Genomic DNA, 110,437 nt, shown 5'->3' on the forward strand with positions numbered 1-110,437 from the left:
TGAATTAGTTCCATTACTTCTAGTGTTTTCACATGCACCTTTTCAAGTAATATTTGTTGTTCTTCTTTATTCATTGTTTTATCCTTATTTAACATTTCTGTATATCCAAGAATAACTGTTAGTGGCGTCTTTAAATCATGTGAAATATTTGAAAGCATTTTTCTCATCGAAATTTCTACTTTCGCATGATCTGCATTTGTTTTCTGTTTTGCATCTAATAATTGATTAATTGCCACTAATAATTTTTGCAATTCTCGATCATCTGTCATAACGAGTAACTTCTCGCCTGTTTGTACATTTACAATACTTTCTAACTTTTCATATGTGTATCGCAAATTTTTACTACTATTTTTTCTCATTTTATATTGTATGTAAATGACACATAACAATATGAAAATAATACCTATTAACAAATTGACCATATTACATCACTTCCAACTTATAGCCGATGCCCCATAACGTTTTGATATATTCTGGATTAGATGGATCACTTTCGATTTTCTCACGCAATCTTCTCATATGAACATTAATAACGTTATCGTCACCATAATACTCTTCGTTCCAAACTAGCGTATATATTTGTGCTTTTGTAAATACACGATTTTGATTCTTTACGAACAGTTTTAGAATCTCAAATTCTTTTAAAGTAAGCTTGAGAGGCTTCCTATTTTTTTCCACAGTAAAATTAATTGGATCGATTGTTAAATCACCAATTTGAATCATCTTTTCTGTTGTTTCTGTAGCCGAATATTTCGTAGATCTTCGAATACCTGCTTTTACACGCGCCGCCAATTCAATCATAGAAAATGGCTTACAAATGTAATCATCTGCTCCAAGTCCTAATCCAACAGCTTTATCAACATCTGTATCTTTTGCTGACATCATTAATATCGGAACCGCACTTTTTTCACGAATGATACGCACAACCTCTAAGCCATCTAGCTTTGGCATCATAATGTCGAGGATAATCAAATCAAATGAACCTTTTAAATATGTGTTCACGCCTTCTTCTCCATCAGATGCGATTGTAACTTGAAAGCCCTCTTTTATTAAATACTTTTCCACCATCTCTTGAATTGAGAGATCATCTTCAACTAATAAAATATGATGTGACATATGTCTATCCCCTTTTTACAAACGTTAACAATTCAATTGTATCGTAACTACTACAGACTTGAAACAAATATATGAATTTTCAAACCAACTTCCCTTCCTCCCCTAACAATGATATGATAAAATTCACTACGATTGTTCATAATTAACTTTATATAAAGGAGACTTATCATGTCAGAAAACAAAAAAGTAAGCTTAGCTGATTTAATGCGCGAACAACTTGCAAAGAAAAAGCAAGGAAATGGAAATGGGTCAAATAATACAAATCAAAGCCAAGAAACGAAAAAATTACAAAACCAACAAACTAAAAAAACAAACAACCAACGTAGACGTACAGGTGTATAAATGAACGGACAAAAACGTTCTAATATCGCACCCGGTCTTGAAGTTGATATTGTATTAAAACAAGATCAACGCACCGGCAAATTAACACGTGGAATTGTAAAAGATATTTTAACAAACTCCCCTTCCCATCCGCATGGTATTAAAGTACGATTGCAGGACGGGCAAGTCGGTAGAGTGCAAAATATCGTCCAATAAGAAAAAGGAGCTCAAGTAAACTCGAGCTCCTTTTTCTTTATTAACCTTTAATTTTCTCGATGAAAACTACTTTTAAATAGTCTCCTTCTTTAAATTGATCAATGGTACGGAAATCTTCTGGTAAAGAATGTTCTTCTAATATTTTATATTTGCCATTCATTTCTTTAAATGCTGTATCGATAAAGCCTTTAAACTTTTTCATATCGAATGCGCTACAATTTGTAGAAGCAACAATAATCCCGTTATTTTCTGTAATAGCAATTGTTTCTTTTAATAAATTTTTATAATCTTTTGCTGCACTAAACGTATATTTTTTTGAGCGCGCAAAGCTTGGAGGGTCAAGTACGACCATATCAAATTTCATATTTTTCTTCGCTGCATATTTAAAGTAAAGGAATACATCTTCTACAATAATGTCTTGTGCTTCATAATCTATTTCATTTACACTAAACTGCTCAATCGTTTTACTTAAACTACGATTTGCCAAGTCCACACTCGTTGTTTTACTCGCTCCGCCAAGCGCTGCAAATACAGAGAAAGCACCTGTATAAGAGAACATATTTAACACTGTTCTTCCCTTCGCATATTTATCACGAATTTGTTTTCGAACGCTACGCTGATCTAAAAACACACCAACCATCGCTCCGTCATTTAAATAAACAGCGAAGTTCACACCATTCTCTTTTACGATAAGTGGGAACTCACCGCGCTCTCCTGCTACGAAATCATCACCTTCAATGTATTTCCCTTTCGTATCAAAACGCTTTTTCTCATAAATACCTTTAAAGTTTGCTACTTTTTGAAGAGCTGCTATAATCTCATCTCTGAAAGTATAAATCCCTTCACTATACCAACTTACTACGTAATAGCCATCATAATAATCGATGATTAAGCCTCCAAGACCATCACCTTCACCGTTCACAACACGGAATGCTGTCGTATCACTTGATTTGTAAAATTGCTTTCGTTTATGTAAGGCAGATTTTATTTTACTTTCAAAGAAAGATTGATTAATTTGTTCACTCTCTTTTCTCGTTAAAATCCAGCCGTATCCTTTATTTTGTTTTCCATAATAACCTTTTCCAACAAATTGACTCTTCTCATCTACCACTTTAATGATTGTTCCTTCTTCCTGAACATCATTTAAATTTTGAATTGCATCTTTTAAAATAAGCGGATATCCACTTTTAATTTCTTTTATAAATTTCGGTTTTATTTTTACAGTTACTTCTGATCGCATATAATAACTTCCTTTCCATTTGCATGCTTTCTCTATAGGAAGCATTTCAAAAACGAGACTGAAAAACAGCCTCGTTTCACTATACCATATTATTGCTTTGCTAGTACAACTCGCTCATTCTCTCGCTTAACCACCATATATTTACTACATTTTGAAAGGGAAATCTTACTGTCCAAAACAATAAAAAAACTTATTTATTTTACATTTACCATTGACAATGATAATGATTTTCATTATCATTTAATGTATATGAGTTCTCGAAAATAAAGGCTACATTTATAGGAGGAATAAAACATGATTATTGTTACAAATACAGCTAAAATTACAAAGGGAAATGGACATAAATTAATTGAGCGTTTTAATAAAGTAGGTCAAGTCGAAACAATGCCAGGCTTTTTAGGATTAGAAGTTCTTTTAACGCAAAATACAGTTGATTATGATGAAGTAACAATTAGCACACGCTGGAATGCAAAAGAAGATTTCCAAGGTTGGACGAAGAGCTCAGCATTTAAAGATGCTCACTCACATCAAGGCGGGATGCCAGAATATATTCTTGATAATAAAATCGCTTACTACAATGTTGAAGTTGTACGTATGCCAATGGCTGCAGCACAGTAAAAACAGTTCTTTTTTTAAGTATAGAATATGAGAAGCGTTATCTATCACTTCTCATATTCTATACTTTTTTCTTTAATTTCTTTTTACTAATTTTGCGTGTACAACTAGCCTTCCAGCCTCTGGATCAAGCGCATAGTCACAAGTAGAAAGTGTTACAATTTCATCATTAGCCGTCAATTCCGTATCCGTTTTGTACAGTGATTTTTCTTGAATTTCCTTTAAGAACGATGTATATGCTACATCATTTTCAAAATCCGTTTCAATGTAATAAAAGTCCGTTGTTGTCGTGTATACTGAAAAAACTTCAACGTCGTATCCTTCAAATAATGTATCGTAATATAATTTACGATGGGACATGAAAAAGTCTTCGTCCAACATCTTTTTTAAACTACCAAACATAGAACCGTCTTTCATACGATGGCCATATAAAATCGTATTTCGATTTTGAGATTTCACATCATTACGATGGTCCATAAAAATGCTTCCCGCTCTCATATCTTCACCTTTATAATTACGAAATAAATAGTAATCATTATCTTTTGCTTGAACGATTGGATAATTAATTTGTGTATCATCCATCGTAATCCATCCGACTATCTCTGGATTAATTTTCTGGAGATCCTGAAACTGTTTACGTACCTCTCCGTCTTCCGATTTTTCTTCCATTGGACTTCTTTTATAAATATGTTGTGCCTCAGCCATTACTTTACGATTTTCATAATAATCCATGAAAATCCCGCCCAACTCATACATTGAATAGAAAAAGATTCCTAAAAACGCAATTGTAAGTATGCGTTGAAAAAAAGAATTCTTTTTCCGTCCTTTCTTGCTATTCAAATTATCACCTCAAAACGGATTATGCTCAGCCTTTAGATTCCCATAGGTACCATGTACAATCCGGTATCTTCATCCTGCTTTACAATGACATCTACACCATATATTGCTTTAACCATTTCTTCTGTTATTACATCATTAGGATTACCTTTCGTAATGATCTCTCCATCTTTCATAACGATAATATGGTCGCTATAACGAATGGCTTGATTAATATCATGTAATACCATTACAATCGTTAGCCCATACACTTCATTTAACTCTTTCACTAACTCTAATATTTCTAGCTGATAGTAAATATCTAAATATGTTGTCGGTTCATCTAAGAAAAGCATTGGTGTATTTTGAGCTAATGTCATTGCGATCCAAACTCGCTGCCTCTCTCCACCAGATAAAGCATAGATTGGCTTATCACGCTTACTTTGTAAATTCGTACATACTAGTGCGCGCTCTATCGCTTCTCTATCTTCATCTGTTTGCGGAGAGAAAATATTTTTATATGGCATACGCCCAAAGCTTATTAGCTTTTCCACTGTAATATCTGCTGGAGCCTCATTTTGTTGATGGACAACTGCTAGCTTTCTAGCAAACTCTTTCGGTTTATATTCACTAATCGCTTTCCCATCAAGTATTACTTCTCCACTGCTAGGAACGTGATTTCTAGACATGACACTAAGTAATGTTGATTTCCCGCATCCATTCGGGCCGATGATTGTTGTAATTTTCCCAATTTCTATTTCACTACTAACAGACTTTAAACGATTTGTTACGTTATCGTATGAAAAGGTTACATTTTTAATTTCCATGAACTTTATCACTCTTTCTAAGCAAGAATATTAAGAATGGACCACCAATAACCGCCATAATTGTTGCTGCTGGAATTTCGTTAGGTGGCACAATTAACCTTCCAATCGTATCCGCCGTCAAAATTAATAACGCCCCTGCAAGAGCAGAAAATGGAATTAATACTTTATGGTCTGAACCGACTAATTGTCTTGAAATATGCGGAACTAGTAATCCTACAAAAGCAATAACACCTGCAATCGCTGTTGATACTGCCGCTAAGAGTACTGCAATGGCAGAAATAATAAGACGAACTCTCGTCACGTGCAAGCCTAAGTTTTTCGCAGTCTTATCTTGTAGCGATAATAAGTTACACCAAGCTCCTACGAACAGGGCAAGAATAAGACCAATCGTTCCATAAGTCACCATTATTTCTACATCGCCCCACGTCTTCATTGTTATGTTAGAAGTCGTCGTTTGCTTAATACTCTTAATAAAATACCCACAAATCGTAACGAATGATTCATTTAATCCAGTAAACATCGCATTAATGGCAATACCAATTAAAATAATGCGAAGCGGGCTTAACCCTGACTTCCATGAAAACGAATAAACGAGATAACACGCAAACGCACCACCTAAAAAGGCGAATACGGGTGTCCAGAAAAAGAATTGCGGGAACAACGTAATAATAACGAGTGTCATAAAACTAGCTCCTGAAGATATACCGATTACCCCAGCATCAGCGAGTGGATTCTTCATAACGGCTTGAAAAAGCACCCCTGAAACAGCAAGAGTCGCTCCAGTGAACAGCGCAATAATAATACGCGGGAAACGTAAATCTTTAATGACTTCAACATCTTCATTCCCACCTGTAAATATCCCTTGTACAAGTTCAACAATACCTACTTCTAAACTCCCTTTCATCGCTGACAATGATGTCATAACAATGAGCAATGCAGTAACAATGAGGAAACTCCAAGTTTTTTTATTCATTCTGCTCTTCCTTTATATTAAAATGCATCACGGATACATCATTTTTTTCAATTCATCTAACGCTTCAATTGCTGCTAAATTGCCTGTCGTTCCAAATAAACGCTCTTCTAAATCGTAAACACGGTTCTTTTTAACCGCAGCAAAGTGTTTCCAAATGTCATTTGTTTTAAATTCTTTATCAAACATTTTTACAACTTCATCAGGCATACCATGAGCTGCTCGTAAAATAATATCTGGATCAGCTTTCTTTAAATACTCTGTATTAGAAGCTAAATATTCTACTTGTTCACCTTGTACAATATTTTTACCACCTAGTTGTTTCACTAAATCTCCAATATAAGAATGCTCTGTTGCTACTAAATAACTGCCTGGCACACCTAATAAAATAAGCACTGTCGGTTCTTTCTTTCCTTTTACTTCCTTTTGAATGCTAGCAACCTTTTTATCTAACTTAGTTACTACTGCTTCAGCCTGCTTTTCACGTCCATATTTCTTACCTAAATCGCTAATAGAACTTTGCATATTTTTTAAACTCGTTAAATCTAAAAAGTTTGCTTTCATACCCACACCATCAAAAACTGGCTTTAATTCATATTCAAGTGTTGTCACAGATAACACTTCTGAAGGCTTTAATGACTTTACCTTTTCCATATCTGGACTCATTGGATTCCCAACTTCAGGTAAACCTTTATATCGCTTCGGTAAAGTTTTAGAACTTGTTGGAACGCCGACTAAATCTACTTCTAACGCATCCATAATTTCAGTAACAGCCACTGTTGTTGCAACAACGCGCTCCTTACTCTCACTCTTTACCTGCTTTGCTGTTTCTTTTTTTGGTGATGAGCACCCAGCTATACTCATTAACAAAATGATAGCCATTAGTACACTTACGATTTTCTTCACTCTCAATCACCACTCCCTTCCATACAATATGAAACAAGTCTTGATGCACGCGAACATGCATCAAGACTCCAAAAATTACAATCTACCTGCTCTATATTTACGAACTAGTAAAGCAAGTGAACCTAGCAGTAACACCATGTATAAACCAAGTTGTGCTGTATCTGCAGTTTTTGAGTTTTTCTCTTTTTTCGAATCATTTTTTGTATCTTCTTTTTTCTTCTGACCATCTGCATTTCGGTTAAAATCAGGAGTACCTACTGTTTTTACATTATCTACTTTCGGTGTAGTCACTGGATTTTTCGGTTCATTTTTCGGTTCCTCTTTAATAGTTCCTAACGCGCCGATATTATTTGTATCAAATTGAATTTGTACATCGTAGAAATGATGGTAGTTCATCTCATCGATGTCTACCTTTACTTTTGCGTTTAATTTTTTAAATAGATCTTCTACTTCAAACTGTACTACTCGCGTATTTGCATTTTTATCTTCGCTTACTACTTTCGCATCAGCGAATAGTTCCTTGTTTTCCGTTTGGAATTTCGTAATCCACGCACTATTTTTCAGCGTCATCTCAATGTATTTTTTACCATCTTTTACGATTAATTTCGCTGGATTTACAACATAGTCATTCATCTTTGAAATCTCATCTGTTTTATCTTTTAATACTTTAAATGTAATATCATATTGGCCATCTACTAAATTTTTCGGATCAACTATTACTTTCGGGTTATTATTTCCACCTTGGTTGTCATTCCCGCCTTGGTTGTCGTTTCCTCCTTGGTTGTCGTTTCCACCTTGGTTCCCTAAAGCTTTAATACTGTCTTGATCAAATACAAATTGAACATCGTAGAAATGGTGATAATTCATTGAATCAATATCTACTTTTACTTTTGCATTTAATTTTTTAGACAAATCGTTTACTTCTACTTCTACTACTCTTGTATTTTGTTCTTTATTTTCACTTAACACTTTTGCATTAACGAAAGAACCATTCTTCTCAAATTCAAATTTCGTAATCCATGTACTATTTGTTAATGTAAACGCTACGTATTTCTTACCATCTTTTACTTTTAATACACCTGGGCTTTTTGTGTATGTGTTCATCATTGAGATTTCATCTGTTTGATCTTTTAACACTTTAAAGCCAATGCTGTATTCACCATCTTTAAGAGCTTTTGGATCAATTGTTGTGTTATTATCTTGTTTGTCGTTTCCTCCTTGGTTGTTATTTCCGCCTTGGTTGTCGTTTCCTCCTTGGTTGTCGTTTCCTCCTTGGTTGTCGTTTCCTCCTTGGTTGTCGTTTCCTCCTTGGTTGTCGTTTCCTCCTTGGTTGTCGTTTCCTCCTTGGTTATCTAACGGCTTAATGCTACCTTTATCAAATGCAAATTGAATATCGTAAAAATGGTGATAATTCATTGAATCGATATCTACTTTTACTTTTGCATTTAATTTTTTAGACAAATCGTTTACTTCTACTTCCACTACGCGTGTATCAGCTTTTTTATCTTCACTTATTACATTTGTATCAACAAACGAACCATTTTTCTCAAATTCAAATTTTGTAATCCAAGAACTGTTCGTTAACGTAAATGATACATACTTCTTACCATCTTTTACTTTTAGCACACCTGGACTTTTTGTATATGTGTTCATCATTGAAATTTCGTCTGTTTGATCTTTTAATGCTTTAAAATTGATGCTGTATTCACCATCTTTAATTGTTTCAGCATCTGGTTTTTTATTTTCATCTGGTTTTTCTACTTCTGGTTTTTCTGCTTCTGGTTTTTCTGCTTCTGGTTTTTCTACTTCCGGTTTTTCTACTTCCGGTTTTTCTACTTCTGGTTTTTCTGCTTCTGGTTTTTCTACTTCCGGTTTTTCTACTTCTGGTTTTTCTACTTCTGGTTTTTCTACTTCTGGTTTTTCTACTTCTGGTTTTTCTGCTTCCGGTTTTTCTACTTCTGGTTGTTTCTCTTCATTTTTAATTTGTTCAAGTTTATCTTGTTCAAATAAAAGTTGTACATCATGCGTTTGCTTATAATTTCTTGATGCCATTTCGATAAATACTTTTGTATTTAGTTTTTTAGATAAATCGTTTACTTCAAACTCTACTACTCTTGTATCTTTTTCCTTATCCTCACTCACTACTTTTGCATCAACAAATGCGCCATCTTTTTCCGTTTGGAAATTTTTAATTAATGAGCTACTTTTTAGTGTTACAATTGCTTTTTTCTTACCGTTTTCTACTTTTAATACTCCTGGATTTACCATGTAAGTATTCATCTTAGATTCTTCATCTGTTTGATCTTTTAATACTTTAAATGGAATGCTGTACGCACCATCTGTAATTGTGTTAGAATTTGGTTGTTGATCTGGGTCAGGCTTTTGGTCGGGCTTCTGACCTGGATCAGTAGTTTCATTTGGATCTGGCTTATTAGCTGGGTCCTCTTTTTCATTTGGTTTTTCTACATGAATTGGTGTAATGCTATTTTGATCAAATGCAATACGAACGTCGTACTCATGATGATAATTTAAAAAATCAATATCTACTTTTACTTTTGCATTTAATACCTTCTCTACATCTTCTACATCAAATTCTACTACTCTTGTGTCTTTTTCTTTATCTTCACTAATTACATTTGTCGCAACTAGCTTACCTGCTTTTTCTGTTTCAAACTTCGTAATCCATGAACTATTCGTTAATGTAAAGGATACTTTCTTTTTCCCATCCTTCACTTTTAAAGTTCCCGGGCTTACTGAATATTGATTCATCATCGATTCTTCATCTGATGTATCTTTTAAAACTTTGAAGCCAATTGAATATTCACCGTCAGCCAACTTGGTAGCTGCTTGAACTGCAAGTGGTTGTAATGTTGATACGAATGTAAATATCATTAAAAACATAGCAACAATAATTTTTGTATACCTGTTCAATGGAACGACTCTCCCTTTTGAAAATTATTTAATACTGTTCCCATCAAATACAAAGCGAATATCATACGAAGCATTATAATTAATAATTGGAATATTAATTTTCACCTTGCCATTTAGTTTTTTTGACAAGTCAGCAACTTCAAATTCTACAACTCTAGTATTATCTTTTTTGTTTTCACTTAACACGGTTGTTTCTACAAATTGACCATCTTTTTCTACTTGGAAACTTTTAATAGAAGCACTATCTTTCACTTTAAATGAAACATATTGTTTTCCATTTTTAACTGTTAATGTTGCTGGGCTTTCAAAATAACTATTCATTCTAGACGATTCATCTTTATCGCCTTTCCATACAGTAAAAGCAATATTATATTTTCCATCAGCTAGTTTTGTAGCAGCCTTTGCATCTTGTAAACCTATTGTTGCGATAAATGTAAATAAAACAGCAAATACGGCAATAATCATTTTAAATTGTTTAAACATATATTCATCACCCTTCAAAAGATTTATTTACTCAATTTCACTTTACGAATTAAGAAAGCACCTGAAATAAGAATTAACGCTGCAAACAATCCAATACGTGCTTCATCGCCTGTTTTTGGGTTATCTGTTTTTTCAGCTTTTCCATTTTCATTTTTTGTTTCTTTGTTCGCTTCTTTAGCTGTTTCCTTACTCTCTACTTTTGTTTTCTCTTCTTTTACTTGTGTATCTGTTTTCGCTTGATCATTATTTTTTGTTGTAGCAGCTACACCGTTATCGCCACCTACAGCTTTTACATTTGCATCAAAAGCAAAACGAATTGTGTAGTGGTGGTCATAGTTTGCATTTGGTACAACAACATGGATTTTTACAGCTGCTGGTTTGGATAAATCATCTACTTTAAACTCTACTGTTCTTTTATCTGCCGATTCATCTTTACTAACAACTTTCGCATCAACAAAATTCCCGTTCTCTGGTGCTTTAAATTCTGTAATCCAAGCACTATGATTCATCGGAACTTGTACTCTCATCTCACCGTTTTTCACTATTAATTTTGCTGGCTTTTCAAAATAGTCATTTGCCATTGAAGCTGAATCATTTTCCGCTTTTTGAATTACGTAATTAATATCGTAAGTACCATCAGCTAGTTTTGCTGAAGCATTCCCGTATGGCATTACAAGAAAAGCTAGCATACATACGAACATTATAATAAAAGCGGGTAATACAGAAACCTTTTTCATTTTTCTTGTTTCCTCCTTTGTTATCTTTCACTTCACTTTTTGAAAATGATAATTATTCTCAATTTATAAGAAAAAAATAATCTCTTCTACCTATTATTTAATTAGCATTCTTTTATGTAATATAAGTATTATTGATTATCATTCTCATTTAATGTTAAAAATAATATCTCACCCTATTCCTTATATGAAGGCATAGAAACTGAGAAAAAATTTCAAAACTTATTTATTGATTATCATTCTCAATATAAATCAAAAAAAATAAACTATCTCTTCTCCTCTTCTTTCACCTCTTCCCCCTAACAACACTTTAGTTATAGAAAACCCTTTTCCCTCACTTCCCTTCCAATATTTCCACAACTAAGTCAATCTTAGCCTACTCATAAATTTTTTGTCAACTATATTACGTATAAAATTTTTAATATCTGAATTTCTCTATATGTGGCTTTTTCTACAAAAAAAGAGACTTTCTATTATAGAAAGCCTCTTTTCTCTATTTTTCTACAGCAATTTCCTGCTTTTGAAACTTAGAAACTATATAACCAAATCCTATACCGATTATGCCTGGAACTAACCAACCAATTCCTACACTATATAATGGAATCTTATCTAAAATAGGTGCTAGCGCTGCAATTTGAAGGTTTGCATTGTGTAACCCATCAAAGAAACTTATTGCAAATGCTCCTACAATCCCGCCCACATACATCGCTAATGGAAGACGAACGTAGTTTTCAACAAGTGATAATACGATAAGTACGATTCCAATTGGATAAATGGCGATTAAGATTGGTAATGCTAATGCATTTAACTGAGTTAACCCAAGGTTTGCTACCATAAATGCTAATACACAGAAAATGAAAACGACTTTTTGATAAGAAAGCTTTGGTAATAAGGAAGAGAAGTAATCACCACAAGCTGCAACAATACCTACAGAAGTTGTTAAACATGCTGCTGTAATTGCGATCCCTAGTAATAAAGTTCCGTAGCTACCAAATAAATGATTCACGACATTTGTTAAAATAATTCCTCCGTTTGCGCCCATTCCAAGCGATACACTAGAAGCTCCAAGATACGCAAGCGCTAAATATACAAGTAGTAAACCAAGTGCTGCAATAAATCCTGCAAAGATTGTTACTTTTGCAATACTATTTTTATTTGTAATGCCTTTTTCTTTTAACGCATGAATTACAACATTTCCGAAAACAAGTGCTGCAAGTCCATCTAAAGTTAAATATCCATCAATAAATCCTTTGAAGAGAGGAGCACTATACGCTTCTGTCGGTGCACCAAATTCTCCAATTGGTGTAATAAGTGCTTTACCTACGATAATTGCAATAACTGCTAATAATATTGGAGTTAGTACTTTACCAATACGCCCCACTAATTTCGAAGGATTTAAAGCTAAATAGAAAGTGACTGCAAAGAAAATAAGTGTAAAGATAACAAGTGGATATGACTGACCAGCTATCTCACTTGGTAAAAACGGTGCAACACTCATCTCATAAGCTACTGTTCCTGTACGCGGCACACTTACAAATACGCCTAAACATAAATAAATTGCAGTGATAAAAACAAGTGCGAATATAGGATGTACACGTCCTGCTAGCTCATTAATATCTCCCTTTAAAGCTATAACAATTACTCCTAATAAAGGTAGTCCAACCCCTGTTACGATAAAACCAAACAGCGCGATCCATACGTCCGTTCCAGCACCTTGCCCTAACGCTGGTGGAAAAATCATATTGCCTGCACCAAAAAACAGTGCAAATAACATTAAACTTATTGCAAACATCTCTGAAAACTTTAAAGATGATTTCATTTCTACTAACCTCCTAAAATAATTAATTGACAAAATATTCTGATTTTAAATCCGTCACATATCCTCTTTCAAGCATACTTCCCCGTAAAAGAACGCAAAAAACACCCGTCCCTAACAAAGGGACGAGTGTTGAAATCGTGGTTCCACCCTTATTCTAATAAAATGAATTTATAGCAAAATAAGCTCATTTTATAGCTCGTGTAAATTGATAACGGTTTTATCCGTCAAGAATTACAATGCATCATGTATGCAGTTCACTCTTGAAGTTTAGAGGTGGTAAGCTTGTCTTTTCGTATTAGGAAGCTCACAGCCTAAGGCTCCCCTCTCTGAGAATCGTAAAATACAACTCATGTCCTCATCATTACTTTTATAAAATATCTTGTCGAAACTTGTTGTTTTTTATTATATGGGCTATTTTTTAAAAAATCAATAGTTTTATTTTTTCTGACAAAAAAATATAGGGAGAAAATTTTTCCTCCCTATAACTGCCCTTTTAATATCTCTAATTCCTCAGTTGCAATGTTCCGCCATTTTCCTACTCCAAGCTCATTTAGCTCTATATTCATAATGCGCACTCGCTTTAGCTTTATTACAGTAAATCCGAAAGCACGACTCATTCTACGAATTTGCCTGTTCATTCCTTGCGTTAAAACGATACGAAATGTTGATTGATCGACTCTCGTCACTTTGCACGGCTTCGTCATACCATCTTTAATCTTTACACCGCTGGACATCTCATCAATAAACCAGTCCGTAAAAGGTTTATCGACTGTGACAACATATTCTTTCTCGTGTTCGTGATCACCGTGTAAAATTTGATTGGCAATCGCGCCATCATTCGTTAATAAAATAAGTCCTTCTGATGCTTTATCTAATCGCCCAACTGGAAAGATTCGCTCTGGGTAATTGATATAATCAATAATATTATCTTCAATATGATCAGCTGCTGTACAAGTAATTCCGACTGGTTTATGGAATGCGATATACACCTTTTCTTTCTCTTCTTTCGCAATAACCTGTCCATCAATCGTTACAACATCACCATCGCTCACAAGTGCACCGTGCGTACATATTTCGCCATTAATAGCCACGCGTCCAGCTTTAATAAGGCGGTCTGTTTCACGTCTTGAGCATGATTTTGCTTCGCTTATGTATTGGTTGATTTTCATGTTTTATTCCTTTTCATATATAATAAAAACGTCAATCTATGGCAATATCATTATGCCACGATTGACGCTTTTTCACTTCGCAAAAACAACTAAATAAATAACCCCAATCACCAAAAATATTCCACAACAAGCTAACAATACTTTTGCAAGTTTGTCCATAAACATATAATGGTTTCCCCTTTGTTTCGTTGTTTGCTATTTTAATTCGACAACTGTTACGCCTAGGCCTCCCTCGCCCATGTCACCGTAACGGTAATTCTTCACGCCGCGATGCTTCTTCAAGTAATCTTGTACACCTTGGCGAAGCGCTCCTGTTCCTTTACCGTGAATGATTGATACACGAGGATAACTTGCAAGCTGGGCATCGTCTAAATATTTTTCAACGCGCATCATTGCATCTTCATAACGTTCACCGCGAAGATCAAGTTCCAATGAAACGTGGTAATCTCTACCCTTCACACTTGCGACTGCTTTTTTCTCTGTTTGCTTCGGTGTGTTAATGTATTCCATGTTAGATTCTTTTACTTTCATCTTCAGAATACCGATTTGTACGCTCCACTCTGTATCACTTACTTTTTCAAGTAATTGACCCTTTTGACCGAACGTTAATACTTTTACTTCATCACCTGCGCGTAACTGTTGTTTCGGCGCAGTGTTTTTCACGTTTACTTTTTGTTTCTTCACAAGCTCTGGCGCTGTTCCTTCTAGACGGCTCTTCGCTTCAATAAGCTCATGGTCTTTCACATTTACAAGCTGTGCTTTACGCAATTGACGAAGTTCTTGAATAATCCCTTCTGCTTCTTTCTTCGCAGCTTCGACTTTTTCTTCCCCTTCTTTTTGCGCTTTTAATAGTTTTTCATCACGCTCATCGTTAAACTCAATAATTTGACGTTGCAACTCACGATGAAGTTTCTCAGATTGTTTGCGAAGTGCCTCTGCTTCGTTCCAGTCACGCTCTGCGTTTTTCTGGCTTTCTTCTAACTTCGCAATCATATTTTCAATTTTATTTGTATCTGTACTAATATGGTTACGTGCTTGGTCAATAACGCGATCAGATAATCCAAGGCGCTTCGAAATTTCAAAGGCGTTACTGCGACCTGGTACACCGATTAATAATTTATAAGTTGGACTTAATGTATTTACATCAAACTCAACACTCGCATTAATAACTTGCTCACGGTTGTATCCGTATGCTTTTAATTCTGGGTAATGCGTCGTAGCAACAACGCGAGCACCGCGGTTACATACTTCATCTAAAATCGAAATTGCTAGTGCAGCACCTTCTTGCGGGTCTGTTCCAGCACCTAATTCATCAAATAAAACTAAGCTTTCAAAATCAGCTTTTTCTAAAATATCTACAATGTTCACCATATGTGAGGAGAACGTACTTAAGCTTTGTTCAATCGACTGCTCATCACCGATATCAGCAAAGATATTTTTAAATACACAAATCTCTGACTCATCCATTACTGGAATGTGAAGACCAGATTGCGCCATTAATACACAAATACCAACTGTTTTCAGCGTAACTGTTTTACCACCTGTATTCGGTCCTGTAATAACAATTGTTGTGAAATCTTTACCTAGCATAATGTTATTTGGCACAATAATTTCTGGATCGATTAGCGGATGACGAGCTTGTCTTAAATCCATATAACGCTCGTTATTTACAATTGGTTTCGTTGCTTTAATTCGTTTCGCATAAAAAGCTTTCGCAAAGATGAAATCAAGATTTGCAACTACTTCTACGTTTGATAAAACGATATCGGCTTCTACTGCCACTTCTTCTGTTAACATTAATAAGATGCGTTCAATTTCTTGTTTTTCTTTCACTCGTGCTTCTTGTAGTGCATTATTTAATTCTACAATTACTTGTGGTTCAATAAATAATGTTTGTCCAGAAGCAGATTGGTCGTGAACAATACCGCCATATACGCCGCGGTATTCTTGTTTTACTGGGATTACGTAACGTTCATTACGAATTGTTACAATCGAGTCAGACAGCATCTTTTGCGCGTTTGAAGAACGCGTCATATTTTCTAACTTTTCACGAATACGGCTTTCCGCAGTACGAATTTGAGTACGAATACCACGCAGTTTATCACTCGCACTATCGACTACTTCACCGCCATCACCGATGCAATTTGTAATTTTCTTTTCTAACTCATATAAAGATACAATTTGAGCGACATGAGTTTCTAAAATCGGAAGCTCGACACCGTTATCAGCCATATCTTCAATGAAACGTTTCATATTACGACTACCATACATCGTATTCGCAATATCAAGTAGTTCATTCGGGCTTAACATACTTCCAATCTTTGCACGCTTCACATTCGAGCGAATATCCGTAATGCCACCTAATGGTGCACTACCTTTTAAACGAATGACTTTCGCTGCTTCATCCGTTGTATCTTGCATTTCTACAATTTCTTCAAAATCAGTGCTCGGCACTAAATTCTTCACTTTATCACGGCCAAGTGAAGAGGCTGTATGTTCAAGTAATTGTTCTTTTACTTTATTGTATTCTAATACACGCAACGTTCTTTCTAACATGTTGCAGGTCCCCCTTGTGTTACTTATTACGTTTAATATAGTCTAATAAACGTTCAATATCCCATGTGTTAATCACGTTATCTTTTTGAATCCAACCTTTACGTGCTGCAGCGACACCTGTTTCCATATCTTCTAACATTTCAAGTGTATGAGCATCCGTATTAATCGCTACTTTTACACCAGCATCTTGTGCTTGTTTTAATAATTTCGCGCTTAAATCTAGACGGTTCGGATTCGCATTTAATTCTAAAACTGTATTTGTCTCTTTTGCGAGTTCAATTAATAAATCTGTATCTACATCATAACCCTCACGGCGCCCGAGAAGACGTCCTGTCGGATGGGCAATCATTGTGACATGTTTATTCTCAAGTGCAGTACGCAGACGCTTCATAATCGTTTCACGGTCTTGTGAGAAGCTAGAGTGAATCGCTCCAATGACATAGTCTAATTCTTCTAATACTTCATCATCAAAATCAAGAGAGGCATCTGGTAAAATGTCCATTTCAATTCCGCGTAAAATTGTAATGTCTGGATACTTTTCATTCATACGTTCAATTTCTTTCGCTTGCTCACGAAGACGCTCTTTCGTTAAACCATTCGCTACTTTCAAATATTGCGAGTGATCAGTAATCGCCATAAACTTGTATCCACGAGCACGGCACGCTTGTACCATTTCTTCAATAGAAAAAGCACCGTCACTCCAAGTTGTATGCATATGTAAATCACCTTGTATATCGGAAAACTGAATTAAGTTCGGATACTCTTTAATTAATTCAATTTCTTTTCCATCTTCACGCACTTCTGGCGGAATAAATGGCAGACCGAAATGAGCGAAGAAGTCTTCTTCAGTCTCAAATGTTTTCACTTCACCTGTTTCCAAGTTCTCTACACCGTATTCACTAATTTTCTCGCCTTTATCTTTTGCGATTTGACGCATTTTTACGTTATGGTCCTTTGATCCTGTGAAATGGTGAAGAGTTGTAATAAACTCTTCTGGTTTTACTAAACGAAAATCGATTGAAATATCATATTCATATTGAAGGCGGACAGAAACTTTTGTATCTCCACTTGCGATTACTTCAATCATATTATCGAATTGTAGTAAATGCTCACGTACCGCTGCTGGTTCTGTCGTTGCAATGATAAAATCTAAATCTTTCACTGTCTCACGAACACGGCGTAAGCTACCAGCGCGAGAGAAACGAATTACTTCAGCAATATTCGACAATTTCTCCTCTATTTCCCCGGCAATAGGCAATACCATCGCAATTGGTAAACGCTCTGGACGAGAGCCTACTTGATCGATTGCTTCTAATATTTTCTCTTCTGTCTTCTTACCGAAACCTGCTAAAGCCTGTACTTTATTTTCCTCACAAACAGCTTTTAGCGATTCCATATCAACAACACCAAGTTCTTTATATAACTTAGCCACCTTTTTACCACCAAGTCCTGGTAGTTTTAATAACGGCAATAAGCTACTTGGTACTTCTTTCTCAAGTTCTTGCAATACTTCAGATGTTCCCGATTCTATATATTCTTGAATAACGGCTGCTGTTCCTTTTCCGATTCCTGGAATCTTTGTGAAATCTTCAATTTCAGAAAGACTACGATCGTCACTTTCTAATGCTGCTGCCGCTTTACGAAATGCAGATATTTTAAATGGATTCGCACCCTTTAGTTCCATAAAAAGCCCGATTGTCTCTAATAATTTGATAACTTGTTTTTTATTTACTTTCATCATTGCCCCGCCTTTCTTTCATAGAAAAAAACTTCTCTTTCCGAAAAAAGAGAAGTTATACTCTGCTACCTGTCTGCCATAGTTCCTTCACCTTTTCAGATAGAATCGGTGTATCGTCTACAATTATTTTGCTAATTGATGATTTTTGTAATGGTGTTTGTACTTGTTCAATCGGAAGAATATTTCCAATGATAATTAAGACAAACAAAATAATATATGCTTCTAAAAATCCGAGGATTGCCCCCGCAAACGCATTTACTTGCTTTAAAACCGGTATTTCTGCAAACATATTTAACAAATTACCAAGTAATGAAAGTGCAATTTTAGTGATAATAAACAATATGATAAACGCAAGCGCTTGATAAAATACTGTCTCAATATTATTTGCATCAATCCATTCTGGAACAGATACGTTTTTATCAAATGGATACGGAATAAATTTCGCAAGTGCTGGCGCTAAATCTTTACAGTACCAGTATGCAACAAGGTATGCGATAATAAAGCTTGTTAACTTTACAAGTTGCAGAATAAACCCTCTGCGTAAGCCGAGGAAAAATCCCATAACAAGCAGTAAAATGATAATAATATCAATCATGTTATTCCATTCCTTTTTTTGTCATACTTTCTTTCAATTTCTCATGTTCTTCTTTTAATTTTATGTAATCGTGTATGACGTTTACCGCCGTCAATACCGCTAGTCTACTCGTGTCAAGCGAAGGATTCTTGGCATTGAGTTCGCGCATTTTATCATCCACAATCGCTGCTACCATGCGGATATGACTTGTACTTTCATCGCCAACAACTGAATATTGTTGACCATAGATTTCTACATTAATTCGACTTTTCTTTCCCTTTTGTTGTGACAACTCACCGGCCTCCAATCACGTACAGAATCCTAAAGTTTATCATACCATGAACCTTCATAATATGGAAACAGAAAGAACAATCCGATATGATAAAAATAACAATATAAAAAAAGGGGTGACCATTATGTCAAATTCTATCGTAATTCTAACAAATTCTACAGTAATTGAAGACATGAAACAACAATATAAACATTCGCTTAGCCCGAAAACTCCGCAAGGCGGGATCTTCATGGCAAAGGTACCATCTTGCACGATTACAGCGTATAAATCTGGAAAAGTAATGTTCCAAGGAGGCCGCGCTGAAGCAGAAGCTTCTCGTTGGCAAACTGTCTCTCAAACACCGAAAACAGCTGTGAAAAAATCTGTTGATTCCCATCGTTATGCTCCGCCTGCTTCCATCAGTACAATGTCTATTGTAGGGTCTGATGAAGTTGGTACGGGAGATTTCTTTGGACCGATGACAGTCGTTGCTGTATATGTGGATGCAAAGCAAATTCCACTACTAAAAGAACTTGGTGTAAAAGACTCTAAAAACTTAAATGACGATCAAATTACTGCCATTGCGAAACAACTTCTACACGTTGTTCCTTACAGCTCCCTTGTCCTTCATAATGAAAAATATAACGAGCTATTTGATAAAGGAAACAACCAAGGTAAGTTAAAAGCTTTACTACACAATAAAGCTATTACAAACTTATTAGCTAAAATGGCACCTACAAAACCTGAAGGCGTCTTAATCGATCAATTCACACAACCTGATACATACTATAAATATTTAGCAAAACAAAAACAGGTACAGCGTGAAAATGTTTATTTCGCTACGAAAGGTGAAAGCGTCCATTTAGCAGTAGCCGCTGCTTCTATTTTAGCTCGCTACTCATTCGTAAAACAGTTTGACGAACTAAGTAAAAAAGCTGGTATGCCACTTCCAAAAGGTGCTGGTAAACAAGTTGATATCGCCGCTGCTAAATTAATTCAAAAGCTTGGTAAAGAACGATTACCTGAGTTTGTGAAACTGCATTTCGCTAATACAGAGAAGGCGTTTCGCTTATTAAAATAGTATCGACAAAAACAGGAGCCTACAAACTCCTGTTTTTTGTTTCACCCTACTATTGTCCTTGTAATTATGTCACAACATAAATATACATATTATTAAAATTAAAGAAGATAATTCCTATTACTATTTCTATAAATGATTCTAAACATCTTACTAGGTAATCCCATGAAAGACAATTCAAAATTAGGGAGAATATCCAACTATTAAGTGAGCAACAGGAGTTCCAAAATTTAATCGAAAGATATGGTAGATCATTCCTATTAAATTTTCGGATTCGAAAATTTATCGTGAAACACGATGCACAACAAGCTACAACATTTCTGTGAGGAATTTGAATTCATGATTAGAAGAAAAGGATTGTTTACATAAGGAGGGAATTCATATGGACGCTGTGAAAGTTAAAAAATTATTATATGTTTTCATACACCTCGTAGGTCCACTTTCTTACTTCATTATTTCTACTGTTTGGGGCACTTTCTTCACTACTAAATCCACATTCGAAAACATATCTGATAGCCTTAGCGTTATGGCCATCTATTACGTGTTCATAAGTTTACTGTGGTTTTTCTATTTCGATCGATTAGACAAAGACATAAATAAGATTACAAAAGAAATTAACGATAATATGATGTAACACATAACAAAGGAGAGCCCTTAAGACTCTCCTTTGTTATGTTAGCTTCGTTTCTGCTTCTTATTAGATGAAGGTACTTTATGAGAACCTGTTTCATGTGTCGTCGTTCCTTGTCCTTCTACTTCTGGAGAACCTAGGCCCGATCTTGAATGATCTTTTTTCACTTTTTTACTCATTTATATTCACCCCTTCGCGTTACTTTTTGCTACAGGGTAATAAACTATGCAAAATAAAAAGCGAGAGGAAATCCTCTCGCTTTTTTCACATTTTAGAACTCAGAAGAACCTGGAGTTCTTGGGAATGGAATTACGTCACGGATGTTAGCCATACCAGTGATGTACATTAGGAAGCGCTCGAAACCTAGACCGAATCCAGCGTGTTTTGTACCGCCGTATTTTCTAAGTTCTAAGTACCACCAGTAGTCCTCTTCGTTCATACCTAATTCTTTAATTCTGTCTACTAAAACGTCCATTCTTTCTTCACGTTGACTTCCGCCGATTAATTCGCCGATGCCAGGAACTAGAAGGTCAGTAGCAGCTACTGTTTTTCCATCTTCATTCATACGCATGTAGAACGCTTTAATGTCTTTCGGGTAGTCAGTTACGAATACAGGGCGTTTGAAGATCTCTTCTGATAAGTATCTTTCATGCTCTGTTTGTAAGTCAATACCCCATTCTACTGGGTATTTGAAGTCAGCACCTGATTCTTGAAGTACTTTAATTGCTTCTGTATATGTGATGCGACCGAAGTCAGAGTTAATCACGTTGTTCATACGCTCTAGAACTGTTTTATCAACGAAGCTGTTGAAGAAGTCCATTTCTTCTGGTGCATGCTCTAATACATATTTCATTGCATATTTCAGCATATCTTCTGTAAGATCCATTACATCGCCTAACTCAGCGAATGCAATCTCAGGCTCAACCATCCAGAACTCAGCAGCGTGGCGAGTTGTGTTTGAGTTTTCCGCACGGAATGTAGGTCCGAATGTATATACATCACGGAATGCTAATGCATACGCTTCAGCGTTCAGCTGTCCACTTACTGTTAAGTTTGTTTCTTTACCGAAGAAGTCTTTTGATTCATCAACTTTTCCGTCTTCACCTTTTGGTACGTTATTTAAATCTTGCGTTGTTACGCGGAACATTTCGCCAGCACCTTCTGTATCACTACCAGTGATGATTGGTGTGTGGACATGTACAAATCCACGCTCTTGGAAGAACTGGTGAATCGCAAATGCTGCGATAGAACGTACGCGGAACGTTGCAGAGAATGCATTTGTTCTTGGACGTAAGTGAGCGATTGTACGTAAGTATTCAAACGTATGACGCTTCTTTTGAAGTGGGTAATCAGAATCTGATAAGCCCTCGATATCAATTTTTTCTGCTTTAATTTCAAATGGTTGCTTCGCTCCAGGCGTTGCAATTACTTTACCTTCTACTTTCACCGAAGAGCTAAGTGGAAGCTTTGCAATTTCTTTAAAGTTCTCTAATTCTGTATCGAAAACGATTTGAACGCTTTTGAAGAAGCTACCGTCGTTTAATTCGATGAAACCAAATGCTTTTGAATCACGTAAGTTACGAATCCACCCTGATACTTGTACTGTTTGACCTGCATACTTTTCTGTATCTCTATACAGACTTTTTACTAATGTGTTTTCCATAGTGAAATTCTCCTTTGCTGATATATTTAAATACAAAAAAACCTTTCATCCATAAAGGGACGAAAGGTTAAACTTCGCGGTACCACCCAATTTGTCATAAAGACCAACTTTAACTCGTATGTAATACATACTTCCCGGTTTGTAACAGGCCGGATTCCCGTCTAAGTCTACTCTTGAATACAAGATTCAATTTCGGTTAGCAACTCCAAGGTGTTCTTCACATATACCGCCTCATCAGGCTCTCACCGCCCCTGACTCGCTTTGGATTATAGTATATACTACTTTTCCTTATCATCGTCTTTCATTTTGTTAAACTAAAATTAATGTACTACATTCGAGAGAAAGATGCAAGATGCCAGAAAATATATAAGCGATTTTTGTAATATATCGACTTACCGACATCTGTCGACGATTGTGCAATAAAAAAAATTGCCGGAATGAATCCGGCAATTTTCTAATTACTTACGTAACTCCGCACCAAATTTCTCTTCTACCGTTGTTAATACACGGTTATGCGCTTCTGTTACTTCTTCATCTGTTAACGTACGTTCTGCATCGAAGTAAGTCATAGAGAATGCAAGTGATTTCTTGCCTTCTTCCATTTTTTCACCTTCGTATAAGTCGAATAGTGTTACGTCTTTCAGAAGTTCTCCGCCAGCTTCAGCAATGACTTGCTTCATTTCACCAGCTTTTGTTTCTTTTGTTACTACAACAGCCATGTCACGTGTCATAGATGGGAAACGTGGAATTGCTGAGTAGTAAGTTTCTTCTGCGTCTGCACCGAATACTTTTACAAGAGATAGTTCGAATACGAATGTATTTTTCACATCTAATTGTTTTTCTGCTTCTGGGTGCAATTGACCGATGAAACCAATTACTTCGCCATCTAATACGATATCAGCTGTACGGCCTGGATGCATACCTTCACGTTTTGCTGGTGCATATGTGATTTGGTTTGAAACGCCAAGTACGTCGAATAGTCCTTCTAGTACACCTTTCATAACGAAGAAGTCTACTACTTTCTTCTCACCTTGCCATGCATGGTGAAGAGCAAGACCTGTCATAACACCTGCAAGGTGTTGTTCTTCTTTCGGAAGTTCTCCTGCTTCTGTTGGTAAGAAGATAGAACCTACTTCGTACAAAGCAACGCTGTCGTTTTTACGAGCAACATTGTATGAAACTGCTTCTAGCAATTGTGGCACTAAGCTTAAACGAAGTTGGCTGCGCTCTTCGCTCATTGGAAGCGCAAGGTTTACAGGTGCTTTTTCGTTTGGCTCAACCATGTATTGTTTCGCTTTGTCAGCGCTTGTTAATGAATACGTGATTGCTTCATATAAACCAGCACCCTCTAAGAAGCGGCGTACTTTACGACGTTTCGTTTGTGCTGATGTTAATTTACCACGAGTCATTGTTCCAGAAGGTAATGTAACTGGAATGTGGTCATAACCGTATAGACGGCCCACTTCTTCTACTAAGTCTTCTGAAATTGTAATATCAGGACGACGTGCTGGTACATTTACATGGAATGTTCCTTCTACTTCTGTGAATGGGAATTTCAAGTTTGTGAACATTGTACCCATTTCACTCGCAGAAATATTTGTACCTAATACACGGTTTACTTTTTCAGCAGTAACAGATACTGTACGCTCTTGTACTTGTAAGTTGTCAGCTTCTACTACACCTTCAAGTGCTTCACCGCCAGCATATTTCGCCATTAAAGCAGCTGCGTGTTGAATTGCTTCAAATGTACGTGTTGGGTCGATTCCTTTTTCGAAACGTGCACTTGATTCACTACGAAGACCTAAGTCTTTTGATGTACGACGCACTGTTTGACCTGCAAAGTATGCAGACTCAATTAGAACGTTTACTGTCTCATTTGTAACTTCAGAATCCGCTCCGCCCATCACACCAGCAACAGCTAAAGCTTTTGTACCGTTTGTAATTACAAGGTGGTGGCTTTGTAATGTACGCTCTTGATCATCTAACGTTTCAATTTTTTCGCCTTCTTTTGCAAGACGAACAACGATTTCTTTTGAACCTAATTTATCGTAATCGAATGCATGTAACGGTTGACCGTATTCCATTAAAATGTAGTTTGTAATATCAACTACGTTGCTAATTGGACGAATACCAGCTGCCATAAGGCGAGTTTGCATCCACATTGGTGATGGACCAATCTTTACGTTTTTAACCATTTTTGCAATGTATAATGGGTTTTCTTCTTTCGCTTCTACACTTACAGAAATATAATCAGAAGTTTTTTCTGCTGTTTCTTGTAATTCGATAGCTGGAAGTTTTACTTCGCGGCCGTAAATAGCAGCCACTTCATATGCAACACCTAACATGTTTAAGCAATCTGCACGGTTTGGTGTTAAGCCAAGCTCAAGTACTTCATCGTGTAAGTTTAAAATTTCAAGTGCATCTGCACCAACTTCAGCGTCACTTGGGAAGATGAAGATGCCATCTGCATATTCTTTTGAAACTAACTTTCCATCAATGCCAAGCTCTTGAAGAGCACAAACCATACCGTGAGAAGCTTCACCACGTAGTTTTGCTTTTTTAATTTTGAAGTTACCAGGAAGTACAGCACCAACTTTTGCAACTGGTACTTTTAAACCTTTTGCAATGTTAGCAGCTCCACAAATAATTTGAACTGGCTCTTCTTCACCGATATCGATTAAGCATTTGCTTAATTTATCAGCTTCTGGGTGTTTTTCACATTCTAATACGTGACCAACTACAACACCTTTTACACCTTTATTTAATACTTCAACACCTTCTACTTCAATACCACTTTTCGTGATTTTGTCTGCTAGTTCTTGTGCTGTTACATCTTTAATATCTACATACTCTTGTAACCAACGATATGATACGAACATATTTATCCTCTCCTTCCCTTACGCTCGTTTGAATTGTTGTAAGAAACGTACATCATTTGTATAGAAATGACGAATGTCATCTACGCCGTATTTCAACATTGCGATACGCTCTGCGCCCATACCGAATGCGAAACCTTGATATTCTTTTGAATCATAACCAGCCATTTCAAGTACGTTCGGGTGAACCATACCTGCGCCTAAAATTTCAATCCAGCCAGTTCCTTTACAAGTGCCGCAACCTTTGCCATGACACATCATACAAGAAATATCCATCTCTACAGATGGCTCTGTGAATGGGAAGAAACTTGGACGAAGACGGATTTCACGATCTTCACCGAACATCTTTTTCACGAATACTTGCAGTGTACCTTTTAAGTCACTCATACGAATGTTTTTATCAATTACAAGACCTTCAATTTGCATGAACTGATGTGAATGCGTCGCATCATCATCATCGCGGCGATATACTTTACCAGGACAGATAATTTTGATTGGGCCTTTTTCTTTATTATTTTCCATCGTACGTGCTTGCACAGAAGATGTATGTGTACGTAGTAACGTTTCTTCTGTAATGTAGAATGTATCTTGCATGTCACGTGCTGGGTGATCTTTCGGTAAGTTTAGTGCTTCGAAGTTGTAGTAGTCTTTTTCTACTTCTGTTCCTTCAGCTACTTCATAACCCATACCGATGAATACATCTTCAATTTGTTCAACAACAGCTGTTAACGGATGGTGACAACCTGTTTCAACAGGACGACCTGGTAATGTAACATCAATTGTTTCCGTAGCTAATTTCGCTTCAATTACTGCTTTTTCTAAGTTACCAATTTTGTCTTCTAGACGCGTTTGGATCGCTTCACGTACTTCATTTACTAATGCTCCCATACGTGGACGCTCTTCTGCTGATAATTTTCCCATGCCGCGTAATACTTCTGTAATTGGACCTTTTTTTCCTAAATACGCTACGCGTACGTCGTTTAAGCCCTTTAGCTCTTTCGCTTCTTCAATAAGCTCTAACGCTTTTTGCTTTAGCTCTTTTAAACGTGCTTCCATTTTGGAACCCTCCTAATTTTAAAAATAAAAAAACCTCGCTCCCAAAAAGGGACGAGGTAAATTCGCGGTACCACCCTAAATTGACAGAACAAGTCTGCCCACTCATTAGTTATAACGATCAATTCTGACCGGAACGCCTTTACATATATATGGTCCTGGCGTCAACTCCAGAGGTGAATTCACTTCCGTCTACCATAAGAATGCTTTCAGTCTACGGCATTCTCTCCCTATATGGCGATTTTGTAAGCTACTCTTCTCTATCAACGTTTTTCGTTATTTAACTTTTAATATAATGTACTTCAACTTATTATAAGAAGTTTTTTATTTGTTCGCAACCGGGCTTTGCAAATAATACGTTAAAATCCCTGCTGCAACCGCAACATTTAATGATTCTGCCCCGCCGTAAATCGGAATATACAAGTTTTGATCCGTTTTTGCAAGAATTTCTTGACGTACGCCATTTCCTTCATTTCCAACAATTAATGCAAAACTTCCGGCCGGAGTTACTTCACCATACGGAACTCCATTTTCAAGAGCTGTTCCATATACAGGAACGTTATTTTCTTTTAACTTGTCTACCCATTCTTCTAAGTTCCCTTTTACAATTGGTAAGTGGAAAATAGAGCCTTGTGTAGAGCGGAGTACTTTACTATTGTAAACATCAACACAACCTTCTCCAAGCACAACGGCGTGAATACCAGCTGCATCAGCTGTACGAATAATTGTTCCTAAATTACCTGGGTCTTGCAGGCCATCTAATAAAAGGAATTTCCCATCAGTAAGAGCTACTTCTTTCTCATGCTTCTCACAAACAGCAAATACACCTTGCGTCGTTTCTGTTTCACGAAGTATTTTTACAATCGCCTCAGGCACGATATACATTTCCACATCATTAACTGTCCAATCTTTCGGAAGGTCTGTCTGATCTGAAACGATAAGTTCTGTTACAATTCCTGCCTTCAGAGCTTCCTCGACTAAGTGAAATCCTTCTACAAAAAATAAACCTTTTTTATCGCGTTCTTTTTTCGTTTGCAGCTTTTTCCACTGCTTTACACGCGGATTTTGTACTGAATCAATGTTTTTCATAATATGTATTTCCCTCTCTTCTTGTCTTATCATTATAGCCTATTTTTCATACATATTTACATAAAAAAGAACAAAAACTAACGTCAGTTTCAATTCTGAAGAAGAGGTGAAAGCAATGAGTTTTAATTTACGCGGTGCCGTATTAGCGAATGTATCTGGTAATTCACAAGATCAATTACAAGAAACAATTGTCGATGCAATTCAAAGCGGTGAAGAAAAAATGCTTCCAGGTCTTGGTGTTTTATTTGAAGTCATTTGGAAAAACGCTGATGAAAATGAAAAGCACGAAATGTTAGAAACACTAGAGCAAGGATTAAAAAAATAAGCAATTTGAAAATCACCTTTGCATAAGCTAAGGTGATTTTTTTACGAAAAAATTTTTCTTCTCCTAAACATTTCTACTTTACTAACGAACTATGATGGAGTACAATGTTCAAAATACATTTAAACCGATCGATTTTTCTTCATATACATCATTAGATAAAAGGAGTGAATGTTTTATGCACCGTATTACGCTTGAACAAGTTTTTAAACATCACATTACACAAAAATACGTAAACCGTTCTGGAATGGTCCACGCGATTGCTGTCGCTTACCATGCGTTTCACTTAGCTAAAAAGCATCACGCCTCAGTCGATGCTGCGACAAAAGCCGGTTTCCTTCATGATATCGGACATCATACGTGGTACACAGGCGGCGAATGGGACTATGACTTATATAAAAAGAATGATATCCATGCAATTAAAGGCGCAGAAAGAGCTCATAAATTACTTATTAGATTGGGAGAGCATCCAAAACTAGCAAAAGAAATTTCTATCGCAATTCTTCTTCATACAGATTCTTTCTTAGTGGAACAAGAAATTGAAAGAACATCTCTTCAAAACATTATTAAATGGGCAGACGAAGCAGATGAAGAACCAGGCGGAGCTCATCATTATAGAACGATTTCTTATGAAAAAGCACTTAAAGCTATTCAGCAATTAGATCGATTGGTAGAGCGTGAATTGCAAATAGAGCAAGCAAAATTGAATAACAAGGCAGAACATAGTTATCAATGAGAAAGAGGCATCACTACAGGGTGATACCTCTTTTATTATTTTATGGAAAATAAACCTTTATCCCGCATTAACGGGCAGTAAGACCCCCACCTCGAAATTCAGCAAAGACGAGGAAGTTAGATGGGGAATCAACTGCCCGTAAAAGCCCGATTGGTGAGGGCTGATAATCAGTGGGGGATGAACCTCCCCAATGATTAAAGTTTCACTTTATATGTAATATTTAAATGTTACATTCAAAAACAATTTACTTTATAATTAAATATACAAATATAAAAGAGGTGATTTTACAAATGCAACCCGCTACACAGCTTTCTAATGAACAAAAACACTCGATGTCATGGGGACAATTTATTAGCTCTGTTTTATTCGCCTTTTTTGGAACTGGACTTATTACTGTGTTCCTCGCAATGCCATTAACAATTTATACAGCAGGTCTTACAGATAAAAAACAAGTTGCCCTGTATGAATCTATTGCAAATACTGCAAGTACCGTATTACAACTAGCTGTATTGTTATTCTTCATTTTTAAATTCGAACCCGCAAAAAAATTACTACTAAAGTCTTTTAACTTTAAAACACTGAAAGAATGGCGCACATACGTATACTTACTTCTTTTCTTCGTTATCAACATCATACTCAATTACATCTTGTTAAATTATGTGTTCCAAGACGCAACAAAGCAGCAATCTTCCGCACTAAGCTTAGACGTCTTTAAGCAATATCAAATATTATTACTTCTCAGCTTTGCAATACTCACACCCATTTTTGAAGAACTTATTTTCCGTGGTTTTATACTTCGCTTCTTCTCAGAACGCTTTCCATTTTGGATTGCAGCCATCGTAACAAGTTTCTTCTTCGGTATCGCTCATACATACTCACTTGGGGTAATGGTAATTACTTTCTTTATGGGATTATTAATGGCCATTTTATGTAAAAAAACAAAGTCCATTATTCCAGCTATGTTATTTCATATTATGAATAACATGTTGGCATTCTTGAGTTAAAAAGAGGTATCATCGCGATACCTCTCTTTACTCTTTTATCATAACTTCAAACTCTTCTGCGGTTAGCGTTTTTGATAATCCGTATCGTTATTACCCATTTCCTTCAATTCATATATACTCATTAATAATATCCAAAATAAACCTCATGTAGTAAAATATAACTTAATTCACATAAAGGAGTTTACATATGTTCAGTATTATTTGGATGCTTTTCACGCCACTTCTCTTACTATGCGGGATTGCTGGTGGTATTTTTTTAATAGTAACAGGGATTAAATATCGGAAATTACTCGTTGGTTTAATGGGGCTACTTACCCTATCCTTTGTCACACTACCTTTTGTTCTTTTAAGTGTAGGGATTCATATCGATACAATTTTCCCGATTCCAACTGCTCTATACTGGACGCTATTTTCTTTAACTGGATTATTAGCAGGGGTAAGTGGAGTACAAGCAAAAATTAAAAGTATACGTAATATGGGATTCATTATTTTTACCACTGGAATATTAGGGGTTATTTTCTGGGTACTCATGTCTGTAGGTGATTCATTCTATATATAACATTTTTTGAAACCCACAAATCGGAGGTAATACAGAAGTGTTTGGAATATTAACTTGGATGATTTTAGCTCTTACTTTAATGTTATGCGAATTCATCGTCGGCATTTTTTTAATTATTGCTGGCATGAAACATCGTAAATTACTTACCATTATAGCTGGTTTCACTAGCATATTACTCATCGTTGTTCCTATTGTTTGTATAGGTTCTGGAATAGATTTAGAGGGGATGGTTCCAATTTCGGGAACTTTATATTGGTGCTTCTTCTCTTTAGCTGGACTATTAGCTATTATAAGCGGCAGGCAAATATCGAGTATTTGTTCTATGGGGACAATTTTGTTTATAACAGGGCTGTGCTCCGTAACTGGTTATCATTTTTTATATCTCACTCTTTAAAAAGGCAAAAAAGCAGGGAAATTAATTCCCTGCTTTTCTATTTGGTTTATTGCCTGATGGTAAGAAGAACGATAACACCCAAGCAATCCCTGCAAGTATCGTTGCAATTAAGAAGGCATCGTTAATACCGTTAATTGCAGATAGCTTTGAAATTTGTCCATATAATAGTTGTGTGCTCATCGCGTCTCCTGCTTGAGCTGATCCAGCTAAGGCCGCTAAGCTTTGACCCATGCCGTGTACTTTATCAACTAAAATTGGGTTTGATGTTGTTAACATGTTGCCGTAATCTGCTACGTGAGCAGTCGTTTGTTGCGTCATAAGTGTAATTAAAATCGCTGTTCCGATTGAACCCGCTACTTGTCTTGACGTATTTTGCGTTGCTGTACCGTGAGAAATTAATTTCATCGGCAGCGCGTTCATACCAGCTGTCATAATTGGCATCATAATGAATGACATACCAATTGAACGTATAATATAATCCGTCATAATAACGCTATACGGTGTATCCATCGATAATTTTGTAAATTCATATGTCGCATACGTCGTAATTGCCAATCCAATTATCGCTAATGGACGAATGCCATATTTATCGAATAATTTACCCGCCACTGGTCCCATGATCCCCATAATTAATGATCCTGGAAGAAGTAGTAAACCAGATTCAATTGGCGTAAAGCCACGAATGTTTTGCAGATATACTGGAAGCAATAACATACCTCCGAATAATGCCATCGTAACGATTGCGTTAATTACTAAAGTAAAAGTAAATACTGGATATTTAAATACTTGTAAATCAAGCATTTTATTGTCCGTTGTTAACTCTCTCCAAATAAATAACGCTAAACCAATTACACCAATAACAAGTGAAATAATGACTTCTGCACTAGTCCAACTATTATTTCCAGCTTCACTAAATCCGTACAATAAGCTTCCTAGTCCAATACTTGAACTAACCACACCGAATATATCTAATTTCGTTTTAGACACTGGCTGAGCTAGTGTAAAGAATTTTAAAGATAGAAACGTAATAATTAAACCAATAATAAACATCGCATAGAACATTAAGTTCCAGCTATAGTTTTCAATCACCCAACCTGTTACAGTTGGTCCGATAGCTGGCGCTAAAATCATCGCTACACCTAGTAATCCCATCGCCGCTCCGCGTTTATGAGGCGGGAATAACGTCATAAAGATATTCATACCAACCGGCATTAAAATACCCGCACCAACTGCTTGAATTACGCGACCTGTCATCATCATTGTAAAGTTTCCTGAAGTAGCACAAATGATAGATCCTACCGTGAAGAATAACATTGCTGCTACGAATAATTTACGATACGTAAATCGTGAAACTAAAAAGGCACTAATCGGTACTAAAATACCATTTACAAGCATGAAGCCTGTAATTAACCATTGTGCTGTTGAAGTTGATACATTAAATTCATTCATTAACGGAGGTAATGCAACGTTAATGATTGTTTGGTTTAAAATAGAAACGAACATGCCGAGAATTAATACAGCTACAACTGCTTTTACGTTCACATTCTCTACAGGCATAGACATTTGTTTTTTCGGCACTTCTTTTTCTTGTTTTACTTCTTCTTGCTTTCCTGTTTCTAACTCAACTACATTAGAAATTTCCGATTCTTGCTTTCGTTCAATTTCTTTCTCTTCTGTTTCAACTTTACTTACTTCTATTTTACTTACGGCTGGGACTTGTTCTTCTCCCATTTTCGTTTTTTTCTTTCGTAAAAGACGATTTACAAGGAAGAAGACGATTATACAAAATAGTGCATATCCTGCAATTACAATTGAGGACATCTCATCTCCCCCTTACTTATGAATACGAACTGTCACATTCATGCCAGGAACAATATTTACTGATTTGCTATGATCTAAAGAAATTTTAACTGGTACTACTTGTGTTACTTTCGTATAGTTCGCTGTTGCGTTGCTTGATGGCAACATAGAGAATGTATTCGCTGTTGTTAAGCCAACTTGTTCTACTTTTCCTGTTAACGTTGTATCTGGGTATGCATCTACATACACATCTACATCTTGACCTTTTTGAACATCATCAACATCTGTTTCTTCAATGTTTGCTGTTACCCATAAATTGTTCATATCAAATGCATAAGCAATCGGGCTACCTGCTCCAACGAAAGCATTTGTTGTTGCGTTTGATTGTACAACTGTTGCATTTTGTGGAATTGTTACATCTACTGTTTGTTCTCCATTAGCTGCCGCTACAGTAACAGTACCTAATTTATCGTTCTCATTATAATTTTTTCCTACTTCAGCTTTCCAGTCAGTTAGTTTACCTGCTACTGGTGAAGCAACCGGAATTACCTTTCCATCAATCTTTGCATTGTCTGTTTTTAAGTAATTTTCCGTTTGATTGTAATAGTAATAACCGCCAATACCGCCGCCAACTAGTACAATTAATGTGATAATGTTGATAATTACCATTCTTCGAAACTGATTCATTGCATTCCTCTCCTTATATCGCATATAATTTTTTTCTAAACTATTTATGCCCTTATTGTTTAGATTGTTTAATTGTTAATTATATTAACCTTTTAACAAAAAAATCACACCATCTGCAGCGTAAATCGAAATTTATCTACCTGCGAGCGGTGCTGATTTCTGAAGGACTATCGTTTATAATTATAAATAATTATTTTGAATCTACAACCGACAATTTACGTATGAAATGTCGTTTAAACAACAATATAATACCAATATGTTGTTTAAGTACAGAAAATTAAACGAGGGGAAATAAAAATGTCTATTAAAAATACAAATGATCCACGTGTAAAACGGACGAGACAACTCATACAGGATGCTTTTGTCGCTTTAGTAGGCGAAAAAGGTTTTGAAAATGTTACTGTTCAACATATTGCAGAACGCGCTCCTGTAAACCGCGCTACATTTTATAGCCATTACCACGATAAATATGACTTACTAGACAAAAGCATTGAAGAAATGTTAGAAAAGCTAACTGAAGTAATTAAACCGAGAAATAGAAATAAAGAAGATTTCCAACTAACATTTGATTCGCCACATCCAAGTTTTTTGGCCTTGTTCGAACATATTGCAGAAAACACTAACTTCTATAACGTCATGCTTGGTGATAAAGCTGCCGGAAACTATACGTATAAGATGATGAAAGCAATTCAAACGCATTTAACATTAAGCCTCTCTATTTCACAACCTAACGATGAAAAACTAATGGTTCCACGCGATATTCTCATTAGTTATGTTACTGGTGCCCATCTAGGGATGATTATGTCATGGCTTAAAAGAGGAATGATATATACCCCGCATTTTATGGCGATGCAATTAACTCGTTTAATTATTTTAGGCGCTCATACTGCAGCGGGATTAGAACGGCCTTTTTAAAACATAAAAAAGCGAAGGAGAATCTCCTTCGCTTTTTCTATTAATTAAATGTAATGTTATGTACAGCCTCTTTATCAAGACGTTTAATAACTTCTACAATTAACTTCACTGCATTTTCATAATCATCACGATGTAACATTGCCGCATGAGAATGGATATAGCGCGTTGCAATTGTAATTGCCATAGAAGGAATACCATTTACAGCAATGTGAATCGCACCCGCATCCGTTCCTCCGCCCGCTACTGAATCATATTGATAAGGGATTTGTAATTCATCAGCAACATCAACTACGAAATCACGTAAACCTGTATGTCCAATAACAGAAGCATCATATAAAATGATTTGTGGTCCATCGCCCATTTTACTTTGTGCTTCTTTTGACGTTACACCCGGTGTATCTCCAGCGATACCAACATCTACTGCGAACGCGATATCTGGTTTAATATAATTCGCAGATGTTTTTGCACCACGAAGACCAACTTCTTCTTGTACAGTTCCAACGCCGTATACAACGTTTGGATGCTTTTCATCTTTTAGTTGTTTTAATACGTCAATTGCAATTGCACAACCGATTCGGTTATCCCACGCTTTTGCAAGTAACATTTTTTCATTCTTCATCACTTGGAATTCAAAGTACGGTACAACTTGATCTCCTGGTCGTACGCCCCACTCCATCGCTTCTTCTTGGCTAGAAGCACCGATATCGATGAACATGTCTTTAATTTCAACTGGCTTTTTACGAGCTTCTGGAGGTAAAATGTGCGGTGGTTTTGAACCAATTACACCTGTTACATCTCCTTTACGCGTTACAATCGTCACGCGCTGTGCAAGCATAACTTGTGACCACCAGCCACCAACCGTTTGGAAGCGAAGGAAACCTTTGTCATCGATTTGTGTAATCATAAATCCAACTTCATCTAAATGACCTGCAACCATAATTTTCGGACCGTTTTCTTCCCCTACTTTTTTCGCAACTAAACTCCCTAAATTATCAGTAGAAAGTTCGTCCGCAAACGGCTCGATATATTTCTTCATTACTTCACGTGGTTCACGTTCGTTACCAGCAATACCACGTGCATCCGTTAATTCTTTTAGCATTGTCAATGTCGCGTCTAATTTTGTCATTGCCAACACCCTCCTTTTTCTTCAGTCAATTCATTATACAATAATTAAATTGAAATATTCAAAAATTAAATTAGTATCCTTGTGTTTGACGCTGATGATTTACCTCATTTTTATCTAAATATGCTTTTTCAATCTCTTCTTGCTCAAATTCAAGTGCTTGTCCAAGTCGAAGATAGCTCGTAAATAATTCAATATAGTTTGTAATAGATGGTTGATCTGTAAAACGAATTACTTTCGCATATGTGTCTAAGAAAATTTCCACTTGTGTTTTATTCGTTTGTGCACATTTATAGAATAAGAAGTTTTTATCAATACCTAAATCAATTCCGATTGATAAAATAAAATGCAAACCATCTACGTATTCTTCTAATATTACTTCACGTTCCGAAGCTGGTTTGTTGCTCCAATATTTAAAACAACGTGTTTCATTTGCAAGTTCACCAATTTCTACAAGAAGAGCTAACATTTTTTCTTTTAACAATTTTTTCGGTTGTAAGTCATGTTCTTTTGCAATACGGTCATCTAATTCTTTTTGTAATTTAAATAGTTGTAGTAAGTCCATTCTATTGTCCTCCTCCAACATCGCATTTTACGCAACAATGTTGTTTCATCTCAAAGTTCATTATTATGTTTCAGTTCTTATGAATAAGTCAGCTATCTACCTCTTTATAAAATAGCTTGTCCTTAATTTGCAAATACGTTTCAGTCATCACTCTTAAATTGTTCATCTGATGAAAGTTCCATATCATCTTTCCATTATAGCAGTGTCGTTTCGGCTAGGAAAGATACTCTTCTTTCCAAACGTGCATAATTAAAAAAAGCCAGGAGGATTCTCCTGACTTCATATGTATATTCTTCTATATCACTATAGTTTTTATGTTGATTTTGTCATATCGATAACAACACATCCGTTAATCTTTAGAACTTCAAACTTCTCTCTGAACACAAACAAAAAAACCTTAGAAGAAAATTCTTCTAAGGTTTCAACTAATTAATTAGTTAATGTTGTTTTTTGCAACTGTTGCTAATTCAGCGAAAGCTTTTTCGTCATGAACAGCTAAGTCAGCAAGCATCTTGCGGTTAACTTCGATGCCAGCATTTTTAAGACCGTGCATTAAGCGGCTGTAAGAAAGACCATTCATACGAGCTGCTGCGTTGATACGTGTAATCCATAATTTACGGAAGTCACGTTTCTTTTGACGGCGGTCACGGAATGCATACATTAGAGATTTCATAACCTGTTGGTTAGCAACCTTGAATAATGTATTTTTTGAACCGTAGTAACCTTTTGCTAATTTAATTACTTTTTTACGACGTTGACGAGTAACTGTACCACCTTTTACTCTTGGCATAATATTACCTCCTAATTGTTCTATATATCAGCCGAACTTATTTTAAGTTGTCAAGCATTTGACGAATGCGTTTGAAGTCACCAGCGCTTACTACACCAGCTTTACGTAGTTTACGTTTAGCTTTTGTAGATTTGTTAGCGAATAAATGGCTTGTGTAAGCGTGAGAACGTTTCAGTTTACCTGATCCAGTCTTTTTGAAACGCTTTGCAGCGCCGCGATGAGTTTTTTGTTTAGGCATAGGTATTTCCTCCTCTATCTATTACTTATCGTTTTTCGGTGCTAAAACTAAGAACATACTGCGTCCTTCCATTTTAGGCTTAGATTCAACTGTACTAACTTCAGCACAAGCTTCTGAGAAGCGATCTAAAACACGTTGACCGATTTCTTTATGAGTAATGGCACGTCCTTTAAAGCGAATTGACGCTTTAACCTTGTCGCCTTTCTCTAAAAACTTGATAGCATTACGAAGTTTTGTGTTAAAGTCGTGTTCATCAATTGTTGGACTTAAACGAACTTCTTTCATGCTAATTACTTTTTGATTTTTGCGCTGCTCTTTTTCTTTCTTCTGTTGCTCAAAGCGGAATTTACCGTAGTCCATAATGCGGCATACTGGCGGTTTCGCATTTGGAGCAACTAATACTAAATCAAGATTAAGATTTGCAGCTAAGTCTAAAGCGTCATTACGAGACTTGATTCCAAGTTGATCGCCATTTGCGCCAACTAAACGTACTTCACGTGCACGAATTTGCTCGTTAATCATCATATCCTTGCTAATAGTAAGCCACCTCCAAGGTTTTCTCAGAACATATTTTGTAGTCATAGAACCCGACAAAAAAAGTGCGGGCATACGACACCCACACTTGTAAAATCTTAAGTAAGAAATACATTTACCTGCTAACTGCGAATGCGTCCATCAGGTGAGAAGCGGGTGCTTCTACTTGTTCCACAAAACAATATTCTATTATCCTTGATGAGTTTATCATAGGACATGACGTCTGTCAAGAAGACGCGATGTGTTTTACTAACAACAAGAAATATTGTAACAAACAACTAACATACTTGCAATACTTTTTTATGATAAGTGTTACATGGTTATTTTTTCTAGTTTTTCTCTTTTATATTACAAAGAAAAGCCGCGGTATACCGCGGCTTTTTCTTATCGTTTTCCTTCTACTTTAATCATATCAACAAAAGCATCTAATGCGATTGTTTCTGATTTTTGTTCACCATATTTACGTACGTTTACGCCGTTTTCAGTTACTTCATTATCACCTACTACAAGCATGTACGGAATTTTTTGCATTTGTGCTTCACGGATTTTGTAACCGATCTTCTCTTCACGAGTGTCTAATTCAACACGGATACCAGCACGACGCAATTCGTCTTGTACTTTCTTCGCATAGTCTAAATGTACTTGCGGAGAAACTGGAATTACTTGTACTTGAACTGGAGCTAACCAAGTTGGGAATGCACCTTTGTATTCTTCAATTAAGAAGGCTACGAAGCGTTCCATAGTTGATACAACACCACGGTGAATTACAACTGGACGATGTTGCTTACCGTCTTCGCCAACATAAGTTAATTCAAAGCGTTCTGGAAGTAAGAAGTCTAATTGTACAGTTGAAAGTGTTTCGTCTTTTCCAAGAGCAGTACGAACTTGAACATCAAGTTTTGGACCGTAGAATGCTGCTTCACCTTCAGCTTCATAGTAATCAAGACCCATTTCATCCATAGCTTCTTTTAACATACCTTGTGCTTTTTCCCACATCTCATCATCCGCATAATACTTTTTAGTATCTGCTGGATCACGATAAGATAGACGGAATGAGTAGTTCTCTAAACCGAAATCTTTGTACACTTCTAGAGTTAAGTTTACAACACGTTTTAACTCTTCTTTAATTTGATCTGGACGAACGAAAATGTGCGCATCGTTTAAAGTCATTCCGCGTACACGTTGTAACCCAGATAACGCACCTGACATTTCATAACGGTGCATTGTTCCAAGTTCCGCAATACGGATTGGTAATTCACGGTAGCTGTGAATATCATTTTTATAAACCATCATATGGTGAGGACAGTTCATTGGACGAAGAACTAATTCTTCATTATCCATTTCCATTGATGGGAACATGCCATCACGGTAGTGATTCCAGTGACCAGAAGTTTCATATAACTCTCTACTTCCTAATACTGGAGTGTATACGTGATCATAGCCTAAGCTTGCTTCTTTATCAACGATGTAACGCTCGATAATACGACGAATTGTTGCACCCTTTGGTAACCAAAGTGGTAAACCTTGTCCTACTTTTTGGCTATTAGTAAATAGTTTTAATTCTTTACCTAATTTACGGTGATCGCGCTCTTTCGCTTCTTCAAGCATACGTAAGTGCTCATCTAATTCTGCTTTCTTAACGAATGCAGTACCGTAAATACGTTGTAACATTTTATTATTGCTATCGCCGCGCCAGTAAGCACCTGCAACGCTTAATAATTTAAACACTTTAATTTTCCCTGTAGATGGAAGGTGAACACCACGGCAAAGGTCGAAGAATTCGCCTTGCTCATAGATTGAAATAACTGCATCCTCTGGAAGATCGTTAATTAAATCTAATTTTAACTCATCACCAATTTCTTCAAAGCGACGAAGTGCTTCTGCACGTGGTACTTCATGACGAACGATTTCTAAGTTTTCGTTCACGATTTTTTGCATTTCTTTTTCGATTTTCTTGAAGTCTTCAACTGTAATTGCTTCTTCCATATCGATATCGTAATAGAAGCCATTTTCAATTACTGGACCAATGCCAAGCTCAAGCTTAACATCTTTATATAAACGTTTTAACGCTTGTGCTAAAAGGTGGGCTGTTGAATGGCGTAAAATATATAAGCCATCTTCAGAATCTAATGTAATAATAGAAACTGCACCATCTTCTTCGATTGGTGTAACAAGATCGATCATCTCATCGTTTAATTTTCCAGCTACAGCTTTTTTCTTTAAGCCTGGGCTAATAGAAGCTGCGATTTCTTCAGTTGTTACGCCTTTTGGAAACTCCTTCACAGCTCCATCAGGGAAAGTAATTTTAACTACATCTGCCATCACTGGTCACTCCTCTTTTTCTCAAAATAAAAAACACTCATCCCGTAAAAAGGGACGAGTGTTGAATTCGTGGTTCCACCCTTGTTCCAATTAACATAATTGTTAATTGCTCAAGTTCAACATAACGGTGTTGTCCGTTAGCAATTACTAGAAAAACCGTTCACTGCTAAAGTTTAGAGGTGGTAAGTAATAATCCCGTACTAGGAAGCTCACACCCTAAGGCTTCCCTCTCTGAAAATCGTAGAAAACTACTCATGTCCTCATCATGACATTTCGATATATTTCATTTATGTAGGTAATTATATGCTCAAAAACTTAGAAAATCAAGGGCGTTACCTTTATTTTTTAAATTTTTCACATTGCGCTCAAAATCATGTAATCCATGTAATTGGACCCGTTCTTGAAACACATTTCGCAAAGTAATAATCATATTATGGTCTTGTTCTTTCGTATATAAATAAATCTTTTTGGGCGAAATAGAAAGAAGCGGCGCAATTACTTTCGTATCAATATATACATCATTTTGCTTTAATAATTCCTCATCTATATATTGGACCAACTTCTCCTGTTTTAAACGTCTACCTTTATCATCATAAAAGATAAAGCTTTCATCAAAAATAAGATGCACACAGGACAAGCGTGATTTACGGCTACTTACTTGTTGCCGAAGCGTCTCAATGAACATTTGGTATTCTTGCTCCATCTTATATTCATCAATTGCCACTTCCGCAAGTTTAGCCACCATTTCCCTATATGTACGAAGACGAAAACGGATATATGATGAAAACGAGAATGAGAGCGGATCACAAAGCCAATTATTTAAAGAAGACTTAATATATGACTCAAATGCGTTACGCGTTAAATCCTGAGCTACCCCTTTTCTTCTTCCCTTTAAAATCTCATGTGCCATGTGCAATATTTGATGACACTCTTCTTGTTCTTCATAAAAAAACTTTTCTTTTAAGATCGTATAAATCCACTCATTTTGTTTCACATTCACAATAAAATACACCATTACCGGCAATAAGATCTTTTCAATATAATTTGATTCACGTACTGGTATGTGAATCACCACTTTTTGTTCCTGTAAATACACACTCGTTTCCTTATATAATACTTCCGCTCTTTTCAGCAATTGTCTATATACGTGCATAGCATCATTTTTTTCTTCGAAGCAAATTTCAATCACTTTTGTCCCCCCTTTTATCCCTGCTCTAAAGGACTGTATCTATACGTTACAAATCCTATAAGAGTCCGTCCCGTGGAAGTTCACTCTTAGTAGAATTACATTTCCTATCGTTAGAAAATCCACTCAATATGGCTTGCTAATTTTATATATATTAAGGGAGGGAGAAAAAAATGATACAAGCTACTATGAATTTTTTTATTGTATACTTTACTTATTACTAAAGGGAGGTATCTGAATGTTTGAATATAAATTCGTAAAAGTCGAATTTCATTGGGGGCTCACTCGCTCAAAACTAGCTGAAGACTACCAAGAAATTATTCAAGAACATGCTAGAGATGACTGGAGGTTCGTACAGATTGTTGCCCCTACGATTGGCAGTTCTGGACAACCTGAATATTTCGATCTCATATTTGAAAAGAAAATATCACTATAATACAAAAGAGCAAGCTTCTCAGCTTGCTCTTTTACTTATGACGACGGTTTTTCCCACCAATTGGAATTGGTTTCGCTAAATATTTAATTCGTTCCATAATACGTGCTGCCTTCATTTCTTCAGCCTCACCACGTTGTGTATACGTTAAATGATGTTCCAATTGTTTAAAATCAAAATTAGACGTAAAGAACGTCGGTAAGTTTTCTAGCATACGGAATTGCAAGATTGCACCAAGCACATCGTCACGCACAAAGCTCGACATCGCTTCTGCCCCGATATCATCTAACATTAAAACTTGTACGCGTTTAACAGCATCAATCTTTTCGCCAATCGAATTATCTTGAATCGAACTTTTAATTTCACGTAAAAATTCCGGGAAGTATACGAGCATCGAACTTATTTTCTTTCGAGCAAGCTCGTTCGCAATTGCTCCTAAAAGGTACGTTTTTCCTACACCAAATTTACCGTACAAATATAAACCTTGTGCTTTTTTACCTGGTTCATATGTACTTAAAAATTCATTCGCTGCGCCAATTGCATCGATACGTGCATTTAAATCAGAAGGGTCTAAGTTTTCCATAGTTGCCTGTAAAATATCCGTTGGCATATATACACTTTGAACGAGTTTTTCATATTTCTTTCTCTCGTCATATGCTACTTTTCTAACGCAGCGATCGTATTGAATATCAATCATTTTCCCTTGAATAACAAGCTTTGGCTCATACCCTTGCAGCATATTTTTACATGCACCTAAATCCGGGCAATCTACGCAACCTACACTTTGTCCAATATATTCATATAACTTCACAAGACTGCGCTCAATCATAGAAGTCGTTACTTCACCTTTATGTTCGTCTATAAATTCTTTCACACGCGGATGCGCCATTACTTCTGCCTTTAATACTTCATATCTATTTTTAAAGTTTTCATTTTCCATTAATTTTGTAAATGAATTTTGAATATGCTCCATTTTCTCACCTCAAAGAGCGTTCATTCTCTTCTATTAATCACGCTTATATTTTTTTAGCACTTCTTCTAATCGTTTTCGTTCATCTTCTAGCGTACTTGCATCTTTTTCTACACTTACATCTTTCTTCGCCGTTTCTTTCTCTTGTTCTTTCGGCTCTTCTTCCTTAAGCCAATCTGGCACCATTTCTTTTCGTACCGTCTTCTTCGCCGTACGGCCTTTTTTCTTCGTCTCAGCCCACTCTTGATATTGACGGTTCTCTTCTTTCGCTAACGCCATCGCGTCCGCTACTGTACCGACCTTTTTACGTGCCCAATGCCCAGCAATCTTCTCGACATACGTTTTCGCAAGTTTCATATCTGAGCGTAGCATAACGTAATAAATAAGTACATTCACAACTCCTGGTGTCAATTTTTGATTAATCATGACATCTTCAACGATTTGCAAGTCCGCTTTCGTTGCCTCTGCACCACCAGAAATCTCTTTCAATAGTTGTTTTGGCGAGATTTCCTCTAGCTGCTTTATTAACATCTCCTCTTGTGATGAAGGCTCTTTCTCTTTCATCGTACGTGCAGCATGAGGCTGTACTCTTTCACTTAGTACCGGTAATGCTTGACCATTTTCAAATTGATACCAATCGCGCGCTCCTTTTCTAAGCCTTTCCATATCAATTGTTTGCATCTCCGTCACCGCACCAAGAACGATATTTTGCATCGATAACACATCTACACCATACACATAAGCAAGTGTTATAACGCAGTCTCTTACTTGATCTGTAATCGCCTTTTTAGGAACAAGAGCGGACAATCCATCTACAAATAAAGAGAAATCAAAGAAATCATTCCAAACTTTCGGAGCGTCTCCCTTCTCGTTACTTGGCATAGTTGTCGTTTTTGGAATACGAAGGTCTTCTTGCGCATGCTCAAGCTGTCCTGGATTAAACGAACCAAACACATCATTGAAAGAGCGCGTAACATTTTCATAAGAAGCAAAATCAAATTCTTCTTCTAAGAAATATTGCTTTACTTGATTATATTTTGTCCGACTCAATCGATTGTATAAAAAGATACTTAAAACAATATCATCAAAAAACTGCTTCGGAGATAAAGGTGGTTGCAACTCATATATGAACATTCGAATATCTTTTTCTTTCTTAATATATACCTTCAAAAGCCCAATTGCCTCTAACTTTACTCGTTCCTCATATATTTCAGGAAGTTGCATTTGCATAGTCACCATAAGGGAATGATGTGTATTCTCTTTTCCAAATACACGATCTTGCTCTAGCTCCCCCCATAGTGTCATGTATAAGCTAAAAGCTCTACTACCTATTAACGGCTGATACAACATCGTTAATACTTTTCGGTCGTAATTATGCAGTAGCCCTTTCGCACTTACTTTATAACGATCAATCGGCAATAGCTCCATCCATGACTGTTTTTCCATTCTTGCTTTTCCTTTCTCTCATCCAATCTATCCTCTACTTCATTCCTTCTATCTTCATTATATAAATTCTTAGTGAAAAAGAGCTATTAGCTTTCGCTTCTAGCTCTCTTATCCTATTACTTACGGTATGTAAAGAGAATAAAATACAACTTCTACTCTCTTTCTTTTTGCAGTATATCTTTTAATTCTTCAATAAATACATTTAAATCTTTAAATTGACGATATACAGAAGCAAAACGTACATAAGCAACATCATCAATATCGCGAAGTTCTTCCATAACAATTTCACCAATCATATCACTTTTCACTTCTGATATACCTAAATTACGCAGTTCACGTTCCACGCTTTGTGTTACTTCTTCTAATTGTCTTAAAGATACTGGTCTTTTTTCACACGCTTTAATTAAACCGCGTAAAATCTTTTCTTTATTAAACTCTTCTCGTGTGCCTTCTTTTTTAACAACGATAAGAGGTGACTCTTCTACCCTTTCAAAGGTCGTAAAGCGACTTAAACAACTTTCACACTCTCTTCTTCTTCGAATAGAGCGCCCCTCGTCTACCGGACGCGAATCTAACACTCTTGTACCATTATGAGAACAGGATGGACAACGCAATTCATTCACTCCTTTACACTATACTCTTTATTTTTCTCTACTCAATTCACCTAAAATATATATACAATATTATATAACTCATTCTAACTCTCTTACCACTTTAAGTTTCAGCGCATCACTTTATCATCTCATACTTAAAAATAAGATGGTATATAGGGCACTACCTCATTTGCAAGAGTCCAATGTATTCAACTAACGAGTACGTTATATTTTTCCTTTTTTATAAACTAAAAAAGAGGTGCATTATACACCTCTTTACATTTTAAATCAATTATGTTCTTTTTTAAAGAGCTTTTGTTTCTCTCTGCTTAATTTCGAAGCTACCAGTGCCTCGAGGAAGCTCGATGCTCTCACGCGTTTTCGCGTTTAAACCTTCTGCAATATATTCTGCAGCAACATTTGGATCAATACGATCCCCACAAGTATAAACATCAATACTTGCGTAACCGTGCTCCGGAAAGCTATGAATTGTTAAATGTGATTCTGAGATAATTACTACTCCACTTACACCTTGTGGTGCAAATTTATGGAAAGCAACCTCACGCACTTCAGCACCAGCTCTTAGTGCTGCATCCACAAATAATTGTTCAATATACGGCATGTCATTAAGCTTGTCGAAATCGCAATCCCAAAGTTCAGCGATCACGTGACGACCCATCGTATCCATAGTATCCATTCTACAGTTCCCCCTTGTAAATTTATTCTAACTGTTCGAATTGAAAACTAATTTGCAATTTGGCTTGCTCCACTACCACGGGGGAAAGTTAGTCCAGAGAGGTCCTAACCCTTTAAGTAGTGACTACGTACCTCAGCTCTTAAGTTTACGAGTGTTAGTATACTTTGTTTATTTTCATTTTGCAACAACAGTTTTTTCGATTTTCTGTCATATTTTCCTCTTTACTTTTCCCTAAAAAAAATAAACGATTCACAAATGCAGTAATCACAACGTTTCGTGGTATGTCCACTTTTTAAAATATACTTATATAATTTTTTTCCTTTTCAGAAAAAAATAAAAAAAGAGGGCAAATATTGCCTTGCCCTCTCCTCCCTTATTCACTTAAATGTGTTGCACATTTTCTTGTTTCGCTAACTCTTCAACAACTAACGTTACAAGATCTACAACACGACGAGAGTAGCCCCACTCGTTATCATACCAAGCAAGTACTTTCACTTTACGATCACCCATTACCATTGTAGATAAACCATCGATAATAGCTGAATGTGTATTTGTATTAAAGTCGATAGATACTAAAGGCTCTTCGCTGAATTCTACAATACCTTTTAACGCACCGTTTGCAACAGTTTTGAATGCATCATTAATAGCTTCAACTGTCACATCGCGTTTTACATCTACTACTAAGTCAACAAGAGACACGTTTGGTGTTGGTACACGAAGTGCCATACCATGAAGTTTTCCGTTTAAGTGCGGAAGAACTTTTGCTAGCGCTTTCGCAGCACCTGTCGTTGTCGGAATGATTGATTGTCCGCAAGCACGTGCTCTTCTTAAATCTTTATGTGGGTTATCAATATTTTTTTGGTCATTTGTATAAGCGTGAACTGTCGTCATTAAACCGTTTTCAATTCCAAACTGCTCATCTAACACCTTCACAACAGGCGCTAAACAGTTTGTTGTACAAGATGCATTTGAAATAACAGTATGTTTTGTAATATCTAATTGGTCTTCGTTCACACCAACTACAATTGTTACATCTTCATTTTTACCAGGCGCTGTTAAAATAACTTTTTTCGCTCCAGCTTCAACGTGAAGAATTGCTTTTTCTTTTGAATTAAATTTACCAGTTGCTTCAATTACAACTTCAACACCTAAATCTGTCCAAGGCAATTCCTTTGGATCGCGGTTGTTTAAAAGGCGAATCATTTTTCCATCAACTAATAAGTGATCTTCAAATGCTTCTACTGTTCCGTCAAACTTGCCATGAACTGTATCATATTTAATTAAGTGTGCTAACGTTTCAGATGGATAGCTTGCATTGATTGCTACAATTTCGAATGCGCTTTCTTTTATTGCTTGACGAAATACCATTCTCCCAATACGTCCAAATCCATTAATTGCCACACGAGTCATAATATGTTATCCCCCTTGAATGCGTTATACTATTTATCTCCAATCCCAATAATAGTATAACACAAAAAGGAGATATGTCACTAAGCATTTTCATTAATTTCACAATTTTTTAGTCAATAATGTTCCACTTCTTTAAAATTACCTGCAATTGTGTTTTCGTTCCCATAATTGTGCCATCATTATTTATCACTTCATCTGCATTTTTCACTTTTTCTTCTAACGGCATTTGAGATTGAATACGAGCTGTTGCTTCTTCTTCTGAAAAGTTATTTCGTTTCATTAAACGCTCTAATTGCGTATGCGGCTTAACTGCTACAACTAAAACGCGGTCAACGAGACTTGTTAATTTGCTTTCAAATAAGAGAGGAATATCTAACACAACCGCTTGCATATCTTCTTTTATGTACATTTCCTTTTGCCTATTCATTTCCTCACGCACTGCAGGATGAACAATTTTATTTAACTGCAATCGTTTTTCTTCATTATAGAAAACGACACTTCCCAGTTTTGGACGATCTAGTTCTCCATCTTCTTGTAACACTTCCGTTCCAAATACTTCTACTATTTTGTTATATGCTGGTTTTCCTTGTTCTACAACTTCTCTTGCAATAACATCTGCATCAATAACTGGTATGCTCAGTTCACGAAACATTTGAGATACCGTACTTTTTCCGCTTGCAATGCCTCCCGTTAATCCAATTACTACTGTCATAATAATCCTCCTCATAATAAAAGGCGCGAAACCAATGTTCCACGCCCATACTTACATTTTCCAAATTCCAATTATAATGAGTAATACCCCAGGCAGGAATGTAAATTTTTGTAACCACTTCATATTCGATAAAACCGTTCCAAGTTTCATTCCAATAAATAAAAACAAAGAACTCATAATTGCAACTAATATCGCCATCATAGCGGGTGCATACCCTAATAAAGATGCACCAATTCCGGCACCAAATGAGTCTACAGAAAGAGCGATACCAAGAAGCAATGCCTCTCCTGCAGAAATGGTGCCTGATTTATCAAAATCTGCTACAGTCGGTTTCCGTAAAATTTGAATCACTAGCCCTAGCGAGGCAATCTCTAATTTCCAGACCTTCTCCTCTTGCTTTGGTTCTTCTTTTTTCTCACTTCGAAAAAATTGATACAATACCCAAATCCCTATTCCAATAAGAACAAGCCCACCGATACGCGTTGCGATAACAGGTGAAAATACTTTCGCGATCATATGTCCAATTCCCATTGAAACAAGCATAACAGCCGCTGAACACATTCCGATAATTATAATTGATCTTAGTGGAATTCTTACGCTTCTTAAACCATATGTTAGCCCTACACTACAGCTATCTAAGCTTAATGTAAAAGCTAATAAAATAAGAGATAAATAAAGGTACATCGGTAAGCTCCTCCCTTATACATAGCTCTGCTGTATGTATATGACAAATGCCTATCCGATGTTATCTCTTTTCTATATTCTTGGCTGACAAATTGGGCAGTAATGCGTTCCTCGCCCGCCAACAACTGTTTTTTCTAATATCGTACCGCAAGTTACACACGGTTCTCCTTTTTTTCCGTATACATTTAGGAGTTCTTGGAACGAACCAATTTGCCCTTGTGAGTTGATATACGTTCGAATTGTACTTCCACCACGCTTCACTGCTTCGCCTAGCGTTGTAACGGTAGCCTCATAAATTCGCTCAATTTCTTCTATTGTCAAAGACGAAGCTTCTCGTTCCGGATGAATTTGAGAACGGAATAAAACTTCATCTACATATATATTTCCAAGCCCTACTAAAAGACGCTGGTCCAATAGCACAACTTTTATTTTACGATTTGTCTTTTGCAATCTTTCTTGTAAATACTGTGGTGTCAATTCAGTATCAAACGGCTCCGGACCTAAGTCAGCAAGAGGCATTTGGTTCATCTCTTCACCTTTCTTAAAGAGATGCATCGTACCAAACTTTCTCACATCTTTATAATGTAATTCAGTTCCATCTGTAAATAAGAAACGGACGTGCGTATGTTTATCAATCGGCTCATCCTCTTGATGTAGTAAAAACTTACCTTCCATACGCAAATGTGAAACAATAACATAATTTGTTACATATAGAAGCAAAAACTTTCCTCTTCGCTTTATATTTTCAATCTTCTCGCCTTTTAGCATTTCTTTAAAGATTTCTGCATCATCCGGTCGTTTCACTATTTTTGGATAAGTAACAATAACATCTTCAATCGTTTTTCCTGTTACAAGATTTTCAAGTGTCCGTCTGACGTTTTCAACCTCTGGTAATTCAGGCATTTCATCACTTCCTTATTTTGCGTCGTACCAAGTTGGACCGTAAGAATAATCAACTTTCAGCGGAACTGCGAGTTCAATCGCATGCTCCATTACTTCAGGTACAAGCTGCTCTAATTTTTCAATTTCTTCTTTTGGTGCTTCAAATATTAATTCATCGTGTACTTGCAGAAGAAGACGCGCTTGTAATCCTTCTTCTTCTAAACGATCTGCCATAATAATCATCGCTTTTTTAATAATATCTGCTGCAGTACCTTGAATTGGTGTATTCATCGCTGTACGCTCAGCAAAGCTACGTAAATTGAAATTACGACTCGTAATTTCTGGAATATAACGACGACGATTTAATAATGTAGCCACATATCCTTTTTGTTTCGCATCTTTTACGATGTCCTCCATGTATTCTTGTACACCAGGGAAACTTTCTAAATACTTTTCAATAAATTCCGCTGCTGCTTTTCTTGTAATTCCTAAGTTTTGTGAAAGACCATAATCACTAATACCATACACAATTCCGAAGTTAACAGCTTTCGCTTGCCGTCTCATATTTGAAGTTACTTCATCTTTTTCAACGCCAAATACATCCATAGCTGTTTTCGTATGAATATCCATGTCATGCTGGAATGCTTCAACTAGCCCTTTATCATTTGCAATATGAGCTAATACACGAAGTTCGATTTGTGAATAATCAGCCGCATACATAATCCAACCTTCTTCTGATGGAACAAATGCCTGACGAATCTTTCTTCCTTCTTCTAATCGAATCGGGATATTTTGCAAGTTCGGATCCGTTGAACTTAATCGACCTGTTTGCGTTAACACTTGATTAAAGCGAGTATGAATTTTAGATGAATCTTCATGTACAACTTTCAGTAAACCTTCAATATAAGTTGAATTTAGCTTCCCTAATTGACGATAATGTAAAATGTTTGGAATAATTTCATGGCGATCCATAAGCTTGTCTAATACATCAGCTGACGTAGAATAACCTGTTTTCGTCTTTTTAATAACCGGTAAGTTTAAGTTCTCAAACAGAATTACACCAAGCTGCTTCGGTGAATTAATATTAAATTCTGTTCCCGCAAGCTTATAAATTTCCTGTTCCATTTCCTTTAATCTACCTGCGAGTTCTTCTCCCATATTACGAAGACGCTCCGTATCAACTTTTACACCTTTTACTTCCATATCAGCTAATACACGCGCAAGTGGCAATTCTAACTCTGTAAACAGTTCATATTGCTCATTCTTCTTTAACTCTTCAACGAATGTTTGCTTTACATCATATAATACATGCACTTTACGAGCCACATGCTCCGCTACTACTTCTAACTCTGGAACAGCACGCTTCGCACCTTTTCCGTAAACTTCTTCATCTGATTTCACAGCATGCGTTTCTTTCATTTTCGCTACAGTACGGAAATCTTTATCTGTATCAGCCGGGTCAAGTAAATAAGCAGCGATTAATAGATCAAAGTCAATCCCTTGCATATCTATCCCATTCCATTTCAGTGCAACGATTGCTCGCTTCGCATCAAATGTATGCTTTCTCATTTCTCCATTTGCAAGCCATGCTTTAAATGCATCCGATGCAAGAGCAATATCCTTCTGAATAAAGTAGCAACCATTTTCATTTTGAATACCAAAGCCTTGAATGTCCGCCTTATGATAATTATCTTCTTGCACTTCTACGATAAGCGCACTATCTTGCTGAAGCATTTCTTCTGTAACTTCTTCCACAATATCAAATGTAATATCATCTAATTCAGCTGGAGCTGTTTCTTCTGGCGTAACGCCTAATTTATTTAAAAGAGATGTAAATCCTAAACTCTCGAACATTGGAATCACATCACTTGCTTCATATCCTTTATACGCCATATCATCCACATGAACTGTAATCGGCGCATCTGTAATAATAGTCGCAAGATCTTTACTCATAAGAGCTTGTTCTTTATTTTCTTCCAGTTTTTCTTTTAATTTCTTCCCGCTTACTTGATCTAGATTTTCATACACTTCTTCAACCGTTCCAAACTGTGTTAACAATTTAATCGCCGTTTTTTCACCAACTCCTGGTACACCCGGAATATTATCTGATTGGTCTCCCATTAAACCTTTCATATCGATAATTTGCTTTGGTGATAAGCTATATTTTTCAAATAAAGATTCTTTCGTATATTCATCTACTTCCGTAATCCCTTTTCGCGGAATACATACAAGCGTGTTATCAGAAACAAGTTGAAGTAAATCTTTATCTCCTGAAATAACTTTTACACTTGCTCCTTGTTCACTCGCTTCTTTTGCTAGCGTTCCCATAATATCATCCGCTTCATAATTTTCTAATTCATAACGCGGTACATTGAACGCATCCAGCATCTCACGAATAAACGGGAACTGCTCTGATAATTCAGGTGGAGTCTTTTGACGTCCTCCTTTATACTCACTATACGTTTTATGACGGAAGGTTGTTTTGCCTGCATCAAACGCCACTAACATATGAGTTGGCTTTTCTTCCTCTAATATTCTCATTAACATCATTGTAAAACCGTAAATTGCGTTCGTATGTATACCTTTGTCGTTATTTAAAAGCGGTAGTGCAAAGAAAGCACGATACGCGATATTATTACCATCTACTAATACGACCTTTTTTTCCAAAATTGAAACCTCCCCATACAAATTTGAAATGATTTTTTTCACAGAAAAAAACCGTTCCTTTCCTCTCTCTATATTAACATGACTAATAGAGAGAAGAAAAATAACGGTTATTTTCTTTCATATATAAAACAGACTTATATTGGCATAAAGGGAAGTGACGAGAACAGCTTAACTATTCTCGTCCAAAATTACTCCTTGGATGAAGGGGTTTTCATGTATTATATTAACAGAGCTTTATTAATATTTAATTAAGCCATTGTTAATATATTGTAAACATCCTTCATCCTATTTTTCAGTTGCTGATTTTGGTAAAACAACTGTAAATGTTGTCCCTTCCCCAACTTCACTATCCACTGTAATTGTACCGTGATGCGCCTCTACTAAATGCTTTACAATTGATAATCCAAGGCCTGTACCACCAGTATTTCTACTTCTCGCTTTATCCACTCGGTAAAAGCGTTCAAAAATACGTGGAATTTCCTCTTTACTAATACCAATTCCAGTATCCGATACTTTTATATAAGCATTATACTTATCTTCCGCTAACTCTACTGAAACAACGCCTCCAGCCGGTGTATATACGATCGCGTTATTTATTAAATTAATAAAGATTTGTTTCAAACGACTTGGATCTCCAATAACAGAAGCACGTTTTAATACATTCACTTGTAAAGAGATTTCTTTTTCTCCTGCTTTATTATCAAGCACCATATGAATATCTTCAAGCAGCCCCTTCATGTCAACGGTTCCCATATTTAATTTAAATCCTTGTTGTTCGATCTTTGACAAATCTAATAAATCTTCAATTAATCCTTGCATGCGCTCACTTTCTTTTAAAATAATGTGCAAGAAATGTTCGCAGAATTTTTTATTATCCATCGCTCCGTCTAAGAGTGTTTCTGAAAAACCTTTAATAGAAGTAATCGGTGTCTTTAATTCATGAGAAACATTCGCTAAAAAGTCTTTTCTCATTTGTTCTAATTTCTTTAACTCTGTTATGTCATGGAATACGAGAACAATCCCTTTCCATTCATGGTTTGTCCCGATAATCGGCGCTCCATATACTTCGAAATGCTTCCGCTCAATTCCAAGTGGCAATAACATTTGTTTACGCACTTTCACTTCTGTCATAAAGATTTCTTCTACAAGCTCAATAATTTCTGTATGATGAAACGATTCATAATATAAGCGATCTAAATATTCTTCATCTGTTACGTGGAAAGTTTCCTTATAAGAGCGGTTTACAAGGTTTATATACCCGCGGCTATCAATTAAAATCATTCCGCTTCCCATATTTTCAATTAACGTATGCAGACGATCTTGCTGCATTTCTTGTTCAAGTGTCATCTCTTGTAAGTTACGAGCTAAAATATTAATTGCTTTACTCAGCATTCCTGTTTCATCCGAATGACTTTCGTATGCACGTGCTTTATAATTACCCTTTGCCAATTCAATTGCAACTTTTGTAACCGATTCAATTGGCCTAATATATTGCCCTGTAATTTTCATACCTAAAAATACAACTACGAGACAAGCAATGACAAATCCGATAATTAATAATCCCCACGTTTTTTGATGTACGTCTCTTAAAGGATCGATTGTACTTTTCACCAAAACGTATCCTTGTTTTCCTTCTACATCTTGAACGAACACCGCATGATAAAATTCATTCTTTCGATCTGTCTCTTTCGTAATCACTTTACTTCGTTGTTTTGCCACTTTCGAAGAAAGTTCTTTAATCGTTTCTGGACTAAATGCCAATTCTTGTCCTTTTCTATATTGAACTTTCTTTTTTTCATCCACAAATACGATAGAAGCTGGTATTTTTTCTTCTAACTTTTCAAATACGTATGGATTTTTTAAGACATTATCAAAACCTTGCTCTTCTGCTAACGCCGCAACATACTCCGTCTCTTTTACCATTCTCTCTTTAGCATGATCTATATAGTAGTTTTCAAACACAGTTTCTAGCAATAAACCTAGTCCAACTAAAATAAATACAATAAGAGAAACAAATGTAAAAAGAAGCCTGGAACGAAATTTATTCATTCCCTTTTGGCTCCTCTAATTTATATCCTAAACCACGTATCGTTTTAATGTACGTCGGTTTTTTCGTATTTTGTTCAATTTTATCGCGCAAATGGCTAATATGAACATCAACAATTCGCGTATCACCAGCAAAATCATAATTCCATACAGCACTTAATAATTGATCACGAGTCAACACGCGACTTTTATTTTTCGCAAGATACACAAGTAGTTCAAATTCTTTTGGTGTTAATTCAAGCTTTCTTCCTTGGAAATAAGCCTCATAAAACTCCGGTAAAATTTTAAGTTCTGCAATTGTGATGCTATCTTCATCTGGCGCTTCTGCAACTTGTTCTTCTTGTTGTAATTTCGTGCGGCGCAAAATCGCCTTCACACGAGCAACAACTTCCCTTGGACTAAATGGCTTCGTCATATAATCATCTGCCCCAAGTTCAAGGCCTAGCACCTTATCAAACTCATCATCTTTTGCCGTTAACATTAAAATCGGCGTCATAACGCGCTGCAATCGTAATTCTTTACACACTTCCATACCATCCATTTTCGGAAGCATTAAATCTAATATAATTAAATCTGGGCGTTCTGTTGTCGCTTTTTGAAGCGCCATTTCTCCATCCATCGCTGTTATAACTTCAAACCCAGCTTGTTGTAAATTAAATTCGATTAAAGTTAAGATAAATTCCTCATCATCAACTACTAAAATACGATTGTTCATTCTTTTCCTCCAAGTTATAGACTTGAAACCTTCTTCATCCTAGTATTTTCCCCGTTATTCTCATCATACTAGAAAACAAGGTCCCTCTCAATATAATTGTCTATTCATGGAGATCGTTTGTGTAGAATTGAGAAAATAGAAGTAATTACGATTCACCTGCAACTACACAGGATTTTGCCAAACTTTATAGATTACTCTCTCTTCTTTAAAGCTCACTTCCGTATGAACTATAAAATCTTGATTTTGTGCTAGGAAAAACGAAAGAGCATACGCAATTTTATAATCCGGTGTTTCATATCCATCAAATACTCTCCCGTGCATTTCATTCGCAACCCCGTCTGCCCACACTTCAGCTTCTCTTACCGTTTCAAAGATAACGGCTTCTCCTTTCCACCTCATCTTAAAGAATCACTCCTTCCATTGACTTAAATTATCAAATTATAATATAGTAAATATTGTTAATCCAATAATACGAATATAAAAAGGGGTCTATTATGCGACTATTACTACCTATTTTAACTTTAGTAGTAACATGTTTCCTTACTTTTAACGTACCGAGCTGGGATACGATTAAAACGGGGTGCTCAGAATTTGCTGAAGGGTTCAAAGAAGGATTTTTCAACTAAAAATAGCGCTAGCATCCTTATTCAAGGTATGCTAGCGCTATTCATATTTTCATCTTTTAAAAATTATCTAATGCTTTTTCCATAATGGAAACAGATTTAAAAGGCGGCGTGACTGTTAATGAACCTTTTACAACAGTTTCTCCTTTTTCATCATGAGCAGATACAAGCATATCAATTGTATGTTCCTCCTCAGAAACAGCCACAACTTCAAAGTGGATTTGTAACGTTTCATAATGGTGAACATGCTTCACGAACGTAAGGTCCTTTCTAGTAATATGACTTCCTGGACCCGGTAAATATTTCGTAACTGCCGTTGTAATCATTCCCGTTAGCATAATGCTTGGTACAATCGGCTTTTCATACGGAGTTTGGGATGCGTAATCATGCTGAATATATAATGGATTGGCATCATTCGTTAACCCTAAGTACAATAACAAATCTTTATCCTCAATTTTTTCAGTGATAGATAATTTCTCTCCTACTGTAATTTCATCCATTTTACGACCAATTTGAACTTTTTTCTTTAACATGTTACAACCCCCTCCGATTTTTTCACCTTATTATCCTACTAAAAGCGATACCTTATCCGAAATTTACTATGATGAGGGCAATGTATAGTATAAATCTATAGTTTCATTATAGGATACTACAAATGATAGCGTTTTCATATTATTTCAAAAAAACAATTCGGTAAATAGTAGAAAAAGATTCGGAATCCCGAATCTTTTTCACTACTATTCAATTATTAAACAAGAACTTTCATTACGTTACGTACAGATTCTACAGAGCGATCTAACGCTTCTTTTTCATCTGCAAGAAGTTCTAATTCAATAATTTTTTCAATTCCGTTACCACCTAGAATTACTGGTACCCCTAAGTAAAGGTCACTATAACCATACTCACCTTCAAGGTACGCAATAGCTGGTAATACACGGCGTTGATCTTTTAAGATTGCTTCTGTCATTTCAACTAAAGAAGCTGCTGGTGCGTAATATGCACTACCGTTTCCTAATAAGCCTACAATCTCACCGCCACCTTTACGTGTACGTTCTACGATTGCTTCTAAACGCTCTTTCGGAATTAACGTTTCTAACGGAATACCGCCTGCATAAGAATAACGCACAAGAGGTACCATGTCGTCACCGTGTCCACCAAGAACAAATCCTGTAATGTCTTTCACAGAAAGATTTAATTCTTGTGCGATGAATGTACGGAAACGAGCTGTATCTAATACGCCCGATTGGCCAATTACACGCTCTTTCGGGAATCCTGCTTCTTTAAATACAGAATATGTCATTGCATCAACTGGATTTGTTAACACAACAATAATTGCATTTGGTGAATGTTTTGCAATGTCGCGCGTAATACTTTTCATAATTTTAGAGTTCGTTGCTACTAAGTCATCACGGCTCATACCAGGCTTACGTGCAATACCTGCTGTAATAACGACAACGTCAGAATCAGCAGTATCTGCGTAATCAGATGTTCCAATAATGTTAGCATCAAAACCTTGTACTGGGCTCGCTTCTAACATATCTAACGCTTTCCCTTTTGTTGGATTTTCCAGTTGTGGAATGTCCACTAATACAACATCTGCAAGTTCTTTTTGTGCTAATAAGAATGCCGTTGTTGCTCCTGTAAATCCTGCACCGATGACTGAAACTTTCTTGCGTTTGATTGTCATAATTTACCCCCGCTTTAATTATGCATTTTTGATTATCGCTACATCCATGTTTTTAATAAGCTCATTAGCAAACTCAGAACACTTCACTTCTGTTGCGCCTTCCATTAGGCGAGCGAAGTCATATGTTACTACTTTTGATGCAATTGTTTTCTCAACTGAATCTGTTACTAATTTCGCTGCTTCATTCCATCCTAAGTGTTCTAATAATAATACACCTGAAAGAAGAACTGAAGATGGGTTTACTTTATCTAAACCTGCATATTTTGGAGCTGTACCGTGTGTAGCTTCAAAGATAGCATGTCCAGTCACATAGTTAATGTTTGCACCAGGTGCAATACCAATTCCACCTACTTGTGCAGCAAGTGCATCAGAGATATAGTCACCATTTAAGTTCATTGTTGCAACAACATCGAACTCACGTGGACGAGTTAAAATTTGTTGTAAGAAGATGTCTGCAATAGAATCCTTTACGATGATTTTTCCAGCCACTTCAGCGTCTGCCATCGCTTTATTTGCTGCATCTTTACCATCTTTTTCAACAATGCGATCATATTCAGCCCAAGTAAATACTTTGTCGCCGAATTCTTGTTCCGCTACTTCGTAACCCCAGTTTTTGAAAGCACCTTCTGTAAATTTCATAATGTTTCCTTTATGAACTAATGTAACAGAAGAGCGTTTTTCATTAATTGCATATTGAATTGCAGCACGAACAAGACGCTTTGTCCCTTCTTCTGAGATTGGTTTAATACCAATACCAGATGTTTCTGGGAAGCGGATTTTATTAACACCCATTGCTTCTTTTAAGAAAGCAAGAACTTTTTCTGCTTCTGGAGATCCTTGTGCATATTCAATTCCAGCATAAATGTCTTCTGTATTTTCACGGAAAATAACCATATCAGTATCTTCCGGACGTTTTACAGGTGAAGGAACACCTTCAAAATAACGAACTGGACGTAGACATACATATAGATCTAATTCTTGACGAAGTGCTACGTTTAGAGAACGAATACCACCGCCAACTGGAGTTGTAAGTGGACCTTTAATTGCGATTAAATATTCGCGAATTAAATTTAAAGTTTCTTCTGGTAACCACTCGCCTGTTTGGTTGAATGCTTTTTCCCCTGCAAGCACTTCTTTCCAAACGATTTTCTTCTCACCATCATAAGCTTTTTCAACTGCTGCTTCTATTACGCGAGATGCAGCTGCCCAAATATCAGGACCAATTCCATCTCCTTCAATAAATGGAATAATCGGATTGTTTGGTACATTCATAACACCATTAGTTACAGTAATTTTTTCACCTGTCGTCAATGTGATAACCCCCATGTTTGAAATTTCATATGTATGAAACTGAGGGAATAACCCCTCAGTTCAAACCGTTAGTCAAATTAAAATATTCTAATCATTACATCTTTCCGAAAAAATCAGACTTTTGAAAGCGTATTTTCACTATCGAAATAGTGTTTTTCGCTTATCTTTGTGCGATTGGAACATACACTTGATGCGTTGGTCCATTATAATCAGCACGCGGACGGATTAAACGGTTGTTTTCATATTGTTCTAGAATATGAGCTAACCAGCCTGACATACGGCTAATTGCAAAAATAGGTGTAAATAAGTCATGGTCAATTCCTAAACAATGGTATACAGAAGCTGAATAGAAATCGACATTTGGTGGAAGACCTTTTTCTTTTGTTACAATGTCTTCAATTTTGATAGACATATTATACCATTTGTCTTCTCCTAAAAGCACGCATAATCTCTTAGACATTTCACGTAAGTGTTTTGCACGTGGATCACCTTGCTCATACACACGGTGGCCAAAGCCCATGATTTTTACTTTATTTTGAAGAGCATTATGAATATATGACTCTACATTTTCTTCTTGGCCAATTTCAGTTAACATCTTCATTACATTTTCATTTGCCCCACCGTGAAGAGGACCTTTTAATGCACCGATTGCTGCTGTAATACCAGAATATACATCTGACAGTGTAGCTACGCAAACACGTGCAGTAAATGTAGAAGCGTTTAACTCATGATCTGCATGAAGTACAAGTGCCTTATCAAAAGCTTCAATTTCAACTTCATTTGGCTCGCGATCATTTAACATGTACAAGAAGTTTGCAGCTAATGATAAATCTTTTCTTGGCTCAACAATATCTAAACCTTTACGGATTCTCGCGTAAGCAGCAACTAAAGTTCCCACTTGAGCCTGTAATTTAACCGCTTTCAAATAATTGGACTTTTCATCCATAATTTCAGCGCTCTCATCGTATAATGATAGCATGGAAATTGCAGTTCGTAAAACAGACATCGGATGTGCAATTTTTAAATCTACTTGTTTCAAATATGTTAAAATCTCACCTGGAACTTTATAGTATTCAGATACAATTTCATTAAATTCCGCTAGTTCTTTTTCATTAGGAAGCTTGCGGTGCCATAATAAGTACACTACTTCTTCAAACGTAGCATTCTCAGCTAAATCATCAATATTATACCCAACATAAGTTAATGTATCATCAATAATAGAGCTTACAGATGATGTTGTTGCTACTACCCCTTCTAAACCTCGAATAACAGTCATGACATTCTCTCCTTTTCCTGAAAATTCTCCCAACCTTGCTCCTTATATCTATTTGCTCCCCTTATGAATTATGAACGCCCGTTCACTCTTTAGGCAAGCAAAATGCACGATCATGCAAATTTGTTGCGGTGTTCCCCTCTTATTGTCCATTGTTTACATGGAAAGCATGAGCGTGAATGTCTCCCCGAATCCTCACGCTCAAAACAACAAGTTAGTGAGGAAAATACATTCCGAAGAGTTTTATGATAAAAACAACATAAAACAATATCATTATAAAATTGTTTTATGTTGTTTTTATTTTATCTGGTGTAAAGTCTCTGCTGTTATGTAACTTTTCAAAGTTTCTAATCCTATTATAAACAATTATCTGACTTTTGTGAACAGAAAGAATTCAAAAATTTTATATTACTATAAAATTCCTTATTTAAACATCTGTATAATACTCATAACCGCATAGGCAATTCCAGCCCCAATTAACGGACCAACAGCAACCCCATTAAATAACGCAACCGCTATAATTGTCCCAAAAACAAGCGCAGTTGTAATATGAGGATCCGTTGTCAACAATTGTACGCCGCCTTTCGCTAACAAAGCGACCGCTACACCTGAAGCTAAAGCAATCCACGCATAATACGATTTTGCCGCTTCTCCAAGTTGTTTAAAACCTATTTCCCCCGTCGCAATCGGTACGAGCACCGCTATTGTAATGACCGTTACACCTAGGTTAATTCCTTTCGTTTGTAAATAAGGAAAGACCTTATCTCCTAAAAACGTAAACTTCAATAGAAATAACACACCAATAGCTACAGTAAGCGATTGGTTTTTAGCAATAAGTCCTATAATAAGTAGTATGAATAAAAATAACGTTGACTGACTAATCATGTTTCCACTTCCTTTCTGAAAATAATGAACTCATTTCCAAACAAAAATACCTTTAAACCTATCGTTATACATGCTATATCGATGCCTATTCAACATGAATCACTTCATTTTTTATGCATTTTAAAATTTAAAAAAGAGACTTTCACCAAAAAAATTAAGCATGTATACATTTTTGAAAACAGTCGTCTCTTCTTTCTTTTCTAATAAGAAACAGGTAAAATAAAAAGAAGAGAAAATGAAGTTTTTACCATATAGTAGAAGCATCAACACCAAGCTTTCACAGTCACTCACATACTGAAAAAGCAGGAAAAATCCATCATTCCACTATAACATAAAGTGAAACTTTAATCAGTGGGACACACTCGTTATAAGTTGAACGAATTAGGATAATCCAAATTGGAATGGGAGGTATACATCTTTGAACCGAAACTTACTATATATGATATTGCGACTCATATTTGTCATTGTAGCAACGGTAGCTGGGTTCTATGTATTACTATATATGTCAGGGCTTATCTATCCTTTTATTATCGCTTTTGCATTTGCTTATTTGATTAATCCTGTCGTCAATTTCCTTAATCAAAAACTACAATTTCCTCGCGCACTAGCAGTACTCGTTAGCTTAATTCTCGTATTTGGAGCTATCGTCGGACTTGTTACATATCTTGTGACTGAAGCAATATCTGCCACAACATACTTACTACAACTTGTTACAGTAAAGTTTCCAGATATCGTTACATTCGCTCAGCAATTTGCACTTAATCATATTATGCCTCTCTACGATGATTTAATCTCTAAATTTAATCATCTTGGAGAACCACAGCGCTATACAATTACACAAAACATCCAAAACTTAGGAACAGAAGCAACAACACAAATGAAAGAACTTTTAACCGCCATTATAAGCGGGTTAACGAATTTCATTAGTGCACTGCCAACAACGTTAACTGTCCTTGTATTCATTTTATTAGCCACTTTCTTCATTAGTTACGATTGGCACCGTCTTGCTCAAAAAGCAAGAAAATTACTACCAAATCGTGTACATGGCTACGGAAAAACTATTTTTGTCGACTTAAAAAAAGCTTTATTCGGTTTTGTGAAAGCACAACTTACACTCGTATCTATGACAACCGTCATTGTACTGATTGGACTTTTAATATTACGCGTACCATACGCCATTACTATTGCGATTATTACAGGAGTTGTAGATTTACTACCCTATTTAGGAACAGGCGCGGTCTTCGTTCCGTGGGTTATATACGTATTTTTCACTGGCGATACCGGATTCGCCATTGGCCTTCTCATTTTATACATCGTCGTGATTGTCCAAAGACAAATTATGGAGCCGAAAGTACTTTCATCTAACATCGGTCTCGATCCATTAGCAACACTCGTCGCTCTATTTGTCGGCTTTAAGCTTTTTGGCTTTTTAGGATTAATCATCGGTCCAGTCACCTTAGTACTACTTAATACATTACACAAAGCTAATGTCTTCCATGACTTGTGGAAATATATTAAAGGTTCACCTTCAAAATAACAGTTTCTAATTCATACAAAAAATCAAGCTATAATCAGTGGGAAATTCCCACTGATTATTCCTTTTACTTATTTTTCACACTACTCACACGCAACAAGAGCATTACCCAGAAACAGGATAATCCTCTTGTTTTTTTGCATAAAAAAACACATATTCTAGTTAAAAATACATTTTTATTCTATTTTATCTATAATTATTACTTACATTTATTACTTTTTATGTAAATGAATAAATATACAAAATGGCATAAAATAAGGCTTCAACTAACAATCACCACCTTTTATATGAATTCTTTACACCAATCGCTCCTTTATATTCGAAAGCAAAACTTTAATTTGGCTGCATTTCGCACCATCTTATTCATCCAAATTAATAGCACTAAAAAATCACACGTTTAATCGAAGCACAACAAGAGTTCAAACGAAAATTATATAGCAAATATAATAAGCGGACGTTTTGTTCATCCCCACTCATCATCCCCCCACAAATAACGCGGTAAAGCAAAGCTTCAATCAGAAAGTTCCTCCCCTCTTACAAGACAAAAAAATAGCACTTAGATCGTTATAATCTAAGCGCTACTTCTGAATGATAATAGTAGAGTTCTTTCTAAACTTCCATTCCATCCACTTCATAACAAGCGGCTTCAATAAAGCTCTCGTAATAGGGATCACGCAGATAAACCCTAGCACATCTGTCACATAACCAGGAAGCACTAAGAGAATACCTCCTACAAATACAAAAATACCATCTAGTACTGCCTCACCTGGCATTTCCCCTCTATTCAACTTAGATTGAATCTCTCCAAGCACTTTAAATCCTTGTCTTTTCGCCAAATACACACCTACTACACCTGTAAATACAATCATAGCGAACGTAGACCATAAACCTATTACATGACTTGATCCGATTAAGACCGTAATCTCAATCGCCGGTATTAAAATAAACAAGAATAGTAACCACTGCATAGTTCTACACCTCTCTCACAACTCACTTTTAACACCCTCACAACACCTATATACATCATATGAAATATAATACCCTTTCATATTAAAACCCATAACAAACAGCTTTTAAAAGCAATTCTAGGCGTTTTAAGCTAATTCTATCTCGTTTTTGTGTAAAAAAAAGAGAAGGACTCCGATCCTTCTCTCCGTATTACTTATAGCACTTCCGCATGTCCATTATAAACAATTCCGCGTGCTGCATCAACTGTTACTTCTTGGCCATTTTTTAAAGTTGCTGTTACGCCGTTTACACCAACGATAACAGGAATACCGATTGATACGCCCACAACAGCAGCATGGCTTGTTAAGCCACCTTCTTCTACAACTAAAGCAGCAGCTTTTTCGATTGCAGGAATCATATCTTTATCAGTGCTTGTTGTAACAAGGATATCACCTTCGTTTACGTTCGCTACAGCTTCAGCAGCTGTTTTTGCTACAACTACTTTACCTTTTGCAGCTTTACGACCGATTCCTTGTCCTTTAGCAACTTCTTCACCAACAACGTGGATTTTCATTAAGTTTGTTGTACCAGTTTCAGCAACTGGAACACCAGCAGTAATTACTACAGTATCTCCAAGGCCGATTAGACCTGCATCCATACCTGTTTGAATTGCTGTATCTAACATTTCGTCAGTTGAAGCTGCGCGCTTCTCAGCCATAAATGCTTGTACACCCCAAACAAGTGCAAGACGACGTCCTACTTGCTCGTCAGATGTTACAGCTACGATTGGAGATTTTGGACGGTATTTAGAGATCATTTTCGCAGTATGTCCACTTTCTGTTGGAGCTACGATTGCAGCTACATCAAGAGCAAGTGCTGTATGCGCAACAGATTGGCTAATTGCATCTGTAATTGTTGGAGTGAACTCTTTAATACGTTTTTTGAACATATCTTCGTATTGTAATGATTTTTCAACACGTACTGCAATGTTAGCCATCATTGTTACTGCTTCTACCGGATATTGACCAGCAGCTGTTTCACCTGAAAGCATGATTGCATCTGTACCATCGAAGATTGCGTTAGCTACGTCACTTGCTTCCGCACGAGTTGGACGTGGGTTACGTTGCATAGAGTCTAACATTTGTGTCGCAGTAATAACTGGTTTACCTAACACGTTACATTTTTTGATTAGACGTTTTTGTACTAATGGTACTTCTTCTGGTGGAATTTCTACACCCATATCACCACGAGCTACCATTAAACCGTCAGAAACTTCTAAGATTGAATCGATGTTGTCGATACCTTCTTGGTTTTCGATTTTCGGTACGATTTGGATGTATTGAGCGCCATGCTCTTCTAATAATTCACGGATTTCTAATACGTCAGACGCTTTACGTACGAATGAAGCTGCGATGAAATCAACTTTTTGCTCGATACCGAAGATGATATCTTTTACGTCTTTTTCAGTGATACCAGGAAGCTTAATGCTTACGTTTGGTACGTTAACACCTTTTTTATTTTTTACAGTTCCGCTGTTAAGAACTTTTGTACGGATGTTTCCATCAGCTTTTTCGATTACTTCTAGTTCGATAAGACCGTCATCGATTAGAATGCGAGAACCTGGGTCTACATCGTCATAAAGACCAGCATAAGATACAGAGAACTTCTCTGCAGTACCTAATACTTGCTCAGTAGAAAGAACTACTTCTGCACCTGTTACAAGCTCAGCTTGTCCGTCTACGAAGTCGTGAGTACGGATTTCTGGACCTTTTGTATCAAGTAAGATACCAACTGTTTTACCAGTTTTCTTTGAAGCTTCACGAATGTTTTTAATACGAGCTCCGTGCTCTTCATGGCTACCATGAGAGAAGTTTAAACGAGCAACGTTCATACCTGCTTCAATTAATTGCTCTAATTTTTCAATACTTTCACTAGCAGGACCTATTGTACATACAATTTTAGTTTTACGCATATTGCACCTCCGAAAATTATGAAACCGTTCCCAAATATCCGACATTACGCCGATTAGATGGATAATTCTTTAGATAATTGATACATATCTTTATCGATTGTATGCTTTTGAGCTAACGCTTCGATAATATCATGATCAACAAGTTTGTTATCTTGAATACCTACACAACGTCCACCTCTACCAGCAATTAATAATTCAACTGCTCTTGCGCCAAGACGACTTGCTAATACACGGTCTTGTGCACTTGGTGATCCGCCACGTTGTACGTGACCTAATACAGTTACACGAGTATCAAAGTTTGTTGCTTCTTCAATGTGCTTACCGATGTCAATTGCACTTCCAACACCTTCAGCTACAACGATAATACTGTGTTTTTTACCACGTTCACTACCGCGCTTCAGACGAGCGATAACATCATCCATGTCATACTCTTCTTCTGGAATTAAGATTGTTTCTGCACCATCAGCTAAACCAGCCCATAATGCGATATCACCAGCGTGACGTCCCATTACTTCGATAACATATGTACGTTCATGAGATGTAGCTGTGTCACGGATTTTATCAATTGCATCAATAACAGTGTTTAAAGCTGTATCGAAACCAATTGTGAAGTCTGTTCCAGGGATATCATTGTCGATTGTACCTGGTACACCAACACATGGGAATCCTTGTTCAGTTAATTTTTTAGCACCTTGGTAAGAACCATCTCCACCAATAACAACAAGTCCTTCGATACCATGTTTCTTTAATTGCTCGATACCTTTTAGTCGTACTTCTGGGTCTTTAAACTCAGGACATCTTGCTGTATATAATTTCGTACCACCGCGGTGGATAATATCGCCAACAGAACCAAGTTCTAATTTTTCAATGTGACCAGAAATTAATCCAGCGTATCCATGGTAAATACCATATACTTCAATATCATGGAAAATCGCTTTACGAACAACTGCACGAATGGCAGCATTCATACCAGGTGAATCTCCACCACTTGTTAATACACCAATACGTTTCATTTGTACTCACCTCATAAAGATTATTTGCCTTATAATAAAATAACACGAAAAAATATAAAAACACAATGGAGAAGATGTGTCTTTTCATAATAAAAACGTGCATTCGCGAAGAGGAACGCACGCTTTTCTTATTTTATCCCAATGGAAGCGTTTGAAAACGAAACTTGCCCAATTTTCATATATTTTTCATAACGTTTTTCGATTAATTCATCTTTCGAAATTCCGTTTAATTGTTCAAAAGTTTTTCTAATTATTAAGTCTATATTTTCTGACTGTTTTAAAAGATTACGGTGAGCTCCACCTTTTGCCTCTGGAATAATTTCATCAATTACACCTAATTCTTTCAAATCTGCTGCTGTAATTTTCATTGCTTCTGCAGCTTCCTTTGCTTTTCCTGCATCTTTCCAAAGAATTGCCGCTGCACCCTCTGGTGTAATAACAGAATAAGTGGAATTTTCTAGCATATGAATGTAATCTCCTACTCCAAGACCTAGCGCACCACCACTACCGCCTTCACCGATAACGATACAAATAACTGGTACCGTTAAACCTGCCATCTCAAATAGGTTGCGGGCAATAGCTTCACTTTGTCCACGTTCTTCAGCTGCTTTACCAGGATAAGCTCCCTTCGTATCGATGAAACAAATAATAGGACGATTAAACTTTTCCGCTTGTTTCATGAGACGCAGTGCTTTTCGATATCCTTCTGGATGAGGCATTCCAAAGTTACGGCGAATATTTTCTTTCGTATCTTTTCCGCGCTGATGCCCAATTACAGTTACAGGCATCCCTTTATATTTCGCAATGCCGCCGACAATCGCTGCATCATCGCCAAATAGACGATCTCCATGACATTCGAAAAAATCAGTAAATAAGTGCTCAATATAATCGAGCGTTGTCGGTCGTTCTGCATGACGAGCAATTTGAACACGGTCCCATACTTTTAGATTGCCGTATATATCTTCCTCTAAATTTTCTAGCTTTTCTTCCAAAATACGAATCTCCTCACTGAAGTCCATCTGGCTGTTTTTCGTATAGTCTTTCAGTTCACGAATCTTATTTCTTAGCTCAACAACTGGTTTTTCAAATTCTAGCTCTGCCATACAGCCAATTCCCCTCCTTGATGAACTTCTAAAATCTTGCGAAGCGATTCTCTCATATCATCACGATGCACCACCGCATCTAATTGACCATGATCTAGTAAGAATTCTGCCGTTTGGAAATCTTCCGGTAGTTTCTCACGCACCGTTTGTTCAATTACACGTCTACCAGCAAATCCGATAAGTGCACCTGGTTCTGCAAGATTATAATCACCAAGTGAAGCGAAACTCGCTGAAACCCCGCCCGTCGTTGGGTGAGTCATAACAGAAATAAATAACCCTCCTGCATTACTATGCTTTTTCAAAGCTACGCTTGTTTTTGCCATTTGCATTAAACTTAATATCCCTTCTTGCATACGGGCACCACCCGAAGCAGTAAAGATAATAAATGGAACTTGTAAGTCGTACGCCTTTTCAACCGCACGGGCGATTTTTTCTCCTACTACAGAGCCCATGCTCCCCATTCGAAAACGAGAATCCATTACTGCAACAACAACAAGCATGTCATCAATTGTTCCTTCACCAGTTACAACCGCTTCGTTCAATTCAGTCTTCTTACGATCGCTCTCTAGTTTCTCTTCATAACCTGGAAACTCGAGTGGATTTAATGAAACCATTTCTTTGTCATACTCACGGAATGACCCTTCGTCCAATATACTATCAAGACGTTCCCATGCATTCATAGGATGATGATATCCACAATTCACACATACTTTTAAATTTTTTAGAAGTTCTTTCGTATACATGATTTTTTTACATTCCGGACATTTTGTCATAACGCCATCTGGTACATCTTTTCGTACTTGTTCTGAAGGTATTGCAGCGTACTTTTTCTTTTTCACGAATAAATCTCTTAGCACAATTTGACCCCCTTCGTTGAGAGCTAAGGTTAGCGTAAGAAGAAAATGGGGCTAACACCAAAGTTTGATGTTAGCCTTATCTTCTCAATCTGTCTAATAACCTCACTCTTTACGTTTAACTTTAACCGCTACGCGGTAGAATGTTTGTCATAACGTGTCATGGTCATTTCGACAAATTTTATACATTACGAGTGAAACTGTATATTCTCTACTAATTCATCGTAAATTTTTAGTGCATCATTTTCTTGTTTTTCTTCCAAAGTAGCATAAAGCTTTCTATACATATCGATAGAATCTCTTGAAACTTTACAAGAAAGAGTTGCTACGTAATCATTTACGATCATCCAAATGCGATATAGTAAATAATTATCGACTTGTTCAATAAGTGTTTTAAAGAACGTTTGATGAAGCGTTGGGATTGAGCTTTCATTTTCTTCAAGTACTTGGTGTAATCTACTTAGTACTTTAGAAAACGTTTCTTTCGGTAAATTACATACAATTCGAATCATATCTTTCTCAAGCAATCGTTTTGTTTGTAATAAATCACGAATTGTTTTCTCATCTTGCAGTAAGAACGGAGCAATTAATTGTACAAGACCGTTATCATAAAAGTTTCGAATAAACGTCCCTTCACCACGTCTCGTTTCAATCAATCCTACCAGTTCTAAAGCACGCAATGCTTCTCTTACAGAGGAACGTCCTACGTTTAAGCGTGAACTTAACTCGCGCTCAGACGGCAAACGATCCCCCGCTACCAATCCATCCTCTTCCATAATGGAACGGATTTTTTTTACAATTTCGAGATATACTTTTGTATTTGATGATGTCAATGGAAATTCCTCGCTTATTCTTTACCAATCAGCGCTAATTGTTTTGTTTTTTCAGCGATCTCATTTGGATCTACTTGACGGCGAGCTACTCCTGTCTCCATTGCTGCTTTTGCAACGTAAGCCGCTACTTGAGGCGCTACACGCGCGTCAAATGGTGCTGGAATGATATAGTCTGCATTCAACTCATCTTCTGCTACAAGCTCAGCAATAGCCTGTACAGCTGCCATCTTCATTTCTTCGTTAATTTGTGTCGCATGTACGTCAAGTGCACCGCGGAAAATACCAGGGAACGCCAGTACATTATTTACTTGGTTCGGGAAGTCAGAACGACCTGTTCCAACAACAGCTGCGCCCGCTGCTTTTGCCAATTCTGGCATAATTTCTGGAACTGGATTTGCCATTGCAAAAATAATCGCATTGTCATTCATTGTACGAACCATCTCTTCTGTTAATGCACCTTCTGCAGATACACCAATGAATACGTCCGCACCTTGTACAACATCAGCTAAAGAACCTTCTATACGATTCTTATTTGTATATTTTGCAACTTCATCCTTCACCGGATTCATACCTGTAGGACGACCATCATAGATTGCCCCTTTACGGTCACACATAATAATGTCGCGTACACCATAGCGATATAAAAGTTTAATAATTGCAATACCTGCTGCACCTGCGCCATTTGCGACAACTTTAATGTCAGACATTTTCTTTCCAACTAATTTCAGTGCATTTACAAGACCTGCTACTGTTACGATAGCTGTTCCGTGTTGATCATCATGGAAGATAGGAATATTTGTTTCTTTTTTCAAACGCTCTTCAATAATGAAGCAGTTTGGTGCTGCGATATCTTCTAAGTTAACGCCGCCAAAAGTTGGCTCCATTAATTTTACAGTTTCAACAATTTTATCTACATCGTTTGTATTTAAGGCAATCGGGAATGCATCTACACCAGCAAAGCTCTTGAATAATACAGCTTTACCTTCCATTACTGGAAGAGATGCTTCAGGTCCAATGTTACCAAGACCAAGTACAGCCGTTCCGTCTGTCACAACTGCTACCATATTTCCCTTCATCGTATATTCATATACCTTACTTTTATCGTCATAAATTTCTTTACAAGGTTCTGCAACCCCTGGAGAATATGCAAGACTTAAATCTTTTGCATTTTCTACTTTTACTTTTGATACAGTTTCTAATTTTCCTTGATGCACTTTATGCATGTGAAGTGCTTCTTCACGAAGTGTTGACAAACTATCCACTCTCCTCAAATTATTCTTGCTGATATCAATTTCTCCAAGTGGTCTGACCACGAACACTACTACTATAATAATCGAAGTGTAGGGAAATTGTCCATTATATTTTCACAACTACATTTTCTTCCCCGACAATTTCACGAAGTGCTCCTAAACATTCTTCACTTGGATGAATCGATAAACTCCGAGATAATTGTACCATTTTATGTTCCTTTTCATAATAAATTAGTACTTTCGCAAAACCTGAATAGTCGAACAATATTTTCGTAACCTGATTTAAAAGCTTTTTGTCATACTGAGACGGCAATTTCACGTAAACAGATGCGTCTTTCTTTTCTTCATAAACATCCATTTCCTCTAGCGGATATAGTCCATTTACAATCCATTGCAGCTTATGATTTCTTAGCTCAATCATGCCGTCAACTAAAACAATTGCTCCTTCTTGTAACTTGTCCGAGAAATGTATATACGTTTCCGGGAAGAGGACTGCTTCCATTTCATCATTTTGATCACAGAATGTAATAAATGCCATCTTTTGAAACTTTTTCGTACGAATCACTCTCACACTTGTTATATACACAATAGCTCTTTGTACTTTTTTCTTGTGTCGCATCGCCTGAGCGAGAGATGGAATTTCTAATTCTTTTGCTAACTTTACATACTGCGCTGTCGGATAACTTGATAAATAAAAGCCAAGTGCTTCTTTCTCTTTATTTAGTTGTTCAATAAAAGATAGCTCTTCTCCTTGTACGTATTTTGATTTTGGAACAGCATCTCCTAAATCACGTGCGAGATTCGCGTACTCTAATGCCCCTTTAATACTTTTCCATAAATTCGTTCTCGAAACACCAAAATCATCAAAACATCCCGACCAGACGAAAGCTTCTAAATTGCGCTCCGTTACAAACTTTGACGGCAAACGGAGACAAAATTCAAACAAATCTTCGAACATTTTTTTCTCTCGTTCTTCTAATAATGCCGTCACTGTAGCCATTCCAATATTTCGAATCGAAAGTAAACTGTAACGTATCGCATTCCCCTCTATTTGGAAGTTGTAACCACTTTTTTGAAGAGACGGCGGCAAAACATGAAAACCTTTTCGCTTCGTTTCTCGTATATACTGTACAATTTTATCTTCATTTCCAATTGCACTTGATAATAGTGCCGTCATAAATTCCAGCGTATAGTTCGCTTTTAAGTAGGCAAGTTGATATCCGATCATACTGTAAGCTACAGCGTGACTTCGGTTAAAACCGTAATTCGCAAATCTTACAATTAAATCGTAAATTTTCTCAGCAGACGTCTCATCGTAACCATTTTGCAAACAACCTTGGACAAAATGCTTACGTTCCTGATCTAAAATATCACGATTCTTTTTACTCACTGCACGGCGCAGTAAATCTGCTTCACCAAGCGAAAACCCTGCTAACTTCGATGCAATTTGCATAATTTGTTCTTGGTATACAATGACGCCGTATGTTCTTTCTAAAATTGGATTTAAATCCGGATGTAAATATTCAATTTTTCTTTTTCCATGTTTCGATTCAATAAAGGTCGGTATCTGTTCCATCGGTCCCGGTCTGTATAATGAGTTAACAGCTACGATATCTTCAAACTCATTCGGTTTTAACCCGCGAAGTACATTTCGCATACCACCTGACTCAAGCTGGAATACACCTGTTGTATCCCCTCTCCCTAATAATTGGAACGTCTTTTCATCTTGAAGAGGTAAGTTTCTTATATCGATTTCTTTCCCTGTTTTGTTCGCGATAAATTTTACAATATTTTCAAGTAACGTTAAATTACGTAATCCTAAAAAGTCCATCTTAAGCAACCCAAGTTCTTCTAGCGCATCGGCTGGATATTGCGTAACATAAACATCGTTATGTCCTTCTTGAATTGCTACACTGCCTGTTAGCGGTTCTTGACTCATAATAACGCCAGCCGCATGAATAGACGTATGACGTGGTAAACCTTCTACACGTTTTGCGATTTCAAACACACGCTCATGCAGAAGATTCCCTTGTATAAACTCACGAAGTGATTGTGATTCTTCATATGCATCTTTTAACGTTATACCAAGCTTTGATGGGATAAGTTTTGAAAATATATCAATATCTCGCGGCGGAAGCCCCATTACGCGGGCAATGTCTCTAATTGCCGCTTTTGCTGCAAGCGTACCAAACGTTACAATTTGCGCAACACGGAGCTGACCGTATTTATCTTTCACATAGCGAATCATCTCATCACGTCTTACGTCTGGAAAATCAATATCAATATCGGGAAGCGTCACACGTTCAGGATTTAAAAACCTTTCAAATAATAGATCGTATTCAATCGGATCAATATCTGTAATTTCTAATACGTATGAGACGAGTGAACCAGCTGCCGATCCACGACCTGGTCCTGTTAAAATATGATTTTCATGTGCATACTTCATAAAATCCCATACGATGAGGAAATAATCACTAAATCCCATACGAGAAATAACATTTAATTCATGATTTAAACGCTTTATATGCACTTCTTTCGGCGCACCATATCGTTTCCGCAAACCTTCTTCACAAACACGACGCAAGTATATATCACTCGTTTCATTAGACGAAACAGGAAACTTCGGAAGTTGATTTACATGGAACGGTATTTCTACTTGGCAACGCTCTGCAATTTTCATTGTATTTTGGATTGCTTCCGGCGCATGGGAAAATAGTGCTTCCATTTCATCCGATGACTTTAAATAATATTGATCTGTTTTCAGCCTCGGCCTATCTGGATCAGTCATTTTCGTTCCACTTTCAACAGATAGTAAACATTCGTGAACAAGTGCGTCACTTTGATTGATATAGCGCACATCGTTTGTTGCAACGACTGGAATATTAACCCTACTAATAAATTCAGGTAGTTTCTCTTGTAAAAGCAACTCATCTTGAATCGCATGATGCTGCAAACTCATATAAAAATGGCCGAACATATTTTGATATGTGCGAGCTACTTCTTCAGCCTGACTCTCATTGTCTTCTAGTAATAATTGCTCAATTTCGCCATCTTTACCTGGTGAAATAGCAATTAATCCTTTCGCATAATGCGCAAGCCACTTCTTAGGAATACCTTCTTTGGATTTTGTCATAATACTGCTAGAAATCTTTAATAAATTTTGGTAGCCTATTTCATTCTCAGCAAGTAATACAAGCGGATAAGACCTTTCTTCTTCTTCACTAAAAATAGAAGCGGTTAATCCAATAACAGGCTGTATACCATGTTTCTTACATGCTTTATAAAACGGAATAACGCCATACATAACATTTTCATCCGTAATAGCCAGCGATGAAAAACCAAGTTCTTTCGCCCTGACTACAAGCTCATCAATTTTACAAGCACTTTTTAATAAACTAAAAACGGTTTGACATTGTAAATGCACAAACTTCACTGTTGTACCCTCTCTTTACCTATTTGACTACTTTTATTATAGGTGATGAGGAAAGCGGAAATCAAAACATACTTCTTATACTTTGTCCATATATATGAAGAAGAAAGGGGAATGACGATGGATGTAAGAGAACATACTTTTTTCTCTCTGCTTATTATTAGTTATTTTATTGCCTTTGGGGTTATACTTGGCGGTTCATTAATTGGTGGATTTGGTGCGTTTCTTATCGGAAAACCAGCTCTAACTTACATTAATCAATTCGCCCAAAATTTAAGAATTTGGGCACTCGTTGCAGCAATCGGTGGAACATTCGATACCTTTTATAGCTTTGAAAGAAGTTTCTTTGGCGGAGATATGAAAGATATCGTAAAACAAATTCTCCTTATTTTTTTCGCAACTGGTGGTATGCAAACAGGTCTCATTATTATTAAATGGCTAACGCAGGAACATGTATGAGAGTACCAAGTGCCAATACAGCAAAAAGATGGTACTTAGTATTAGCTGGTGCTGCTGTTGGAGGCGTGTTGAGCTGGTTTATTTTTTTGTACATATACGGTGTTTTTCAAGAAGAACAAGCTAGTAAAATAGCAGAACAAAGAGAAATTATAGAAAAACAAGAAGCAAAGCTCCACGTCCTTCTCGAAGATCAAGAAAAATTGAACACTGAAAATAAACGGCTCTTAACCATTCAAGAGATTAAAATAAAACTTATCAATCGGGAAAAATACGATTTAGACAATCTTACACTCGAAAATATGACTACATCTATCCATAATGATCTCCAGCATCTTTTAACGAAAAACATTCAAAGTATCGCAAAAAATAAAGACCTACTCAAAAAGGTAATCGAAAACAAAACGTACAAACATTACGATCGACTATACCGTTTTAAAGTCGATACAATATCTTTTGATACAGTGCTTGAAATTAGCATTACTATAGAAAAGGAAAAATAAAGAAGGAGGGCTTTAGCGCCGCTCCTTCTTTTCGTTCTAACATATAGTCCCTTATTTACAAATCTCACGTAAATCAGCAAAAAGACGATCCGCTTCTTCCCAAGAAGATGCCTTGGCACCAGAAGCCATCGGATGTCCTCCGCCGTTATATTGCATTGCCAATTTGTTTATAACTGGTCCTTTTGAACGAAGACGAACACGAATTACGTCGTCTTCCTCTAAAAATAGAACCCACGCCTTTAATCCATCAATATTGCCAAGCGCTCCAACAACACCAGATGCTTCAGAAGGAAGTACATCAAATTCTTCTAATACTTCTTTCGTTAATTTAATGTAAGCTGCTCCTTCTTCTACCATCGTAAAGTTTTGTAAAATATAACCGTTTAAACGAGCAATTTTTTCTTTTGTCTTATACATTTCATTGTATAAATCTGTGAATTTCACACCCATGTCAACAAGCTCACTTACGTAACGAAGTGTTTTTGCTGTCGTATTTGGGAATAAGAAACGACCTGTATCTCCAACAATTCCTGCTAAAATAAGGCGGGCTGCTTCTTTTGTTATTTTTAATCCTTTATCTTTTCCATAGTTATAAAACTCATAAATCATTTCACTTGTCGAACTCGCTGTCGTATCTACCCACGTAATATCTCCATATGGATCTTCATTTGGGTGATGATCAATTTTAATTAACATCTTCCCTTTTGTATAGCGTTGATCGTCAACACGTTCTTGATTCGCAGTATCACAAACAATAACAAGCGCATTTTCGTATATACTATCTTCAATATCATCCATTACTCGTAAGTATGCTAACGATGGTTCATTGTACCCAACCGTATAAATATTTTTCTCTGGAAACGATTCTTTTAAAATTGTACCAAGGCCACCCTGTGAACCTAATGCATCTGGATCCGGACGCACGTGGCGATGAATAATAATTGTATCAAACTCTTTAATTGCTCCTAAAATTTGCTCATGCATATGTATAATCTCCTTTTTAATCAACTTCTTCACTTTATCTCTCATTATAACGGAAAGTATTTCATACATGCGAACAATTGCTTTATAATAAAAGTTAGAAAGTTTAGATATTTCTTTTTTCTCCACTATTTTTTTCATAAAACGATGGGAGTGTTCATTATGCCAGTATTAGTCTTCTGTATTATCGTCTCATTTATGTTGTATCTCTTCTACAAAACAAAATACTTTCGTACAAACCGCCCAATGGAGAAAGGTTGGCTCTCTGGAAAATCCGCAATGGCACTCGGTTCATTCGTCTTATTCTTCGGGATAAACCAATTCTTTTTAGAACTTTCAACCGCTCGTATTATCGTTGGTATCTTATTCGTTCTATTTGGTAGTGCAAGTGTATTTAATGGATTTCGCCAATACAAACATTTCTTACCATTAGCAGTTAAAGAAGCAGAAGTCTATGAAACAACGTAAAAAAGCATCAAAATTGTGATGCTTTTTTACGTCCTCTAACTTTTAAAATCATATATGCGACAAACGCAGATGGTATATTAAATGGGTTACCTTGTACGTGAAAATGTAATTGTTCTTCTCCAAAAGACATTTTTTCATATAGCTCTCGCTGAGATAATCCTGTCTTTTCCTTTTTTTCATGTAAACCTTGTAAATATAAATATTGGATCGGTATCATTACAAGAAAGTAAAATAATGCGATACTACCAAAAAAGAGTACGGCTGACGACATAATGTATACCACCTTTCATAAATCCATTTTCTTACAATATTATCATAACACAATATACAACCAAATTGAATTACTATTCTGTCTTTTCTTGCGTTACTTTTCCACTCCACCCCATACATATTTCACTAAAACTCTCATCTAAAATCATGCCTTTCAAATTTAAAACAACAAAAAAGATGGAACAAATCAAAACGATTTGTTCCATCTTTTTATTTATCAATTAACTGAACCATAAGTAATGCTTTTCCAACGACATTACCTTCATGATGCACCTCTACATCAACCTTACCAAATTTACGCCCAATTTCTAATACTTTCGGATGAACGGATACAACATTATCAATTTGAACCGGCTTTACGAAATAAATTGTTAAGTTTTCAACAATTAAATCGCTTTTCTTTTGCGCACGAATAACGCGATTTGTCGCTTCTGTCACAATTGTTGCAAATACACCGTACGATAACGTTCCGATTGAGTTCGTCATTTGCGGCGTCACTGAAAATTGATATAGATGCTCATTTTTCGCTTCTTTTGGCGTCATAAATTGATTCGTTACAATATCATCAATTGTTTCTCCAACTTGTGGCTGACGTTGAATCATTTGCAGTGCCTGAAGTACATCTTGACGGCTAATGATACCTTGCAGTTTATTTCCTTCCTCAACGACAGGAAGTAATTCAATTCCTTCCCACACCATCATACGTGCCGCAGCTGCGACAGACATTTTACCATTCACTGTAATTGGGTGTTTTGTCATTACTTTATCAATTGGTGTTTCTTTCGCTACACCGATCATGTCTTTTGAAGTTACGATTCCTAGCACTTTTTTATTTTCATCGACAATTGGATATCTTCCGTGCATTGTCTCTTCATTATATGCATGCCATTGCTGTACTGTATCATGTGGCTTTAAATATAACGTTTCTTCAATTGGTGTTAAAATATCCTCAACAAGTACAATTTCTTTCTTAATCAGTTGATCATAAATTGCACGGTTAATTAACGTCGCGACCGTAAATGTATCGTAGCTACTTGAAATAATCGGCAGCTTTAATTCGTCTGCTAATTTCTTCACATGATCTTCTGTATCAAATCCACCCGTAATTAATACAGCGGCTCCAGTTTCTAGCGCTAATTGATGTGCATTCGTACGGTTACCAATAATGAGTAAATTCCCAGCTTCTGTATAGCGCATCATCGCTTCTAATTTCATAGCTCCGATTACGAATTTATTTAATGTTTTATGTAGTCCTTCTCTGCCCCCAAGTACTTGACCGTCGACAATGTTAACGACTTCTGCATATGTCAGTTTTTCGATATTTTCTTTCTTCTTTTGTTCAATTCGAATTGTTCCGACACGTTCAATTGTACTAACATACCCTTTATTTTCTGCATCTTTAATTGCACGGTAAGCTGTCCCTTCACTTACACTCAAATCTTTCGCAATTTGTCTTACAGAAATTTTATGGCCTACTGGCAGGCTATTAATATGTTCTAAAATTTGGTTATGCTTGGTAGCCAAATGGTTTCACCATACTTTCTTTTCCCTAAATTCTTCATGTGTTGTACTTTCAGTATACTATATTTTCAAAACTGTTACACTCTCTCTTTGCATACCTGTACTATTTTTTTTATAACAAAATGACTCTTACATTCCACCAGTCATTCTATTACAACAATGTAATGCTATTGTCATCTCATTCGATAGTTCGCCCACTTGATTCCCTATACAATGAAGACAAGAAATAAAACAAAGGAGCGTACACATGATGAAAAAATTTTTAGAGGTTGTAGGTGCTGTATTTTTAGCTTTCGTAGATGGGAAAAAAGTTGCAATGGAATTGAATGAAACACCTGAACAACCACGTACAAAAAGAAAAGAATCACCAAAACAAATACAAGCATTAAAAGCTGTCCTATACACGTAAAAACCCTTCACTTTTCTTTTCAAATGAAGGGTTTCTTTTCTATAGTGTAATACTTTCTCCAGCTTCTAATACTTTCCCTGTACAATTTTGTAGCTTTTCTACAAATTGATATGGATCTTGTTCAATAACTGGGAACGTATTGTAATGCATCGGTACAACAGTTTTCGCATTAATCCATTTTGCCGCTAGTACAGCATCTTCTGGTCCCATTGTGAAATTATCACCAATTGGTAAAAATGCTAGATCAACTTTATTTAATTCCCCAATTAACTTCATATCAGAGAATAGTGCAGTATCTCCTGCGTGGTACACTGTTTTCTCTTCTGCTGTAAATAAAATACCTGCTGGCATACCTGTATATGTAATCGTCTTATTTGCTTCATCAATATAACTAGAGCCGTGGAATGCTTGTGTAAACTTCACTTTTCCGAAGTCAAATTCATGTGAACCACCAATATGCATCGGATGTGTATTTACACCTTGCCAACTTAAAAATGTTGCTAGTTCAAATGGCGCTACAACAACTGCATTATTTTTCTTCGCAAGTTCTACTGTATCTCCAACATGATCACCGTGTCCATGCGATAAAAGGATTGCATCCACTTTTACATCTTCAGCTTTTAAATCTGTTTTCGGATTACCTGTTAAAAACGGGTCAATTAAAATAACTTTTCCATTCGCCTCAATTTTCACAACTGAATGCCCATGATAAGATACTTTCATTATTACATTCCTCCCCTATTCACATTCTCACTTTTTATTCTACATGATTTTTCAATTCCCTGTCTTTTCTAACATCTATTTACTTGTCATAACGCTTTCTTCCGAGTTAAAGTTATATTTGTAATTAAATATCTCGGGGGTGCCAATCGATGAATGCTAGATTAGAAAATTTAATGCAATGGCTAAAAGAAAAAAACGTAGAAGCTGCGTTCTTAACTTCTACACCGAACGTCTTCTACATGACGAACTTCCACTGTGAACCGCATGAAAGATTACTTGGTATGTTTGTATTCCAAGAAAAAGAACCTATTTTAATTTGTCCTAAAATGGAAGAAGGTCAAGCACGTAACGCTGGCTGGGCACATGAAATTATCGGATTTACTGATACTGACAGACCATGGGATATGATTGCAAAAGCAATTAAAGACCGCGGCATCAATGCAAATGCAGTTGCAATTGAAAAAGAACATTTAAACGTAGAGCGCTACGAAGAATTAACGAAATTATTCCCAAATGCAGCTTTCAAATCAGCTGAGGAGAAAGTTCGCGAACTTCGTTTAATTAAAGATGAAAAAGAACTTTCTATTTTACGCGAAGCAGCTAAAATGGCGGACTACGCTGTTGAAGTTGGTGTAAATGCAATTAAAGAAAACCGTAGCGAGCTAGAAGTATTAGCAATTATTGAACACGAATTAAAAACAAAAGGCATACATAAGATGTCATTTGATACGATGGTATTAGCGGGTGCAAACTCTGCTCTTCCACACGGTATTCCTGGCGCAAACAAAATGAAGCGCGGTGATTTCGTACTATTTGATTTAGGTGTAATCATTGAAGGTTATTGCTCTGATATTACACGTACAGTAGCATTCGGTGAGATTTCTGAAGAGCAAACTCGCATTTACAACACTGTACTTGCTGGACAACTACAAGCAGTTGAAGCATGTAAACCAGGTGTTACACTTGGCGCAATCGATAACGCTGCTCGTTCTGTTATCGCAGATGCAGGTTACGGAGACTTCTTCCCGCACCGACTTGGTCATGGACTTGGAATTAGCGTACATGAATATCCAGATGTAAAAGCTGGTAACGAGTCTCCATTAAAAGAAGGTATGGTCTTCACAATCGAACCTGGTATTTACGTACCAAACGTAGGTGGCGTTCGTATTGAAGATGATATTTACATTACAAAAGACGGATCAGAAATTTTAACGAAATTCCCGAAAGAATTACAATTTGTAAAATAATAAAAAGGCAGCGTGAATGCTGCCTTTTTTTATTCCTCTACTATTTCAAATTTCTCTACAATCATTCTTGCTGGATAGCTTTCAAGTATTTGAGAAAACCATACTTTTATTTTATCCCCTGTTTTTAACTGTTTATATGCGTCTTTGTCCTTAAAGCTCAAGACTATATGTGGTGGATGCTCTTTATTCATTTGTTGTTCTATATAATTTTGTAACTCTACTTTTGTTTCAAACGTTTTATCATCGGCAAAAAATACCGTGTCATTTCTTAATATGATATACCCTTCTTTAGGGACTTCTTTTACCGTTACTTGCTCTACTTGTTTTGTAGTACACGCTGATAATATGACTAGAAATACACTTAAAAACATAACAATTTTCACATGCCTATTCATTTTTAACTCCTCACTCTAGGCTACTTCAAATTTAACACCATCTTCTCCTCATACTTATCATCCCATTTAATTACAACTTCTATCGGTTCATCTTTAGATAGAGGTGCACAACTTACACAAGAAGATTTTATTTCAACCCTTGCTCCTTTATGAACTTCTGACGTTTGTGTCATTGTACTAAAGGCCCCATTAATAGCAATCTCTAAGTTTTTAAATTCTGTCTTTCCATCCCCACCCTTATATTGAAACGTAAACATTCCATCTTCACTGTCATCCTTAATATGCCCTTTATATTGTCCAGTCCAACTTTTGCTCTCACTAGAAAAATTAACATACGAAATGGAACAGCTTCCTAAAAAGAAAATACTAATGAAAAAGAATAATGCTCTCTTCATAATGCCCCCTCCATTCAAATACACTTATTTATCCCGCATTTACGGACAGTAAGATCCCCACATCAAAATTCATTGCCTATTCCTTCCTTTTATTATACTGTTAAAATACAGAATTTTCTAAAATAGGAGGATTTATATGTTACAACAACAATTAGAAGAAATTCGTAATAATAATTACATACTGGATAACACACTTAACATTGATTCTTTAAGTTCCAATATGCTTGAACATATTGGCGATACTAATAGCTATTTAAGGGACAAACTCATCTACTCTACTTTTTATCATCTCATCAAAAATCGCTACCTTTCACACACACAATTACAGAAACTATTATTAGAAAGCATCGGTGAAAAATATTTATTGTATAAGATTCATTCAGATGATGAAGATGCTGTATTTACTCGTGCATTTACAACCTTATTAATTGCGCTCATTATAGATGCAGATACAACTCATAATTTCTTATCACAGAATGATATTTTAACTGTAAAAGATCAATTAATTCTATATATGAACAATGAACATGATTTCCGCGGATATGTGCAAGACCACGGCTGGGCACATAGTATCGCACATGCTTCCGATACATTTAAGGCACTTGTTCATAGTCCTAAACTAGAAACTTTACATTACGAAGAGATATTAAAAACTTTGTTAAACAAAGTTTGTGTCCATTCTATTTACTACAAATATGAAGAAGACGAGCGTCTCGTTTATCCGATTGTCGCAATGCTGCAAAATGGCCTAAAAGAAGACATACTCATATTAGCCCTTCGTGACTTAGTAGCTCAATTACTGGTCCAAAAACAAGCACTACCTATTGAATCGTACGAGTTTTTATATGGAAATACAAAATCTTTCTTACGTAGCTTATTTTTCAGACTACGCACACTTTCTATATGTGAAGAAACCGAATTCGAAATTGAAAAATTGCTCCAAGAGCTTCCAAAATATTATTAAAAAAGAAGGCCACTCAAAAAGTGCCTTCTTCTATTTCACTAATATTTAATTGAAATTTCACGATCCAAACTGAGAAAAGGTGGACAAGAAGCGCAAACGCCATACATGCTCCACTTAAAAAAGTTAGTATAGGATGCGAATACACGTGCCCCAACCCATAGGATATCGCCACGAAAAACATTGTTATGTAAATATAAATTGCTCCATGTATTTGCCTCATATAAACCTCCTTTTCCCATATTATAACATAAATTTTCTGATTATTCACATTAATTACTTGTAATCAATATTTCTCAACTGTTACACCTCTTACAACCGCCTTAATATACGGTGACCCTTGTAAACTTTGTAAATCCTCTGTTTTTCCTGTTACGACTATACCGTATATTGGTAAGTCTTTTGGTTTGGTGTTTTTTATTTCTTTATCCCGCATTAACGGGCAGTAAGACCTCACATCAAAATTCAGCGGAAGCAAAGAAATTAGGTGGGGGGCGGACTGCCCGTAAAAGCCCGATTGGTGAGGGCTGATAATCAGTGGGGGATGAACCACTCCACTGATTAAAGTTTCACTTTATAGTTTATCCTAAAATATTCTCGATATCCCTCTTTATTTTCACTTAAAGATATTCAAATGCAGCTTTTATAAATTTTTTCATAATAAAAAGCACATCCATTTTGATGCGCTTTTCACATATATTTTAGTAAAATATGAATCATTTTTTTGAAGCAAAAACTCCCACTCCTCTCTCCCCATACTATCGTTATGACTTAGTTGCCATAATAATTGAACGAGGATAGAACCCCAACTTTTCATAAAACGATACAGCTTCATTTCCATACACTACTGTTAATTCAATTTCATCTATCTTCTTCGCTTTAAACCATTCCACTGCACTATTCATTAATTTTAAGCCAAATCCGTTTCTTCGGTATTTTTCATCAACGAATAAAACTTCAATCTTTCCGCTTACACTTTTACTATACGCTATACAAAACCCTAATATATCATCTGTTTCCGCCTCAACTAATAATTCAATTCTATATTCTCCGTAATTTGAATTCTGTTTATAATTTTCAATACGTTCCTCAAATGTCATTCTTGGATAATCACCAGAAAAATGTTTTGATTTATTATTATGATATTCATGCAATTTATTTAAAGGTTCTCTTATTATTTCTATTTCACCGAGAGTGATATATTTATTACTAATTTTCATCCTACAGCATCTCCAATAATATATATTCCAACAAAAAAGAAGATCATTTTACGGTTATAAAATAACAATCTATTATTTCATCGCTTCCTTCACAACATCTTGAATCATAACAACTTCTGTTTTCATATCAATAGACGTTGCTTCTTCATCGATACATTCATACCAAAATGCTAAGTGCTTTTTATCAATTTCATGATGCGAATTTTCGACAAAAATACCACCTTCTCCTTGCACAGAATACCAATATAAGTACTCTTCTCCATCTCTTATTTCCCGGAAAATTGTCTCAACGTACATCTTTTCGTCGTTTAATGTCAAAAGCACTTCTTTCAAATTGTCATTAAGAAGCTGCATCCATTCATCTACTCGATGACTCTTACCAGGCTTAACTTTAAATCTTGTTAATTCTACATTCATTTTTATTCCCCCGTTTTCTTACGTACAAACAAACTATATTCTATTGGATGATAAAAACTTAATTTACTAGCTAATTTTCGCGAAGGAATATTGTCTACATAACAATCCCAGCTCGGTATAATGTCATTTTGCATGCAATGTTCAATGAACCTTGTTGCAACAGCTTGAGCTAATCCTTTCCCTTGATGCACTTCATGTGTTGCAATATCTATTTCAGTAAAACCATTCCCGCTAAATATTGAGACACATTCAGCTACAATTATCCCATCTTGTTCTATACAAAATCCAAAACCACTGTTCAAAAACGTTTCTTTTGATCCCCAATACTCTTTGTAGTACTCCTCTTTAAATTCACTGCTGCGCTCTATATCTCTTCTATCAATACGCTTCACTTCATATGTATTTTTGTTAAAATCTCGTTGACTCTCTTCAAAGGTTACGCTTTGAAATTTCATTCGCGGGATGTTCCGAAGTACATTACTAAAACGCTCTTCTATCATCATTTCCCACTCTTCACTCGAAGTGAACAGTGTAAATCTCTTCTCTGTTTTTTCAATAGCCGTTTTTAAATATGAAAATAACTCTTCGTTATAATTTTGATCATCCGTATCACCAAATAAATAATAGATACCATTAGCTGTAATAATTAATCCTGCTGTTAATTGCCCGTTTATAAAAACCTCACCATCTATCATTTGATCACATACCGCATAAGCAAACGTCGTCGTTCTTGTATTACCTTCTAAAACCGGAAGAACTTTTCTATAATCGGCTACAGATAATTTTTTCATAATTGCTCCACTTTAATCGTATCAGCCTCTATATGTTCAAAACAAAGATTTACCGTTCTCTTTAATGCTCTCGTTCTATGAATCGTACATGCTGGAATTAAAATAGAATCATTTGGCTTTAAAACCGCTGTTTCTCCATCTTCAAAATCAATAAGTAATTCTCCCTCTAGCACAATAAATAATTCATCCGAATTAGAATGATAGTGCCAATCATATTCACCAGTAAATACAGCGATTCGTAAACAATGACTGTTTATATTTGAAACGACGAAGTTTTTATGTTGATCTTGAATGTCTTTTGTTAATTCTATTAAGTTCACAGTTTCCATATTTCATCCCATCCTTTCGTTAGTCGTTCTTCTGAAAAATTAACTTAATCTCCACCACCTCCGCAATCTCCTCCACCATCACTTGAGCTACTACAATCACTGCTACTGTAGTGACCGAATCCACTTGATGAGCTTGAAGCGTATGAAGATTTTTTGCTTCTTTTTCTATCTTTTTTACTTTCATGACTAGGCCATACTGTAGCAAAGAGTATAACGAATAAGGCTAATTCTATTACAACAAGTATAAATTCTAGAATGCTCTCAATAATATTGGGAGTTATCCCAAAACTGTAAAACACTCCAAATGAATACATACACAAAATTACATACAGAGCCATACAAATATACCGGAATGTTTTTTCTATCATAATGACTACTTTTTGTGAAAAAGGTATGTTCTGTTTCTGTTTTTTCTTTATGTACTTTTGTCTTTTAGCTTGCTTTTGCTTCCTTTTTTTACTCCCCATTGAATCCCCTCTTTTATTATATAATTCTAAATTATCATAATAAAAATCGATTTACACCAATAAATAACAATTATTCACATGTTATTTCCCCATATAAAAAAGACCCTCCTTATGAAAAGGAAGGTCTCAAATGTATTTCTATTATGATAAAGCAGGAGCTTTTTCAAGTAGCTCTTTCGCATCAGCGTATTGTAAGCCGTGAGCTTCTGCAACTGCTTCGAATGTTACATATCCATCTAATGTGTTAATACCTTTTAATAATGCAGAGTTGCCTAGGCAAGCATCTTTATAGCCTTTGTTCGCAATTTGTACTGCATATGGTACTGTTACGTTTGTTAATGCAAGAGTTGACGTACGTGGAACCGCACCTGGCATATTAGCAACTGCATAATGAACAACGCCATGTTTTTCGTAAGTTGGGTTGTCATGAGTTGTAATACGATCAGTTGTTTCGAAAATACCACCTTGGTCAATCGCAATATCTACAACGACAGAACCTGGTTCCATTGATTGAATCATTTCTTCAGTTACAAGTTTTGGCGCTTTTGCACCCGGAATTAATACTGCTCCAATAACAAGGTCAGATTCTTTAACAGCTTCTGCAATGTTGTATGGATTAGACATTAATGTTTTTACTTGGTTACCGAAAATATCATCTAATTGACGAAGACGTTCTGCACTTAAGTCAATGATTGTTACATCTGCACCTAAACCTACTGCAATCTTAGCTGCGTTTGTACCAGCTTGACCACCGCCGATGATTGTTACTTTGCCGCGTTTTACCCCTGGAACGCCTGCAAGTAAAATACCTTTACCGCCTTTGTTTTTCTCAAGGAATTGTGCACCGATTTGTGCAGACATACGACCAGCTACTTCACTCATAGGTGCAAGTAATGGTAAAGAACGATTGTCTAATTGTACTGTTTCGTATGCGATTGATGCAACTTTGTTATCGATTAATGCTTTCGTTAATTCTGGTTCTGGAGCTAAGTGTAAGTATGTGAATAAAATTAAACCTTCACGGAAATAGCCGTATTCACTTGCTACTGGCTCTTTTACCTTCATAACCATATCTTGATTCCATGCTTCTTCAGCAGTTTCTACAAGTTTCGCACCAGCTTGTACGTATTCTTCATCTGTAAAGCCAGATCCTAAACCTGCTCCTTTTTGAACAAAAACTTCGTGACCATTTTGTACTAAATGTACTGCTCCCGCTGGCGTCATTGCCACACGGTTTTCATTGTTCTTAATTTCTGTTGGAATACCGATACGCATGATTAGTTCCCCCTTGAGTTATGAAATGACCCCTGAATCATTTTTTAAAGCGCTTTCTACGCTCTTATATTTTAACATAATATCTCAATATTTGACAAAAAATAATACAAGTTTTCCGATAGATTTAATTTTATATTAAAGGACAGTATTATCCGCACCTCTCAGCACAATGGATAAACTGTCCAATTATTCGAAACTTCATCTTATTTTATTCTATCGATGTCTATGAATAACATCCACTGCACCAGTCACTTCAATAATTGTACCGGTAATCATATCGGAATCGTCCTCACATAAAAACGAAATGGTTCTTGCAATATCTTCACCTGTTCCAGATCTACCAATCGGTGTGTTATGCTCTTTCAGCTGACGTGCTTCTTGAATAGTTGCCTCTTTCATATCGCCAATAATATCACCAGGACATACCATGTTCGCAGTAATACCATACTCCGCTTCTTCATAAGCAACTGTTTTCGTTAATGAAACAAGTCCTACTTTCGCTGCGGCAAAAGCTGAACGATAAATCCATCCCGGTGCACTATCCGCCCCTTGAAATCCGTAATTAATAATACGGCCAAAGTTCTGTTTTCTCATGACCGGAACAACAAGTTTTAATAAATGAAATACCGCTGTTAAATTTCCCTGAATCATTTCATTCCATTCATCTTCTTCATAATCAACTAACTTTTTTCGTTCAAATACATATGGACCAGCATTATTAATTAAAAAGTCAATTTTGCCAAAACGGCTCATCGCTTCTTCTACTATTTTATGTAAATCTTCCTTTTTCGTGACATCTGCTTGCACGAATTGTAGACGCTCTTCCACATCTTTATATGTTTCTTTCATCGTTTCCATAGCCGTGATATCGCTATGATACGTTACTGTTACTGAATAGCCTTTAGCCAATAACTTTTCTGTTACTTGCTTTCCTAAACCTTTCGTACCGGCTGTAATGAGCGCATGTCTCACAAAACTGCCCCCTTTTAAATTGCTATACTTCATATGTAACAAGTTCTCGCTCCAATTACAACTAAAATGAATTGAAACAGAGTTTTCAAAATTCTGTAACGTTTCTGGCAAGCACGTTACCAAAATTTGTTTTATAATTAAGTTGTAAACAGTTATAAAACAGATTGGGAGGAATTTACTATGAATAATACATATACAAATATTTTAATCGCGGTGGATGGTTCTAAAGAAGCAGAAAAAGCCTTTAAAAAAGCAATTCAAGTCGCAAAGCGCAACAATGCAACATTAACAATCGCTCATATCGTTGATGTAAAAGCGTACTCAGCAGTAGAGGCTTATAGCCGTGCAATTGCTGAACGTGCAAATCTATTTGCAGAAGACTTATTAGAAGACTACAAAAAAACTGCGCTTGAAGCTGGTCTTGAAAAAATTGAAACTGTATTAGAATTTGGTAATCCTAAATCTAAAATTTCAAAAGAAATCGCTCCAAACCATAAAGTAGATTTAATTATGTGTGGTGCAACTGGTTTAAATGCTGTTGAACGTTTCCTAATTGGTAGCGTCTCTGAACATATTATTCGCTATGCGAAATGCGATGTCCTTGTTGTTCGTGGTGATGAGGAGCAAGGTGAGCTTTAATTTATAGATAAAACACCAAGTCCACATAGGCTTGGTGTTTTTCATTTTATCAACTTCACTATAAACACAAAACATGCTACGACAACAACGGTAATTGCCAATACATAAGGCGGCAGAAACTTCAAAGACCATAATGCCATCATGATTGTCGCAACTGTTAAATACGTTTGCTTTGTATCTTCTGTCATTTTTTTACGAAGTAAGAAGACGGACAAATAGCCAATTGGCGGCGTAATGAAGCAAAGAACATATATGATTTTTGATTTTAAATACCATTTTTGTTCTCCAAGTTTCTTTATATCCCCTTCTATTCTCTTATGCTCTTGTTCTTTCGCTTCTTCTACAAGCGGATTTTCCTCTTCTCCTCGCTTTTCTTTCATATAAGGAAGAAAGTGCATAAAAAAATAGTATGCGAATACGAACGCTCCAAATCCAATATTTAATCTTTCTAATGGAATATGCTCACTAAAAAAAGCAGCAGTAAGCACTAAAGACAAACAGTACGTCATCATCCAAAATGAACGTTTTCTCTTTTTCCGTTCCATTTCTTTTTTACCTTGTATATCTTTTCTTTTCGAAAGCCATATAGAAATAAAGCAATCTACTACAAATAGAGAAAAGATAAATATCGCAACATGTACTGTTTCTACATTTCCAAATGAAAATACGTTTGGGAATGCAACATGCAATACAATTAGCGTGTACAAAATTAGCCCTATAAAATAAATACGTCTCATTTCTCATCCCTTTCTTATTTCCTAACATTACGTTAACATACATTTTTTAGAAATAGACGGACAAAATATATATGTGTAAAAAAGGAGGATGCTATATGGATGATTCTGAACGCATTATTTTAGACGTAAACGGAAAAGAAATTGAAATGCTAGATACAATTCGCACTCATTTTAAAGAAAAACATGGCGTTGAACTAAGTAATGGTGCATTACTTCGTGATTTAATGGATATTGAGTATATTCGAATTACAGAAGATCGACATAAGTATAATTAAAAGAAAACGACTGCAGGCGAATGCCATCAGTCGTTTTCTTTCTTTATTTAAGCTCTTGATGCTTCCCGCCCATACCACCTGGCTCATTACTATCTTGGTGTACAGTTAGTTTATTTGTTTTCGCATCTTTTAAAACTCTATATGTATATGATTCATTTGGTTCATCTTTAAACTGCACATTCATACCATACGAATCCATTTTGCTATAAAAGGCCGGTTTTATATATAAAATATCACTTTCTTTATATCCTTTATCTTGCAAATGCCACATCGTTACGATAACCGCTTCTTCTCGCTTTTCTTTTTCACCAACATACATATATTTGTCCAAAAGAAACACTTTAGCATTTGCAATTAAACTAATTACCAGTACAATGATAAACACTATTTTTTTCATAGACTTCCCCTAAATCGTTATTTTTTACTATATTGTAATTTAAATATTAGTAAAAAACAAAGTACGCCAGACTTTACTAGACTGGCGTACTTCCCAACTCAATTCTTAATAAATTCTTTCGTCAACCCCTTCGCCTTCTCCAAAGCGTTTTTGATTTGTTCAAACCCTGTCCCACCAGCACTATTACGACGCTTTACAGCCGCATATGGTGAAAGAACTTCATACAAATCTTCTTCAAATAAAGAGCTCATTTCTTGATATGTTTCAAGCGGGACATCTAATAAATAAATTCCTTTTTGTGTGCAATGTAGCACTAACTTCCCAACAATTTCATGAGCTTGACGGAATGGTAGTCCTTTGTTTGCTAAGTAGTCGGCAATTTCTGTTGCGTTGGAGAAATCTTGCGTCACAGCTTGCCCCATTTTTTCTTTGTTTACAGTCATCGTTTCAAGCATGCCCGCCATAATATGAAGGCATCCTTCTACTGTTTTGACTGTATCAAACATTCCTTCTTTATCTTCTTGTAAGTCTTTATTGTAAGCGAGTGGTAATCCTTTCATTACTGTAAGTAAACTGAATAGATTACCGTATACTCTGCCTGTTTTACCACGGATTAGTTCCGCCATATCCGGATTTTTCTTTTGCGGCATAATGCTGCTTCCAGTTGCGTATTGATCGCTCATTTCAATAAATTGAAACTCTTGGCTACTCCATAAAATAAGTTCTTCACAAAAACGTGATAAGTGCATCATGAGCATAGATGAATTACTTAAAAACTCCAGTATGAAATCACGATCACTTACTGCATCTAAACTATTTTCATAGATTCCATTAAACCCAAGAAGTTCCGCACTATATTCTCGGTCGATCGGGAATGTCGTCCCAGCTAGCGCTCCTGCTCCTAATGGGGAGATATTAATACGCTTTAATGAATCTTCATAACGATTCACATCACGCTCTAACATCCAAAAGTAAGCAAGAATATGATGAGCAAATGAAATCGGCTGGGCACGCTGCAAGTGCGTATAGCCCGGCATAATGGTTTCAATATTATTTTCTGCTTGTTGAACAAGAACAGTTTGCAATTGTTTTGTAGCTTTTATAATATGTTCTACCTTTTCTTTTAAATACAAATGCATATCTGTCGCCACTTGATCGTTACGACTTCGGCCTGTATGAAGTTTCCCTCCTACTTCACCGATTTTTTCAATTAACATCTTTTCAATATTTAAATGAATATCTTCAGCTTCAACCGAAAAATGTAATTTATTTTGTTTCGCTTCTTCTAATAAATATTGAAGACCTATCTTTATTTTCTCTGCCTCTTCTTTCGTAACGATGCCTTGCTTTGCTAGCATCGTTACGTGTGCAATACTCCCGTTTATATCTTGATTTACTAATTGTTGATCGAAGGAGATGGATGCTCCAAACTCTTCAACCCACGCTTCCGCTTCTTCCGTAAATCGTCCGCCCCAAAGTTTGCTCACGCTTCCACCTTCTTTTGATTCACTTGGCTGTATACTTTCGTCGGTAAACCGAATAATGAAATGAATCCAACTGCTGCATCATGATTAAATTCATCTTGAGCAGTATATGTTGCTAATTTTTCATCGTATAAAGAGTATTCAGATTTACGCCCTTCTACAATCGCATGACCTTTAAATAATTTCACACGCACTGTACCTGTTACATTCTTTTGCGTTTCTTGTAAAAATGCATGAAGCGCTTGTTTTAAAGGTGAGAACCATAAACCGTTATAAATAAGTTCTGTTATTTTCTGTTCAATCACTGGTTTAAAATGCGCTACTTCTTTTACGTGTGTTAAATCTTCCAACTCTTTATGCGCAGTGATTAACGTCATTGCTGCTGGGCATTCGTATACTTCACGAGATTTAATACCGACAAGACGATTTTCTACGTGATCAATACGTCCAACACCGTGTTTTCCAGCAAGCGCATTTAACGTTTTAATTAATTCTGAAAGTGAATATGCAGTACCATTTAAAGTAGTCGGTACGCCTGCTTCAAATCCGATTTCTACAAACTCTGGTTTATTCGGTGTATCTTCTAATGCCAATGTCATCTCATATGCATCTTCTGGCGGCGCTGCCCATGGATCTTCTAAAATTCCACATTCGTTGCTGCGTCCCCATAAGTTTTGATCGATTGAAAACGGGCTATCTAAATTAATCGGAATTGGTACATCGTTTTCTTTTGCATATGCAATTTCTTCTTCACGTGACCATTTCCATTCACGTACAGGCGCAATCACTTCTAAGTAAGGATTTAATGCTTGGATAGAAACTTCAAAACGAACTTGGTCATTTCCTTTCCCTGTACATCCGTGTGCAACTGCAGTTGCGCCTTCTTGTTCTGCGATTTCCACTAATTTCTTCGCAATAAGCGGACGAGATAATGCAGAGACAAGAGGGTATTTCCCTTCGTATAATGTGTGTGCTTGCATCGCCATCAATGCATATTCATTCGCAAATTCTTCTTGGACATCCACCATATATGATTTAATTGCACCAACTGAAAGCGCCTTTTCTTTCACAAACCCTAAGTCTTTCCCTTCCCCTAAGTCTAAACAAAGCGCGATAATATCATAATTCTTCTCTTGTAACCATTTAATTGCAACGGAAGTATCAAGACCTCCGGAATATGCTAATACAACTTTTTTCTTCTCCATTTTGCATCCCCCTAAAGAATAAATATTCATTTTCTTTTATAATAATTCACACTTTACCACCTTTCACAAAATGTATCAAGAGTCATTTTCAAATTTTTTCAAACAATTTCGTCGAACTTCTTTCTGTTTTTCTGTACAATATAAGCAGGAAAACGGGGGTGAACTTATGGAAAAGTATTTCTTATACGATGAACATCTAGGAATTGAAATTCCGCATTTACAAGAAGACTGGGAAGAAATCCCCGAAAAAATGCAACATGCTATTTTACTAAGATGGGAACAAGTTCGCGGGAAAATTCCTGATCGTATAAAAGAACTTGAGCACTATATTAATACAAAACAACATTATTTAAATAACGAAGAAGACTTCGAAGTTTCTTGTAAACTAAATTCAGAAATTGCCGATCTTGCTTCCATCATTAATGACCTTTGGCTTTGGTATCGACTCACTCAAAATGTATCTGAGGGGAAAGCACACCAATGAAAAAAGCATGCCCCTCAATTACTTTGGGTCATGCTTTTTTGTCGTAACATGATTTACAATATATTTCTTGTGCTGTTTTCGCCAAACATACATCGAATGGACCAACTAATATACTTCTTTCTTTCGGCAACTTTACAAAAGCAACAAGCTCTTCTTCATATTGAATTTTTTTCTGACATGAAATGCATATTAACTCTTTTCTTTTGAACATGTCTTTTAGCATACCTTCACTCTCCCCTTCATCTATCTATATTAATATACTCTCATAATAGTTAATATTTGTAAAAAAATGACACATTCCAAATCGAATGATTCATATACTATGTACAAAAGGAGGTCTAAAGCTTATGCGTGCTTTCGTTATTATTGCTTTAACTTTTTTAAGTGTGATTAGTTGGGATGCGTTTTTTAAAGATAAAAATGATGAAAAGAACACAACGGAATAAAACCTTTTTTTCTTACTTATTGGACAAACCGTTATAAACTGTCCAATCCTCCGAAATAACTTAGGCTTTTCTACAAAAATATTTAAACATAACATTTTTTGTAGATTCCCTCCGTTTATTGTCGGTTTCCATCCGCATACATTTTTTAAAAGTATGATATAATAGTATAAATCTTGAAGGAAGGGATTTTGATATCATGATCGCTCGAAGGAGCATGTGGCATCGTATTGACGAATCATACACGTAGCGTATTTTTTAGCTCAGATACTTTAGTCTAGCGAAAAAAATACGAGAGTGGGGAAATTATGATTGCCCGAAGGATAATTTGGCAAAAAAAAGACTCTTCTTACACATAGCGTTTTGTTTAGGACTTAATTGTTACTAACTAAACAAAACAAAACAAAGAAGAGCAGGATTGCTAAATGACGAATCCTACTCCACGTTTTGTTTAGTCGTTTTAAGACTTAAACTAAAACGAAGGTAGGGAGAATTGATGGACGAGAGGATTATTCGTTATTTCTTCAGCGACATATAGCGTAGTTAGTTTTTTCGTAAACTAACTGAAAGCTACATGTGAGCTCGTAGTTAGTTTACAACACAAAAAGGACTACTAACTACGGAAAGAAGGAATAACGATGAGGAACATCCAAAGTCGGCAAATTATTAAAGAAATTTTTATGGTTTTAATCGGTTCATTTATTTTAGCAGCAGCGCTATATCACATTCACTTCCAAAACCACTTAACAGAAGGTGGCTTTGTAGGAATTGCACTATTCATTCAAAACTTTTATGATATTTCACCATCTATTTCAACTGTATTAATGGATATCCCAATTATTTTACTGTGTGCTTCATTTTTAGGTAGAAAAATGGTTGGCTACTCATTCTTAGGTTCAATTTCATTCGGAGTATTTTATTCCTTTATGGAAAATTATTCTCCATTTACGGTAGATTTATCAAATAACTTATTTATAGCTGCAGTAGTTGGCGGTGCGTTAGCTGGTATTGGACTCGGTTTTATATTGCGATTTGGCGGTGCAACCGGTGGAGACGATATTTTAACAATTGTATTAAGTAAACGAACTCGTTTTACAATTGGGCAAATTTTCTTCGTCTTTGACGCGATTGTTCTTGCGCTTTCATTATATTATTTAAATTGGACAGAAATTGCTTTTACTATTCTTTCGATTGCCGTACAGGCAAAAACATTGGATTTAATTTATTATCCAAAAACAGAAAAAACAGCAGAAAAGCAGCCAGTATCTGTTCCAATGTCCAAAAAACATGCAACAAATTAAAAAAGCGAAAGGCTTCGGCCTCTCGCTTTTTTTTATGCTCTTTTTTCTTTCTCGACTATATGGCGCACTTGATAAAATCTATTTGCAAATTCAGTAACGTTTCTTGTTAAACGATAATTCACTGTAGATCCAATTGCCATTCCAATTACCGGAATACCTTGGAATAATTTACGACGAAGAGCATAAATCGAAAATGTCTTCAAAATTTGTTTTAACACAACTTCAGTAGAAGCTGTTTGTAACACTGCTTCGTCTCCTTCATAAAAGAACGAATCTTCTTGTTCCAGCTCTTGCAATAAATTGTACCATGCGTATTGCTGAAGTCTTCCTGGTAGTAATGACGCGTGAAACACCTTTAACGCAAGCATCATTTCATATGGCTTGTTCACATCATGTCCAAATGATGTTGCAATAAGTTGGACCGCCTTCACATTTAACGCGATCATAACCGGAAAATCCGCCGTTAATAATAATAAACCTCCAGCACCTGTCGCCCCGCCTTGCACAAATGAATATAGACGATGACGTGCTGTTTGCTGCTCTGCTATGTATGTTAACTGATCAATAGATAATGCTTTCAAATCTTCAAGCTGTTCAATCGATTCATCAAATAATCTCGATGTTCCTAAAATCCGATTACGTGCGTCTAACTGTGCTTGTGAACTTTGAATAAATGCATGCAAATGAAAGAGCCATCCATCTGCTTTCGTGAAGAATTCTTTTCGCTTTTTCTCAGGTAATTTCGCAACTGTAGTATGTAACCATTTATCAAACACTTTCTGAAAATCGGTCGCTTCTTGCTCAACTAATTGCGCTTCCCATTCTTTTATATTGTCTAAAATGGCTTGTTCTCGCTTCGATCGCATCGTAACAACCACCTCGTTCGATTTTTTTCTATTGTAACATATTTCTGCTTATTCTTTACAAATATGCTTGTATATCTCTTTTCACATACCCTTTATGAGTGACATAAAATAATAGCAAAAAGGATGAGATACTTCACATGAATCTATCCAATCTAAAACAAAACTATAACGCAGTATTCAGCTTAGGACAAAACTGTTGGCCTGCTTGGGCATTATATCAATTAGAATTATCACCATTTTTTGGCGTTATTGATTTTATGCTAAGTCCTTCATTAACGAAAGTAAATTTATTATTACAAAATCGATTTGACCGTTTTTTAAATTTCGAAAATCTATCCTTCATCTCATTTTGGGATGATGATGCCAAATTAAGATTAAGGGACAACCTTTATGAAATTGACTCCTGTCATGACTTTAAAACAGATGTAAACACACCAACTTATTGGCCTTCTTATACAGAAATTAAGTTAAACTATGAACATCGAATTAATCGTTTTCTAACTACAATTGAAACGGCAGAATCCATATTGTTTATTCGAACTGGAGGAACATATGAAGAAGCATGTTCCCTAGAACAAATTTTATCTCAAATCGTTACACATACATTCTCTGTCCTATTACTAATTCCTGCCGATATACCAACTATCACCCAAGAAGATTGGGGATTACAACGTACTTGCGTTATGAAATGTCCTATTATGGATGTATACCAATACAATGAAGCATTTTGGAAAGACTTATTTGATGGAATTACAGTTAGACCACACACTTAAATACACGATACTTTTATCACACCATACATTATAATCGTCTTTATACAAAACAAATAAGGAGTGATTCTATATGTATCCACGTGCAAAAGCTTTCGGTCTTGCTGTACATCAAGATCGCCTTCTCGTACAAGAATATCATACAGAAGGCGAAACATATTATCGTCCTCTTGGCGGTTCCATTGAACTTGGTGAAAAATCAGCACATACTGTTATTCGGGAGTTTACAGAAGAGCTTCATACGGAGATAGAAATCATCAATTATTTAGGTTGTTTAGAAAATGTCTTTCATCTCGATGGAGACATTGGTCATGAAATCATTCAACTATATTCTTTGCGTTTATTAGACACGTCACTATATGAAATGAAAATATTAAATATACAAGATGAGGAAACAGTAGCGTATGCGAAATGGATTCCTATTACGGCATTCATTCAGAAAGAAAAAATATTATATCCAGATGGAGTTTTAAAATACATCCAAAAGAAAAAAGACGAAATCCTATAGGATCTCGTCTTTCTTTTCATATATTAACCAATATCTCCAAGACGTAGTACGTCACGAGCAATCATAACTTCTTCGTCAGTTGGAATTACGATAATTTTTACTGGAGAGTGTGGGAAGCTGATGAATGCTTCTTCACCGAATACGTTATTACGTTTTGCATCGAAGTATACGCCCATGTACTCAAGGCCTTCTAATACGCGCTCACGAATAATCGCACTGTTCTCACCTACACCAGCTGTGAAGATGATTGCGTCTACACCTTTCATACGAGCAGTGTAAGAACCGATGTATTTGTGGATACGGCTTACGAATACATCAAGTGCTACTTTCGCACGGTGGTCGCCTTCTTCTTCTTTCGCAATGATGTCACGTAGGTCACTAGAGTAACCAGTAAGACCTAACATACCACTCTTCTTGTTTAATACGTTAACTACTTCTTCTACTGTTTGGCCTGTTTTTTCCATGATGTATGGAATTAACGCAGGGTCAAGGTTACCAGAACGTGTACCCATTGTTACACCAGCAAGTGGAGTGAAGCCCATAGAAGTATCGATAGATTTACCGCCTTCTACTGCTGCGATACTTGCACCGTTACCTAAGTGACAAGAAAGTAAGCTTAAGCTTTCAATTGGACGACCTAATAATTCAGCCGCACGCTCAGTTACATATTTATGAGAAGTTCCGTGGAAACCGTATTTACGGATGCCGAATTTTTCATAGTACTCATATGGTAAGCTGTATAGGAATGCAGATTCCGGCATTGTTTGGTGGAATGCTGTATCGAATACTGCTACTGCTGGTACGTTTGGTAATACTTCTTGGAATGCTTTAATACCAACAACGTTTGCTGGGTTATGAAGTGGTGCTAAATCGCTTAATTCTTCGATATCAGCTAATACTTCATCAGTAATTAAAACAGAGTCAGCAAATTTTTCGCCGCCGTGAACGACACGGTGACCGATACCGCCAATCTCATCTAGAGATTTAACGATTCCGTTTTCAGTTAACTTTTTAAGAAGCATATTAACTGCTACTGCGTGATCTGGAATGTTTGTAATTTCTTTTTGTTTTTCGCCATCTACAGTAATAGTGAAGATACTATCTTCTAAACCGATACGTTCTACTAAACCTTTTGTTAATACTGTTTCACTTGGCATTTCAAATAATTGGAATTTTAAGGAAGAGCTTCCTGCGTTAATCGCGATGATTTTTGACATCTAGTCTTTCGCCCCTTTTTCTCTTGGTAGTTGTGTGGATGTTTCCACAAACCGCTCGATTTTATCTGATCAAATTCACCAAATATGAAAACGTTTCATCATTAGCAAATTTTATACTCACGATTTTAATTTAAACATCGTCCGACATATATTTCAAGTGAAAAAATTGTAACACCAAGAAAAAATATATATTACAGATTTCAAAAAAATTCAGTTAAATCTAGTATATATTTAAAAATATGACATATTATATAAAACTGTACTACATGAATCACTAATGCTGTTACATACACCCAGCTTTATTTATGTGTTGCAAACCAAGTATTTAATTGGTCCATAATGTTCTCCATCGCCTTCATGTTAGAGAATTTAGGCAACTCCACTAATAACGCCTGTTTTGGCATTGTTACATTAGCGCCTTTCTTTTGGAGAACAAATATACTTTTTGCATTTTTCTCGTTTTTAAACATGGAAACAGGAAGCTGTAATAACCCTTGAATAAAGCATGTTTCTTTAATAAATGCATGTAATTTTGGTGCCTGGTCACTTTCAAAAATGAAGTTTGGTACTAAGAAGAATAAGTACCCGCCCTCTTTCGTATGTTTCACACTTTGTTCAATAAATAAGTGATGAGCATACGACATTCCTTCATCTGCTTTTAATTTATATTCACTGGCACCGATTTCGTTTGGATAGTAACCAATCGGTAAGTCTGAAACGACTGCATCAACTGGATCGATATAAAGTGGTGCTAGTCCATCTTGATGGAAGAATTCGATTGCATGCTTTTGTAAATTTGCATTTACTAAAGCAAGTTTAATTAGCACTTCATCCACTTCTACACCAAATCCACTCATTGTTAGTCCTTCTTTGGCGCTATTAAACACTGTAGTCATTAAATTTCCTGTTCCAATTGCAGGATCTAAAACTGTAATTTCGTTTTGACCTTGCATAAATTTATGGAATAAGTAACTCATGAACATCCCAACTGCATCAGGCGTCATTTCATGATTCGCTTGTACGCCTTCTTTCATTCCTTTTAAGATGGCTAACTGAAATGCTTTACGAATTTCTTCACCTTTATATGTTTCTTCATTAAACGTACTATATTCACGATTCAGCCTTTCAATTGCTGATTCGGATAATTCCTCTTGTAAAATCGCTCCCTCAAACAAGTTATCACCTGTTTCTACAAGCGCCTCTAAATATGTCACATCTAATTCTTTACGTAAAACTACCGCAGAAGAATCAAAAATAGAAAATAATGTTTCCACTGTCTGACTCACGTACATTCCTCCTTCTCTCTTTTACACATAACTTATATCATACCACAAAGTGATTTTTTCCAAAAAGAAAAAGCGACCTCCTGTAAAGAGCTCCCTCTCAAGTTATATATGATATAACGTTTTTTCTCATATATCGGCACCGTTACGCAGCGATATATGAGAAAAAACGACCTCTTTATAAGAGGTCATTTCCTTCACATTACTTTGCAGATTTAGCTGCTTCTAATGCTGCTTCATAGTTTGGATGGCTTGTACCTTCGCCTACGTATTCTACGTAAACTACTTTGTCGTTGCTATCTACTACGAATACTGCACGAGCAAGTAAACGAAGTTCTTTCATTACTAAGCCGTAAGCTTCACCGAATGAAAGGTCACGGTGGTCAGAAAGTGTTACAACATTTTCTAAACCGTTTGCTGCACACCAGCGTTTTTGAGCGAATGGTAAATCAGCGCTAATTGTTAATACTTTTGCGTTTTCAATACCTGCTGCATCTTGGTTAAAACGACGTGTTTGTGCATCACACACACCTGTGTCGATTGAAGGTACAACACTAATTAATTTTACTTCGCCTTTGTATGTTTCTAAACTTACTGGAGATAAGTCGTTTGCTAATACTTGGAAGTTTGGCGCTTGATCGCCAACTTTAACTTCTGTTCCAACTAAAGTCATTGGATTACCTTTAAAAGTTACGTTTGCCACTTGAAAATCCTCCCTTATTTAAACAAAATATGTACAATGTAAATGATAGTTTGTCCCTATCGATAATGCAAATAAAATCGCTTTATTTACAAAAAAATAAAAGAAGCTAACCTATTGATTAGCTTCTTTATTCGTTAAATTTGAAATTCAGGATCATCTTCTTTTCGTTTATCCATCATTTCTTTCACTTTATCAACAGCTTGTGGCGCTAATTCAATTATTTTATCGATGACATGCGTTTGCTTATCTAAATGTAATACTTTCACACCATCTCCATTTATAACAAGAAAGGCAACAGGATTAATAGAAACTCCTCCTCCACTTCCTCCGCCAAATGGATGACGGCCTGAATGTTCTACCCTACCAAATTCACTTCCACCAGCAGCAAATCCGAAACTTACTTTCGAAACAGTAAGAATTACACTTCCATCTGCCGCTTTAATTGGGTCACCAACAATTGTATTTACATCAGTCATTTGTTTTAAATGCTGCATTGCGGTTGTCATTAAACCTTGAATTGGATGGTCCATTCTATATCCCCCCTATGCTTGAACAGATTTTTCTGTCATACCAGATTTTTGCTGCCTCATAAATATGAGCAATTTCACCGCTGTTTTTATAGTACGAAATATACGAAAAGATGCTGTTAACTCGCATCTCGATGCAAATCCTTTCCCTTGAAAAACAGGAGTAATTTCAAATTCTGGTACATCGACAATATGCATATATTGTCCGACAACTCCAGCAGCCATTCCTTTTGTCCCCCATGCATATCCAGTGACAATTCCAGTACTAGCTGCGTCGCCTGCTCCAATTTGCGTATGCCATTTCCAACCATTGATTTTCACTCGTTTGAGAAAATCTTTAACGATAGTATGAACTTTTTGAAGCCTTTTTATCAGTTCTCCAATACTGTCAAGTTGCGCCATAATTTTATTATCTAGTCCGCCGTCCTCTTCAGCTTTTTCGATTTTCTGTCCTGTTTTTTTCTGCTGTTTTTCAATTCTTTCCAATACATCAAATGTATATCGAATCATCCATATTTTCACTTGAAATAAACATTGCTTTTCCATTTCTGAATATAAAAATGTCACCTTAAGCGATATTTTCGACAATAGTATAAGCAAAATAAAAAGGAGAAGAATTATTATTCCAATTACGAGCCACTTCATACGTATCATCCTTTCACTCCGTACCCATTATCGACAACTTTATTCATCATTAAACAGAGTTCCATAAGATTGAATATAAAAATTTTTCTAAAAATAAAAAGGTATTTTGACAATTTGTATCGAAATATATTATTTGAACATATCATCAGGGAACGGACTCTAATGATATGTAGCACGAAAAACAGAAAATTTAACTGCAGTGGAGGGATACATAATGGCAGATCGTCGCAATTTATTTTTCTTTTATGGTGATGACAAAGCAACGCTCGTTGAAAAAATGAAACCAATCTATCGTATTTTAGAAGAGAATGGATTTACCATATTAGATCATCCAAAAAATGCAAACGCTATCGTCAGTGTTGGAGATGATGCAACCTTCTTACAAGCCGTTCGTAAAACTGGTTTTAGGGAAGATTGCTTATACGCAGGGATTTCTACGAAAGATGAAACTTCGTTCTACTGCGATTTCCACATTGATCACGTTGATACAGCCCTTCAAGAAATTACAAAAAATGAAATTGAAGTGCGAAAATATCCAACAATTCAGGTAGATGTAGATCACAGTACATCTTTCCATTGTTTAAATGAGTTCTCATTACGTTCTAGCATTATTAAAACATTCGTTGTAGATGTTCACGTTGATGATTTATATTTCGAAACATTTAGAGGAGACGGTTTAGTAGTTTCTACCCCAACAGGAAGTACTGCTTACAATAAATCATTGCATGGTGCAGTTGTTGACCCACTTATTCCATGTTTCCAAGTAAGCGAACTAGCATCTTTAAACAACAACACTTACCGTACGCTCGGTTCACCGTTCATTTTAAATCACGAACGTACATTAACTTTAAAACTAAGACCAGACGGTAACGATTATCCTGTTATCGGCATGGATAACGAAGCGCTTAGCATTAAACAAGTGGAAAAAGCTGTTGTACGCTTAAGCGATAAACAAATTAAAACAGTTAAATTAAAAAATAATTCGTTCTGGGAAAAAGTACAGAGAACGTTTTTATAGGATTAAAATAACCGCAGAATTATGGAATTCCATAATTCTGCGGTTATTTATTTACCCCGATTGACGCGAACAATAATCTCTTACTATCCGGCCGTTATTCTTGTCAGTTTTTGTCGGTAATTCGATATATTTTAATAATCGCTGATATATTTTTACACATCTTTTCTATAGACAACTCGGCCATCTATTACGGTCATTTCTGCTTGTACTTCTTTTATTTCTTCTGCCTCAATTTCAAAAATATTGTGGTCTAATATTGTAAAGTCTGCTTCATATCCTTTTGTAATTTGCCCTCGTTTCGCTTCTTTTCCGATTGCATAGGCACTCCCTGTTGTAAATAAAGAAACAGCCTCATATACCGTTAATCTTTCCTCAGGCATATAGCATACACCGTCAATAAAACTTCTACGTGTAACAGCGCTATATATGCCTAGAAACGGATTTACTTGTTCAATAGGAGCATCTGAGCCACCATTACAATGTAGTCCTGCTTCCAGTAATGTCTTCCAAGCATACGCATAACGAAGACGGTGTTCTCCCAGTTTTTCAATGACTGATGGAAAATCTGATGAAAGAAAGACTGGCTGTATATCGATAATGGCTTGCAAGTTTTTCATTCTTTCTATCAACTCTTCACGAGCAAGCTGACAATGAATAATACGGTCACGTAACCCTTCTGCTGGTGGATATAATTCGAGTGCATCAATAACATATTCAAGCGACAAGTCACCGATAGTATGAATCGCAACTGGCATATGTAAGTCTCGTGCTTTCTTCACTAATTCTGCAAGTTCTTCACGCGAGAAAATTGCAACCCCATTCGTTTCCTTTGCATCTTCATACGGTTCACTTAATAATGCTGTTCTTCCTCCAAAAGAACCGTCAGAAAAAATTTTCATTGCCCCAAATTCAATATAATGTTCATTTTCATATTCCTTTCGTTCATGTGCTACTTCATGGTGAACGAGCAAATGGGCTTTAAATGGCATTTCTTTTATAACGTGAGAAAACGCATTATATGTTTTTCTAAAACCACTGTAGTAATTTAAATCTTCCGTATGCCCGCCTACAAGTCCGTATTTCCAGCAATCTTTAATCGCTGTTTGCAAAGCTCTTTGTAAATACGCTTCATCAATTTCAGGCTGAACATGTTTAATTAATTCTTGTCCTTGTTCATATAAAAGTCCTGTTAACTTATTTGATGAATCCCTACCGATTTTCCCGCCTTTTGGATTTTGCGTCGCTTCTGTTATGTTCGCTTCTTGCAATATGTATGAATTCACCCATGTAACGTGACGACAAACTCGCTTTAATAAAATGGGGTGTTCTTTCGAAATTTCATCTAAATCACGCGCGTGAACATCTTTCGTATCTGTAAAGTTATTTTCATTCCATCCTTCTCCAATAATCCAAGAGCCCTTTGGAGCTTCTTCCACTCGCTTCTGAACAAGAGTAAGCACTTCACCATAAGATGTACAATTTGATAAATCTAGACGGAGTAATCTCTCTCCATGCCCAATAAGATGCATATGACTATCAACGAGACCTGGAATCATTGTTTTGCCTTTTAAATCGTGCAATGTAACCGCGGCATATTGGTTTTCTAACTCTTCTTTACTTCCAAAATCAACGATCGTACCGTTTTCAATGTAAACAGCGTCCACTTTTTCATTTTCTTCTCTCATTGTGTAAATGGTACCGCCATACCAAATTTCTCCCATATATCCCATCTCCTTTATTTTTTATTGTATAAAAAAAAGCACCATTTCAAAACATGGTGCTTTTCTAAAAATTACTTTTGTTCAGTAGTAGACGTTGTAACTTGCCATTCAATATTAAATTTATCTTTTACTTGTCCGTATGCTGGGCTCCAGAATGTTTCTTGAAGTGGCATGATAACTTCTCCACCTTCTTGTAACTTATCGAATACTTCTTTTGCTTTTTCTGCATTACTAATTTGAATTGCGATTGTTACTTGAGATCCGATTGCATGCCCTTGACCTGGGAATGTATCAGAAATCATAAGATCCGTATTACCAACTTTTAAAGTAGCGTGTAAAACGCGCTCTTTCGCTTCAGCTGGAATCGGGTATTCTGGATTTTCAGGCATGTCACCAAAAGTTTGCATGACTTCTACTTTTGCATCTAAAGCCTCTTTATAAAACTGTACAGCTTCTTGCCCACTACCATCTAAAACTAAGTACGGATTAATACCTAAAATCATACGGACACCTCTTTTTTAAGTTTATAAAATCGAACCTGTGTTCGTTTTTATATTATCATTGTTTTACATTTCATTCAACTATTTACTTCACTGTTTTCAAAATTATTTTGACGGAATCTCCATCTCTTGTTTTCTAAGTTCAATACGGCGAATTTTTCCAGAAATCGTTTTTGGTAGTTCATCTACAAATTCAATTTTGCGAGGGTATTTATATGGTGCAGTGAGTTCTTTGACGTGTTGTTGGAGTGTTGGAATTAATATTTCTTCGTTCTTTTCTATATTCTCTCTTAATACGATAAATGCCTTCACGACACTTCCGCGAATTTCATCAGGACTTGCGACAACCGCACATTCTCTTACGTAAGGATGTTTTACAAGCGCATCCTCTACTTCAAACGGCCCAATTGTATAACCAGAGCTAATAATGATATCATCACCGCGCCCTTCAAACCAGAAGTAGCCGTCTTCATCTTTCTTCGCTTTATCACCTGTAATATAATAATCACCGCGGAATTGCATCGCTGTACGCTCATCGTCTTTATAATATTGTTTAAAGAGTGCCGGCGTTTCAATGTGAACTGCAATATCACCAACTTCGCCTACTTTAACTGGAATACCTTCCTCATTTACGATATCGACGTGGTTACCTGGCGTTGGTTTCCCCATTGATCCTGGTCTAATATCCATCCCTTTCATTACACCAACAAGTAGTGTATTTTCCGTTTGCCCATAGCCGTCTCTTACTGTAATATCAAAGTGCTTTTGGAATGTTCCAATGACTTCTCTATTTAACGGCTCACCTGCGGATACAGCGCTATGTAACGCCTCTAAATTGTACTCGCTTAAATCTTCTACCTTTGCCATTAATCTATACTCAGTCGGTGTACAACAAAGCACATTCACCTTATTATCGCCTAATAAATTTAAATACGTTTTCGGTTCAAACTTACCGTTGTATACAAATCCTGTTGCCCCTGAACCGAGAGTTGCTAAAAACGGGCTCCAAATCCACTTTTGCCACCCTGGACTAGCCGTTGCCCATACAACATCATTCTCTTCAATTCCGAGCCAATTTGGGGCGCTTGTACGTAAATGAGCGTATGCCCACGCGTGCGTATGAACAACACCTTTCGGGTTTCCTGTCGTCCCTGACGTGTAAGATAAAAAGACCATATCTTCTTTATCTGTTTTCGCCATTTCTAACATGTCACTTTCTGTTTCTAATGCTGTTTTTAAATTGATCCATCCGTCTACTGACTGCTCGCTCAGGACGAATTTTTGAAGAGATTCCATTGCTTCTATATCATCAAACTGTCCAATGTACGGCTCATAGCTTACTATCGCTTTTACTTCGCCATGTCCAATTCGATATTCGATATCTTTTTTACGCAACATTTCCGAACTCGGAATTACAACAAATCCTGCTTTAATCGCAGCGATATACGTCATGTATGCTTCAATTAAGCGCGGCATCATAATAAGGAGCTTGTCCCCTTTTTGTAAGCCACTTTTTATAAAAGCGTTTCCAATTTTATTTGCACCTTGCATTAATTCAAAATATGTAACTTCTCGTCTATTCCCTTTATCATCTTGCCAAATTAAAGCAAGCTTCTCTTTATCGTCTGTATATTTCTCTATTTCTGAAACTAAATTATAAGATGGTGGTGCCAACAATTCCTCTCTCTTCATAAACATCCTCCTTTTTCTTTATGCCTCCCTTATATAATAAAGAATTTTCAGTAAATTTTGAACCCTCTTCTTTTGACAATTTTTTTATGCTTTTGTCGAAATGAATTTATACTAATTTGAACAACAAAAAGAAAGAGCGGGAAAACCCGCCCTTTCTAAGCCATCGTATATGGGATTATTTTTGGAAACCGCCTAATTGTTGCTCAGCTAGTGAAACTAGACGTTTTGTAATTTCGCCACCAACAGAACCGTTAGCGCGAGATGTTGCATCCGCTCCAAGTTGAACACCAAACTCTTGAGCGATTTCGTATTTCATTTGGTCTAATGCTGATTCAGCACCAGGAACCGCTAATTTATTTGTGCTACGTGCCATGTTATATCACCTCCTTGTGAGTATAGAGTGTGATAAATAACATGACTTCATACACATTTTAGATATGGTAATTTATGGTTTTAGAAAAGTTCTTCGAATTTTTCTTCTTCCGCCACTACTTCAACTGTTTGTAATACCATTGTTTCTTTGTTCGCTACAGCTTGTTCGATTAACGGTGTGAAATCGTATTTCGCTTCAAATCGATTTGCTTTTTCACGCTTCGGCTTCGTCGCCGGGCTAGCTGGTGTGAATACTGTACAGCAATCTTCGTATGGACGAATTGAAATATCATACGTGCCGATTTCTTCAGCAATTTTAATAATTTCTAATTTATCCATCGTAATAAGCGGACGAATAACTGGGTAGTTTGTTACTTCGTTAATCGTATGCATACTATCTAATGTTTGGCTTGCTACTTGTCCAAGACTTTCACCAGTTGTGATTGCAAGTGCATTACGCTCCTCAGCAATCTGCTCTGTAATACGCATCATCATACGGCGCATAACCGTCATTGAATAGCTAGATGGGATTTCTTTATTAATCGTTTTTTGCACTTCTGTAAACGGAATAAGGTGAAGCGTTACACGTTTACAGTATTTCGTTAACTCTTGTGCTAAATCGATTACTTTTTGTTTTGCACGCTCACTTGTGAAAGGTGGGCTATGGAAGTGAACTGCTTCCACAGATACGCCGCGTTTCATCGTTAAGTACGCTGCTACTGGGCTATCAATACCACCAGAAAGAAGTACCATTACTTTTCCGCCAACGCCAACTGGTAAACCGCCAGCTCCCATGTGCTCACCACACATAATATAGCTGTAACCACTGCGAATTTCTACACGTACATTCACATCTGGATTATGGACGTCTACTGTGATATCCTCTGTATTTTCTAAAATGTGCCCACCGATTTCTGGAAGTAACTCCATCGTCTTCATTGGGAAGCGCTTATCAGAACGGTGCACTGTAATTTTAAATGTTTTCACATCATCTTTTACTTGTAAGAACGCTGCTAATGCACCTTTTTTAATGTCTTCTAATTCTGATGGTACTTTCATCGCTAAGTTAAACTTATGAATACCAAATACGTCTTTCAATCTTTCAGAGATTGCTTCATGATCTTCACCATTTAACTGGATGTACATACGGTCATGCGTTGCATCAATTTTAATATTTGGGAACTTTTTCAGTTTGAACTTCACGTTATCTTTTAATGTGCTTACAAATTTAGAACGGTTTTTACCTTTTGTCGTCATTTCTCCGTAACGCACTAAAATATATTCATATGTCATCATATTTCTTTACCTCATCACTTCATATAATTTTGGCATCGTCTCTTTTACAATACCTTCAAATTGTTTTACTTCTTCCATCGTGTTGTCTGGTGCCAAACTAATACGAATAGCACTTGCAGCTGCTGCATGCGGCACTCCCATTGACACTAACACTCTGCTCACTTCATTTGCTTTTGAAGAACAAGCAGACTTCGTCGATACATATACACCGTGCTCTTCTAAAGCATGAACGACTACTTCTGGTTTTAAACCAACAAATGATACATTTAAAATGTGCGGTGCTGCATATGCAAGCGATGTATTAATTGTCACATCTTCCATCTCTTTAAAGAAGCTGACAAGCTCTGCTTGTAAACTTTGCAAATGAGCTACCTTTTCTTTCACTTGTTCCATTGTCATGCGAAGAGCTTTCACCATCGCTACAATGCCAGGTAAATTCTCTGTACCAGAGCGATACTTAAGCTCTTGTTGACCACCTGATAAAATCGGATCTAATCTTACGCCATCACGTATATAAAGAAGACCCGTTCCTTTTACACTGTGGAATTTATGTCCAGATATTGAGCAAAGATCAATATGAGAAGCATATAAATCAAGCGGTACTTTTCCTATCCCTTGTACATGATCTACATGGAATCTTATTTTCGGATGATTCGATAATAACGTTCCAATTTCAGCAACGGGCTGAATTGCTCCAGTTTCGTTGTTCACATGAATAATTGATACAAGAATCGTATCTTCACGAAGTGCTCGTTTTACATCCTCTACCGATACAACACCATGCTCGTTAACCGGTAAATATGTTACATCAAATCCGAGTTCTTCTAATTGCTTATATGCCTCAAACACAGACGCGTGTTCAATATTTGTTGTAATGATATGTTTGCCGCGCGAACGATTCCTCATCGCTATCCCTTTAATCGCAAGGTTGTTCCCTTCCGTTCCACCTGATGTGAAAATAATTTCAGAAGGTTTAACGTGAAGAAGCTGCGCTGCAATCGTTCTTGATTGTGTTAATAGACGCTCTGCCTCTCCTCCAAGCGAATGAATAGAAGAAGGATTACCAAAATATTTCCCAGCAACCGTCACGTACGATTGAAGAGCTTCTGGATATGGCTTCGTCGTCGCACTATTATCAAAATAGATCATCGTTCTTCCCCTTTCAGCGCTATCACATCATATAATCATATCATAAATACGTGTCATTACGCTAAGACTACGCAAAGGTTCCGTTTTATCCCGATTAGTGAATAATAATTAGTGAGATACCCCCACTGATTACAGTTTCACTTTATTTTGAAACGAATAACCTTACTGTATTCCGCTATTCATTATAGCAACATCGCCTGCAAAATTACACAAAAAAACAAACCCTTTTATAAAAGGGTTTGTTCGAGTATCGAAAAAGGCATTTCATAAATTTAAATATTGAAAATAACCCTGTTTTTAGCCAATTTTAAATTTAATTATCATGTCATTATACTCATTTGTTTCTTTGACATGATAACACTTTTCAGGTTTATACAATATTCTATATCCTCCTTCATCCCAAACTTCGATATGATTTATAATGAATTAAGAATAAGAAATTAACATGATAAATTCCTGTATATAAAAGCTAATCATATAACAGATATACATAAGAAATACAGTTCCTTATTATTAGGAATCTATTTTTTCTGGTGCAAAAATAAAAAGCTGAACCCCTGTTTCAGCTTTTTATATATGAAAGATTATTAACTAGTAGATATATATTTAAAATATAATTATACGCAATATATCGCATAAATAGAAACACTCATTCGTTTACAGATTTCGCGATAAGGGAAGCTCATACCGGACTTTAGTCTGCCTTTAGGTATGGGATGAAAGTATCGCGAAATTTGTAAAAGATTTTAGTTCATAAGGATAAGCCATTAATATAATCTCTATACCCCATAGCTATAAAGTCATACAAGATTGCATTTCAATTGATCCCTCTTTAAAAAAATGATTATGCGTAACCTGGAATAAAGTGAAGAAAATAGCACATTAAATGAGATTTTCAGATAAAAAAAATTCGAAAATTAGATTCCAAAATAATGTGCTCGTGTACATGATTTAATTTAAGAATTTATCCCCAATACTCTCTAGTATTTGATTGCCAGCATTTTGATCACGAATATCCAATCTCATAGAAGTAGTATTTAAGTTCTTAAATATCTTCAATACTGTATCGAAGGGGTTATCAGCTAAACAAGCCTGATTGCTAATCAATTTGAAAAAATCATAAGGATTATCTACCGGTTCTGTATGCTTGTCTACAAAAAATATGGAATCTATTTTACTTACGTTCTCATAATATCCCCATCCCGGAACATCATTGATATGAATTAACTCTGTAGTTAAACCAATATTACCTATGTGAAATGTAGGAATTTCAACAGGTAATTTATCAATTATCTTTTTAAATTTTCCCTCGTGATACTCTTTTGTAGTATTTCTAAGTCCTATTGGTTTTTTAAAAGGAATAATCTCTCCCGTATTATTATCAATTACTAATAAATCATCACTAATTAACAGGTAACCCTCTTCCATTAATTTCATCATTAGGGTCGTCTTACCTGAGCGACTCGGACCAAATAGGGCTACTGTTTTATTATTAACTCTAATTGCACACCCATGAAAAAATGAATATTTCTTTCTAAAATAAGGTACTGTAATTGGTGGAAGAAATGTGGCTTCATCAACCCATTTAGAAAGTGAACCTTCATCTGATCCATGAAGAATTACTAGCCTATCATCAGATAACATCTCACTAACCATCATGTTATGCGAGGAACGATTATCAATTTTAATATAATAATCAGGAGATGTTGTTTGGTAATCCAAATACTCCCTATAAATATAAGTTAATTGATTTAATAGATAAGAGTCATTACTTTCTACGTTTATTACATTACCAAAAAAGTTGAAATTCCTTTCCGAACCTTTCAGCATCATATCAACTCACTCGCCATTATTTAACGTATTTTCAAAGTTGCTAATTGTTGACTCAACCTGATTTTCAAAATTCTTAATGTCCTTATCAGGAATTGCGTATTCATTCATTAGCTTATTCTTTATTTCTTCTAGTGTTATGCCATCAATATGCATTTTTATTATCGATGCCGCAGTTTCGTTTAAGAATATCGGATCTATTCCTTCTATATCTACTATCGCTGTACTTCCAGTTTCAATATACTCATATTTTTTCATCATAAACCCCTCACTTTTTTATTATTTAATCCATGTCAAAATTTATTCATTGGTTTGTAGCTTAACCCCACCTCGGCCATGTTCCCACAGTAATCTCAAAACTTCCAGGCCTATCAATAGTTATAAAATCAGCAATAACCTTTAACACAGTCCTAGTTTGAAAAGGATAGAGAACTAGCTCCATCCCTATCAGGAGCTAGTTTCTCGTAAGCTCTCCACGGTGACCACTGTTTGCATATAACGAAGATTCAATTGATACAATCTTATTATCAAACTTCGTGATAGATAGAGAGTCCATTTTTGAATCAATCCATTTTCTTATGTATTTCACCTCCCTTTAAGGGTGTTTTTTCAGGTTATATTTCTTAACCAAGAACTAGGGTCTTGTAAGCTCTCCACGGTGACCACTGCTTGCATATAATGAAGATTCAATTGACACAATCTTATTATCAAACTTCGTGATAGATAGAGAGTCCATT

At 36.2% G+C, this 110,437-nt stretch carries 115 protein-coding genes, 2 pseudogenes and 5 other annotated features (1 of these 122 cut by a window edge); of the genes and pseudogenes, 28 read left to right on the forward strand and 89 right to left on the reverse strand.

The genetic code is table 11. The annotated features are described in order from the left end of the window. On the reverse strand, positions 1–422 hold the 5' portion of the coding sequence (locus tag ACS2FK_RS04270) for a HAMP domain-containing histidine kinase (protein WP_000247669.1). 514 nt of this gene lie to the left of the window's left edge; the window shows 422 of its 936 coding nt (coding positions 1–422); its start codon is at positions 420–422; its stop codon lies off the left edge, out of view. Between the two features lies 1 nt (position 423). Next, on the reverse strand, positions 424–1,116 hold the full coding sequence (locus ACS2FK_RS04275) for a response regulator transcription factor (protein ID WP_000018060.1): 693 nt from the start codon (positions 1,114–1,116) through the stop codon (positions 424–426). Between the two features lie 168 nt (positions 1,117–1,284). Here ACS2FK_RS04275 and ACS2FK_RS04280 point away from each other — a divergent pair, with 168 nt between their 5' ends. Both ACS2FK_RS04280 and ACS2FK_RS04285 read left to right on the forward strand, forming a co-directional pair. After that, the gene (locus ACS2FK_RS04280; protein ID WP_001293585.1) at positions 1,285–1,458 is read left to right on the forward strand and encodes a hypothetical protein; all 174 of its coding nucleotides are present in this window, start codon (positions 1,285–1,287) and stop codon (positions 1,456–1,458) included. After that, the gene (locus ACS2FK_RS04285) at positions 1,459–1,653 is read left to right on the forward strand and encodes a YwbE family protein (protein ID WP_001014310.1); all 195 of its coding nucleotides are present in this window, start codon (positions 1,459–1,461) and stop codon (positions 1,651–1,653) included. A gap of 40 nt (positions 1,654–1,693) precedes the next feature. On the opposite strand, the gene ACS2FK_RS04290 is transcribed toward ACS2FK_RS04285, so the two are convergent. Then, positions 1,694–2,893, reverse strand: coding sequence for a class I SAM-dependent rRNA methyltransferase (locus tag ACS2FK_RS04290; RefSeq protein ID WP_001255968.1), 1,200 nt, complete (start codon positions 2,891–2,893; stop codon positions 1,694–1,696). Between the two features lie 294 nt (positions 2,894–3,187). Here ACS2FK_RS04290 and isdG point away from each other — a divergent pair, with 294 nt between their 5' ends. Beyond that, a complete protein-coding gene (isdG, locus tag ACS2FK_RS04295) occupies positions 3,188–3,511 on the forward strand; it encodes a heme oxygenase (RefSeq protein WP_000587824.1) in 324 nt (107 codons plus the stop codon). A 72-nt stretch (positions 3,512–3,583) separates the two neighbouring features. Here isdG and srtB read toward each other — a convergent pair whose 3' ends face one another. The 13 genes from srtB to zapA all read right to left on the reverse strand — a co-directional run bounded on the left by srtB (position 3,584) and on the right by zapA (position 19,323). After that, positions 3,584–4,348, reverse strand: coding sequence for a class B sortase (gene srtB, locus ACS2FK_RS04300; protein WP_063548728.1), 765 nt, complete (start codon positions 4,346–4,348; stop codon positions 3,584–3,586). Positions 4,349–4,380: 32 nt separating this feature from the next. Beyond that, positions 4,381–5,151 (reverse strand): ABC transporter ATP-binding protein, encoded by a 771-nt coding sequence (locus ACS2FK_RS04305; RefSeq protein ID WP_000403765.1) that lies wholly within the window; start codon positions 5,149–5,151, stop codon positions 4,381–4,383. Next, positions 5,141–6,124 (reverse strand): FecCD family ABC transporter permease, encoded by a 984-nt coding sequence (locus ACS2FK_RS04310; RefSeq protein ID WP_063548730.1) that lies wholly within the window; start codon positions 6,122–6,124, stop codon positions 5,141–5,143. Before ACS2FK_RS04310 ends, ACS2FK_RS04305 begins: the two co-directional genes overlap by 11 nt. A gap of 27 nt (positions 6,125–6,151) precedes the next feature. Further along, a complete protein-coding gene (gene isdE / locus ACS2FK_RS04315; RefSeq protein ID WP_063548732.1) occupies positions 6,152–7,033 on the reverse strand; it encodes a heme ABC transporter substrate-binding protein IsdE in 882 nt (293 codons plus the stop codon). 69 nt (positions 7,034–7,102) lie between these two features. Then, positions 7,103–9,958: an NEAT domain-containing protein gene (locus tag ACS2FK_RS04320; protein ID WP_270921568.1), complete on the reverse strand. Its 2,856-nt coding sequence runs from the start codon at positions 9,956–9,958 to the stop codon at positions 7,103–7,105. Between the two features lie 24 nt (positions 9,959–9,982). Further along, positions 9,983–10,441, reverse strand: a complete 459-nt coding sequence (locus ACS2FK_RS04325) for an NEAT domain-containing protein (RefSeq protein WP_023523142.1) — start codon at positions 10,439–10,441, stop codon at positions 9,983–9,985. Positions 10,442–10,464: 23 nt separating this feature from the next. Further along, positions 10,465–11,178, reverse strand: coding sequence for a heme uptake protein IsdC (gene isdC / locus ACS2FK_RS04330; protein WP_000757939.1), 714 nt, complete (start codon positions 11,176–11,178; stop codon positions 10,465–10,467). Positions 11,179–11,668: 490 nt separating this feature from the next. After that, the gene (gene brnQ6, locus ACS2FK_RS04335) at positions 11,669–12,994 is read right to left on the reverse strand and encodes a branched-chain amino acid transport system II carrier protein BrnQ6 (protein ID WP_000842650.1); all 1,326 of its coding nucleotides are present in this window, start codon (positions 12,992–12,994) and stop codon (positions 11,669–11,671) included. 115 nt (positions 12,995–13,109) lie between these two features. Beyond that, positions 13,110–13,365 (reverse strand) — a binding site (T-box leader). Positions 13,366–13,473: 108 nt separating this feature from the next. Then, a complete protein-coding gene (locus ACS2FK_RS04340; RefSeq protein WP_000700737.1) occupies positions 13,474–14,163 on the reverse strand; it encodes a 23S rRNA pseudouridine(2604) synthase RluF in 690 nt (229 codons plus the stop codon). A gap of 195 nt (positions 14,164–14,358) precedes the next feature. Then, entirely contained in the window at positions 14,359–16,719 is a 2,361-nt protein-coding gene (locus tag ACS2FK_RS04345; protein ID WP_000893743.1) for an endonuclease MutS2, read from the reverse strand. Between the two features lie 19 nt (positions 16,720–16,738). Further along, complete coding sequence (gene polX / locus ACS2FK_RS04350; protein ID WP_000867533.1) at positions 16,739–18,457, reverse strand: DNA polymerase/3'-5' exonuclease PolX; 1,719 nt, start codon at positions 18,455–18,457, stop codon at positions 16,739–16,741. 55 nt (positions 18,458–18,512) lie between these two features. Then, positions 18,513–19,052 carry a CvpA family protein gene (locus ACS2FK_RS04355; RefSeq protein WP_063548736.1) on the reverse strand — a complete coding sequence of 180 codons (540 nt, stop codon included), beginning with the start codon at positions 19,050–19,052 and terminating at the stop codon, positions 18,513–18,515. A gap of 1 nt (position 19,053) precedes the next feature. Then, the gene (zapA, locus tag ACS2FK_RS04360) at positions 19,054–19,323 is read right to left on the reverse strand and encodes a cell division protein ZapA (RefSeq protein WP_000082701.1); all 270 of its coding nucleotides are present in this window, start codon (positions 19,321–19,323) and stop codon (positions 19,054–19,056) included. A gap of 124 nt (positions 19,324–19,447) precedes the next feature. On the opposite strand from zapA, the gene rnhC reads away from it, so the two are divergent. From rnhC to ACS2FK_RS04375, 3 genes and pseudogenes are all read left to right on the forward strand, one after another. After that, on the forward strand, positions 19,448–20,383 hold the full coding sequence (gene rnhC, locus ACS2FK_RS04365) for a ribonuclease HIII (RefSeq protein ID WP_000071564.1): 936 nt from the start codon (positions 19,448–19,450) through the stop codon (positions 20,381–20,383). Between the two features lie 132 nt (positions 20,384–20,515). Beyond that, positions 20,516–20,749: pseudogene (locus ACS2FK_RS04370) on the forward strand (hypothetical protein). A 13-nt stretch (positions 20,750–20,762) separates the two neighbouring features. Further along, the gene (locus ACS2FK_RS04375; protein WP_000340262.1) at positions 20,763–21,014 is read left to right on the forward strand and encodes a hypothetical protein; all 252 of its coding nucleotides are present in this window, start codon (positions 20,763–20,765) and stop codon (positions 21,012–21,014) included. 41 nt (positions 21,015–21,055) lie between these two features. On the opposite strand, the gene ACS2FK_RS04380 is transcribed toward ACS2FK_RS04375, so the two are convergent. The 5 genes from ACS2FK_RS04380 to ACS2FK_RS04400 form a co-directional block, all read right to left on the reverse strand. Beyond that, the gene (locus ACS2FK_RS04380) at positions 21,056–21,190 is read right to left on the reverse strand and encodes a YuzL family protein (RefSeq protein WP_000039588.1); all 135 of its coding nucleotides are present in this window, start codon (positions 21,188–21,190) and stop codon (positions 21,056–21,058) included. Between the two features lie 92 nt (positions 21,191–21,282). Beyond that, on the reverse strand, positions 21,283–22,674 hold the full coding sequence (gene asnS, locus ACS2FK_RS04385; protein ID WP_000432188.1) for an asparagine--tRNA ligase: 1,392 nt from the start codon (positions 22,672–22,674) through the stop codon (positions 21,283–21,285). A gap of 52 nt (positions 22,675–22,726) precedes the next feature. Beyond that, positions 22,727–22,978, reverse strand: a binding site (T-box leader). A gap of 154 nt (positions 22,979–23,132) precedes the next feature. Further along, the gene (gene pheT, locus ACS2FK_RS04390) at positions 23,133–25,553 is read right to left on the reverse strand and encodes a phenylalanine--tRNA ligase subunit beta (RefSeq protein WP_000498195.1); all 2,421 of its coding nucleotides are present in this window, start codon (positions 25,551–25,553) and stop codon (positions 23,133–23,135) included. Between the two features lie 18 nt (positions 25,554–25,571). Then, positions 25,572–26,606, reverse strand: a complete 1,035-nt coding sequence (pheS, locus tag ACS2FK_RS04395; RefSeq protein ID WP_000388220.1) for a phenylalanine--tRNA ligase subunit alpha — start codon at positions 26,604–26,606, stop codon at positions 25,572–25,574. 44 nt (positions 26,607–26,650) lie between these two features. After that, positions 26,651–26,879 (reverse strand) — a binding site (T-box leader). Positions 26,880–26,927: 48 nt separating this feature from the next. After that, the gene (locus ACS2FK_RS04400) at positions 26,928–27,725 is read right to left on the reverse strand and encodes a TrmH family RNA methyltransferase (RefSeq protein WP_001986644.1); all 798 of its coding nucleotides are present in this window, start codon (positions 27,723–27,725) and stop codon (positions 26,928–26,930) included. 82 nt (positions 27,726–27,807) lie between these two features. Between ACS2FK_RS04400 and sspI the strand changes: the two genes are divergently transcribed. The 5 genes from sspI to ACS2FK_RS04425 all read left to right on the forward strand — a co-directional run bounded on the left by sspI (position 27,808) and on the right by ACS2FK_RS04425 (position 30,707). Next, positions 27,808–28,017: a small acid-soluble spore protein SspI gene (gene sspI, locus ACS2FK_RS04405; protein ID WP_000009509.1), complete on the forward strand. Its 210-nt coding sequence runs from the start codon at positions 27,808–27,810 to the stop codon at positions 28,015–28,017. Between the two features lie 175 nt (positions 28,018–28,192). Continuing rightward, a complete protein-coding gene (locus ACS2FK_RS04410; protein WP_000554803.1) occupies positions 28,193–28,750 on the forward strand; it encodes an HD domain-containing protein in 558 nt (185 codons plus the stop codon). Between the two features lie 290 nt (positions 28,751–29,040). Further along, complete coding sequence (locus ACS2FK_RS04415; RefSeq protein WP_001182112.1) at positions 29,041–29,754, forward strand: CPBP family intramembrane glutamic endopeptidase; 714 nt, start codon at positions 29,041–29,043, stop codon at positions 29,752–29,754. 187 nt (positions 29,755–29,941) lie between these two features. Further along, complete coding sequence (locus tag ACS2FK_RS04420) at positions 29,942–30,313, forward strand: hypothetical protein (RefSeq protein ID WP_000491397.1); 372 nt, start codon at positions 29,942–29,944, stop codon at positions 30,311–30,313. Positions 30,314–30,350: 37 nt separating this feature from the next. Then, positions 30,351–30,707 carry a hypothetical protein gene (locus tag ACS2FK_RS04425; protein ID WP_000467059.1) on the forward strand — a complete coding sequence of 119 codons (357 nt, stop codon included), beginning with the start codon at positions 30,351–30,353 and terminating at the stop codon, positions 30,705–30,707. Positions 30,708–30,728: 21 nt separating this feature from the next. Here the strand turns inward: ACS2FK_RS04425 and ACS2FK_RS04430 are convergent, their stop codons facing one another. Both ACS2FK_RS04430 and ACS2FK_RS04435 read right to left on the reverse strand, forming a co-directional pair. Continuing rightward, positions 30,729–32,528 (reverse strand): DHA2 family efflux MFS transporter permease subunit, encoded by a 1,800-nt coding sequence (locus ACS2FK_RS04430; RefSeq protein WP_000095293.1) that lies wholly within the window; start codon positions 32,526–32,528, stop codon positions 30,729–30,731. Positions 32,529–32,540: 12 nt separating this feature from the next. Then, a complete protein-coding gene (locus ACS2FK_RS04435; RefSeq protein WP_001071419.1) occupies positions 32,541–33,194 on the reverse strand; it encodes an HlyD family secretion protein in 654 nt (217 codons plus the stop codon). A 297-nt stretch (positions 33,195–33,491) separates the two neighbouring features. Here ACS2FK_RS04435 and ACS2FK_RS04440 point away from each other — a divergent pair, with 297 nt between their 5' ends. After that, positions 33,492–34,109 carry a TetR/AcrR family transcriptional regulator gene (locus tag ACS2FK_RS04440; RefSeq protein ID WP_000023672.1) on the forward strand — a complete coding sequence of 206 codons (618 nt, stop codon included), beginning with the start codon at positions 33,492–33,494 and terminating at the stop codon, positions 34,107–34,109. Positions 34,110–34,149: 40 nt separating this feature from the next. Here ACS2FK_RS04440 and ACS2FK_RS04445 read toward each other — a convergent pair whose 3' ends face one another. The 7 genes from ACS2FK_RS04445 to ytxC all read right to left on the reverse strand — a co-directional run bounded on the left by ACS2FK_RS04445 (position 34,150) and on the right by ytxC (position 40,870). Beyond that, positions 34,150–35,235: a M42 family metallopeptidase gene (locus tag ACS2FK_RS04445; protein WP_000163555.1), complete on the reverse strand. Its 1,086-nt coding sequence runs from the start codon at positions 35,233–35,235 to the stop codon at positions 34,150–34,152. Between the two features lie 70 nt (positions 35,236–35,305). After that, complete coding sequence (locus ACS2FK_RS04450; protein ID WP_000365050.1) at positions 35,306–35,797, reverse strand: dUTP diphosphatase; 492 nt, start codon at positions 35,795–35,797, stop codon at positions 35,306–35,308. A 433-nt stretch (positions 35,798–36,230) separates the two neighbouring features. Next, entirely contained in the window at positions 36,231–36,587 is a 357-nt protein-coding gene (gene rplT / locus ACS2FK_RS04455) for a 50S ribosomal protein L20 (protein ID WP_001138362.1), read from the reverse strand. Positions 36,588–36,624: 37 nt separating this feature from the next. Continuing rightward, entirely contained in the window at positions 36,625–36,825 is a 201-nt protein-coding gene (gene rpmI / locus ACS2FK_RS04460) for a 50S ribosomal protein L35 (RefSeq protein ID WP_001125945.1), read from the reverse strand. Between the two features lie 21 nt (positions 36,826–36,846). Further along, entirely contained in the window at positions 36,847–37,350 is a 504-nt protein-coding gene (gene infC, locus ACS2FK_RS04465) for a translation initiation factor IF-3 (protein ID WP_000973215.1), read from the reverse strand. A 62-nt stretch (positions 37,351–37,412) separates the two neighbouring features. Then, positions 37,413–37,533 (reverse strand) — a sequence feature (ribosomal protein L20 leader region). A gap of 210 nt (positions 37,534–37,743) precedes the next feature. Then, on the reverse strand, positions 37,744–39,681 hold the full coding sequence (gene thrS, locus ACS2FK_RS04470; RefSeq protein ID WP_000786077.1) for a threonine--tRNA ligase: 1,938 nt from the start codon (positions 39,679–39,681) through the stop codon (positions 37,744–37,746). Between the two features lie 47 nt (positions 39,682–39,728). Then, positions 39,729–39,957: a binding site (T-box leader), on the reverse strand. Positions 39,958–39,988: 31 nt separating this feature from the next. After that, positions 39,989–40,870 (reverse strand): putative sporulation protein YtxC, encoded by an 882-nt coding sequence (gene ytxC, locus ACS2FK_RS04475; protein ID WP_000569629.1) that lies wholly within the window; start codon positions 40,868–40,870, stop codon positions 39,989–39,991. A 235-nt stretch (positions 40,871–41,105) separates the two neighbouring features. Between ytxC and ACS2FK_RS04480 the strand changes: the two genes are divergently transcribed. Next, entirely contained in the window at positions 41,106–41,303 is a 198-nt protein-coding gene (locus ACS2FK_RS04480) for a DUF4177 domain-containing protein (RefSeq protein ID WP_000464454.1), read from the forward strand. A 31-nt stretch (positions 41,304–41,334) separates the two neighbouring features. On the opposite strand, the gene dnaI is transcribed toward ACS2FK_RS04480, so the two are convergent. The 12 genes from dnaI to ACS2FK_RS04540 all read right to left on the reverse strand — a co-directional run bounded on the left by dnaI (position 41,335) and on the right by ACS2FK_RS04540 (position 54,521). After that, the gene (gene dnaI, locus ACS2FK_RS04485) at positions 41,335–42,273 is read right to left on the reverse strand and encodes a primosomal protein DnaI (RefSeq protein WP_000400120.1); all 939 of its coding nucleotides are present in this window, start codon (positions 42,271–42,273) and stop codon (positions 41,335–41,337) included. 33 nt (positions 42,274–42,306) lie between these two features. Further along, on the reverse strand, positions 42,307–43,716 hold the full coding sequence (locus ACS2FK_RS04490) for a replication initiation and membrane attachment family protein (protein WP_000415025.1): 1,410 nt from the start codon (positions 43,714–43,716) through the stop codon (positions 42,307–42,309). 152 nt (positions 43,717–43,868) lie between these two features. Then, the gene (gene nrdR / locus ACS2FK_RS04495; RefSeq protein WP_001203687.1) at positions 43,869–44,330 is read right to left on the reverse strand and encodes a transcriptional regulator NrdR; all 462 of its coding nucleotides are present in this window, start codon (positions 44,328–44,330) and stop codon (positions 43,869–43,871) included. 283 nt (positions 44,331–44,613) lie between these two features. Then, positions 44,614–44,997, reverse strand: coding sequence for an adenosylmethionine decarboxylase (gene speD, locus ACS2FK_RS04500; RefSeq protein ID WP_002003660.1), 384 nt, complete (start codon positions 44,995–44,997; stop codon positions 44,614–44,616). A gap of 390 nt (positions 44,998–45,387) precedes the next feature. Then, entirely contained in the window at positions 45,388–46,416 is a 1,029-nt protein-coding gene (locus ACS2FK_RS04505) for a glyceraldehyde-3-phosphate dehydrogenase (RefSeq protein ID WP_000198974.1), read from the reverse strand. A gap of 109 nt (positions 46,417–46,525) precedes the next feature. Further along, the gene (coaE, locus tag ACS2FK_RS04510; RefSeq protein ID WP_000219328.1) at positions 46,526–47,128 is read right to left on the reverse strand and encodes a dephospho-CoA kinase; all 603 of its coding nucleotides are present in this window, start codon (positions 47,126–47,128) and stop codon (positions 46,526–46,528) included. A 51-nt stretch (positions 47,129–47,179) separates the two neighbouring features. Continuing rightward, positions 47,180–47,812 carry a sporulation membrane protein YtaF gene (ytaF, locus tag ACS2FK_RS04515; protein WP_000281743.1) on the reverse strand — a complete coding sequence of 211 codons (633 nt, stop codon included), beginning with the start codon at positions 47,810–47,812 and terminating at the stop codon, positions 47,180–47,182. Positions 47,813–47,884: 72 nt separating this feature from the next. Continuing rightward, on the reverse strand, positions 47,885–48,715 hold the full coding sequence (gene mutM, locus ACS2FK_RS04520; protein ID WP_023523153.1) for a DNA-formamidopyrimidine glycosylase: 831 nt from the start codon (positions 48,713–48,715) through the stop codon (positions 47,885–47,887). Between the two features lie 12 nt (positions 48,716–48,727). After that, on the reverse strand, positions 48,728–51,361 hold the full coding sequence (gene polA, locus ACS2FK_RS04525; protein ID WP_063548740.1) for a DNA polymerase I: 2,634 nt from the start codon (positions 51,359–51,361) through the stop codon (positions 48,728–48,730). Between the two features lie 285 nt (positions 51,362–51,646). Then, the gene (gene phoR, locus ACS2FK_RS04530; protein ID WP_063548742.1) at positions 51,647–53,410 is read right to left on the reverse strand and encodes a sensory box histidine kinase PhoR; all 1,764 of its coding nucleotides are present in this window, start codon (positions 53,408–53,410) and stop codon (positions 51,647–51,649) included. Further along, complete coding sequence (gene phoP, locus ACS2FK_RS04535; protein ID WP_001065220.1) at positions 53,403–54,122, reverse strand: two-component system response regulator PhoP; 720 nt, start codon at positions 54,120–54,122, stop codon at positions 53,403–53,405. The genes phoR and phoP overlap by 8 nt, the downstream gene beginning before the upstream one ends. Before the next feature lie 162 nt (positions 54,123–54,284). Next, a complete protein-coding gene (locus ACS2FK_RS04540) occupies positions 54,285–54,521 on the reverse strand; it encodes a hypothetical protein (protein ID WP_001267348.1) in 237 nt (78 codons plus the stop codon). Positions 54,522–54,616: 95 nt separating this feature from the next. Between ACS2FK_RS04540 and ACS2FK_RS04545 the strand changes: the two genes are divergently transcribed. Continuing rightward, positions 54,617–54,748 (forward strand): hypothetical protein, encoded by a 132-nt coding sequence (locus tag ACS2FK_RS04545; RefSeq protein ID WP_001238014.1) that lies wholly within the window; start codon positions 54,617–54,619, stop codon positions 54,746–54,748. Positions 54,749–54,804: 56 nt separating this feature from the next. Here ACS2FK_RS04545 and ACS2FK_RS04550 read toward each other — a convergent pair whose 3' ends face one another. From ACS2FK_RS04550 to ACS2FK_RS04570, 5 genes are all read right to left on the reverse strand, one after another. Beyond that, on the reverse strand, positions 54,805–55,278 hold the full coding sequence (locus ACS2FK_RS04550) for a MaoC family dehydratase (protein WP_000914180.1): 474 nt from the start codon (positions 55,276–55,278) through the stop codon (positions 54,805–54,807). 215 nt (positions 55,279–55,493) lie between these two features. Continuing rightward, positions 55,494–56,432, reverse strand: a complete 939-nt coding sequence (mdh, locus tag ACS2FK_RS04555) for a malate dehydrogenase (protein WP_000153232.1) — start codon at positions 56,430–56,432, stop codon at positions 55,494–55,496. 18 nt (positions 56,433–56,450) lie between these two features. Further along, positions 56,451–57,743, reverse strand: a complete 1,293-nt coding sequence (icd, locus tag ACS2FK_RS04560; protein WP_000206893.1) for an NADP-dependent isocitrate dehydrogenase — start codon at positions 57,741–57,743, stop codon at positions 56,451–56,453. 160 nt (positions 57,744–57,903) lie between these two features. Further along, entirely contained in the window at positions 57,904–59,052 is a 1,149-nt protein-coding gene (gene citZ, locus ACS2FK_RS04565; RefSeq protein WP_002094155.1) for a citrate synthase, read from the reverse strand. Between the two features lie 387 nt (positions 59,053–59,439). Further along, entirely contained in the window at positions 59,440–59,901 is a 462-nt protein-coding gene (locus ACS2FK_RS04570) for a DUF441 domain-containing protein (protein ID WP_000625507.1), read from the reverse strand. Between the two features lie 418 nt (positions 59,902–60,319). Here ACS2FK_RS04570 and ytvI point away from each other — a divergent pair, with 418 nt between their 5' ends. Beyond that, positions 60,320–61,438: a sporulation integral membrane protein YtvI gene (gene ytvI, locus ACS2FK_RS04575; protein WP_023523156.1), complete on the forward strand. Its 1,119-nt coding sequence runs from the start codon at positions 60,320–60,322 to the stop codon at positions 61,436–61,438. Between the two features lie 575 nt (positions 61,439–62,013). On the opposite strand, the gene ACS2FK_RS04580 is transcribed toward ytvI, so the two are convergent. The 8 genes from ACS2FK_RS04580 to dnaE all read right to left on the reverse strand — a co-directional run bounded on the left by ACS2FK_RS04580 (position 62,014) and on the right by dnaE (position 72,841). Beyond that, positions 62,014–62,403 carry an FxsA family protein gene (locus ACS2FK_RS04580; protein WP_063548744.1) on the reverse strand — a complete coding sequence of 130 codons (390 nt, stop codon included), beginning with the start codon at positions 62,401–62,403 and terminating at the stop codon, positions 62,014–62,016. Between the two features lie 194 nt (positions 62,404–62,597). Continuing rightward, complete coding sequence (gene pyk, locus ACS2FK_RS04585) at positions 62,598–64,355, reverse strand: pyruvate kinase (protein WP_001232667.1); 1,758 nt, start codon at positions 64,353–64,355, stop codon at positions 62,598–62,600. A gap of 53 nt (positions 64,356–64,408) precedes the next feature. After that, positions 64,409–65,368, reverse strand: a complete 960-nt coding sequence (gene pfkA, locus ACS2FK_RS04590) for a 6-phosphofructokinase (RefSeq protein WP_000821158.1) — start codon at positions 65,366–65,368, stop codon at positions 64,409–64,411. 128 nt (positions 65,369–65,496) lie between these two features. Continuing rightward, positions 65,497–66,471 carry an acetyl-CoA carboxylase carboxyl transferase subunit alpha gene (gene accA / locus ACS2FK_RS04595; protein ID WP_063548746.1) on the reverse strand — a complete coding sequence of 325 codons (975 nt, stop codon included), beginning with the start codon at positions 66,469–66,471 and terminating at the stop codon, positions 65,497–65,499. Next, positions 66,459–67,328 (reverse strand): acetyl-CoA carboxylase, carboxyltransferase subunit beta, encoded by an 870-nt coding sequence (accD, locus tag ACS2FK_RS04600; RefSeq protein ID WP_000942855.1) that lies wholly within the window; start codon positions 67,326–67,328, stop codon positions 66,459–66,461. The genes accA and accD overlap by 13 nt, the downstream gene beginning before the upstream one ends. A gap of 185 nt (positions 67,329–67,513) precedes the next feature. Then, positions 67,514–68,158, reverse strand: a complete 645-nt coding sequence (locus ACS2FK_RS04605) for a FadR/GntR family transcriptional regulator (protein ID WP_000204444.1) — start codon at positions 68,156–68,158, stop codon at positions 67,514–67,516. Between the two features lie 14 nt (positions 68,159–68,172). Beyond that, the gene (locus ACS2FK_RS04610; RefSeq protein ID WP_161114790.1) at positions 68,173–69,381 is read right to left on the reverse strand and encodes an NAD(P)-dependent malic enzyme; all 1,209 of its coding nucleotides are present in this window, start codon (positions 69,379–69,381) and stop codon (positions 68,173–68,175) included. 133 nt (positions 69,382–69,514) lie between these two features. Beyond that, a complete protein-coding gene (gene dnaE, locus ACS2FK_RS04615; protein ID WP_063548748.1) occupies positions 69,515–72,841 on the reverse strand; it encodes a DNA polymerase III subunit alpha in 3,327 nt (1,108 codons plus the stop codon). 42 nt (positions 72,842–72,883) lie between these two features. Between dnaE and ACS2FK_RS04620 the strand changes: the two genes are divergently transcribed. Both ACS2FK_RS04620 and ytrI read left to right on the forward strand, forming a co-directional pair. Next, the gene (locus ACS2FK_RS04620; protein ID WP_002005839.1) at positions 72,884–73,297 is read left to right on the forward strand and encodes a YtrH family sporulation protein; all 414 of its coding nucleotides are present in this window, start codon (positions 72,884–72,886) and stop codon (positions 73,295–73,297) included. Beyond that, positions 73,294–73,797, forward strand: coding sequence for a sporulation membrane protein YtrI (gene ytrI / locus ACS2FK_RS04625; protein ID WP_001265736.1), 504 nt, complete (start codon positions 73,294–73,296; stop codon positions 73,795–73,797). Before ACS2FK_RS04620 ends, ytrI begins: the two co-directional genes overlap by 4 nt. Before the next feature lie 51 nt (positions 73,798–73,848). Here the strand turns inward: ytrI and ACS2FK_RS04630 are convergent, their stop codons facing one another. Further along, positions 73,849–74,781, reverse strand: a complete 933-nt coding sequence (locus ACS2FK_RS04630; RefSeq protein WP_053563565.1) for a DHH family phosphoesterase — start codon at positions 74,779–74,781, stop codon at positions 73,849–73,851. Positions 74,782–74,940: 159 nt separating this feature from the next. Between ACS2FK_RS04630 and ACS2FK_RS04635 the strand changes: the two genes are divergently transcribed. After that, positions 74,941–75,246: a YtpI family protein gene (locus ACS2FK_RS04635; protein ID WP_001144766.1), complete on the forward strand. Its 306-nt coding sequence runs from the start codon at positions 74,941–74,943 to the stop codon at positions 75,244–75,246. A gap of 7 nt (positions 75,247–75,253) precedes the next feature. On the opposite strand, the gene ACS2FK_RS04640 is transcribed toward ACS2FK_RS04635, so the two are convergent. Then, the gene (locus tag ACS2FK_RS04640) at positions 75,254–75,517 is read right to left on the reverse strand and encodes a DUF3949 domain-containing protein (RefSeq protein ID WP_000093046.1); all 264 of its coding nucleotides are present in this window, start codon (positions 75,515–75,517) and stop codon (positions 75,254–75,256) included. A gap of 209 nt (positions 75,518–75,726) precedes the next feature. Next, positions 75,727–77,040, reverse strand: coding sequence for a CBS domain-containing protein (locus ACS2FK_RS04645; RefSeq protein WP_000201579.1), 1,314 nt, complete (start codon positions 77,038–77,040; stop codon positions 75,727–75,729). A gap of 244 nt (positions 77,041–77,284) precedes the next feature. Between ACS2FK_RS04645 and ACS2FK_RS04650 the strand changes: the two genes are divergently transcribed. After that, positions 77,285–77,446, forward strand: a complete 162-nt coding sequence (locus ACS2FK_RS04650; RefSeq protein WP_063548750.1) for a hypothetical protein — start codon at positions 77,285–77,287, stop codon at positions 77,444–77,446. Between the two features lie 39 nt (positions 77,447–77,485). On the opposite strand, the gene ACS2FK_RS04655 is transcribed toward ACS2FK_RS04650, so the two are convergent. Continuing rightward, the gene (locus tag ACS2FK_RS04655) at positions 77,486–78,169 is read right to left on the reverse strand and encodes a metal-dependent hydrolase (protein WP_000868922.1); all 684 of its coding nucleotides are present in this window, start codon (positions 78,167–78,169) and stop codon (positions 77,486–77,488) included. Positions 78,170–78,318: 149 nt separating this feature from the next. On the opposite strand from ACS2FK_RS04655, the gene pepQ reads away from it, so the two are divergent. Then, complete coding sequence (gene pepQ, locus ACS2FK_RS04660) at positions 78,319–79,416, forward strand: Xaa-Pro dipeptidase (protein ID WP_000994037.1); 1,098 nt, start codon at positions 78,319–78,321, stop codon at positions 79,414–79,416. 29 nt (positions 79,417–79,445) lie between these two features. Here pepQ and ACS2FK_RS04665 read toward each other — a convergent pair whose 3' ends face one another. Both ACS2FK_RS04665 and ACS2FK_RS04670 read right to left on the reverse strand, forming a co-directional pair. Next, the gene (locus tag ACS2FK_RS04665; RefSeq protein WP_063548752.1) at positions 79,446–79,811 is read right to left on the reverse strand and encodes a DUF3221 domain-containing protein; all 366 of its coding nucleotides are present in this window, start codon (positions 79,809–79,811) and stop codon (positions 79,446–79,448) included. Between the two features lie 20 nt (positions 79,812–79,831). Further along, a complete protein-coding gene (locus ACS2FK_RS04670) occupies positions 79,832–80,206 on the reverse strand; it encodes a hypothetical protein (protein WP_000816700.1) in 375 nt (124 codons plus the stop codon). Between the two features lie 136 nt (positions 80,207–80,342). On the opposite strand from ACS2FK_RS04670, the gene ACS2FK_RS04675 reads away from it, so the two are divergent. Continuing rightward, positions 80,343–81,170 (forward strand): DUF2785 domain-containing protein, encoded by an 828-nt coding sequence (locus ACS2FK_RS04675; RefSeq protein WP_023523162.1) that lies wholly within the window; start codon positions 80,343–80,345, stop codon positions 81,168–81,170. Positions 81,171–81,183: 13 nt separating this feature from the next. Here ACS2FK_RS04675 and ACS2FK_RS04680 read toward each other — a convergent pair whose 3' ends face one another. From ACS2FK_RS04680 to ACS2FK_RS04720, 9 genes and pseudogenes are all read right to left on the reverse strand, one after another. After that, positions 81,184–81,390 (reverse strand): hypothetical protein, encoded by a 207-nt coding sequence (locus ACS2FK_RS04680; protein WP_001248905.1) that lies wholly within the window; start codon positions 81,388–81,390, stop codon positions 81,184–81,186. A 63-nt stretch (positions 81,391–81,453) separates the two neighbouring features. Continuing rightward, positions 81,454–81,594: pseudogene (locus ACS2FK_RS04685) on the reverse strand (anti sigma factor C-terminal domain-containing protein); the annotation flags it as partial. A gap of 337 nt (positions 81,595–81,931) precedes the next feature. Beyond that, the gene (locus ACS2FK_RS04690; protein WP_000703678.1) at positions 81,932–82,387 is read right to left on the reverse strand and encodes a GNAT family N-acetyltransferase; all 456 of its coding nucleotides are present in this window, start codon (positions 82,385–82,387) and stop codon (positions 81,932–81,934) included. Positions 82,388–82,459: 72 nt separating this feature from the next. Beyond that, positions 82,460–82,804: a DUF6176 family protein gene (locus ACS2FK_RS04695; RefSeq protein ID WP_063548754.1), complete on the reverse strand. Its 345-nt coding sequence runs from the start codon at positions 82,802–82,804 to the stop codon at positions 82,460–82,462. Between the two features lie 2 nt (positions 82,805–82,806). Then, on the reverse strand, positions 82,807–83,595 hold the full coding sequence (locus tag ACS2FK_RS04700) for a GNAT family N-acetyltransferase (RefSeq protein WP_063548756.1): 789 nt from the start codon (positions 83,593–83,595) through the stop codon (positions 82,807–82,809). After that, positions 83,592–83,924, reverse strand: coding sequence for a cupin domain-containing protein (locus tag ACS2FK_RS04705; protein WP_000450933.1), 333 nt, complete (start codon positions 83,922–83,924; stop codon positions 83,592–83,594). Before ACS2FK_RS04705 ends, ACS2FK_RS04700 begins: the two co-directional genes overlap by 4 nt. 44 nt (positions 83,925–83,968) lie before the next feature. Further along, positions 83,969–84,391: a hypothetical protein gene (locus ACS2FK_RS04710; RefSeq protein ID WP_000534958.1), complete on the reverse strand. Its 423-nt coding sequence runs from the start codon at positions 84,389–84,391 to the stop codon at positions 83,969–83,971. 141 nt (positions 84,392–84,532) lie between these two features. After that, entirely contained in the window at positions 84,533–85,666 is a 1,134-nt protein-coding gene (ald, locus tag ACS2FK_RS04715; protein ID WP_001219401.1) for an alanine dehydrogenase, read from the reverse strand. 213 nt (positions 85,667–85,879) lie between these two features. Further along, positions 85,880–86,671 carry an SDR family oxidoreductase gene (locus tag ACS2FK_RS04720; protein ID WP_002024902.1) on the reverse strand — a complete coding sequence of 264 codons (792 nt, stop codon included), beginning with the start codon at positions 86,669–86,671 and terminating at the stop codon, positions 85,880–85,882. Between the two features lie 147 nt (positions 86,672–86,818). Here ACS2FK_RS04720 and ACS2FK_RS04725 point away from each other — a divergent pair, with 147 nt between their 5' ends. Then, positions 86,819–87,277, forward strand: coding sequence for a universal stress protein (locus tag ACS2FK_RS04725; RefSeq protein ID WP_001066673.1), 459 nt, complete (start codon positions 86,819–86,821; stop codon positions 87,275–87,277). 41 nt (positions 87,278–87,318) lie between these two features. Here ACS2FK_RS04725 and ACS2FK_RS04730 read toward each other — a convergent pair whose 3' ends face one another. Beyond that, positions 87,319–88,014: a hypothetical protein gene (locus tag ACS2FK_RS04730; protein ID WP_001252911.1), complete on the reverse strand. Its 696-nt coding sequence runs from the start codon at positions 88,012–88,014 to the stop codon at positions 87,319–87,321. Between the two features lie 95 nt (positions 88,015–88,109). Here ACS2FK_RS04730 and ACS2FK_RS04735 point away from each other — a divergent pair, with 95 nt between their 5' ends. After that, entirely contained in the window at positions 88,110–88,289 is a 180-nt protein-coding gene (locus ACS2FK_RS04735; RefSeq protein ID WP_000342761.1) for a hypothetical protein, read from the forward strand. A gap of 43 nt (positions 88,290–88,332) precedes the next feature. Here ACS2FK_RS04735 and ACS2FK_RS04740 read toward each other — a convergent pair whose 3' ends face one another. The 3 genes from ACS2FK_RS04740 to ACS2FK_RS04750 all read right to left on the reverse strand — a co-directional run bounded on the left by ACS2FK_RS04740 (position 88,333) and on the right by ACS2FK_RS04750 (position 91,375). Beyond that, the gene (locus ACS2FK_RS04740) at positions 88,333–88,686 is read right to left on the reverse strand and encodes a DUF3139 domain-containing protein (RefSeq protein ID WP_000724677.1); all 354 of its coding nucleotides are present in this window, start codon (positions 88,684–88,686) and stop codon (positions 88,333–88,335) included. A 98-nt stretch (positions 88,687–88,784) separates the two neighbouring features. Next, a complete protein-coding gene (gene argH / locus ACS2FK_RS04745; RefSeq protein ID WP_063548758.1) occupies positions 88,785–90,173 on the reverse strand; it encodes an argininosuccinate lyase in 1,389 nt (462 codons plus the stop codon). Then, positions 90,170–91,375, reverse strand: a complete 1,206-nt coding sequence (locus ACS2FK_RS04750; RefSeq protein WP_000412336.1) for an argininosuccinate synthase — start codon at positions 91,373–91,375, stop codon at positions 90,170–90,172. Before ACS2FK_RS04750 ends, argH begins: the two co-directional genes overlap by 4 nt. 166 nt (positions 91,376–91,541) lie before the next feature. Here ACS2FK_RS04750 and ACS2FK_RS04755 point away from each other — a divergent pair, with 166 nt between their 5' ends. Next, entirely contained in the window at positions 91,542–91,859 is a 318-nt protein-coding gene (locus ACS2FK_RS04755; RefSeq protein ID WP_000417221.1) for a hypothetical protein, read from the forward strand. 28 nt (positions 91,860–91,887) lie between these two features. Here the strand turns inward: ACS2FK_RS04755 and ACS2FK_RS04760 are convergent, their stop codons facing one another. Beyond that, positions 91,888–92,082: a hypothetical protein gene (locus ACS2FK_RS04760; protein ID WP_000910273.1), complete on the reverse strand. Its 195-nt coding sequence runs from the start codon at positions 92,080–92,082 to the stop codon at positions 91,888–91,890. An 858-nt stretch (positions 92,083–92,940) separates the two neighbouring features. Between ACS2FK_RS04760 and ACS2FK_RS04765 the strand changes: the two genes are divergently transcribed. Continuing rightward, the gene (locus tag ACS2FK_RS04765; protein ID WP_001244515.1) at positions 92,941–93,603 is read left to right on the forward strand and encodes a YitT family protein; all 663 of its coding nucleotides are present in this window, start codon (positions 92,941–92,943) and stop codon (positions 93,601–93,603) included. Positions 93,604–93,635: 32 nt separating this feature from the next. Here ACS2FK_RS04765 and ACS2FK_RS04770 read toward each other — a convergent pair whose 3' ends face one another. Further along, on the reverse strand, positions 93,636–94,469 hold the full coding sequence (locus ACS2FK_RS04770) for an EcsC family protein (protein WP_001256853.1): 834 nt from the start codon (positions 94,467–94,469) through the stop codon (positions 93,636–93,638). A 137-nt stretch (positions 94,470–94,606) separates the two neighbouring features. Here ACS2FK_RS04770 and ACS2FK_RS04775 point away from each other — a divergent pair, with 137 nt between their 5' ends. Further along, positions 94,607–95,242: a DUF1796 family putative cysteine peptidase gene (locus tag ACS2FK_RS04775; protein ID WP_063548760.1), complete on the forward strand. Its 636-nt coding sequence runs from the start codon at positions 94,607–94,609 to the stop codon at positions 95,240–95,242. 70 nt (positions 95,243–95,312) lie between these two features. Beyond that, positions 95,313–95,747, forward strand: coding sequence for an NUDIX hydrolase (locus tag ACS2FK_RS04780; protein ID WP_000283497.1), 435 nt, complete (start codon positions 95,313–95,315; stop codon positions 95,745–95,747). A 23-nt stretch (positions 95,748–95,770) separates the two neighbouring features. On the opposite strand, the gene ackA is transcribed toward ACS2FK_RS04780, so the two are convergent. The 5 genes from ackA to ACS2FK_RS04805 form a co-directional block, all read right to left on the reverse strand. Beyond that, positions 95,771–96,964 carry an acetate kinase gene (ackA, locus tag ACS2FK_RS04785; RefSeq protein WP_000034575.1) on the reverse strand — a complete coding sequence of 398 codons (1,194 nt, stop codon included), beginning with the start codon at positions 96,962–96,964 and terminating at the stop codon, positions 95,771–95,773. Positions 96,965–97,263: 299 nt separating this feature from the next. Further along, positions 97,264–98,250 carry a class I SAM-dependent methyltransferase gene (locus ACS2FK_RS04790; protein ID WP_000084363.1) on the reverse strand — a complete coding sequence of 329 codons (987 nt, stop codon included), beginning with the start codon at positions 98,248–98,250 and terminating at the stop codon, positions 97,264–97,266. A 199-nt stretch (positions 98,251–98,449) separates the two neighbouring features. Continuing rightward, a complete protein-coding gene (gene tpx, locus ACS2FK_RS04795) occupies positions 98,450–98,950 on the reverse strand; it encodes a thiol peroxidase (protein ID WP_000024527.1) in 501 nt (166 codons plus the stop codon). Between the two features lie 134 nt (positions 98,951–99,084). Beyond that, the gene (ytfJ, locus tag ACS2FK_RS04800; RefSeq protein ID WP_000350007.1) at positions 99,085–99,480 is read right to left on the reverse strand and encodes a GerW family sporulation protein; all 396 of its coding nucleotides are present in this window, start codon (positions 99,478–99,480) and stop codon (positions 99,085–99,087) included. A gap of 12 nt (positions 99,481–99,492) precedes the next feature. Continuing rightward, complete coding sequence (locus tag ACS2FK_RS04805) at positions 99,493–100,131, reverse strand: DUF2953 domain-containing protein (RefSeq protein ID WP_002094156.1); 639 nt, start codon at positions 100,129–100,131, stop codon at positions 99,493–99,495. 205 nt (positions 100,132–100,336) lie between these two features. Between ACS2FK_RS04805 and ACS2FK_RS04810 the strand changes: the two genes are divergently transcribed. Then, positions 100,337–101,140, forward strand: a complete 804-nt coding sequence (locus ACS2FK_RS04810; RefSeq protein ID WP_000785186.1) for an NAD kinase — start codon at positions 100,337–100,339, stop codon at positions 101,138–101,140. Between the two features lie 152 nt (positions 101,141–101,292). Here ACS2FK_RS04810 and ACS2FK_RS04815 read toward each other — a convergent pair whose 3' ends face one another. The 8 genes from ACS2FK_RS04815 to ACS2FK_RS04850 form a co-directional block, all read right to left on the reverse strand. After that, positions 101,293–102,861: an amidohydrolase gene (locus ACS2FK_RS04815; RefSeq protein WP_063548762.1), complete on the reverse strand. Its 1,569-nt coding sequence runs from the start codon at positions 102,859–102,861 to the stop codon at positions 101,293–101,295. Between the two features lie 71 nt (positions 102,862–102,932). Continuing rightward, positions 102,933–103,364, reverse strand: coding sequence for a VOC family protein (locus tag ACS2FK_RS04820; RefSeq protein ID WP_000600350.1), 432 nt, complete (start codon positions 103,362–103,364; stop codon positions 102,933–102,935). Positions 103,365–103,466: 102 nt separating this feature from the next. Beyond that, positions 103,467–105,053: an acyl-CoA synthetase MbcS gene (mbcS, locus tag ACS2FK_RS04825; protein WP_063548764.1), complete on the reverse strand. Its 1,587-nt coding sequence runs from the start codon at positions 105,051–105,053 to the stop codon at positions 103,467–103,469. A 175-nt stretch (positions 105,054–105,228) separates the two neighbouring features. Then, the gene (locus ACS2FK_RS04830; protein WP_000124490.1) at positions 105,229–105,426 is read right to left on the reverse strand and encodes an alpha/beta-type small acid-soluble spore protein; all 198 of its coding nucleotides are present in this window, start codon (positions 105,424–105,426) and stop codon (positions 105,229–105,231) included. A gap of 80 nt (positions 105,427–105,506) precedes the next feature. Continuing rightward, positions 105,507–106,721 carry a tRNA uracil 4-sulfurtransferase ThiI gene (thiI, locus tag ACS2FK_RS04835; RefSeq protein ID WP_000989275.1) on the reverse strand — a complete coding sequence of 405 codons (1,215 nt, stop codon included), beginning with the start codon at positions 106,719–106,721 and terminating at the stop codon, positions 105,507–105,509. A gap of 6 nt (positions 106,722–106,727) precedes the next feature. Beyond that, on the reverse strand, positions 106,728–107,870 hold the full coding sequence (locus tag ACS2FK_RS04840) for a cysteine desulfurase family protein (protein WP_000638976.1): 1,143 nt from the start codon (positions 107,868–107,870) through the stop codon (positions 106,728–106,730). Positions 107,871–108,821: 951 nt separating this feature from the next. Next, complete coding sequence (locus tag ACS2FK_RS04845; RefSeq protein ID WP_063548766.1) at positions 108,822–109,703, reverse strand: hypothetical protein; 882 nt, start codon at positions 109,701–109,703, stop codon at positions 108,822–108,824. Between the two features lie 6 nt (positions 109,704–109,709). Beyond that, positions 109,710–109,958 (reverse strand): PqqD family protein, encoded by a 249-nt coding sequence (locus ACS2FK_RS04850; protein ID WP_063548768.1) that lies wholly within the window; start codon positions 109,956–109,958, stop codon positions 109,710–109,712. Between the last annotated feature and the right edge of the window lie 479 nt (positions 109,959–110,437).

Origin of the sequence: Bacillus cereus group sp. BceL220 (assembly GCF_051776965.1) — a bacterium.
In the GTDB taxonomy this organism is placed as follows: domain Bacteria; phylum Bacillota; class Bacilli; order Bacillales; family Bacillaceae_G; genus Bacillus_A; species Bacillus_A cereus.

Coding starts and splice junctions, on each gene's coding strand:
- ACS2FK_RS04275 (WP_000018060.1), bottom strand. CDS start 1,116: ATGTCACATCATATTTTATTAGTTGAAGATGATCTCTCAATTCAAGAG.
- ACS2FK_RS04280 (WP_001293585.1), top strand. CDS start 1,285: ATGTCAGAAAACAAAAAAGTAAGCTTAGCTGATTTAATGCGCGAACAA.
- ACS2FK_RS04285 (WP_001014310.1), top strand. CDS start 1,459: ATGAACGGACAAAAACGTTCTAATATCGCACCCGGTCTTGAAGTTGAT.
- ACS2FK_RS04290 (WP_001255968.1), bottom strand. CDS start 2,893: ATGCGATCAGAAGTAACTGTAAAAATAAAACCGAAATTTATAAAAGAA.
- isdG (WP_000587824.1), top strand. CDS start 3,188: ATGATTATTGTTACAAATACAGCTAAAATTACAAAGGGAAATGGACAT.
- ACS2FK_RS04305 (WP_000403765.1), bottom strand. CDS start 5,151: ATGGAAATTAAAAATGTAACCTTTTCATACGATAACGTAACAAATCGT.
- ACS2FK_RS04310 (WP_063548730.1), bottom strand. CDS start 6,124: ATGAATAAAAAAACTTGGAGTTTCCTCATTGTTACTGCATTGCTCATT.
- ACS2FK_RS04325 (WP_023523142.1), bottom strand. CDS start 10,441: ATGTTTAAACAATTTAAAATGATTATTGCCGTATTTGCTGTTTTATTT.
- isdC (WP_000757939.1), bottom strand. CDS start 11,178: ATGAAAAAGGTTTCTGTATTACCCGCTTTTATTATAATGTTCGTATGT.
- brnQ6 (WP_000842650.1), bottom strand. CDS start 12,994: ATGAAATCATCTTTAAAGTTTTCAGAGATGTTTGCAATAAGTTTAATG.
- ACS2FK_RS04340 (WP_000700737.1), bottom strand. CDS start 14,163: ATGAAAATCAACCAATACATAAGCGAAGCAAAATCATGCTCAAGACGT.
- ACS2FK_RS04345 (WP_000893743.1), bottom strand. CDS start 16,719: ATGTTAGAAAGAACGTTGCGTGTATTAGAATACAATAAAGTAAAAGAA.
- polX (WP_000867533.1), bottom strand. CDS start 18,457: ATGAAAGTAAATAAAAAACAAGTTATCAAATTATTAGAGACAATCGGG.
- ACS2FK_RS04355 (WP_063548736.1), bottom strand. CDS start 19,052: ATGATTGATATTATTATCATTTTACTGCTTGTTATGGGATTTTTCCTC.
- rnhC (WP_000071564.1), top strand. CDS start 19,448: ATGTCAAATTCTATCGTAATTCTAACAAATTCTACAGTAATTGAAGAC.
- ACS2FK_RS04375 (WP_000340262.1), top strand. CDS start 20,763: ATGGACGCTGTGAAAGTTAAAAAATTATTATATGTTTTCATACACCTC.
- ACS2FK_RS04380 (WP_000039588.1), bottom strand. CDS start 21,190: ATGAGTAAAAAAGTGAAAAAAGATCATTCAAGATCGGGCCTAGGTTCT.
- asnS (WP_000432188.1), bottom strand. CDS start 22,674: ATGGAAAACACATTAGTAAAAAGTCTGTATAGAGATACAGAAAAGTAT.
- pheT (WP_000498195.1), bottom strand. CDS start 25,553: ATGTTCGTATCATATCGTTGGTTACAAGAGTATGTAGATATTAAAGAT.
- pheS (WP_000388220.1), bottom strand. CDS start 26,606: ATGGAAGCACGTTTAAAAGAGCTAAAGCAAAAAGCGTTAGAGCTTATT.
- ACS2FK_RS04400 (WP_001986644.1), bottom strand. CDS start 27,725: ATGATAAGACAAGAAGAGAGGGAAATACATATTATGAAAAACATTGAT.
- sspI (WP_000009509.1), top strand. CDS start 27,808: ATGAGTTTTAATTTACGCGGTGCCGTATTAGCGAATGTATCTGGTAAT.
- ACS2FK_RS04410 (WP_000554803.1), top strand. CDS start 28,193: ATGCACCGTATTACGCTTGAACAAGTTTTTAAACATCACATTACACAA.
- ACS2FK_RS04415 (WP_001182112.1), top strand. CDS start 29,041: ATGCAACCCGCTACACAGCTTTCTAATGAACAAAAACACTCGATGTCA.
- ACS2FK_RS04420 (WP_000491397.1), top strand. CDS start 29,942: ATGTTCAGTATTATTTGGATGCTTTTCACGCCACTTCTCTTACTATGC.
- ACS2FK_RS04430 (WP_000095293.1), bottom strand. CDS start 32,528: ATGTCCTCAATTGTAATTGCAGGATATGCACTATTTTGTATAATCGTC.
- ACS2FK_RS04435 (WP_001071419.1), bottom strand. CDS start 33,194: ATGAATCAGTTTCGAAGAATGGTAATTATCAACATTATCACATTAATT.
- ACS2FK_RS04440 (WP_000023672.1), top strand. CDS start 33,492: ATGTCTATTAAAAATACAAATGATCCACGTGTAAAACGGACGAGACAA.
- ACS2FK_RS04445 (WP_000163555.1), bottom strand. CDS start 35,235: ATGACAAAATTAGACGCGACATTGACAATGCTAAAAGAATTAACGGAT.
- ACS2FK_RS04450 (WP_000365050.1), bottom strand. CDS start 35,797: ATGGACTTACTACAACTATTTAAATTACAAAAAGAATTAGATGACCGT.
- rplT (WP_001138362.1), bottom strand. CDS start 36,587: ATGCCAAGAGTAAAAGGTGGTACAGTTACTCGTCAACGTCGTAAAAAA.
- rpmI (WP_001125945.1), bottom strand. CDS start 36,825: ATGCCTAAACAAAAAACTCATCGCGGCGCTGCAAAGCGTTTCAAAAAG.
- infC (WP_000973215.1), bottom strand. CDS start 37,350: ATGATGATTAACGAGCAAATTCGTGCACGTGAAGTACGTTTAGTTGGC.
- thrS (WP_000786077.1), bottom strand. CDS start 39,681: ATGGCAGATGTAGTTAAAATTACTTTCCCTGATGGAGCTGTGAAGGAG.
- ACS2FK_RS04480 (WP_000464454.1), top strand. CDS start 41,106: ATGTTTGAATATAAATTCGTAAAAGTCGAATTTCATTGGGGGCTCACT.
- dnaI (WP_000400120.1), bottom strand. CDS start 42,273: ATGGAGCATATTCAAAATTCATTTACAAAATTAATGGAAAATGAAAAC.
- ACS2FK_RS04490 (WP_000415025.1), bottom strand. CDS start 43,716: ATGGAAAAACAGTCATGGATGGAGCTATTGCCGATTGATCGTTATAAA.
- speD (WP_002003660.1), bottom strand. CDS start 44,997: ATGGATACGATGGGTCGTCACGTGATCGCTGAACTTTGGGATTGCGAT.
- ACS2FK_RS04505 (WP_000198974.1), bottom strand. CDS start 46,416: ATGACTCGTGTGGCAATTAATGGATTTGGACGTATTGGGAGAATGGTA.
- coaE (WP_000219328.1), bottom strand. CDS start 47,128: ATGACAGTAGTAATTGGATTAACGGGAGGCATTGCAAGCGGAAAAAGT.
- ytaF (WP_000281743.1), bottom strand. CDS start 47,812: ATGTACCTTTATTTATCTCTTATTTTATTAGCTTTTACATTAAGCTTA.
- mutM (WP_023523153.1), bottom strand. CDS start 48,715: ATGCCTGAATTACCAGAGGTTGAAAACGTCAGACGGACACTTGAAAAT.
- phoR (WP_063548742.1), bottom strand. CDS start 53,410: ATGAATAAATTTCGTTCCAGGCTTCTTTTTACATTTGTTTCTCTTATT.
- phoP (WP_001065220.1), bottom strand. CDS start 54,122: ATGAACAATCGTATTTTAGTAGTTGATGATGAGGAATTTATCTTAACT.
- ACS2FK_RS04540 (WP_001267348.1), bottom strand. CDS start 54,521: ATGAGGTGGAAAGGAGAAGCCGTTATCTTTGAAACGGTAAGAGAAGCT.
- ACS2FK_RS04545 (WP_001238014.1), top strand. CDS start 54,617: ATGCGACTATTACTACCTATTTTAACTTTAGTAGTAACATGTTTCCTT.
- ACS2FK_RS04550 (WP_000914180.1), bottom strand. CDS start 55,278: ATGTTAAAGAAAAAAGTTCAAATTGGTCGTAAAATGGATGAAATTACA.
- mdh (WP_000153232.1), bottom strand. CDS start 56,432: ATGACAATCAAACGCAAGAAAGTTTCAGTCATCGGTGCAGGATTTACA.
- ACS2FK_RS04570 (WP_000625507.1), bottom strand. CDS start 59,901: ATGATTAGTCAGTCAACGTTATTTTTATTCATACTACTTATTATAGGA.
- ACS2FK_RS04580 (WP_063548744.1), bottom strand. CDS start 62,403: ATGCAGTGGTTACTATTCTTGTTTATTTTAATACCGGCGATTGAGATT.
- pyk (WP_001232667.1), bottom strand. CDS start 64,355: ATGCGTAAAACTAAAATTGTATGTACAATAGGTCCTGCTAGTGAAAGT.
- pfkA (WP_000821158.1), bottom strand. CDS start 65,368: ATGAAACGTATTGGTGTATTAACAAGTGGTGGAGATTCACCTGGTATG.
- accA (WP_063548746.1), bottom strand. CDS start 66,471: ATGGCAGAGCTAGAATTTGAAAAACCAGTTGTTGAGCTAAGAAATAAG.
- ACS2FK_RS04610 (WP_161114790.1), bottom strand. CDS start 69,381: ATGCATAAAGTGCATCAAGGAAAATTAGAAACTGTATCAAAAGTAAAA.
- ytrI (WP_001265736.1), top strand. CDS start 73,294: ATGAGAGTACCAAGTGCCAATACAGCAAAAAGATGGTACTTAGTATTA.
- ACS2FK_RS04630 (WP_053563565.1), bottom strand. CDS start 74,781: ATGCATGAGCAAATTTTAGGAGCAATTAAAGAGTTTGATACAATTATT.
- ACS2FK_RS04635 (WP_001144766.1), top strand. CDS start 74,941: ATGCCAGTATTAGTCTTCTGTATTATCGTCTCATTTATGTTGTATCTC.
- ACS2FK_RS04640 (WP_000093046.1), bottom strand. CDS start 75,517: ATGTCGTCAGCCGTACTCTTTTTTGGTAGTATCGCATTATTTTACTTT.
- ACS2FK_RS04650 (WP_063548750.1), top strand. CDS start 77,285: ATGATGAAAAAATTTTTAGAGGTTGTAGGTGCTGTATTTTTAGCTTTC.
- ACS2FK_RS04655 (WP_000868922.1), bottom strand. CDS start 78,169: ATGAAAGTATCTTATCATGGGCATTCAGTTGTGAAAATTGAGGCGAAT.
- pepQ (WP_000994037.1), top strand. CDS start 78,319: ATGAATGCTAGATTAGAAAATTTAATGCAATGGCTAAAAGAAAAAAAC.
- ACS2FK_RS04665 (WP_063548752.1), bottom strand. CDS start 79,811: ATGAATAGGCATGTGAAAATTGTTATGTTTTTAAGTGTATTTCTAGTC.
- ACS2FK_RS04670 (WP_000816700.1), bottom strand. CDS start 80,206: ATGAAGAGAGCATTATTCTTTTTCATTAGTATTTTCTTTTTAGGAAGC.
- ACS2FK_RS04675 (WP_023523162.1), top strand. CDS start 80,343: ATGTTACAACAACAATTAGAAGAAATTCGTAATAATAATTACATACTG.
- ACS2FK_RS04680 (WP_001248905.1), bottom strand. CDS start 81,390: ATGAGGCAAATACATGGAGCAATTTATATTTACATAACAATGTTTTTC.
- ACS2FK_RS04690 (WP_000703678.1), bottom strand. CDS start 82,387: ATGAAAATTAGTAATAAATATATCACTCTCGGTGAAATAGAAATAATA.
- ACS2FK_RS04695 (WP_063548754.1), bottom strand. CDS start 82,804: ATGAATGTAGAATTAACAAGATTTAAAGTTAAGCCTGGTAAGAGTCAT.
- ACS2FK_RS04700 (WP_063548756.1), bottom strand. CDS start 83,595: ATGAAAAAATTATCTGTAGCCGATTATAGAAAAGTTCTTCCGGTTTTA.
- ACS2FK_RS04705 (WP_000450933.1), bottom strand. CDS start 83,924: ATGGAAACTGTGAACTTAATAGAATTAACAAAAGACATTCAAGATCAA.
- ACS2FK_RS04710 (WP_000534958.1), bottom strand. CDS start 84,391: ATGGGGAGTAAAAAAAGGAAGCAAAAGCAAGCTAAAAGACAAAAGTAC.
- ald (WP_001219401.1), bottom strand. CDS start 85,666: ATGCGTATCGGTATTCCAACAGAAATTAAGAACAATGAAAACCGTGTG.
- ACS2FK_RS04720 (WP_002024902.1), bottom strand. CDS start 86,671: ATGAAGTATAGCAATTTAAAAGGGGGCAGTTTTGTGAGACATGCGCTC.
- ACS2FK_RS04725 (WP_001066673.1), top strand. CDS start 86,819: ATGAATAATACATATACAAATATTTTAATCGCGGTGGATGGTTCTAAA.
- ACS2FK_RS04730 (WP_001252911.1), bottom strand. CDS start 88,014: ATGAGACGTATTTATTTTATAGGGCTAATTTTGTACACGCTAATTGTA.
- ACS2FK_RS04735 (WP_000342761.1), top strand. CDS start 88,110: ATGGATGATTCTGAACGCATTATTTTAGACGTAAACGGAAAAGAAATT.
- ACS2FK_RS04740 (WP_000724677.1), bottom strand. CDS start 88,686: ATGAAAAAAATAGTGTTTATCATTGTACTGGTAATTAGTTTAATTGCA.
- ACS2FK_RS04750 (WP_000412336.1), bottom strand. CDS start 91,375: ATGGAGAAGAAAAAAGTTGTATTAGCATATTCCGGAGGTCTTGATACT.
- ACS2FK_RS04755 (WP_000417221.1), top strand. CDS start 91,542: ATGGAAAAGTATTTCTTATACGATGAACATCTAGGAATTGAAATTCCG.
- ACS2FK_RS04760 (WP_000910273.1), bottom strand. CDS start 92,082: ATGCTAAAAGACATGTTCAAAAGAAAAGAGTTAATATGCATTTCATGT.
- ACS2FK_RS04765 (WP_001244515.1), top strand. CDS start 92,941: ATGAGGAACATCCAAAGTCGGCAAATTATTAAAGAAATTTTTATGGTT.
- ACS2FK_RS04770 (WP_001256853.1), bottom strand. CDS start 94,469: ATGCGATCGAAGCGAGAACAAGCCATTTTAGACAATATAAAAGAATGG.
- ACS2FK_RS04775 (WP_063548760.1), top strand. CDS start 94,607: ATGAATCTATCCAATCTAAAACAAAACTATAACGCAGTATTCAGCTTA.
- ACS2FK_RS04780 (WP_000283497.1), top strand. CDS start 95,313: ATGTATCCACGTGCAAAAGCTTTCGGTCTTGCTGTACATCAAGATCGC.
- ackA (WP_000034575.1), bottom strand. CDS start 96,964: ATGTCAAAAATCATCGCGATTAACGCAGGAAGCTCTTCCTTAAAATTC.
- ytfJ (WP_000350007.1), bottom strand. CDS start 99,480: ATGGACCATCCAATTCAAGGTTTAATGACAACCGCAATGCAGCATTTA.
- ACS2FK_RS04805 (WP_002094156.1), bottom strand. CDS start 100,131: ATGATACGTATGAAGTGGCTCGTAATTGGAATAATAATTCTTCTCCTT.
- ACS2FK_RS04810 (WP_000785186.1), top strand. CDS start 100,337: ATGGCAGATCGTCGCAATTTATTTTTCTTTTATGGTGATGACAAAGCA.
- ACS2FK_RS04815 (WP_063548762.1), bottom strand. CDS start 102,861: ATGGGAGAAATTTGGTATGGCGGTACCATTTACACAATGAGAGAAGAA.
- ACS2FK_RS04820 (WP_000600350.1), bottom strand. CDS start 103,364: ATGATTTTAGGTATTAATCCGTACTTAGTTTTAGATGGTAGTGGGCAA.
- mbcS (WP_063548764.1), bottom strand. CDS start 105,053: ATGAAGAGAGAGGAATTGTTGGCACCACCATCTTATAATTTAGTTTCA.
- ACS2FK_RS04830 (WP_000124490.1), bottom strand. CDS start 105,426: ATGGCACGTAGCACAAATAAATTAGCGGTTCCTGGTGCTGAATCAGCA.
- thiI (WP_000989275.1), bottom strand. CDS start 106,721: ATGATGACATATGAATATATTTTAGTGCGTTACGGAGAAATGACGACA.
- ACS2FK_RS04840 (WP_000638976.1), bottom strand. CDS start 107,870: ATGATCTATTTTGATAATAGTGCGACGACGAAGCCATATCCAGAAGCT.
- ACS2FK_RS04845 (WP_063548766.1), bottom strand. CDS start 109,703: ATGATGCTGAAAGGTTCGGAAAGGAATTTCAACTTTTTTGGTAATGTA.
- ACS2FK_RS04850 (WP_063548768.1), bottom strand. CDS start 109,958: ATGAAAAAATATGAGTATATTGAAACTGGAAGTACAGCGATAGTAGAT.